The organism is Novosphingobium sp. ERN07, assembly GCF_012641335.1.
Taxonomy (GTDB): domain Bacteria; phylum Pseudomonadota; class Alphaproteobacteria; order Sphingomonadales; family Sphingomonadaceae; genus Novosphingobium.
Genome location: NZ_JABAID010000008.1, coordinates 1 through 113,388, shown reverse-complemented (window position 1 = coordinate 113,388; position 113,388 = coordinate 1). Strand labels below are relative to the sequence as shown.

105 protein-coding genes and 1 tRNA gene are annotated in these 113,388 nt (G+C 62.1%); 30 read left to right on the top strand and 76 right to left on the bottom strand.

From position 1 onward, the window contains the following. Positions 1-32: 32 nt before the first annotated feature. The 3 genes from HGI47_RS12630 to HGI47_RS12620 all read right to left on the bottom strand — a co-directional run bounded on the left by HGI47_RS12630 (position 33) and on the right by HGI47_RS12620 (position 4,900). Positions 33-2,912, bottom strand: coding sequence for an AAA family ATPase (locus tag HGI47_RS12630; protein ID WP_168853130.1), 2,880 nt, complete (start codon positions 2,910-2,912; stop codon positions 33-35). 48 nt (positions 2,913-2,960) lie between these two features. Next, complete coding sequence (locus HGI47_RS12625; RefSeq protein WP_168853129.1) at positions 2,961-4,448, bottom strand: DUF2779 domain-containing protein; 1,488 nt, start codon at positions 4,446-4,448, stop codon at positions 2,961-2,963. Between the two features lie 185 nt (positions 4,449-4,633). Further along, the gene (locus tag HGI47_RS12620) at positions 4,634-4,900 is read right to left on the bottom strand and encodes a DUF4258 domain-containing protein (RefSeq protein WP_168853128.1); all 267 of its coding nucleotides are present in this window, start codon (positions 4,898-4,900) and stop codon (positions 4,634-4,636) included. A gap of 74 nt (positions 4,901-4,974) precedes the next feature. On the opposite strand from HGI47_RS12620, the gene HGI47_RS12615 reads away from it, so the two are divergent. Genes HGI47_RS12615 through HGI47_RS12585 form a run of 7 tightly spaced genes read left to right on the top strand, consistent with a single transcriptional unit; the run spans position 4,975 to position 17,533 of the window. Further along, entirely contained in the window at positions 4,975-5,967 is a 993-nt protein-coding gene (locus HGI47_RS12615; RefSeq protein WP_168853127.1) for a YafY family protein, read from the top strand. Beyond that, entirely contained in the window at positions 5,964-6,323 is a 360-nt protein-coding gene (locus tag HGI47_RS22420; RefSeq protein ID WP_206066183.1) for a hypothetical protein, read from the top strand. The genes HGI47_RS12615 and HGI47_RS22420 overlap by 4 nt, the downstream gene beginning before the upstream one ends. After that, positions 6,320-9,832: a helicase-related protein gene (locus HGI47_RS12605; protein WP_168853126.1), complete on the top strand. Its 3,513-nt coding sequence runs from the start codon at positions 6,320-6,322 to the stop codon at positions 9,830-9,832. The genes HGI47_RS22420 and HGI47_RS12605 overlap by 4 nt, the downstream gene beginning before the upstream one ends. Next, on the top strand, positions 9,829-11,160 hold the full coding sequence (locus HGI47_RS12600) for an AAA family ATPase (protein ID WP_168853125.1): 1,332 nt from the start codon (positions 9,829-9,831) through the stop codon (positions 11,158-11,160). The genes HGI47_RS12605 and HGI47_RS12600 overlap by 4 nt, the downstream gene beginning before the upstream one ends. A 1-nt stretch (position 11,161) precedes the next feature. Further along, positions 11,162-11,803: a retron system putative HNH endonuclease gene (locus HGI47_RS12595; protein ID WP_168853124.1), complete on the top strand. Its 642-nt coding sequence runs from the start codon at positions 11,162-11,164 to the stop codon at positions 11,801-11,803. 2 nt (positions 11,804-11,805) lie between these two features. Beyond that, a complete protein-coding gene (locus HGI47_RS12590; protein WP_168853123.1) occupies positions 11,806-14,700 on the top strand; it encodes a DUF1156 domain-containing protein in 2,895 nt (964 codons plus the stop codon). A gap of 10 nt (positions 14,701-14,710) precedes the next feature. Further along, entirely contained in the window at positions 14,711-17,533 is a 2,823-nt protein-coding gene (locus HGI47_RS12585) for an ATP-binding protein (RefSeq protein WP_168853122.1), read from the top strand. 107 nt (positions 17,534-17,640) lie between these two features. Here the strand turns inward: HGI47_RS12585 and HGI47_RS12580 are convergent, their stop codons facing one another. Further along, entirely contained in the window at positions 17,641-17,826 is a 186-nt protein-coding gene (locus tag HGI47_RS12580) for a hypothetical protein (RefSeq protein ID WP_168853121.1), read from the bottom strand. Positions 17,827-17,944: 118 nt separating this feature from the next. Here HGI47_RS12580 and HGI47_RS12575 point away from each other — a divergent pair, with 118 nt between their 5' ends. Next, on the top strand, positions 17,945-18,580 hold the full coding sequence (locus HGI47_RS12575; RefSeq protein ID WP_070156243.1) for a S24 family peptidase: 636 nt from the start codon (positions 17,945-17,947) through the stop codon (positions 18,578-18,580). Between the two features lie 10 nt (positions 18,581-18,590). On the opposite strand, the gene HGI47_RS23095 is transcribed toward HGI47_RS12575, so the two are convergent. The 5 genes from HGI47_RS23095 to HGI47_RS12550 all read right to left on the bottom strand — a co-directional run bounded on the left by HGI47_RS23095 (position 18,591) and on the right by HGI47_RS12550 (position 25,853). Beyond that, a complete protein-coding gene (locus HGI47_RS23095) occupies positions 18,591-19,499 on the bottom strand; it encodes an HNH endonuclease (RefSeq protein ID WP_168853120.1) in 909 nt (302 codons plus the stop codon). Positions 19,500-19,578: 79 nt separating this feature from the next. Continuing rightward, positions 19,579-22,473, bottom strand: coding sequence for a MobF family relaxase (gene mobF / locus HGI47_RS12565; RefSeq protein ID WP_168853119.1), 2,895 nt, complete (start codon positions 22,471-22,473; stop codon positions 19,579-19,581). 44 nt (positions 22,474-22,517) lie between these two features. Then, on the bottom strand, positions 22,518-24,848 hold the full coding sequence (locus HGI47_RS12560) for a type IV secretion system DNA-binding domain-containing protein (protein ID WP_168853118.1): 2,331 nt from the start codon (positions 24,846-24,848) through the stop codon (positions 22,518-22,520). After that, positions 24,838-25,167, bottom strand: coding sequence for a hypothetical protein (locus tag HGI47_RS12555; RefSeq protein ID WP_168853117.1), 330 nt, complete (start codon positions 25,165-25,167; stop codon positions 24,838-24,840). The genes HGI47_RS12560 and HGI47_RS12555 overlap by 11 nt, the downstream gene beginning before the upstream one ends. 464 nt (positions 25,168-25,631) lie before the next feature. Then, complete coding sequence (locus HGI47_RS12550; protein WP_168853116.1) at positions 25,632-25,853, bottom strand: hypothetical protein; 222 nt, start codon at positions 25,851-25,853, stop codon at positions 25,632-25,634. 347 nt (positions 25,854-26,200) lie between these two features. Between HGI47_RS12550 and HGI47_RS12545 the strand changes: the two genes are divergently transcribed. Next, positions 26,201-26,428, top strand: a complete 228-nt coding sequence (locus HGI47_RS12545; RefSeq protein WP_168853115.1) for a DUF6437 family protein — start codon at positions 26,201-26,203, stop codon at positions 26,426-26,428. 115 nt (positions 26,429-26,543) lie between these two features. On the opposite strand, the gene HGI47_RS12540 is transcribed toward HGI47_RS12545, so the two are convergent. The 9 genes from HGI47_RS12540 to HGI47_RS12500 form a co-directional block, all read right to left on the bottom strand. Then, positions 26,544-26,933, bottom strand: coding sequence for a single-stranded DNA-binding protein (locus tag HGI47_RS12540; RefSeq protein ID WP_007688363.1), 390 nt, complete (start codon positions 26,931-26,933; stop codon positions 26,544-26,546). A gap of 360 nt (positions 26,934-27,293) precedes the next feature. Then, a complete protein-coding gene (locus HGI47_RS12535; protein ID WP_168853114.1) occupies positions 27,294-27,722 on the bottom strand; it encodes a hypothetical protein in 429 nt (142 codons plus the stop codon). 10 nt (positions 27,723-27,732) lie between these two features. Further along, positions 27,733-28,194 (bottom strand): DUF6878 family protein, encoded by a 462-nt coding sequence (locus HGI47_RS12530; RefSeq protein WP_168853113.1) that lies wholly within the window; start codon positions 28,192-28,194, stop codon positions 27,733-27,735. 122 nt (positions 28,195-28,316) lie between these two features. Beyond that, entirely contained in the window at positions 28,317-29,270 is a 954-nt protein-coding gene (locus HGI47_RS12525; protein ID WP_168853112.1) for a DUF2493 domain-containing protein, read from the bottom strand. A gap of 301 nt (positions 29,271-29,571) precedes the next feature. Beyond that, a complete protein-coding gene (locus tag HGI47_RS12520; protein WP_168853111.1) occupies positions 29,572-29,994 on the bottom strand; it encodes a hypothetical protein in 423 nt (140 codons plus the stop codon). An 11-nt stretch (positions 29,995-30,005) separates the two neighbouring features. Further along, a complete protein-coding gene (locus tag HGI47_RS12515; protein ID WP_168853110.1) occupies positions 30,006-30,947 on the bottom strand; it encodes an ArdC family protein in 942 nt (313 codons plus the stop codon). Positions 30,948-31,114: 167 nt separating this feature from the next. Further along, a complete protein-coding gene (locus tag HGI47_RS12510) occupies positions 31,115-33,091 on the bottom strand; it encodes a ParB/RepB/Spo0J family partition protein (protein ID WP_168853109.1) in 1,977 nt (658 codons plus the stop codon). A gap of 145 nt (positions 33,092-33,236) precedes the next feature. Then, complete coding sequence (locus HGI47_RS12505) at positions 33,237-36,731, bottom strand: DEAD/DEAH box helicase (RefSeq protein ID WP_168853108.1); 3,495 nt, start codon at positions 36,729-36,731, stop codon at positions 33,237-33,239. Continuing rightward, the gene (locus HGI47_RS12500; protein ID WP_370521708.1) at positions 36,715-37,491 is read right to left on the bottom strand and encodes a Hachiman antiphage defense system protein HamA; all 777 of its coding nucleotides are present in this window, start codon (positions 37,489-37,491) and stop codon (positions 36,715-36,717) included. Before HGI47_RS12500 ends, HGI47_RS12505 begins: the two co-directional genes overlap by 17 nt. 133 nt (positions 37,492-37,624) lie before the next feature. Between HGI47_RS12500 and HGI47_RS12495 the strand changes: the two genes are divergently transcribed. Then, positions 37,625-38,227, top strand: coding sequence for a hypothetical protein (locus HGI47_RS12495; RefSeq protein WP_240950164.1), 603 nt, complete (start codon positions 37,625-37,627; stop codon positions 38,225-38,227). A gap of 65 nt (positions 38,228-38,292) precedes the next feature. On the opposite strand, the gene HGI47_RS12490 is transcribed toward HGI47_RS12495, so the two are convergent. The 4 genes from HGI47_RS12490 to HGI47_RS12475 all read right to left on the bottom strand — a co-directional run bounded on the left by HGI47_RS12490 (position 38,293) and on the right by HGI47_RS12475 (position 44,669). Further along, positions 38,293-39,027, bottom strand: a complete 735-nt coding sequence (locus HGI47_RS12490; protein WP_168853107.1) for an RES family NAD+ phosphorylase — start codon at positions 39,025-39,027, stop codon at positions 38,293-38,295. Then, entirely contained in the window at positions 39,024-39,437 is a 414-nt protein-coding gene (locus HGI47_RS12485; RefSeq protein ID WP_168853106.1) for an MbcA/ParS/Xre antitoxin family protein, read from the bottom strand. The genes HGI47_RS12490 and HGI47_RS12485 overlap by 4 nt, the downstream gene beginning before the upstream one ends. 53 nt (positions 39,438-39,490) lie before the next feature. Beyond that, on the bottom strand, positions 39,491-43,732 hold the full coding sequence (locus HGI47_RS12480; protein WP_168853105.1) for a bifunctional class I SAM-dependent methyltransferase/DEAD/DEAH box helicase: 4,242 nt from the start codon (positions 43,730-43,732) through the stop codon (positions 39,491-39,493). A gap of 73 nt (positions 43,733-43,805) precedes the next feature. Next, positions 43,806-44,669 (bottom strand): toprim domain-containing protein, encoded by an 864-nt coding sequence (locus tag HGI47_RS12475; protein WP_370521707.1) that lies wholly within the window; start codon positions 44,667-44,669, stop codon positions 43,806-43,808. A 216-nt stretch (positions 44,670-44,885) separates the two neighbouring features. Between HGI47_RS12475 and HGI47_RS12470 the strand changes: the two genes are divergently transcribed. The 3 genes from HGI47_RS12470 to HGI47_RS12460 all read left to right on the top strand — a co-directional run bounded on the left by HGI47_RS12470 (position 44,886) and on the right by HGI47_RS12460 (position 47,451). Beyond that, complete coding sequence (locus tag HGI47_RS12470) at positions 44,886-45,443, top strand: lytic transglycosylase domain-containing protein (protein ID WP_370521706.1); 558 nt, start codon at positions 44,886-44,888, stop codon at positions 45,441-45,443. 60 nt (positions 45,444-45,503) lie between these two features. Further along, positions 45,504-46,085, top strand: a complete 582-nt coding sequence (locus tag HGI47_RS22415) for a thermonuclease family protein (RefSeq protein ID WP_206066168.1) — start codon at positions 45,504-45,506, stop codon at positions 46,083-46,085. 364 nt (positions 46,086-46,449) lie between these two features. Next, positions 46,450-47,451 (top strand): hypothetical protein, encoded by a 1,002-nt coding sequence (locus tag HGI47_RS12460; protein ID WP_168853102.1) that lies wholly within the window; start codon positions 46,450-46,452, stop codon positions 47,449-47,451. Here HGI47_RS12460 and HGI47_RS12455 read toward each other — a convergent pair. The 7 genes from HGI47_RS12455 to HGI47_RS12425 all read right to left on the bottom strand — a co-directional run bounded on the left by HGI47_RS12455 (position 47,432) and on the right by HGI47_RS12425 (position 54,919). Beyond that, on the bottom strand, positions 47,432-48,691 hold the full coding sequence (locus HGI47_RS12455; RefSeq protein ID WP_168853101.1) for a three-Cys-motif partner protein TcmP: 1,260 nt from the start codon (positions 48,689-48,691) through the stop codon (positions 47,432-47,434). The two genes, HGI47_RS12460 and HGI47_RS12455, sit on opposite strands and share 20 nt — an antisense overlap. After that, entirely contained in the window at positions 48,684-49,637 is a 954-nt protein-coding gene (tcmP, locus tag HGI47_RS12450) for a three-Cys-motif partner protein TcmP (protein ID WP_168853100.1), read from the bottom strand. The genes HGI47_RS12455 and tcmP overlap by 8 nt, the downstream gene beginning before the upstream one ends. Further along, positions 49,598-50,335, bottom strand: a complete 738-nt coding sequence (locus HGI47_RS12445; protein ID WP_168853099.1) for a DUF5131 family protein — start codon at positions 50,333-50,335, stop codon at positions 49,598-49,600. The genes tcmP and HGI47_RS12445 overlap by 40 nt, the downstream gene beginning before the upstream one ends. 128 nt (positions 50,336-50,463) lie before the next feature. Then, positions 50,464-52,956 (bottom strand): AAA family ATPase, encoded by a 2,493-nt coding sequence (locus HGI47_RS12440; RefSeq protein WP_168853098.1) that lies wholly within the window; start codon positions 52,954-52,956, stop codon positions 50,464-50,466. Next, a complete protein-coding gene (locus HGI47_RS12435; protein WP_168853097.1) occupies positions 52,953-53,159 on the bottom strand; it encodes a hypothetical protein in 207 nt (68 codons plus the stop codon). The genes HGI47_RS12440 and HGI47_RS12435 overlap by 4 nt, the downstream gene beginning before the upstream one ends. Positions 53,160-53,439: 280 nt before the next feature. Continuing rightward, positions 53,440-54,666: an integrase arm-type DNA-binding domain-containing protein gene (locus HGI47_RS12430; RefSeq protein WP_168853096.1), complete on the bottom strand. Its 1,227-nt coding sequence runs from the start codon at positions 54,664-54,666 to the stop codon at positions 53,440-53,442. A gap of 166 nt (positions 54,667-54,832) precedes the next feature. Beyond that, positions 54,833-54,919 (bottom strand) — tRNA-Leu (locus HGI47_RS12425). A gap of 217 nt (positions 54,920-55,136) precedes the next feature. Between HGI47_RS12425 and HGI47_RS12420 the strand changes: the two genes are divergently transcribed. Continuing rightward, positions 55,137-56,114 (top strand): complex I NDUFA9 subunit family protein, encoded by a 978-nt coding sequence (locus HGI47_RS12420; protein ID WP_168853095.1) that lies wholly within the window; start codon positions 55,137-55,139, stop codon positions 56,112-56,114. A gap of 302 nt (positions 56,115-56,416) precedes the next feature. On the opposite strand, the gene HGI47_RS12415 is transcribed toward HGI47_RS12420, so the two are convergent. From HGI47_RS12415 to HGI47_RS12370, 10 genes are all read right to left on the bottom strand, one after another. Next, the gene (locus tag HGI47_RS12415) at positions 56,417-57,088 is read right to left on the bottom strand and encodes a glutathione S-transferase family protein (protein ID WP_168853094.1); all 672 of its coding nucleotides are present in this window, start codon (positions 57,086-57,088) and stop codon (positions 56,417-56,419) included. A 56-nt stretch (positions 57,089-57,144) separates the two neighbouring features. Beyond that, positions 57,145-59,205, bottom strand: coding sequence for a TonB-dependent receptor (locus HGI47_RS12410; RefSeq protein ID WP_240950163.1), 2,061 nt, complete (start codon positions 59,203-59,205; stop codon positions 57,145-57,147). A 126-nt stretch (positions 59,206-59,331) separates the two neighbouring features. Next, positions 59,332-59,598 carry a hypothetical protein gene (locus tag HGI47_RS12405; protein ID WP_168853092.1) on the bottom strand — a complete coding sequence of 89 codons (267 nt, stop codon included), beginning with the start codon at positions 59,596-59,598 and terminating at the stop codon, positions 59,332-59,334. A 22-nt stretch (positions 59,599-59,620) separates the two neighbouring features. Next, positions 59,621-60,064 (bottom strand): chemotaxis protein CheW, encoded by a 444-nt coding sequence (locus tag HGI47_RS12400; protein ID WP_168853091.1) that lies wholly within the window; start codon positions 60,062-60,064, stop codon positions 59,621-59,623. Between the two features lie 23 nt (positions 60,065-60,087). Beyond that, on the bottom strand, positions 60,088-60,459 hold the full coding sequence (locus HGI47_RS12395; RefSeq protein WP_084278551.1) for a response regulator: 372 nt from the start codon (positions 60,457-60,459) through the stop codon (positions 60,088-60,090). Positions 60,460-60,480: 21 nt separating this feature from the next. Beyond that, positions 60,481-61,038 (bottom strand): chemotaxis protein CheD, encoded by a 558-nt coding sequence (locus HGI47_RS12390; RefSeq protein WP_168853090.1) that lies wholly within the window; start codon positions 61,036-61,038, stop codon positions 60,481-60,483. A 1-nt stretch (position 61,039) separates the two neighbouring features. Continuing rightward, complete coding sequence (locus tag HGI47_RS12385; RefSeq protein WP_168853089.1) at positions 61,040-62,077, bottom strand: chemotaxis response regulator protein-glutamate methylesterase; 1,038 nt, start codon at positions 62,075-62,077, stop codon at positions 61,040-61,042. Beyond that, positions 62,074-62,943 carry a protein-glutamate O-methyltransferase CheR gene (locus tag HGI47_RS12380; protein ID WP_168853088.1) on the bottom strand — a complete coding sequence of 290 codons (870 nt, stop codon included), beginning with the start codon at positions 62,941-62,943 and terminating at the stop codon, positions 62,074-62,076. The genes HGI47_RS12385 and HGI47_RS12380 overlap by 4 nt, the downstream gene beginning before the upstream one ends. Beyond that, a complete protein-coding gene (locus HGI47_RS12375) occupies positions 62,940-65,168 on the bottom strand; it encodes a chemotaxis protein CheA (RefSeq protein ID WP_168853087.1) in 2,229 nt (742 codons plus the stop codon). Before HGI47_RS12375 ends, HGI47_RS12380 begins: the two co-directional genes overlap by 4 nt. Next, positions 65,165-65,437 (bottom strand): STAS domain-containing protein, encoded by a 273-nt coding sequence (locus tag HGI47_RS12370; protein WP_240950162.1) that lies wholly within the window; start codon positions 65,435-65,437, stop codon positions 65,165-65,167. The genes HGI47_RS12375 and HGI47_RS12370 overlap by 4 nt, the downstream gene beginning before the upstream one ends. Before the next feature lie 208 nt (positions 65,438-65,645). Between HGI47_RS12370 and HGI47_RS12365 the strand changes: the two genes are divergently transcribed. Continuing rightward, complete coding sequence (locus HGI47_RS12365) at positions 65,646-66,686, top strand: chemotaxis protein CheB (RefSeq protein WP_168853086.1); 1,041 nt, start codon at positions 65,646-65,648, stop codon at positions 66,684-66,686. Positions 66,687-66,928: 242 nt separating this feature from the next. Here the strand turns inward: HGI47_RS12365 and fliS are convergent, their stop codons facing one another. Genes fliS through HGI47_RS12275 form a run of 18 tightly spaced genes read right to left on the bottom strand, consistent with a single transcriptional unit; the run spans position 66,929 to position 82,178 of the window. Then, a complete protein-coding gene (gene fliS / locus HGI47_RS12360; RefSeq protein ID WP_168853085.1) occupies positions 66,929-67,312 on the bottom strand; it encodes a flagellar export chaperone FliS in 384 nt (127 codons plus the stop codon). Beyond that, positions 67,312-68,757 (bottom strand): flagellar filament capping protein FliD, encoded by a 1,446-nt coding sequence (fliD, locus tag HGI47_RS12355; protein ID WP_168853084.1) that lies wholly within the window; start codon positions 68,755-68,757, stop codon positions 67,312-67,314. The genes fliS and fliD overlap by 1 nt, the downstream gene beginning before the upstream one ends. Positions 68,758-68,762: 5 nt before the next feature. Then, a complete protein-coding gene (locus HGI47_RS12350; RefSeq protein ID WP_168853083.1) occupies positions 68,763-69,926 on the bottom strand; it encodes a flagellar biosynthesis protein FlhB in 1,164 nt (387 codons plus the stop codon). Between the two features lie 12 nt (positions 69,927-69,938). Then, on the bottom strand, positions 69,939-70,721 hold the full coding sequence (fliR, locus tag HGI47_RS12345; RefSeq protein WP_168853082.1) for a flagellar biosynthetic protein FliR: 783 nt from the start codon (positions 70,719-70,721) through the stop codon (positions 69,939-69,941). A gap of 4 nt (positions 70,722-70,725) precedes the next feature. Further along, complete coding sequence (locus HGI47_RS12340) at positions 70,726-71,001, bottom strand: flagellar biosynthetic protein FliQ (RefSeq protein ID WP_168853081.1); 276 nt, start codon at positions 70,999-71,001, stop codon at positions 70,726-70,728. After that, positions 71,001-71,732 (bottom strand): flagellar type III secretion system pore protein FliP, encoded by a 732-nt coding sequence (gene fliP, locus HGI47_RS12335; protein ID WP_240950170.1) that lies wholly within the window; start codon positions 71,730-71,732, stop codon positions 71,001-71,003. The genes HGI47_RS12340 and fliP overlap by 1 nt, the downstream gene beginning before the upstream one ends. A gap of 53 nt (positions 71,733-71,785) precedes the next feature. After that, on the bottom strand, positions 71,786-72,082 hold the full coding sequence (locus HGI47_RS12330; protein ID WP_168853080.1) for a flagellar biosynthetic protein FliO: 297 nt from the start codon (positions 72,080-72,082) through the stop codon (positions 71,786-71,788). Continuing rightward, the gene (gene fliN, locus HGI47_RS12325; protein ID WP_168853079.1) at positions 72,082-72,396 is read right to left on the bottom strand and encodes a flagellar motor switch protein FliN; all 315 of its coding nucleotides are present in this window, start codon (positions 72,394-72,396) and stop codon (positions 72,082-72,084) included. Before fliN ends, HGI47_RS12330 begins: the two co-directional genes overlap by 1 nt. 22 nt (positions 72,397-72,418) lie before the next feature. Then, positions 72,419-73,306 carry a FliM/FliN family flagellar motor switch protein gene (locus HGI47_RS12320; RefSeq protein WP_168853078.1) on the bottom strand — a complete coding sequence of 296 codons (888 nt, stop codon included), beginning with the start codon at positions 73,304-73,306 and terminating at the stop codon, positions 72,419-72,421. A 30-nt stretch (positions 73,307-73,336) separates the two neighbouring features. Beyond that, positions 73,337-73,942, bottom strand: coding sequence for a flagellar basal body-associated protein FliL (gene fliL / locus HGI47_RS12315; protein ID WP_168853077.1), 606 nt, complete (start codon positions 73,940-73,942; stop codon positions 73,337-73,339). Between the two features lie 30 nt (positions 73,943-73,972). Beyond that, a complete protein-coding gene (locus HGI47_RS12310) occupies positions 73,973-75,376 on the bottom strand; it encodes a hypothetical protein (protein WP_168853076.1) in 1,404 nt (467 codons plus the stop codon). Positions 75,377-75,409: 33 nt separating this feature from the next. Beyond that, entirely contained in the window at positions 75,410-75,841 is a 432-nt protein-coding gene (locus HGI47_RS12305) for a hypothetical protein (RefSeq protein ID WP_168853075.1), read from the bottom strand. After that, positions 75,838-77,160 (bottom strand): FliI/YscN family ATPase, encoded by a 1,323-nt coding sequence (locus tag HGI47_RS12300; RefSeq protein WP_168853074.1) that lies wholly within the window; start codon positions 77,158-77,160, stop codon positions 75,838-75,840. The genes HGI47_RS12305 and HGI47_RS12300 overlap by 4 nt, the downstream gene beginning before the upstream one ends. Beyond that, positions 77,154-77,792: a FliH/SctL family protein gene (locus HGI47_RS12295; protein WP_168853073.1), complete on the bottom strand. Its 639-nt coding sequence runs from the start codon at positions 77,790-77,792 to the stop codon at positions 77,154-77,156. Before HGI47_RS12295 ends, HGI47_RS12300 begins: the two co-directional genes overlap by 7 nt. After that, positions 77,785-78,816: a flagellar motor switch protein FliG gene (fliG, locus tag HGI47_RS12290; protein ID WP_370521705.1), complete on the bottom strand. Its 1,032-nt coding sequence runs from the start codon at positions 78,814-78,816 to the stop codon at positions 77,785-77,787. Before fliG ends, HGI47_RS12295 begins: the two co-directional genes overlap by 8 nt. Further along, positions 78,813-80,555 (bottom strand): flagellar basal-body MS-ring/collar protein FliF, encoded by a 1,743-nt coding sequence (gene fliF / locus HGI47_RS12285; RefSeq protein ID WP_168853072.1) that lies wholly within the window; start codon positions 80,553-80,555, stop codon positions 78,813-78,815. Before fliF ends, fliG begins: the two co-directional genes overlap by 4 nt. 4 nt (positions 80,556-80,559) lie before the next feature. Continuing rightward, a complete protein-coding gene (gene fliE, locus HGI47_RS12280) occupies positions 80,560-80,928 on the bottom strand; it encodes a flagellar hook-basal body complex protein FliE (RefSeq protein WP_168853071.1) in 369 nt (122 codons plus the stop codon). Then, on the bottom strand, positions 80,925-82,178 hold the full coding sequence (locus HGI47_RS12275) for a sigma-54-dependent Fis family transcriptional regulator (RefSeq protein ID WP_168853070.1): 1,254 nt from the start codon (positions 82,176-82,178) through the stop codon (positions 80,925-80,927). The genes fliE and HGI47_RS12275 overlap by 4 nt, the downstream gene beginning before the upstream one ends. Positions 82,179-82,417: 239 nt before the next feature. Here HGI47_RS12275 and HGI47_RS12270 point away from each other — a divergent pair, with 239 nt between their 5' ends. Then, positions 82,418-83,245 (top strand): flagellin, encoded by an 828-nt coding sequence (locus HGI47_RS12270; RefSeq protein WP_168853069.1) that lies wholly within the window; start codon positions 82,418-82,420, stop codon positions 83,243-83,245. Between the two features lie 88 nt (positions 83,246-83,333). Here HGI47_RS12270 and HGI47_RS12265 read toward each other — a convergent pair whose 3' ends face one another. The 14 genes from HGI47_RS12265 to flgB all read right to left on the bottom strand — a co-directional run bounded on the left by HGI47_RS12265 (position 83,334) and on the right by flgB (position 94,593). Further along, positions 83,334-84,749, bottom strand: a complete 1,416-nt coding sequence (locus HGI47_RS12265; RefSeq protein ID WP_168853068.1) for a diguanylate cyclase domain-containing protein — start codon at positions 84,747-84,749, stop codon at positions 83,334-83,336. Between the two features lie 107 nt (positions 84,750-84,856). Next, complete coding sequence (locus HGI47_RS12260; protein WP_168853067.1) at positions 84,857-85,696, bottom strand: flagellar motor protein MotB; 840 nt, start codon at positions 85,694-85,696, stop codon at positions 84,857-84,859. 13 nt (positions 85,697-85,709) lie between these two features. Next, positions 85,710-86,573 (bottom strand): flagellar motor stator protein MotA, encoded by an 864-nt coding sequence (gene motA, locus HGI47_RS12255; protein WP_168853066.1) that lies wholly within the window; start codon positions 86,571-86,573, stop codon positions 85,710-85,712. A 32-nt stretch (positions 86,574-86,605) separates the two neighbouring features. Continuing rightward, positions 86,606-87,526 carry a flagellar biosynthesis protein FlgL gene (locus tag HGI47_RS12250; protein WP_168853065.1) on the bottom strand — a complete coding sequence of 307 codons (921 nt, stop codon included), beginning with the start codon at positions 87,524-87,526 and terminating at the stop codon, positions 86,606-86,608. Between the two features lie 6 nt (positions 87,527-87,532). After that, positions 87,533-88,870: a flagellar hook-associated protein FlgK gene (gene flgK, locus HGI47_RS12245; RefSeq protein ID WP_168853064.1), complete on the bottom strand. Its 1,338-nt coding sequence runs from the start codon at positions 88,868-88,870 to the stop codon at positions 87,533-87,535. 3 nt (positions 88,871-88,873) lie between these two features. Continuing rightward, on the bottom strand, positions 88,874-89,188 hold the full coding sequence (locus HGI47_RS12240) for a flagellar biosynthesis protein FlgJ (RefSeq protein WP_168853063.1): 315 nt from the start codon (positions 89,186-89,188) through the stop codon (positions 88,874-88,876). Continuing rightward, the gene (locus HGI47_RS12235; protein WP_168853062.1) at positions 89,185-90,285 is read right to left on the bottom strand and encodes a flagellar basal body P-ring protein FlgI; all 1,101 of its coding nucleotides are present in this window, start codon (positions 90,283-90,285) and stop codon (positions 89,185-89,187) included. Before HGI47_RS12235 ends, HGI47_RS12240 begins: the two co-directional genes overlap by 4 nt. A gap of 12 nt (positions 90,286-90,297) precedes the next feature. Continuing rightward, complete coding sequence (locus HGI47_RS12230) at positions 90,298-91,059, bottom strand: flagellar basal body L-ring protein FlgH (protein WP_168853061.1); 762 nt, start codon at positions 91,057-91,059, stop codon at positions 90,298-90,300. After that, positions 91,059-91,847: a flagellar basal-body rod protein FlgG gene (gene flgG / locus HGI47_RS12225; protein ID WP_168853060.1), complete on the bottom strand. Its 789-nt coding sequence runs from the start codon at positions 91,845-91,847 to the stop codon at positions 91,059-91,061. Before flgG ends, HGI47_RS12230 begins: the two co-directional genes overlap by 1 nt. An 18-nt stretch (positions 91,848-91,865) precedes the next feature. Further along, the gene (locus tag HGI47_RS12220; protein WP_168853059.1) at positions 91,866-92,612 is read right to left on the bottom strand and encodes a flagellar basal body rod protein FlgF; all 747 of its coding nucleotides are present in this window, start codon (positions 92,610-92,612) and stop codon (positions 91,866-91,868) included. A gap of 26 nt (positions 92,613-92,638) precedes the next feature. Beyond that, entirely contained in the window at positions 92,639-93,466 is an 828-nt protein-coding gene (locus tag HGI47_RS12215; RefSeq protein ID WP_168853058.1) for a flagellar hook-basal body complex protein, read from the bottom strand. A gap of 21 nt (positions 93,467-93,487) precedes the next feature. Then, positions 93,488-93,832 (bottom strand): flagellar hook assembly protein FlgD, encoded by a 345-nt coding sequence (locus HGI47_RS12210; protein ID WP_206066167.1) that lies wholly within the window; start codon positions 93,830-93,832, stop codon positions 93,488-93,490. Further along, positions 93,832-94,242: a flagellar basal body rod protein FlgC gene (gene flgC / locus HGI47_RS12205; protein WP_168853057.1), complete on the bottom strand. Its 411-nt coding sequence runs from the start codon at positions 94,240-94,242 to the stop codon at positions 93,832-93,834. Before flgC ends, HGI47_RS12210 begins: the two co-directional genes overlap by 1 nt. Before the next feature lie 3 nt (positions 94,243-94,245). Next, positions 94,246-94,593 (bottom strand): flagellar basal body rod protein FlgB, encoded by a 348-nt coding sequence (flgB, locus tag HGI47_RS12200; RefSeq protein WP_168853056.1) that lies wholly within the window; start codon positions 94,591-94,593, stop codon positions 94,246-94,248. A gap of 196 nt (positions 94,594-94,789) precedes the next feature. On the opposite strand from flgB, the gene HGI47_RS12195 reads away from it, so the two are divergent. The 10 genes from HGI47_RS12195 (at position 94,790) to HGI47_RS12150 (ending at position 102,731) form a co-directional block, all read left to right on the top strand. After that, complete coding sequence (locus HGI47_RS12195) at positions 94,790-95,488, top strand: MotA/TolQ/ExbB proton channel family protein (protein WP_168853055.1); 699 nt, start codon at positions 94,790-94,792, stop codon at positions 95,486-95,488. Next, positions 95,485-95,910 carry a hypothetical protein gene (locus HGI47_RS12190; protein WP_168853054.1) on the top strand — a complete coding sequence of 142 codons (426 nt, stop codon included), beginning with the start codon at positions 95,485-95,487 and terminating at the stop codon, positions 95,908-95,910. The genes HGI47_RS12195 and HGI47_RS12190 overlap by 4 nt, the downstream gene beginning before the upstream one ends. A 98-nt stretch (positions 95,911-96,008) precedes the next feature. Further along, complete coding sequence (locus HGI47_RS12185) at positions 96,009-96,476, top strand: flagella basal body P-ring formation protein FlgA (protein WP_370521704.1); 468 nt, start codon at positions 96,009-96,011, stop codon at positions 96,474-96,476. A gap of 123 nt (positions 96,477-96,599) precedes the next feature. Continuing rightward, complete coding sequence (gene flgM / locus HGI47_RS12180) at positions 96,600-96,911, top strand: flagellar biosynthesis anti-sigma factor FlgM (RefSeq protein ID WP_168853052.1); 312 nt, start codon at positions 96,600-96,602, stop codon at positions 96,909-96,911. After that, positions 96,911-97,258: a flagellar protein FlgN gene (locus HGI47_RS12175; RefSeq protein WP_240950161.1), complete on the top strand. Its 348-nt coding sequence runs from the start codon at positions 96,911-96,913 to the stop codon at positions 97,256-97,258. Before flgM ends, HGI47_RS12175 begins: the two co-directional genes overlap by 1 nt. A 71-nt stretch (positions 97,259-97,329) precedes the next feature. Further along, entirely contained in the window at positions 97,330-98,226 is an 897-nt protein-coding gene (locus tag HGI47_RS12170) for a lytic transglycosylase domain-containing protein (protein WP_370521703.1), read from the top strand. A 3-nt stretch (positions 98,227-98,229) separates the two neighbouring features. Continuing rightward, complete coding sequence (locus tag HGI47_RS12165; RefSeq protein ID WP_168853051.1) at positions 98,230-100,335, top strand: flagellar biosynthesis protein FlhA; 2,106 nt, start codon at positions 98,230-98,232, stop codon at positions 100,333-100,335. Then, entirely contained in the window at positions 100,332-101,066 is a 735-nt protein-coding gene (locus HGI47_RS12160) for a sigma-70 family RNA polymerase sigma factor (RefSeq protein WP_168853050.1), read from the top strand. The genes HGI47_RS12165 and HGI47_RS12160 overlap by 4 nt, the downstream gene beginning before the upstream one ends. A 64-nt stretch (positions 101,067-101,130) precedes the next feature. Then, on the top strand, positions 101,131-101,913 hold the full coding sequence (locus HGI47_RS12155) for an SDR family oxidoreductase (RefSeq protein ID WP_168853049.1): 783 nt from the start codon (positions 101,131-101,133) through the stop codon (positions 101,911-101,913). Positions 101,914-101,936: 23 nt separating this feature from the next. After that, complete coding sequence (locus tag HGI47_RS12150; RefSeq protein ID WP_168853048.1) at positions 101,937-102,731, top strand: SDR family oxidoreductase; 795 nt, start codon at positions 101,937-101,939, stop codon at positions 102,729-102,731. A gap of 19 nt (positions 102,732-102,750) precedes the next feature. Here HGI47_RS12150 and HGI47_RS12145 read toward each other — a convergent pair whose 3' ends face one another. The 3 genes from HGI47_RS12145 to HGI47_RS12135 form a co-directional block, all read right to left on the bottom strand. Next, positions 102,751-103,446 (bottom strand): L,D-transpeptidase family protein, encoded by a 696-nt coding sequence (locus HGI47_RS12145; RefSeq protein ID WP_168853047.1) that lies wholly within the window; start codon positions 103,444-103,446, stop codon positions 102,751-102,753. 291 nt (positions 103,447-103,737) lie between these two features. After that, entirely contained in the window at positions 103,738-104,958 is a 1,221-nt protein-coding gene (locus HGI47_RS12140; RefSeq protein ID WP_168853046.1) for a DUF418 domain-containing protein, read from the bottom strand. A gap of 4 nt (positions 104,959-104,962) precedes the next feature. Beyond that, positions 104,963-106,057, bottom strand: coding sequence for an SPOR domain-containing protein (locus tag HGI47_RS12135; RefSeq protein ID WP_168853045.1), 1,095 nt, complete (start codon positions 106,055-106,057; stop codon positions 104,963-104,965). Positions 106,058-106,346: 289 nt separating this feature from the next. Here HGI47_RS12135 and HGI47_RS12130 point away from each other — a divergent pair, with 289 nt between their 5' ends. From HGI47_RS12130 to HGI47_RS12120, 3 genes are read left to right on the top strand one after another with little or no spacing between them, the layout of a single operon-like run. Next, a complete protein-coding gene (locus tag HGI47_RS12130; RefSeq protein WP_168853044.1) occupies positions 106,347-107,072 on the top strand; it encodes a ParA family protein in 726 nt (241 codons plus the stop codon). A 16-nt stretch (positions 107,073-107,088) separates the two neighbouring features. After that, positions 107,089-107,577: a hypothetical protein gene (locus HGI47_RS12125; protein ID WP_168853043.1), complete on the top strand. Its 489-nt coding sequence runs from the start codon at positions 107,089-107,091 to the stop codon at positions 107,575-107,577. A 21-nt stretch (positions 107,578-107,598) separates the two neighbouring features. Then, a complete protein-coding gene (locus tag HGI47_RS12120) occupies positions 107,599-108,933 on the top strand; it encodes an SPOR domain-containing protein (protein ID WP_168853042.1) in 1,335 nt (444 codons plus the stop codon). 65 nt (positions 108,934-108,998) lie between these two features. Here HGI47_RS12120 and HGI47_RS12115 read toward each other — a convergent pair whose 3' ends face one another. Together HGI47_RS12115 and HGI47_RS12110 are read right to left on the bottom strand one after the other, a co-directional pair. Beyond that, positions 108,999-110,228: a dihydroorotase family protein gene (locus HGI47_RS12115; protein ID WP_168853041.1), complete on the bottom strand. Its 1,230-nt coding sequence runs from the start codon at positions 110,226-110,228 to the stop codon at positions 108,999-109,001. Next, positions 110,225-111,250 (bottom strand): aspartate carbamoyltransferase catalytic subunit, encoded by a 1,026-nt coding sequence (locus HGI47_RS12110; protein WP_168853040.1) that lies wholly within the window; start codon positions 111,248-111,250, stop codon positions 110,225-110,227. The genes HGI47_RS12115 and HGI47_RS12110 overlap by 4 nt, the downstream gene beginning before the upstream one ends. An 87-nt stretch (positions 111,251-111,337) precedes the next feature. Between HGI47_RS12110 and sppA the strand changes: the two genes are divergently transcribed. Next, on the top strand, positions 111,338-113,215 hold the full coding sequence (sppA, locus tag HGI47_RS12105; RefSeq protein ID WP_168853039.1) for a signal peptide peptidase SppA: 1,878 nt from the start codon (positions 111,338-111,340) through the stop codon (positions 113,213-113,215). Positions 113,216-113,388: the final 173 nt, after the last annotated feature.

Sequence of the window (113,388 nt, the reverse complement as noted above, 5' to 3'; positions counted from 1 at the left end):
GAGCGATTGCCATTCGAGGAGTGATCGCCGGATCACGCAAGGCCCTTGTAGGCATCATCTGCAAACGGCTGCCGGACCTGCCAGCGCCAACGAGCTGGAGCATCGCCATCGGAGTCGAGGCCGTTGGGGGCCCTCAACTCCCGCCGTTCCAAGAAACGCTCACCGGTCGTGTCGCCAAGCACGGCAGCGACTTTGGACCAGTCCTCATAGAAATACTCGGCGAGGAGCGGGATAACCTTGTGCCGCATGCACTCATCGACGTCTGACCGGGTCGCACATCCCATGAAATAGGCGTGCCCGATCTGGTGTTCCCGGTCGAAGAGGTACTCGATGCGCTCGTTAAGAGAGGCAAGGAGATTTCTGAGCGCAATGCCATCGACATTTTCAGGCAGGGCCTCAGTGTCAGGCATGAGCTCGCGGAATGTGAAGCGCCGGCGCAGAGCGGTGTCCAGCAAGGCGATGGAGCGATCCGCCGTATTCATCGTGCCGATAATGTGGAGGTTCGACGGAACTCCGAAAATCTCACCCGAGTAGGGCAATTTCACGCGAAGCTCGTTCTCTTCCCCGATCCGCTTGTCCGGTTCCAGCAAGGTGATGAGTTCGCCGAAAACCTTGGAAATATTCGCGCGGTTGATCTCATCGATGATGAGCACGTAGGGCTCGGGTACACCCGTGGTGGCCACCGCATCTCCACCCGAGGTGACGATCTGTTCCAGCGCGTCCCAGTCGATATAGCGATTGTTCAGCTGGTAGACGGAAACCTGGCTGAAGGTCTTCCCGTAAATGCGTTCGCGCGGGAGGCTCTCATCGGAGTGCCACAGCCATTTGACCGATCGGCGATGGTTATATTCGCCGTTGGGGCCGGGAACAAAACGATACCCCCCGGTGACCTCGCCAATCGCCCGGAATTTCCTGTTGCCGTCCGACACAACGACCAACGAGCCGACTTCCATGTTGATTCTGAAGGCGTACATCTGGGACATGTTGGGATCGTTGCCGGTCGCTTCAGGGTGATCCTCACGCCATCGTTCCTTGATCGCTTCCCATTTGTCGAAGCGGGAATCGGACCAATCGACGTCGCCGCCATATCCCAGGACTATGTACCCATCGCGGATTGCGTCCTGGAAGATCGCGTCATCTTCCGCCGCCCAGCTTCGTCCGAGCGACATCTTGAAGATCTTCTGGCTTCGATCGAGCAGTGGTTTCTCGGCGTTGACCGCATGGCCACGGTTTTCAGAGGCAAGATTGGCAATCTGCTTGAAGATGCCGTCGTGGGGCTTCAGGCTGAACCCGCCACTGGCCGGACCATCGTCGCTCTCCTCGCCCGTGACGGGCCTCAGTCCTTCGACGAACTCTTCGTAGGAGAAGGACTGGTGAAACGTGACAAAGCCGATGCGCCCCTTGCGATGCAGGGACTGATAGACATCCATCAGTTCCTTGCGGCCAAGCTGCGCCGATCCTGGACCGTTGCAGATTTCCACGGCCTCGGCGGCTGTCGCATAGGTCTTTCCCGTTCCCGGAGGCCCGTAAAGGATCAGGTTGGTTGCAGTCGGCATGGATGGCCTCATTTCTGAAATTTCTTGCGTTGCATCGGCAGCTTGGTCTTCCTGGCTCACGACCCAGAGGAAGCTCTGGACGTCCCACAGGTCTCGGGGCTGCCATCCCCAACCGACCATTTCCTCGTAGAGCTTGTGCGCGAAGCGGAGCACTTCGGCATATTCTTCGGCTGACAGCGGGCTCCAGCCGAACAGCGGCTTGTGAACCAAAGCCTTGTAGGCCCTCGAGAGCGGGTCGGTGTTGATGCCCAGGGCATCGCGCGGTCTGACCAGCGCCAGGAACATCGACGGGATATTGCGGCTCTCCGAGTAGGGCTTGCTCTTCTCCTGGCCCTCCAGAAGGACGGGCCAGATCGCGTCGACCATTTGTTTGGCCGCCTCCGGCGCATCATCGCTTGAGCGGGCCAATTGGGCCGCTGCCAGTTCGAGAACATTCGGATGCTGCTGGCGAATGGCGGCGAGACGGTTGTTGGTCCGCCAACCGGGAAGATCGATACCCGTCAGGATGTCGAACAAGGCGCCGCCCAGCGCCTCGGGTGCCAGCGGCGGCTCGGACTGCATGAGCGCCGCAACCTTGGCGACAGCCTCTCGCTTGTAGTTGATGACATCCCTGAAGACTTGCGAGGTCGCGCCAGCAAATCCTTCCGGTTCAAAATCGGGATAGGTCCGCAGGAAACGAGCCTTGAGGTCCGCAAGCGCGGCGGCGTCGAGGATCAGGTCATTCCCGTGAATTGAACCCTTCGCGGGAATGCCCAGAGCTTGGGCAATTTCTGGGTCGATTTCATAGGAAGTCAGTTTCTGTTTGCCGTATCCCAGATAAGGCCGCCGGCCGTTGTTGGACCGCAGCACCCGGACCAGACGCTGCTCTTTGAACAGCGCCCGGGCCACCGCCAGGATATCGTCAGTTTCAATGGCATCTTCAGTTTTGTTCGAGGCGCCCATGATCCGGAACGCTTTGACCCCCGACTGCCGGTTGGTTTGGCGAATGGGCCAGTGAACCGTTCTGGAATCATCAAAGAGTGCGATGCGCTTTTCGGCATCGACACTGTCGAATGCGTCACCCGCAGTCCCTGAGCGGAACTGAGCGTAATCGTTAAGCGTCGAGCGATAGTGCGAGAGGTTCGCATAAAGATTGCCATCGATCGGAAAGCGAGCCGGGTTTTCCCGACCGGCACGTTCGTCGGCCTTAGAATAGGCAAGCGCGCCCTTGATGCCTTCGAGACCATCGGCGTCGAAGGCTTCGTCAAGGTCGCCATAATGCGCTTCTACGCGCTTCGCGTCTTGCACGCGCGTGTTTTGCGTGGAGGGGGAACCTCCCTTCTTCGCGATCCACTCTCGAAATTCGGCTTCTTGCATCTGTGCTTTCTCAAAAATCTTTAAATGGATCGGTGAAATGGGCGCTGTCTATTTCGCGCCAATGAGATGCCAAAGCACCTCGATCATGGCGTATGTGTCTTTGGCACAGTAAGTCCTAAGCGATTGCGCTAGCTCAGCTACTCGGGCCTCGGAGGTCGCTGGTGCAATTGCTTCGAGATAGGCGAGCTGCGCCGCGGAGCCATCCGCGACATCCAGCATGGCATAGTCGCCGCTATTGCTGATGGTCGGCAGGACAGCCTTGATAGACCAACTGCCGCCCTGATCGCGGTGGTACCAGTGCTCGCGGGTAACCGGCAGAAGATCAACAATGCGCGCTGCGATCGCCTTGAGATCGTCGGCGAGATCCGAAAACCGCTCCGCCAGCCGGAGGATGCATGTCCGCTCGAAGGCTGCATTGTACGCGATGACGGTCCCATCCTGGGGGATCTGGGCCACCAGTACCTCGGCGCAGGCGCGACGAGGATCTTTGCCATCCAGGCTCAAGAACTCACGATGAGTGATCTGCCCTTCGCAATCTTCGATGTGGGCTGAAAATTGAAAGGGGACTTGTTCCCAGGGTTTCGTTCCGAGCCAGCGAGGCAAGGCGAAGGCGATCGTCTCGAAATCGAGATAGGTTCGAGGAAATGTCCAATTGTCGACGATCCGCCGCGCTCCGTCGACGTCGTGGTAGGCGACGCCGGACAAGACAGCCTCGTGAATTCTCGCGTGAACGGCATTGGTGAAGCTGCCAGCCGGCACGTCCTTGAGCTCGGCAATGCCATGTTCGGCCCACTTGGCCGCTAGCTGCTTGCCTGTCCGGGGCAGCGAGGAGATCGGATATCGCGCCGTTTCCAGATCGCGCGAGCAATAGGCCACAAATTCGCACGGGAACGGATCATGGCAATGACCGCCGGGATCGCGAGCGGGCTCTTCCCCATCAAGGACAGACCTGATTTCAGCGACCAGCTTCGAGCGCTTGAGGGAAAGTGGCTTAGCTTCCTCCAGAGATGGCGTATCCACGAATGCGCCGTGGTAGTTGCCTTCCTCGGTCAAGAAAAACTGATTGTTGAGGTGCCGGATGGCGGCTGAACTCACCTGAACCGCGGCCTCACGCAGCACCCAGAGCTGGGTCGCCAGATCGGCGACATGATAATCCTTGCGGCTCGTCGAACTCTTCACTTCGGCGACGTACCAGCCCCCGAAACCGTCGGGTTCCATGATATCCACCCGAACGAGCACACCGTCGTGGGCAAAGGTCGCCTCGAACAGCGGGGCTTGGGCCGATGCGGATGTGAGCTCCCGGGTGCGCTGAAGTGCGGCTGCAAGGTCTGGGTGGGCCTCGATCATGATGCCCCCCGAACACAGTGCGCAGGCCGCGTCCCCGACTTCATGGCCAGCAGCGAACCGCGCCTCTGCACCGGCATCGAGCTCTGCAAGTTCAGGCCGATGCGTCTGCAGCCACAATCGCTTCGGGCACTGCTCGAAGGAGGTGATCTTCGATTTGGAAAGGCCGAACTGCCGGCTGCCAGAACTCATTGAACTACGTCATGCCCCCTCATTCCCACCATGCATCTAGCCCACTAACGCTTCGGGATGACAAAATCTGTCACCTCCAGTCAGGGTTCCCTGCGTGCCGATAGACATGGGACGCGCTTCTGATCTGTTTCCGGCTTGCTGACAGAACACGCAATGCCATCCAAGCTCAGACAAAGATTTAACTGTCAGAATTTCAACCGATGATGGCGATGTCCGGCAGTAATGATGGCTCCGTCGTTTCCTACCACGAGGTAAGCATCGAGCGCCTTTTCCAGCTTGAGGAACGCCGATTTGCCCATCTCCTTGAGCATCCGAGACCGGCTTTGCCGGGTGAGATAGCAAACCTCGGCGCCGCGATGACGACGATACTCTCCGTAGGCCATCAGGGCATCGACGGCCTGATGAGAAATCGCGCGCTGCTGCATGCGAGCTTCGGCATGGTGCGTAAACATCTGATCGTCCTTTCCCGTGATGCTGATTTGTGTCTAAAGCACGGGGGTGACAGAAACTGTCATGGGGGGCTTATATGTCGTTTGCCAAGGCGGTGGATCTCTTGCGTCTCGCAATGATGGCCACGTCCCGACAGGGGGTTTGTCTCGGTGATGTGGAAGCAGAATTCGGCGGTGTCCGACGGACGGCACAGCGCATGATCGCGGCTCTGGAAGAGGCGTTTCCAGCCACCGAGCATTATGTGGGTGACGACGGACGGCACTATTGGCGCCTGCCGTCTCGGGCGGTCGCGCCCCTGCTGACCCCGTCGGCGGAGGAGCTCGTCAGCCTCAAGTCGGCGATCACCGAACTCGAGCGGGTCGACATGAACGGCGAGGCCATTCAGCTGCGCAGCCTTGAGCGCAAGGTCCGCGCGCTCATTCCCAGCGACCGCACACTCCGTCTGGCGACCGACGAAGAAGCCCTGCTCGAAGCCATGGGCTTTGCCGCAAGACCTGGCCCGCGCCCGTCGATGAATGAAGCCGTCGACCTCGCCATTTCGGAGGCGATCAAGGGGCCGTTCGAGCTGAGAATTCAGTACCAAGGCAGAGGCGATACGAAGCCAAGTTGGCGAACGATCGAGCCGCTTGGCCTGCTCCTAGGCTCTCGGCGCTATCTCGTCGGCATCGATACGGCCAAGCGTGACGGGCGCTATCGTCACTACCGGGTGGAAGACATCATGGAAGCGCAGGTGCAGGCCAGGGTCTTCGCTTATCCGGACGATTTCGAGCTTCGAGAATATGCCACACGTGCCTTTGGATCATATCACCACGAGGCCGAGTACGGGGAGGTGATCTGGAAATTCTCGCCCGAGGCGGCCGATCGAGCGGCGCGGTTCCAGTTCCACCCGAGCCAGGAGATCGAGCGCCTGGATGATGGGTCGATGCTGGTGCGCTTCAAGGCTTCAGGTCACCTCGAGATGAGCTGGCACCTCTATGCTTGGGGCGACAGCGTAGAGGTTATCAAGCCAGCCGCCTTGGCCGCCATGGTGCATCCGTACCGCAGAAATGACTTTGCTGCGTTGCCATGAAGCCGGGCAAGCCTGAGCGGCCGGTCGTGAAACCAAGCTTTGGCGGCGTGCTGGGCACACAAGCGGCTCTTGGCGAGAGGTCACATCAGCGAGAAAACCGGTCATCCAAAGTGGGTTGCTCTGGTGTCAGCGCCGAGTTTGCACTACCCAAATGTGCATCCATTGGATACACAGAGATCATCATGAAGGATGCCGGCTTTCGCATCAGAGTGCAGAAGGAGCTGCGTGAGCAGTTCGTGGCTGCCTGCAAGGCGCAGGACAAGCCGGCGGCGCAGGTGCTTCGTGAGTTTATGCGCGACTATGTGGAAGGCCATCCAACGCGACCACAGTTGGATGAGCAGAAGGGCAAGAAATGAAGATCGAGGAGCTGGCACAGGGCCAAAGCCTATCGGGCGTGGAGCCCAGCGACGTCGTGACGGTTGTCGCGATTGTGCCGCTCGGAGAGGGCTCGGTGCAGCTCATTTATCGTACCCCAGATGGCTCCATGAAGGAGAGGATGCTTGGCCGCGTCGATGAAGAGCTGATTCAACTCGCGACAACAGAGCGCCCATTCTCCTTCGACGGCGATGGTGATGCATTCAAGTTGACTTGCGAGGCTAAAAGGATCGATCTCGCATTCCTGTTTGATCCCATGATGGCGGTCCACAGTTCAAACGTGGACCCTCTGCCCCATCAGATCACCGCTGTTTACGAGTCATTGCTGCCTCGTCAGCCGTTGCGGTTTGTCCTTGCAGACGACCCTGGCGCCGGAAAGACGATCATGGCGGGGCTCTACATCCGCGAGCTAATCATGCGAGCCGACGCGCATCGCATTCTGATTGTCGCGCCCGGCAGTCTCGTTGAACAGTGGCGTGACGAGCTCTACGAAAAATTTGGCCTCGAGTTCCACGTCTACTCCAGCTTGATGGAGCAGACGTCCCCGAGCGGTAATCCATTTGACGACTACGCTCGCCTTATCGTTCGGCTCGACCAACTCTCGCGGAACGAGGAGCTGCAGGAGAAGCTCTGCGCACCTGGGTGGGATCTGGCCGTCTTCGACGAAGCCCATAAGCTCTCAGCGCACTATTTTGGCTCCAAGCTGGAGAAGACCGGACGATTTCGCTTTGCTGAAAAGCTAGGCGCTCATGTGCGCCATCTGCTCTTGATGACGGCGACGCCTCACAACGGCAAGGAGGAAGACTTTCAGCTCTTTCTGTCCTTGCTCGATTCAGACCGTTTCTACGGCAAGTTTCGCGACGGTGTGCATAAGGTCGATGCATCCGACCTCATGCGCCGGATGGTCAAGGAAGAGCTCGTCAAGTTTGACGGGACCCCGCTCTTTCCTGAGCGCAAGGCTTATACCGTCAATTACGAACTCTCTCCGATTGAAGCAGCTCTCTACGAAGCCGTCACGGAATACGTGCAGACCGAAATGGGTAAGGCGGATCAGCTCGAAGGGGCGCGCAAGGGCTCTGTCGGCTTTGCACTTACAGCGCTTCAAAGGCGTCTTGCGTCTAGCCCCGAAGCGATCTTCCAGTCGCTGAAGCGCCGTCGTGAGCGGCTAGAAAATAGGCTTCGCGACGAGAAGCTCGGGATCAAGGGCCGCCAGGCCAAAGCCGAGACCTATCCAGGAATCCCCGAGGATGATGATGACCTCAGCGCCGAGGAGCAGGAAGACCTTGAAGAAAGCCTGATCGATGACGCGACAGCCGCAAAGACGGTCGTCGAGTTGGAAGCTGAGATTGTCATCCTAAAGGGGCTCGAAGACCAAGCAAAGGTCGTCGTCGCGTCCGGCCAAGACCGCAAATGGGATGAGCTTTCGAAGATCCTTCAGGACCATCCTGAAATGCGCGATGCTTCGGGACGACAGCGCAAGATCATCATCTTCTCAGAGCACCGCGACACCCTGAACTATCTTCAGGCGCGCATAGCCGGTGTGCTGGGCAATCCCGATGCTATCGTCTCGATCCATGGCGGCACTCATCGCGATGAACGGCGGCGCCTCCAAGCACTCTTCCGCTCCGATCCCGACGTCCGCGTGTTGGTGGCTACCGACGCTGCGGGGGAAGGCGTGAACCTTCAGAACTCCAATCTGATGGTGAACTATGATCTGCCATGGAACCCGAACCGGTTGGAGCAGCGGTTCGGCCGCATCCATCGCATCGGGCAGACCGAAGTCTGTCACTTGTGGAACCTGGTCGCCAAAGAAACGCGCGAAGGCGCCGTCTACCATCGTCTGCTGGAAAAACTCAGGGTGGAGAGCGATGCTCTCAAAGGCCGCGTTTTCGACATTCTCGGTGAAGTCTTCGAGGAAACTAGCCTCAAGGACCTACTGCTTCAGGCGATCCGCTACGGCGATCAACCTGACGTCCGCGCACGGCTGTCGCAGCAGATCGATCAGGCCCTCGACCACGATCATCTGAAAACCCTACTCGACCGCAATGCTCTGGACCAAACCACGATCAGCCCTGAGCGCCTCTTCGCGGTCAAGGAGGAGATGGAGAAGGCCGAAGCACGGCGCTTGCAGCCCTTCTTTGTAAGGGCGTTCTTCTTGAAAGCGCTCGATACGCTCGGCGGGACTGCGCATCCACGAGAAGCGGGGCGCTATGAGGTCACGCATGTTCCTGCCGCTATACGGGAACGGGACCGCCGGATCACCGGTCGGAACCGCCGCGAGCACGAACCCGTTCTGCGTCGTTATAGCCGTGTGTGCTTTGATCGAAACGCCATCCAGCCACTCGATAAGCCGGGTCTGGAGCGCGCGTTGCTGATGCACCCCGGTCATCCGCTGATGTTGACCCTGTCCGATATGATTTTGGAGCAACACGCCAATCTCTTGCGCCAGGGCGCGGTCCTGGTGGATCCGTCAGATGAAGGCCTTGATCCGGCTCTCCTCTTTTTGCTGACGCACGAAATCAAATCCGGGGACGGCAGCGTACTCTCAAAGCGCCTGCAATTTGTCCGAGTTGCTCCCGATGGCACTGCGCAATTCGCAGGCTGGGCTCCACACCTTGATCTTGAGCCGCCAGACGAAGCTGAACGTTCATTGCTTAGCGACGTGATCGATGCACCGTGGCTGTCTTCTGGGCAAGAAGCTCGGGCGCTTTCGCTGGCAGCTACGACGCTGGTGCCCGAGCACTACAACGAGGTGGCGCAGCGCCGGATCGACCACGTCGAGAAAACCATCAATGCGGTCCATGAGCGCCTCAGCAAAGAGATTGCCTTCTGGCAGGATCGCTGGGTCAAGCTCAAGGAAGACGGCGACGCGGGCAAGGACGTTCGCCTCAATCTCCAAAATGTAGAACGCACATTGGGCGACCTCCAGAGCCGATTGGAAAGCCGCAAAAAGGAACTTCAATCTATGCGGCACGTCGTCAACGGGACACCCGTTGTGCTCGGCGCAGCCTTGATTGTTCCAAGCGGGCTAATGAACAAGCTGCGCGGCGATGAGCCCGTTGACCCGACGGCGGCGACATTCGCTGCCGACGCCGCTGCCCGATCGCGTATCGAGCAACTCGCCATGCAAGCAGTTACCAAAGCCGAGGAAGCGCGTGGTTGCCGCGTGGTCGACGTGTCCGCCGCCAAGTGCGGCTGGGACTTGAGTTCCTATCCGCCCGCCGTTGAGGGTAGGCAACTCGACCCGCGGCACATTGAGGTCAAGGGGCGCGTGAAGGGTGCAAGCACGGTTACGGTGTCGCGCAACGAGATGCTCTATGCCTTCAATCAGGGCGACAAGTTTGTGCTCGCGATCGCTCTCGTCGATAGCGACGACAGCATCGACGGTCCTCACTACGTTCGAAATCCATTTGACCGCGAACCGGGCTGGGGCGTGGCGTCCATCAACTTCAACCTGAGCGATCTCCTTGCCCGAGCGGAGGCACAATGACAGCGCTCCGTCTCGACACACTTTCACTCAGAAATTTTCGTTGCTTTGAGCAATGCGCGATGGGCTTTCACCCCAATCTCACGGTCCTGGTCGCCGAGAATGGCAGCGGTAAAACCGCAGTGCTCGACGCGGCCGGCTCTGCGCTTTCGGTCTTCGTGAACGCACTATACCCGCCGGAGAAGATCCGGAGGATCGAGCGAAGCGACGTACGCTTGATCCCTGGGGAAGCACGCAAAATGTCGCCTTGCTTGCCAACTGAGTATGCAGTGAATGCCACGGCTCAGGATAAGGCCGTGTCTTGGAAGAGCACAGTCGGAACATACGGCCAAAAGGTCCGACCGAGTACCCGGCATTTCGGACCGATCAAAGCGGCTGCCCAGACCTTCCTGACCGACTCTGCAATTCTTCCGCTCGTGGCGTTTTATGGGACGGGCCGCCTCTGGAGCGAGCAGCGACAGACTGAGTTTCGTCGTTCGTCGGTAGCCAACGTTGAGGAGCGGGTCGCTGGATATGCCGACTGCCTCACTTCGTCTTCGTCGTTCAAGGGCATCTCGGCCTGGTTCGAGCACCGTTTCAGGCAGATCGCGTCGCCGACGTATCGGGAAAGTCTTCAGACCAATCTTGCAATGATCGAAGGGGTGAAGGCTGCCACGGATACAGTGCTTCAGCCGACCGGATGGTCTGATCTTCGATGGGATGACGAGTTTCACACGTTGACGGCCAGGCACGAGACACGCGGTGAATTGCCACTGTCTCTGCTGAGCGATGGCGTTCGCACCATGCTTGCACTCGTCGCGGATGTCGCTCGGCGCTGCGCGAGCCTAAACCCTCAATTGAAAGAGCGCGCTACGACGGAGACTCCCGGCGTTCTCATCATTGATGAAGTAGATATGCACCTGCATCCCCGGTGGCAGCAACAAGTGCTTGGTTTGCTACAACGAGCGTTTCCGGCCCTTCAGATCATCGTAAGCACACACAGCCCGCACGTGCTATCGACGGTCGACAAGTCATCCATCCGCGTCCTGAATGTCCAAAACGGCGACGTCGCGATTGAAACGCCTCTCCTGCAGACCCGAGGTGTTGAGAGTGCGAATGTCCTGGCAGCCGTTATGGATGTAGACCCGGTTCCGCAGCTCGAAGAGTCATCCGCGCTCAGCGCCTATCGCAAGCTCATCGAGGCAGGAAAAGCCGAAGGCTCAGAAGCGATCGCTCTGCGGACGCGTTTGAATGCGCACTACGGCGAACGCCATCCGGTCATGCTGGAGTGTGATCGCCTCCGCCGTTTCCAACGGTTCCGGCTCGCCAAGAGCCGGCCGGAGGATAGCTGAAATGAGGAAGCTTGACCGCAGCGCGTGCGCCGCGCCGCCTTGCTTGGGTGTTTATCACCACGGCCAACACTCATGGGGCGACGTTACGCCCGAAGACAAGGCCAAAATCCGAACGAATTTGGAAACCATGCAGGACCGGCGCTGTGCCTACTGCGAAGGCGATATCGATTCGCTTGGTCAGCACATCGAGCACTTTCGCCGCAGGCACGATTATCCGGAGCTAACATTTTCCTGGGCTAATCTCTTTTGGTCTTGTGATCAGACGGACTCATGCGGCCACTTTAAGGATCAAGGCGCGGGCCCATACAACGTCGACGACCTAGTCAACCCGTGCTGCGACGATCCCGATGCTTACTTCGTCTTTCAAGCGGACGGAACGATCAGCATCCGCGATGGAATTTCGACAGCATACAGGCATCGAGCCAGTGAAACGCTGCGCGTTTTCTCGCTGGATGCGGACTGGGGGCGGCTCCGTGCAATGCGCAAGGTCGCGGTGTTTGGATACGTTACCGATGCCGATACCGCGTTCAACGAAGGTTGGCCTCTAGACGATATTCGAGAGTACTTCGCTGAAGAGCTCGATTATTCACGCAATTTGCCATTTAGCACGGCCATCAGGCATGTACTGACGGAAAGACAATAAGAATGACTAGCGCCATCAAAACCCCAAAAAAGCTGATCGAAGTTGCGCTGCCGTTAGATGCAATCAACGAAGCGGCTGCGCGCGAGAAGTCGATCCGGCATGGGCACCCGAGCACGTTGCACCTTTGGTGGGCACGGCGACCGCTTGCAGCCGCCCGAGCTGTCATCTTCGCTCAAATGGTTAACGATCCATCTTGGAAATGGGAGCTTGAGCATCCTGGCGAGATTCCGCCAAATCACATCAAAGCGAGCTGGGCAGCTAGCCGGAAGCGACTTTTCAATATTATTGAAGAACTCGTAAAATGGGAAAACACCACAAATAAGGAAGTTTTGGACAGGGCTCGATCCGAAATTAGAAAGTCATGGAAAGAAACATGCGAGATCAATCGCGATCATCCGCAGGCTTCATTTATATTTAGCGAAAAAAATCTTCCTGACTTTCACGACCCGTTTGCGGGCGGTGGCGCCTTGCCGCTGGAAGCTCAGCGTCTCGGCTTTGTTGCGCACGCTACAGATTTAAATCCTGTTGCTGTTCTTATCAATAAAGCGATGATCGAGATTCCGCCAAAGTTCGAGGGATGTCCGCCGATCAATCCTGAGGGGCGGAAAAACACCACAGCTTGGGCTGCACAGTGGGAAGGCGCGCAGGGCCTGTCTGATGACGTAAAATACTACGGGACTTGGATGCGTAATGAGGCTCATAGGCGCGTCGGGCATCTATTTAATGATGTAGTGATTACATCCGAGATGGCTCAAGATCGCTCAGATCTGAAGCCGCTGGTTGGAAAAAGTCTGACGGCGATAGCTTGGTTCTGGACACGAACAGTCAGAAGTCCAAATCCGGCCTTTCGGGAGGTTCATGTCCCATTAGCGTCAACCTTCGTCTTATCCAGTGCTTCTGGAAGAGAAGCATACGTTAAGCCAACCCTAGATGGCATGGATTACAGTTTTACCGTTCAAGTGGGAAAAATTCCTCCAGAAGCCATAAATGGAACGAAAATAGGACGAAGCAGCTTCGAATGCATTATGTCAAAGTCGCCGATTAGTCCGGAATACATAAAGTCTGAAGCCTCTGCTGGCCGACTAGGTAGCCGCTTGATGGCAATCGTCGTGGAGGGTGATCGCAGGCGAATGTACATTTCTGCCTCCAAGGGGGATGAGTTGATTGCATCTGGGGCTCAGGCTTCATGGAGGCCTGATCTGCCATTTGCGCATAATTCAAGGCACTTGACGCCTTGGGCTTACGGCCTTGATAACTTTGGTGCCCTGTTCACTAACAGGCAGGCTGCCATTTTGTCCACGTTAACCGCATTGACCCAAGAAGTTATAGATAAAGTAAAGAATGATTGCAAATTTTATGAAAAGAATATAAATAAATATCCTTGGGCCACGACAGATTTCATCCAAAATTATGCAAATGCTATTTCAATATATCTTGCATTTTCGGTTTCTAAGGTTGCCAATATAAACTCTTCTCTCGCGTCTTGGATGAGCGACCGCGGGGCTTTTCGCGAAACATTCGCGCGACAAGCGCTTCCGATGGTATGGGATTTTGCAGAAGCAAATCCTTTTGCTGATGCGGGTGGAAGTATTGCAACTGCTATTGATAAGGGAGCTAAGGCAATAGCGTTTCTGCCAGCTGCCCCGCAATCGTCGGCGAGGCAGGAAGATGCGTCATCACAGAGCACGTCTGCTGGCAAGGTCGTGTCCACTGATCCACCGTATTATGACAACGTACCATACGCGGATCTTTCCGATTTCTTCTATGTTTGGCTACGGAAAAGCCTCAAAGATGTATGTCCAGATCTTTTCAAGACGATAGCTGTTCCAAAATCCGATGAGTTAGTTGCAGATCCTTTTCGTCATGGTGGCAAACTTCAGGCCAACAATTTCTTTCTGGATGGAATGACAAAAGCTATGCGTTGCTTATCAACGCAAGCTCACCCTGCCTTTCCGGTCACCATATATTATGCGGTCAAGCAGGCAGATACGGACAAGGTTTCTGGTACCGCAAGCACAGGTTGGGAGACTTTCTTGGAGGCTGTCGTTAAGTCCGGATTCTATATCACGGGCACATGGCCAGTGCGCACCGAGGGGAGTGGAAGAATTCGAGCTAAAGGTGCCAACGCGTTGGCATCGAGCATTGTGCTCGTCTGCCGCCGACGCAAAGAGGATGCGGAAGTAATCTCACGTCGGACCTTCCAACGAGAGCTCAATCAAGTTCTTCCTGAGGCTCTTGATGAGATGACTCGCGGATCCGGTGATGAGCGATCGCCAGTGGCCCCTGTGGATCTTTCTCAATCAATAATCGGTCCTGGAATGGCGGTTTTTTCTAAGTATGCAGCTGTTCTTGAGGCAGATGGCTCACCGATGACCGTTCAGACAGCATTGCAGTTGATCAATCGCTTTCTCGCGGAGGATGATTTTGATCCTGATACCCAATTCTGTCTTCATTGGTTCGAGCAGTTTGGTTGGAAGGACGGCAGGTTCGGGGAAGCCGACACACTAGCTCGAGCGAAGGGAACCAGCGTTGACGGCGCCAAGCAGGCAGGCGTGCTTTTTGCATCTGGGGGCGTCGTACGCCTGCTGAAATGGATGGACTACCCGTCGGACTGGGATGTTGAGAAGGATGACCGACTGCCAATTTGGGAGGCACTTCACCACCTGATCCGCGTCTTCAAGACGGAAGGCGAGATCGGCGCCGGTCAGGTGCTTTCTGCCATTTCTGGAAAAGCGGAAGCGACCAGGCAACTTGCCTATCGACTTTACACATTGTGTGAGCGAGCGGGCTGGGCAGAGGATGCCCGTGCCTACAATGAAATCGTTACAAGCTGGAGCGCGATCGAATCCGCCGCAGCGGCGGCGCCCAAGGCGCGGCAAACTGATCTGTTTGAGTGAGGGATTATCGATGAAACCGTGGAGAGAGGTCGCTGTTCCTCACCAAGACGTTCTGGAAGGCACCTTCCAGCAATCAGAATTCGCTGCCGACATCACGGCCGTGAATACCGGCAAGGCAAGCCGCGAGTACCAAGATGCCGTCGCGTTCTACGAGCGCACCTTTATTACAGAAGGCATGGCGATGCTGCTCACGCAGGTCGCGCAGCGGCTTGCTGGCAAGGGCGGCGAGCCGGTAGTCCAGCTTCAGACGGCATTCGGCGGCGGCAAGACCCACACCATGCTCGCGGTCTACCACCTTGCCACCCGCAAATGCGCTCTTGCCGAGCTTTCCGGGATACCGGCGCTTGTCGACCGCGCCGGACTGATGGACGTGCCACAGGCGCGCGTTGCCGTGATTGACGGCACCGATCGCGGGCCGAGCCAGCCGCGCATGTATGGCGGTCAGGCCGTGAAGACGCTTTGGGGCGAGCTTGCATGGCAACTTGGCGGCGCTGAAGGCTTTGCGCACGTTGTGGAGGCCGATGCAACCGGGACTTCGCCAGGCAAGGAAGCGCTGCGTGCGCTGCTGGAGCAGTTTTCGCCCTGCGTCGTGCTGATCGACGAGCTTGTCGCCTATGTCCGCCAGTTCCCTGAATCCCAGGCGATCAGCGGCGGCAGCTACGACAGCAACCTGTCCTTCGTGCAGGCGCTGACCGAGGCCGTCAAACTCGTGCCCCGTGCCATCGTGCTCGCATCACTGCCGGAATCGGAAGTAGAGGCCGGCAGCCAGCGCGGCGTTGCGGCACTGCGCGCCTTGGAGAAGACCTTTGGCCGCGTTCAGGCCCTGTGGAAGCCGGTTGCCACAGAGGAGGCGTTCGAGATCGTGCGCCGCCGCTTGTTCGAGCCGGTGCGCGATGAAAAGGCCCGCGAGGAAATCTGCCGGGCGTTCGCCGACGCCTACATTGCCGAGGGCGCGAAGCTTCCCGCCGAAACGCAGGAGCGTCACTATTTTGACCGCCTGCAACAAGCTTATCCGATCCATCCTGAGGTCTTCGACCGGCTTTACGAAGACTGGACGACGATCGACGGATTCCAGCGGACACGCGGCGTCCTCAAGCTCATGGCGAAAGTGATCTTCCGGCTATGGAAGGACGACAACAGGGATTTGCTCATCATGCCAGGCAGTCTGCCCTTGCATGACGGCGGCACCCGCAACGAGCTAACCTATTATCTACCCGCGGGCTGGGATCCCGTCATCGAGCGCGATATCGACGGTGATCGTGCCGAAACCACCGCCCTTGAAAACAAGGAGCCACGTTTCGGACAAGTGGGTGCGGCCCGGCGTATTGCACGCACCATATTCCTGGGCAGTGCGCCTTCATCCGTCGTTTCTAATGTCGCCGCTCGGGGCGTTGACCGTGCTCGTATCATTCTTGGCTGCCTGCAGCCGGGTCAGGCCTCGTCGGTATTCGCAGATGCGCTGAGCCGCCTTGCCGATCGGCTGCATTATTTGAATGCTTCAGGTGACAAGAGCCACGATACGACGCGATTCTGGTTCGACACCCGTGCCAATCTCCGCCGTGAGATGGAAGATCGCAAACGCCGATTTGACGACCATACTGAGGTGCGCGGTATGATTGCCGAGGCCCTCAAGAAAACCGTCGGAAATGCTGCATTCTTTGACGGCGTTCATATCTTCACGCCGCACAGTGATGTGCCAGACGACACGGCTCTGCGGCTCGTCGTGCTGGCACCCGAGTCCTGGTACGCGAGAGATGAGCCTCGCCTCTCTTTCGACGCAGTTCTCGACATAATTGCCAAGAACGGAGCGAAACCGCGTTACCGCGCGAACCGGCTCATCTTTTTGGTTGCAGACCACGGGGCACTTGCTCGCCTCAATGATGCTGCTCGCACGGCGCTGGCCTGGGGGTCCATCGTTGACGATGTGAAGGAAAGCAGGCTCAACATCGACCTACTGCAGAAGAACCAGGCCGAAAAGGAACTAAAGAGCGCGGAAGAGGTGCTGCCGCGCGCTGCGCGCGAATGCTACCGTTGGCTGCTGTGTCCGATGCAGGACGCGCCGACCGATCCAAAGCCTGGAATCGAGGTGTTCACCGTTAACACGGCAGGAGGTTCTGTCGGCAGTGAGATCGAACGGGTTTGCACTGACAACGAGTTGGTCATCTCGACTTGGTCTCCAATCCACCTCCGCGGAAAGCTGAGAGAACTCTACTGGAACGGCGGGGCCAGGTCGGCGAATGCTGCCGCGTTTTTCGAAGACACACTTCGCTATATGTACATGCCTCGCTTGCGCAATCGAGACGTGCTCACTCAGGCGATACGATCAGGCTCAGCAAGCCGCGACTTTTTTGCGACCGCTTACGGAGAGCGCGAAGGCAAGTACGAAGGATTTTCGTTTGGTGGCGGAGAGGCCGTTTTTGACGATACGTTGTTGCTGATCGACCCTGACGCGGCGAAATCATACGAGGAGGCCAACCGTCCGGCAGAGCCGGCCTCACCTGCAGAGCCGGCAACCACTTCCGTTACCAGTGCTCCCCCAGCGGGCGCTCCGCCATCTTCCGAACCAGGAACACAGCCAGCGACACCTCAGCCTACTTCGGTAAAGCCAAAGGTTTTCTATGGGACCGCAGAGATTCCACCAGCGACCGCCAAGATGCACTTGGTCAATCTCGCGGATGAGATCATCGCATTGTTGGCGTCCGATCCAAATGCAAACGTCCGACTGACCGTCGAAATCTCTGCGGAGTTTCCGGATGGTGCGAGCGACAGCATAAAACGAGCCGTCTCAGAGAACGCGAACAGCCTTCGCCTGAAATCCGCAGAGTGGGAGTAGTATCCTCGGGACACGGAAAAGGACCAGCTCCGCCACACGTGTCAGCTCAAACTGACGGTGTGGCGGACACATAGTCGATGGGCAGATCTGGGCGATCTGGTGATTCGTCAAAGCCAGGTGGGTTCATGGTTCTGCAGGTAGTGCTCGACCTTCTCCAGCGTCCGCCGCCGAGGTCGCCTTCCCATTCGCAGGTCCAGCACGAAGCGCGGATCGCCTACTGCCCGTCGCCCGAAGCGGGTGGCAGACATATGGGTATCCTTGAGATGACGCTCGATGCGCTCCAGCAGCTTCATGGCTTACCTCGAATCAGATTTGGCTTGTGTTCTAGTTATGTTCTTATTAGGAAGACTCCATCGAGTCTAGGATGAATTCCTACATGCCACCTGGACCGCCCCTCGAAAGGCGCTGCCGATGGAGAACGTCAGAGAAGAGCTGGATCGCCTGATCCGGCAGAGAAACGTCGGTTATTCCGCGGTTTCGCGGCTGCTCAATCGCAACCCCGCTTATATTCAGCAGTTCATCAAGCGTGGTTCGCCGCGCAAGCTGGACGACGAGGACCGGCGTATCCTTGCCCAGTTTTTCGGGGTCGACGAGCAGGTGCTCGGTGGGCCAGCGCTTCCGGTGCGCGATGGCCTGGTCGAAGTGCCAATTCTGAACGTCGATGCCTCGGCCGGCTTTGGTGCGATCGCGGAAAGCGAGACGGCCCACACCCGGTTTGGCTTTGACGAACGATGGCTGGGGAAGCTGACCCGGGCGAAAGGCCCCAGCCTGTCAATCATCCACGTCCATGGGGAGTCGATGGAGCCCACGCTGCGTGACGGCGACGAGGTCCTGGTCGACTCCTCGGATCAGGGATCGCGCCTGCGTGATGGCATCTATGTGCTGCGCGTCGACGATGCACTGGTGGTGAAACGTGTGACGATCCAGCCAGGCGGACGGCAGATCACGATCTCGAGCGACAATGCCGCCTACCCGACCTGGACCGACGTTGAGCGCGCGTCGATCCATGTGGTCGGTCGGGTCATCTGGTTCGGCCGTTCTGTCTGATCGGCCGCGATCAGATCCCTGCAAATCGCTCTCGGTGGCGGGCCACGAAGTCTGCCCTTGGATGCAGTGATCGATCACGCGGCAACCGGATTTGCTGACCGGCCGGCGGAAACAGCTGCAGAAGCTCGGACGGCACCTTGTTGTGTGACACGAGCAGGCAGAGGTTGTCGTCGAAGGTGATGAGGTGGCGGTCGAACAGCCAATGAGCTGTTGCTGACAAGGCTACCCCGTTCTGGATAATGTCAGGACCGCCATCGGCGACCGACCAGATGTGCGCTGCCTGGGCTTCTGCCTTGCCGCCGCCATTGACGATCCTGAGCCCGGTGACCGCACAGGTGTTCTCGTACGCATCGAGGACATGGTTGCGGAAGTTCGCGTCACGAATCTTGCGGTTGACGAGCATTTGCTCGACCCGCCGCTCCGCGAAGTGATCCTGCAAAAGCAGATCGGTCTCCGGATCGATGCGCGGGGCATCGAGCTCCAGCCGGATCCGGTTTTCGGGATCGAGGGTTTCGGCAAGCCCAGCATTGACGATCGCCACGAAATCTTCGTTCTCGAGCATGCGGACCGACTTGCCGCGCAGGCTTCGCCCGGCATCGCCCGGCTTTGCCATCTCGCGCAGAAACCGCTCGGCAAACCGGCCGCCGCCGTCGCGGTAGGGGACAGGCTGATCGAACTCGAGATAGTCACGGACCCGTGCGTAGAAGTGGCTGGGATCGCTCGGATCGGCATCGATGCGTTCGACGAAGGCCGCGGCGATATAGGCCATTCGCCCGCCAGAGACCCGCGTTTCGCGGTAAACAATCCAGTCGCTCGCGAGCTCTCGCGCAACCGACAGATAATTGCTCGGAAAGTGATACCGCTCGGTGATCGCGTCGTCGTACCGCGAATTGCCGCTGATCTCGAAAACGCCCTTCACAGTCCTGCCCGTAGCCCAAGTCGATAGACACCAGGTTGCCTGGAGAACGCCCCGCCGTCCAGGCTCGAAAGCGAAGAAGTCAGATGCCGATCTCGAAGGGCTTGGTGCGCTCCTTGGTCAGTTCGGGCGGCTTCTTCGAATGATCGTCCTTGGTCGAGGCGCCAGCAGCCAGACCCTTCGCGGCTGCCTGCCGGAGCCGCTCGGTTGCCTCCAACGCCGAAGTCTTTTCGCCGGTGTTGTGGGCCACAGCCTTCCCAAGCTTTTCCGCACTGTCGACCACGAGGGTCAGGTGATCGCGCAGGCGTGTCACGGTCACAAGGAAGGTCTGCTGGTTGGCAAGGTTGCGTTCACGGCTATCCATCACCGCAATCCCGCGATCCGAAGTGAGACCCTGGGCCATATGGGCATTGAGCGCGTAGGCGAGGTCAAGCCGCCTCAGCATCGGGTCCCCTCGCTCGAGTTCATGGCGCAGGCCGGATGACGTCACCAGCGTGACCCGCGCGCCCTCGACCGCTTCAATCCGCGCCTGGTCGGCATTGAACAGGCCACGCCGATGATCATTCTCGGTCCAGCGAATCCGATCGCCGTCATGGATCGAAAGGCGCTTCTCCTCGAACAGCGCGAGCCGATCGTCCTTTTCGCCAGGGCGGATGCGGCTCGGGCGAAGAGTTCGCATTCTGCCCTTGGCATCGCGGAGCCGGACCTCGCGAGATTTGTCGTCGATGCTCTCGACCTTGTATTCGCCGCGCGGGAGACGCTGCTGCTTGTCCGGGCTGCGAACGTCGAGAACCATGCCAGGACGGTAGGCCGAAAGGTATCGGAGTTCCTCTCTGGTCGCATTGACCCGCGAGAGCACGGTCAGGTCCAGCGGGGTCTTGCCGAGCTCGCCATTGGCCTTGAGCCCGCGTTGCACAGCGTCATTGACCGCGCTGCGCAAGAGCCGGCCAGAGGCATAGATCGCGGTCCTATCGCGGTCCTGTGGTGCCAGCGCTAACCATTGCTCGGCAGCAACCAATGCGCTGTCGCCCCTTGTCTCAATCGTCGAGCCTTTGAGATGACCGAGGGCGGTGTGTACGTCGCCCGATTGAGCAGCGGTCTGGGCGAGACGCAGCTGCGGGTCCCGGCCGCGCAGGTTGGTGGTCATGTCTGCGCGCGCGATGCCCGCCTTCTGGACGAGATCGAAGGGTTTGCCCGCGTCGACCGCGCCGAGCTGGCGCGTATCGCCCACAAGGACAAGCCGCCGGACACCGGCAAGGTTGCCCAGCGTCACCAGGCGCTCCTTGTCGTGGTTCGAGACCATCGAAGCTTCGTCTAGGACCAAGACCCGGTCGGCCAGCTCTTCCTTCGCCTTAGCCTGAAGACCGGCATGGCCGGGGTCTTCCAGGAGCGGCGCCCAGTTCTTGAGCAGCCGAGCCAAGGTCATCGACGTGATGCCGGTATCGCGCTCCAGCATCTGCACCAGGGTGTTCTGGACGGCGAGCCCGATGATCTCCTTGCCCTCCTCACCGAGGATCTGTGCCACGGGCTTCAGGACACTGCTCTTACCGGCACCTGCTACACCCTGGATGGCGATCGTCCGGTGGGTCGATGACAGGATCAGGCGCGCAGCCCCCTCCTGGCCAGTATTGAGGTCGATACCGTGATTGATGGCAGCGACGGCCTTGACCCGTGCACCTGCTTCATTGCTGTCGAGAAGGGGCGCAACAGCGTCCCTCCCGGCTTCGACGGCAGCGAGAATGCGATGCTCACTAGCAACGGCATCGCGCGAGGTTAGCCAGCCCTTATGTTCTCCCGACCCTGGAACGAGATCGCCCGAACGCACCAGCGCATTTACCCGCGTTTCGACGGCCGCGATTGTTGTGGGTAGCCCAAAGTCCAGCGCTGCTTTGTACAGCGCCTCACGCGGAAAGGCTGCTTCGCGCTGCGAGAGGTGGCGCACGGCAGAGGCCGTTGCCTGGGCGGCGGCAACGGTTTCGCGGTCCTGCTTGAGCACGTGAGCCGGGATTAGCGGATCGGCAGGATTGCCCTTGATTCGCTCGGCAAAGTCCCGAAGCCACGCCTTGCCGCGCTCGATCAGGCTGGTGCCGGATGCGGGCGTGCGAGATGCTGGATTTGCGAGGGTCTGCGCCTGTTCAACCATCGCCGGCAGGTCGAGGCCTGCGGCCTGGGCATGGCCTTGCCAGCCCGACAAAAGTGCGCCCCTGTCGGCGACGGCCTGCTTGGCGCTGCGGGTGTCGAGGGCAGCAATCTTGCCAGCTTCAAGCCCGGGGCCCCGCCGCGCGTCGAGCACTTCCTGGCGCCGCGTGGAAAAGGCCATTACCTGCTCGCGTGTAAAGCCGGCAGCCTCGAAATTGCCATGCTTACCAACGGGCCCTACCGCATAGCCGAGCTTCTCGACCGAGAGACGGAAGCGCGCCATCGTCATGCTGTTGAGGAGCGTGTTGAGCGACCAGAGCCGGTCGTTCTTCAATGTTCGCCATTTGCCATCGGCACCTTTCGTGGCGTTCGCGACTACGGCATGGAAGTGGAGATTGGGCTCCTGGTTCCGGTTCGTATCGTGCTGAAACAGCGCCACCGTGAGGTTGCCGGTCTGAACCGTGCGCACCTTCCCGTTTTCGACGAGGCGCGTTTCGGCCCATCGCAGCGTCTCGATTACCGCTTCGCGATAGGCTTCGATAATCCGCTTGTCGCCGCCAACGAGCGCGAGAACCGACCAACTCTTGGGTAGCGAGAAAGTGAGGTCGGTCCCGGCACGGTGCTGGTTTTCGTGGCCGACCCTGGTTCCGTCGGGGAGTTCACCTTTGAGGAGCTTGTCGAAGACCGCGGCATCAACTTCTCGGGAAAGGCCCAGCGCCGCGGCGCCTGATCCCACCCATTGACCAGATCGGTCGGCGTCCGCGCTCGCGTAGTAGTTGTCGGCAGCAAAGTAGCTGGCCGCGCCTGAGGCTGACCTGACATTGGCAACCGAAAGCATGGATCCAGATCCTTCAAGCAAGGTGCCCCCTTGCTTTGCGGCCCTCAAAGATCGGGTTCGTAGAAGTCCTGTTCGCCGCTCTCGATGCCGCCTTCGAGCAAGTCCCGCTCGGCCCGTTCGCGAGGATGTTGTCGCTCGTTCGGCCGCTCGATCGGCTGCGGCTTGAGATCGCCCGAACCGGGCTTGTCTCCTGGTATGGGTGCCTTCTCATCAGGGGATGACTGCGCCCCGTCGGTAGCTTCACTCCTGCCAGAGAGAAGCGGTCCTGGAGGCAGTGTCGCAGCTGTTCCGCCCGCCGCGGTGGCTTCGGTGGCTGCCTCACCCTTGCTCTCATCAAGCGCTCCCCGCACCTCATGGGAAAGCGTGGCTCGGGGCTGTTCGTCGCCCTTCTGGCTTGCCTCGTCGGGCGTGGGCCTCACGCCCTTCAGGTCGAGCTTCAACTGCCGGGGAGCGACCGGCTTGCCGGCACCATCGTCATTCGCGGCCGGCGCACCTTCGGCGGGTTTGGATCGCGATGCAGGCGAAGACGTGCCCGCTGCGGCTCCCTCATCCCTGGCAGTCGGCTGGCGGCCAGGTTCGGATGCTCGCGCAATGAACCCTTCTGCCAACCGGGGTAAACGGCGCGGCACCAGGGTCACCGGAGCGGCCGGGAATCCGTCCGGGAACTTGAGGTAGCCGGAGAGCCGCGGCAGGTTCATGAACTGGTCCGGAAGGAGCAGTGGTTCGATCTGACGCCGAGGGGTCAGGCTGACGGCGTCGCGAGCATTATTGTAACCGTAGCTGTACCCTTCCTCCATGTCGCGCACCTGGCGATGACCGATGAAATCGGAGCACCAGGTGGCTGTCTCCCGGTCTGCGGTTGCAAGAATGAGTTTGCTTCGAGCCAGCGAGGACAGGGTCATCGCCATGTTCTCGCCGTAGACCTCCTTGAGCTTGGCAAAGGCATGGACGCCGGTGACGATCGCGCCGCCGAAATTGCGGGCGGTCTGGAGCCCTTTCTCCAGTGCCGGCAGCCGGTGCAAGGCTCCCAGTTCGTCGACCAGGAACCAGATCCTGAGATCCGGGGTGCGTTCCATGGTCATCAGCGTGTTCATCGCAGTGTCGAGCCACAAGGTGAGCAGCTGCGAACAGATCGACATGTCGACATAGCGCGCCGAGAGGAACAGGATCGATCCCGGAGCGGATATGCCTCGAGTCCAGTCCCGCACCGAGAAGCGCGGACTATTGTTGGGCAGCAACTTGAGTGCCTTGGCATTTGCGTTGAACACGGCCCGGATCGACTCCGCCATGCGCGCCGCTTCGGGAGCGGTCAGCGGGTCGGCCATAGTGCCGCGCATGAGCTTGTGGACCTGCGCCAGGTCCGCCGTCATCAGACGGGTGGCGAGCGCGTGGTTGGTGGCCTGCCCGGTGCGCTGGAGATGCAGGCACATCTCGACGAAGAGCATGCGGGCGGCGAGCACCCAGAACTGCTCCGAGCCGCCACCGTCGTGTGGAACGAGTGCTTCGGCCGCTGCGTGGAATTCGCCTTCGCTGGTGCAGTCATGGAACACGCTCCAGGTAGGACAGCGGGCATCGAGCGGGTTCAGGATGATGTCGCGCTCGGGGTCGTAAAAGGCCTCAATGAACGCTCCGGTGAGATCGAAAACCACCGCGCGTTGCCCACGCGCCCGGGCCTCGGCGAGGAGCTGGCTCAGGGCCACGGTCTTGCCGGTGCCAGTTGTGCCAATAAGCATCGTATGGCTCTGCTCGAGGCGCCAAGGCCAGGACACGCCAGCGAGATGAGCCGGGCTGTAAAAGCCTGCCTCTTCGGTTGCTGCAGCGCCTGCCAGACGCCATTTCCAGCCCAGCGCGGCTTGCAGTTCGCGGGCACGTTCGGCGTGATTGTGCCGGTCAATCTCCACTTCGAGTTCGTCCAGCGTGACGAGCATCGCCCCGCGCTCGTGCTTGCGCTCTTTGGACTTGCCGCCGAACCGTTCGGCGAACCACCAAAAGGCAGTGAAGGCAGGGACGAGGATGAGCGCAGACAGGCCCATGCCGCGCCGGAGAGCGGCACCGAGCGCAGATATGGCCTCACGCATTGGAGGAAAGTCGCGAACGACGTTGAATGGCAGGCGGACGGTGCCGCCACCGGCCAGTTTCAGCTCCACCAGCTTGCCGGGATCGAACTCCATGAAGGCGTAGCCCGAAGCATAGAGATGCATCCATGCCAGGTAGATTTGGTGGTCGGTAAGCGCCGTGGTCACCTCCCAATAGGAGAGCCAGGCGGCGACAATGAAAGTCACCAAGAGCGGCCCTTTGAGTCCGGCCGCAAACATGAAGCCGAAGTGGCCGAGGAGCTGGCTGCCGCGCGTGAAGTTGAGGAGATTACGCTTCATCGCTGCCTCCCTCGGGTGCGGAGGCGCTGAGCCCGAGCCGGGCGAGCCTGCGATTGTAGGCCTCGTGTGTTCGCTGCCGCAACGAGCCATCAGTATGGCTGGCCAGGAGCGCTTCGAGGGCTACCGTGATGAACAGGTTTTGCCGTACCGGGTCGAGGGCGCCAGGCCGCTTTCGCGCTTCGTTTTCACGCTGCCAGGCATCGACCAGCTGATCGCGAATGACGATGCTGACGGAGACCTGCTGGTCCCGGGCTTTGCCCTTGATCCAGTCAGCAAGTGGGCGGGGTACGTAGGTCTGAAGACTGAGATACCGATCCATGTTCTGGGGTCCAATTGACCCTTGCGAACCTGGTTCGATCTTGCGGAAGACAGCGAAGAGAATAAATCAGGAACATTGACGCGTCAATTGCGATAAACTGAGGCTACTTCAGAGAGTTAGGCGGTTTCAATTTGCGCATAAATCGCGAATCTAAGGCATGCTTCATCCTCAAATTGGTTTGACACCAGCCCGAAACCTCAGCGTATCACACTGATATGCCTATACTAAATCCGGCAGTGTCACTGCGTACGGTGTGCTCAGTCTACCAAGCTGCGAGAGGGTGATCCGGTCACTTCGCCGAACATTCTGGAGGGGTTGAATAGCCTCGATAGCGCGGAGCCAAAGCGCGTGCGGGCGCCGATGCCCGCACTCCGCTCGTCGCAACTGATCCCGAGCGGAAACGAACCAACGGCGAGCAAAATAAAAGGGCAGGAACCGCTCCCGGCTCCCATCCTTTTCCGGCGTCAGAATTCATCCAGCATCGACCCGTGGATCGTATGGACGACACGCGCCGCCAGGTGTGCCGGCAGAGCGCAATAGTCGCCTTCATCGAGCGCGACATATCCGAGCTCTTCGTCTGCCACGATGTGCTGATCGAAGTAGCTGTGCAGTGCCCGGCGTTCGGCGAGTTCCAGGGCCTCGAAGTAGCTGCGAGATGAAGCTGTGCAAGGTGTGAAATAAGCCATGATGATCCTCCTGAGGTTGTCGAGAACGACGGGAGTAAGTGCGATGTTCGTGTGCATGCCGGGTCAGGGACCGCGCTCCTGCGCGGCCGCGTCAGCGGCGGTGGGGGAAACGATTTTGTCGGGGGAGGGATTCATCCCTTCTCCGGCAAAATGGTGGGGCCCCGCCGTCCTTGAGACGGCATGTGGACGGACATCATGCTGGGCATTCCGTGAGCCAGCCCCTCTACCCTCACGACCTGCACTGAACGGCTGTGGGCGGGTGCCCTTTTCTTGTTTTCCTACACCCCGCACGCGGTGGCAGAAGGGTTCTTGAGGGACCACAAACCAAGGGGGTGGAAAGGACTGACATGCCCCGCAAGAACAATCCGGTCGATGCCTTGAAGAAGCTCAGGGAACAGCGTGACGAACTCGCCGCCAGGGAAGCGAAGCTCCGTGAAGAAGCCGCTCTCGTCCTCGGCCAAATCCTGATCGAGTGCGGTGCAGAGACGATCGAACCTGCCCAGCTACGACAGATCGTCCGCGCATCGATGGCGCTCGGGATCGAGGAAACGCTGAAGCGGATTGCTCCCGCGTAAAGCCCACCCTGTGGCGGCAAGGGGTTCGATGCCCCGCGCCGCCGCATCGCCGGCGTACAAAAGAAAAGGCCCCGATGGCGTCTGCCACCGGGGCCTTGTTGCAGGATGAGGCCATTCAGTCCTCATCGATATCGGGAGCCCCCTCGTTGCTGCCGGAGCGGCCCTTGGTGAGGAAGTCGACCTTGTCGGCGATGATCTCGCAGCCGTAGCGCTTGGTGCCGCTCTGATCTTCCCACTGGGTGTAGTGGATGCGCCCTTCGACCGTCACGAGTTGGCCCTTGGTGCAATACTTGGCCACATTCTGGCCGAGGCCGTTGAAGCAGGTGATCCGGTGGAATTCGCTGTCCTTGGCGGTGTAGCCGTTTTCATCCTTGTAGGTCTTGCCATCCTTGCGGGCTGGACGGTCGGTCACGACCGAGATCGAGGTGATGCTGGTTCCACCCTGGGTGGTGCGGGTTTCGGGGTCGCGAGCGATGCGGCCAACGAGGATAACGAGATTGGTCATGGGCTTTCTCCTGATCGAGCAATCCGGGTCCATCCCGGCTGCAAACCCGAGCAGAAGCGCCCCATGGCGAAGCGCACCGAAGGGGAACCCGGAACTGGTTCGGGTGGAGCGGGCAGCCGGGCACGCAGCATCGCGCCGAAAAGTGGGAACCGGTTTTCGGCACCAGCGATGCGCAAAATCGTGCCCGGCAACTCGGCCGGACCTGATCCGGGTTGCGCGTCTCGACGGGGGGTGATTCAGGGACAGGTTTGTATCGAAGCCGGGTGGAGCTGGATGCCGTGGACAGGGTTGCCCTGCCTCGTGTTGCTCCGGTTTTGGTCGGATCATGCCCCCGCCAGCCCTCCACCCGAGAACCCCATCTCAGATCACGGTACGGACCGCTCCTCCAGCAGGTGGCGCACTCCTGGACGCAACTGCTTCGCCGGGGGCAGGCATATCAATCGTCAGCCCTTCAACGCGGTCCAGAGGGTTGCCTCGCAGCATCCAAGCCTGCGGCGTGATCAAGCGCGCCCAGTCAGCAAAGGAGGGGATCGCGCCCAAGTCTTCGCGCACGTGCTGCTCGCCGACCAGACGCACCGGAACGAGCCGGCCATCGGCGTTGACGAGGGTTTCGCCGAAGATCACCTCCAGCATGAATATCCCCTCGGCATGGTGTCGCAGCGCGCGGTGACGAGGGTCTGCCAGGATTGCCTTGGACTGGTCGAACCACTGGTGCAGCGGGAGATAGTCATCGACCGTGCCGCCCCATTTCCGGACCGACGAGAGGGCGTGGTAATAGCAATGGGCCATGCCAAGTCTCCTAGAGTTCGGTCGAGTGATCATCGGTCGCGGTGAAGCGCAGGCTGCAGTCGAGCACGAAGGTCGCTTCAGCAACATCGATCACCAGTTCGCCGCAGGCACCGTCGTTGATCTCCCAGCCAGGATGGTGACGTTCGAGCGCCAGGTAGGTCAGCTGTTCGAGTGCCCGCCCGAGTGATTGCGGCTCTCTGGAACCGGTACGATCAACGCTGTCTGCTTCGCCTTCCAAGAGGGTCACATCCGGGCACGGGATCCCCGCGCCGGCTGCATCGAGGCATGCACATTCTTCAACGGCACCGCTGTCGCCGCAGCCATCAAAGCGGATCTCGACACGGGCGATGCCGGCATCCTGCAAGCGCGGAAGAATGGCGACCTTGAGCTGCTGAACCTCTTCCGCAACCTGCATCTGCCGCTCGGCCTGGCGAACGGCAAAGTCGGCCATCACGGCCTCGATATCGATCATGGAATACCTCCTGTAGAAAGGAGCCATCGACCATTCGCTGGCTCCAAACCACAGGCGCGCGCCTTTCCTCTGACGGACGACGCCAGCGCCGACCCGGCGCTGGCGCGAGGACTGGCATGACCTCAGTCAGTGGCTGCCGAAGTACTCTTCGGATTGGTGCCAAGGGGCCCGCGCCGATCGACCACGGTGATCCGACGGGCCTTGGCTTCGATAACCAGACGTTCGAGCACGCCATTGCCTGGAAAGGCGATGACGTAGCGCGGATCGAGGGAGAGCATCCGCTCGTTGCGCTTGAAGCCGGCACGAGCGCCCAGCCGCATGTCGAGCGAGAACGTGACCTGCGGAATGCCGCGACGTTCCGCCCAGCTCGATGCCAGGCGATCGACGCCCTTGGTGTCGCCGCCATGGATGAGCACCATGTCCGGCACGCGGTCGCGGACCTTGTCGAGCGTGGCCCAGACATTGTTGCCGAAGGTCAGCGCATCGTCTTCGGTAGCATGACGGGTGCGCCCGCCAGCGAACACGACCGGGGTTCCTTCGGGCACGGCCGCACGGCGCTTTGCCTCGGCGCGGGCGCGCAGGAAATCCCGGCCTTCGACGAGCGCGGACGTCAGCATTGCACTGTGGTTGAAGCGCGAGCTGGAGACGGGCTTCCAGGAGGAACCGAACTCGTTGAGGTAGAGGCCTGCTGCGACCTCGCGCATCTCTTCGAGCGCCAGCATCGCGCTTTCAGCGCATTGCGCCCGCTCGACCTGGGTCTCCAGGTCATGGGTGTGGACCTCGGATCCGTCAGCCGTCGCAATCAGCGCGCGGACCTCATCGGTCGCGCGGTCGAGGGCCGTTGATTTGCGTTCCGCCGAGCGGTGAAAGATGTTGACGAAGGCCCAGCCGAGATCCTCGGCGTCGGCTTCAAGAGCGGTCCCCGACACCATGGCGAAGAGATCGGACCAGACCGCTTCGAGGGTTTGGACAACAGCCTCCCGGACCGGGAAATCGGTTGTCGATACGGGAGCAGGACCGATGGAAAAGCCGGCAAGATCGAGCCCGGCGAGTTGATCGGCAAATGACGTGTGCATGGGGAAGTCCTCCTGACTGGCATGAGGCCGACGCACCCGTTCATGGCTGCGCCAGCGAGAGCCCGTCAGGGCCAGCATTCAGGCAGGATTGCGCACCCGTCAGGGGAAACCCGGCTTGGCGGGCTGGCGCGGGCAGGCCTTGAGCCCGAAGGGCCAAGGACAACACGGGCCCGCTTAGCCCGGGTTGCGCAAGACTGGCGGCTGGCCCAGGGCCTCTCTCGCATGGCGACAGACCATGAGCGGCCGGCAAAGTGCAGTCAGGGATGGCAACCCAGCGCCGCGACCAACCAATCCACAGGCCTCAAGCTGCGCGCTTGGTGTAGACCCCGTCGCCGTTCGACATGTGTCCGAGGCAATCATAGTCGCCGAACATGGCATCGAAGCGGGATGCAATCTGGGATAGCCAGCGCTGTGCCCGCGGTGAGCGAGCCGTGCGCCAATCGGCGTCCCAATAGGCACCGTCATCGCGTTCGACGATCCAGACAGCCACAAGTGAGCCGTAGACCGATACGCCGAAATCCGCATAGGCATTGCGCATGAGGATCCGGTCTTCCCGGCCGCGCCATCCGTCATGTGGGATGAGCGACGGGAAGGCTTTGGCGGCCCGCTCGCGCAGGTCCTCGCGCAACCATTCATACTCGAATTCCCAGTCGTCCTCCGCTTCGACCTCAAGCACTGTGAAGGCGACGATTGCGCCGCTGGGATAGCTGACTGATCGGCCCATGGCATGCTCCCTCAGGCCGCAAGCGCAGAGTCGTCTGACGCGTCGTCAAACTGTTCGGGCATGACCCTTCCGCCAAGCTTCAGCAGCAGGGTCGACGCCTCCTCAGCCTTGGCGGCAGCGGTCAGAATGGCGCGATCGTCATCCTTCAGAAGCTTGAGCCAATGCTCGATGTAGCTCGCGTGGCTGTCGAGATGTGTGATGGGCAGGCCCAGCTCAGCGCCGAGCATGGCGCTGGAGAGTTCCGCGACCAGTTCCTCGGCGGCATAGGCCGCCGTTCCGAAACGGTTCTTGAGGTCACGTCCCAAGCGGCTGGCATGGCCGGTCCAGTGCGACAGCTCGTGGGCGAGCGTGGCATAGTAGTGGTCGAAGCCTGAAAACAGGCTCGTCGGCGGCATCGTGACACGATCCGCAGTCGGTTCGTAATAAGCCTCGCAGCCTTGGTGGCGCAGATTGACGGGGATGGCGGCGAAGAAGGCGTCGAGTTCGGCCTCGCGCCCTTCAGGCTGAACCAGCTCCAGCGTTGCAGCCGGATGGAAGCGCTCGGGCAGACCTTCGACCTGATCGGCATTGAAGACCGGATAGGCCTTGAGCACCCGGCGGGCCTGGTCGGTCTTTTCGCCGGTGTCGGGAGCTTCCACCTCCTTGGTGTAGCTCTTGTAGAAGATCGCTATGGTTGACTTCTCACCCTTGCGGACTTGGGCGCCGAGCGATTTGGCCTGATTGTAGGTCATCCAGAACGGCGAGGCGTAGCCGCACATGTCAGCGACCATCCAGAGCCAGAACACGTTCATGCCGCGGTACGGGATCCCGCAGGCCCGCAAGGGCCGGGAGACCGGGACACCGCGCCACGGCTTGATCCATGGCTTCGTTCCTGCTTCCAGACGGGCGATGATTTCCTGGGTGATGCGGGTGGCGGGCGACAGGCCGCCGCTCTGCTCCTTGCGATAGGCCATGATGGTTCTCCTGATTGCGGCATCTTGACAATCGGCGACGGGTTCGCCGGTCAGTGCCACAGGGTCCCGAGCCCCCTCTGCTCTGCTCCCAAAAAGGAAGCGGCCCTCCGGCGTGAGCCGAAGGACCGCTTCTCGAGGTGCGAGTGGCCGAGCCTGTCAGGAGGAGGTCAGGCGGCCAGTTCGCGGGGAATTTCGCCTTCGACACCAGGCGCAGCGTCGCTTGCGTCGATCTCGGCTTCGCCAGCCTCCGGGGCAGCGGAGGCAAACCGCATGACCTCAGGCACCCAGGCCAGGGCCCTTTCCCGGACCTCGACCTCGGTGATGTAGGTGCCGGCGAAGACTCTCTCGGCGCTCATCGCGAGGTCACCCTTCTTGACCGAGGCAAAGCGCGATGAGAGCTCGAGGCCGCCGACATCGGTCAGCGCGTCGAGGATCACCTGCTTCGACACCCGGTCGAAGTAGTTGGCCGCTGTCGGCCGCCACCACTGCGCCATATCGATGCCGATCAGACTGCCGAGATGATCGTGGAACGGCAACTGGCGCTCACCGGTCATGTTGAGGCTCGCCTCGAGCGACCGGGCGACGACGTAGCCGAGCCAGGCCGCGCGGCTGTCATCGGGCAGCGCCCGGAAGAGGTCGAAGCGGGAAGTCGCATCGGTGCCCGCGCGCCAGCTTTCGTCGAGACTGGAGCGGAACTCGGCCAGCCCGCTGCTCGCCGGAGCATCCTTGGCTTCGAAGCCGATGATCGGGCCTGCCGGAACAGGCGCGCGCAGCGTGCTCGCAGCCCGTGCCCGCCAGTCGTGGGTATCGGCGAGCGTGAAGACCATGAGGTCGAGCGCCAGCCCGGGGTCGGACGCAACGTGCAGTGCCAGAACATCGCGGCGCTGCATGGCGAGCTCGTCAACCAGACGCTTCGACAAGGTGGTCCGGCGCCTGTCCGAACCTTCCTCGCCGGCAACGACCTCGATCCCGCTGTCGCCATCGGCGGGATCCGCTTGACGCTCGCCGTAGAACACCGGCTGGAGAACCGGCGTACCATCGCGGGAGAGCACTAGAACCATGCCTGCGTCGGCCTTGAGCTCCGGCGCGATGACGGGCGGTCGGGCGCGGATATCCTGACATTCGCGTTCGATGGCCTCGATGGCCGCCTCGGCCGCTGCCACGGCCTCTTCGGCACTGTCCTCATCCTCGAGGATTGCCGCATGTTCGTCATAGGAGGCATCGAGCTCGTCGAGCCGCGTCAATTCGGCTTCGGTCAGCGGCGCCGGTTCGGCGGGAAGCCTGACCAGCCCTTCGACCAGATCGTGGCTGGCATAGGGATCGAGCGTCGGCTTGACCCAGGCAAGACCCTGCTCGGCGGCGAGGGCTTTGGCCTGCTCTTCCATCTTTGCCGTCGCGAGGCTCTCGAGCAGCGCAACATCGACCCAGGACTCGCTGTCGTCGTTGTCGAACAGCTCCCGCTCGATCCGGCCGCCGGCGGCGATATAGGCGTCTCGACCAACGAACCGGGCGCGCGGATCGCTGCCCCGGACAGTCCCGGACAGAACCATGCGCCGGATGCTGTCTGCATTGGGGGCATAGTAGGCCGAGGACACCTGCTCGTACACACGGGCCTGGATCTCCTGGTCCGAGGTCGCACCGAAGGCCTTGGCGATGTCGAGAGTGATTTCGCCCGAGGCCAGCGCTTCGAACACGACGGGCGCAAGCGTTGCAAGACGCAGCCGACCCTCAACGAAGCGGACCGTCAGACCGAAGCGGCGCGCGACATCTTCGACCGTCGAACCGCCTGCCACGAGCGTTGCAAAGGCCTGGGCTTCGTCGGCCGGGTTCATGGCTAGGCGGTGGAAGTTCTCGGCGAGACTGGTCTCGACCGCGGCCTCAGCGCTGTCTTCGAGCACAAGGCAGGTGACTTCGTGATCGCGGGAGATGATCTTTTCGTCTGCCAGCGCGAGCATGGCGCGGCGGCGGCGCTCGCCGGCTTCGACCTCGAATTTGCCCTTGGCGGCAGGCCGGACGACGAGGTTCTGCAGCAGGCCACAGGCTGCGATGCTAGCCTTGAGCTCGGTATCTACTGCCGGATCGCTGTGACGGCGGACATTTCGGGGCGACTGAACGAGCTTGTTCAGTGGGATCGATTTGATCATGGGACACACTCCTGACTGTGAGCCCGGTGCATCGACCATCGACGCCCAATCGGCTCAATCAGGGCAAAGCCCACTTCCCTCTAATGCGTTCGCAGCAGATCTCCTGATAAGCAGGGGGAATTCTGTCCGGGGGCAGGCCTATCAATCACCCGCGCAATAGATCACCCGGACCGAGATATCGGACATCGACGGTATCGCCGAGCCAACCGACACTTGCCAATGCCAGACCCAGCCGACCCGAATTGAGCGGTTCGTCGAGACGCCCGAGACGCGAAAAGTCTGCCGCATAGACGAGCGTCTCGTCCCCTGCGTCGACAAAGCGCAGCGCAGTTCCCACCGGCGGGCCAACACCATCCCACTCGACGTCGATCTCATGGCTTGTCGACGCCCAGGTCCGCCGACGTTCGGGCGCCATGTTTTCGATAAACTGGAGCCAGAGCCCATGTGATGCCGTGGTCGGCCAATCGGGGTTGTTGCGCCCACTGGCGACGGCGTCTTCGCGCAGCCAAGCGCGCAATTCCGAAGTGGTAGTGAAATCCGCCTGTGTCTGCGAAACCGCACTGATCGCGGCGAGGCGCGAGCTGAATCCGGCCTGCATCAGCATTGCCGCCGAGATGTTGAGCGTGCCGGTCTCGACCGCGCCCACCGCCACTCCGAGCTCGACATCCTCCATCAAGAACCCGCCTTCGAGCAAATCGCCGTGCGCTAGCCCGCGGACCCGAACCGCCTCCATCGCCCATGGCAATTTATAGACCAGCGCCTGCTCAACGAATTTCAGCACCTCGTCTTCCCTGCCGGCAGCCAGAGGCGCGAGTGCACGACCTTCGAGCCACGCCTTCAGGATCGCCGGCCAGTCGTCTGGCAGGTCATCGGGGACAAAGGGAGCAATCGCGAAGACCTTTTTGGCGAACGCCGTCACTGCGGCGATCGCTTCCTCCGCGTCATCGACGAGAATGGTGCTGTTGGCCCGGACCAGAAGTTCGTTCAGCTCAGCGGCATCACCGTCAAGAGCTTCGCCGGTCGCAAGACCAACGCCGGCAAGAAAATAGCCGCGACGCTGCGCGGCTGTCGTCCGACCCCAGATGAATTTCGCGCGCGCGACCAGCCCGGTCTTGAGCAACTGTTGGACAGCCGGCTTTCGGTGCTGAAGGCGCCGCGTCCATAGCGACGAGGTTAGCACGTCATCGAGCATCGCCTCGATCTGATCGTCTGGAACTTCCTGGTCGCCGAGCATGCTGAGCAGCGCTGTGTCGAGCGTCGTGAGATATCCAGACCATCGCCCGCGTTCCTGATCGTTCACATCGCTGCTTTCGGTCGGCAGTATCGGGAAGTCCCATGCGGTCACGCCGGCAAGATATTCCAAGACCGTCGCCATCGACTTGGCCTTGGTCTTGCGGACAATCCGGCCCATCAATGAGAGCAGCAGCCGCAGCAGGCCACTCTCCATCTCCTTGCCTTTGGCGCTATCGACCATCTCCTTCCATTCAGCACGCCGACTGGTGAGCCGGTCGAACATTGGCATGAGCACCAGGCCCTCGACATCAACGTAGGCCCGACCGGCACGCCCGACGACGTTGCGGAATTCTGCAATATCGATCGGCTCGCTTCCGCGTTTGAGGCCGTGGAATACCAACGTAGTGGCCGATAGGTTCAGTCCCTGCGCAAGCGTTGGCGATGACACCGTCACCCGAAGGATGCCATCGCGGAGCAAGCGCTCGACTTCCTTGCGGTAGGGCGTGGGCAGTGCGCCATGATGGATCGCGACGCCGAGGCGCAGGCACGCCAGCACCGGACTGTCGACGCCAAGCCACTCTGTCCCGATCGCGATCGCATTGTCTAGTACGGCCGGGTCGTGATCGAGTACCGGCACGATCGATCCGCGCTTGGCGAGGTCGACGATGGCTTTGGCGAAAGGCTCAACCGACCGGCGTTGCGGACAGAAGATCAGCACGGAGTGCTTGTCTGCGACCATCGTCCAAGCCGTTGCGATGCACAGTTCGCGCTGATCGCACGGGAAAAAGCGCGTCTTGCGTCCCTTGGGCAGGCTGGCTGTCAGGAAGCGCGGCACGAACGGTTTCTCCGCACCGACCGAGATTTCGAGCTTCGCGTGATCGCCACGCCATTCGACCTCGCCGTAACGCAGACGTGTTGGCCGCCAGTCCATCTTGATGAGTCCGTCGTCTTGATCGCCGGTCAGCCACGCCGTGAAATCTTGCAGCTGATCGCCATCCGGAAGGATGGCTGATAGACAGACGATGCGTCGGGTCTTGGCGTCGCTGCGCCGCAACAGGCGCTGGATTTGAACTTCATAGCGGACTTCACGCTCGGTCAGTCCGATCATATGGCCTTCGTCGAGGACGACGAGGCCTACGGTATCTAGCAGGTCAGGGTCGTTGCGTAGCGCGAAATCGAGCTTCTCGGGCGTGGCGACGATGATGTCGCTTTCCCGCAGGAAATCCTCATCGACTTCGCTGACGCCGATCGCGCCATAGAGGCTTGAGACCGTTTTCCCGAGCGGCTGGAAGGTACGCTGAAGCGTCACTTCCGTCTGCGCAGAGAGCGCGCGCAGCGGGGTCACGAACACGACGCGGCGCCCCGCAGCGAGACAGGCCAGGATGCAAAGCTCCGCGACGCGCGTCTTGCCGGCGCTCGTCGGCAACGAGATGACCATATTGTCGTCGAGATCCAGCGCCCGGGTCGCAGCTTCGATCTGCGAAGGCCACATGTCGATCTCGGAGCGACCCCGGCGCAAGAGCGATGCAATGAACAATTCGCGGTAGGCGACCCAATCCACTGCTGCACCATCGTCGGAAGCCTTGGGGAGGCGGACGTGGAAGCTCGATGACCATAGATCGTCGAGCAGGTGGATCGTGAGCCGGTGGCACCACCAACTCGGCACCATGTTGAGTTCGGCCGCCGAGGACAGGCCAGTCTTCAGGCGTTCGATCGCGGAGCCGATTAGCGCTTCGTCGCCCCGCTCGAACGCAAGCAGTGCGATGGCGAGCGCTGCCGTGAAATTGTCGGAAAGCGCCCGATCGACAACCTGCAGGAGCGGTTCGTCTGCCGACTCGTCCTCATTGTCGTCCAAAGCTGGTGCGTCGCCTGCGAATTCTCCCGCGAGGTGCGCGATCATCGCATCCTCCGACGCGGTGTCACGCTCCTCGCGGAGCAGCGTTTCGAGCGTCATCAGGTCGCGCAGCATGAGGAGTGCGACCGCGCGTTCCGGCACGCTGAGATTGGCCTCGTTCAAGCCCTCGTTCAGCAATGAGAACGCCCGTGCCGCATAGCGGGCGAGATGGTAGCAGGCACCGGCCATCAGCCGGTGAAAATCCCGGTCGTTCGTGACGCGGCCACGCGCTGTCGCCGCCTCGATCGCCGATGCGGCATGTTCGAAGGCACTTCGCGCCGCGCTGAATTCAGCCTGCTGATCCAGCAGCCGCAGCCCTTGGTTCATCAGCGAATAGGCGTAACTCAGGAGATCGTAAGTCAGCATCGTTGAGAATTGTGGTGCCTCAGACGGCACCACCCCGTCGCGCCACACCATCGCCCGCGCCTGTCCTTTCGCGAGTAGATCGTCACGGAACCCGGCGGCCGTCGCCTCGGCGATCAGCTGTGCGATGGCTTCAGGGTTTGTTGCCATCGGCGATCACCTTGTCAAAGACCTCTTTGATGAACGCCTGATGGGTCGATACTCGAAGACCGACCGCGATCTGCGGGATCTTGCCGTTATAGGCGTTGAGGTTGGCGGAGAGTAGATTGCTCGGATTGTTGCCGGTGAACATGAACATCAGGTGCGACAGCTGATTGATCTCGATCCGCGCCTTGAGCTGAAACTGGTCGATTACCTCGGCGACGGCCGTCTCACCTGTCTCGAACAATCGGTCCGCAACGAACGCGAGCGCGTGCGGCGTCGGTCGTCCATTGCTGGACGCAAGCGCCGTCCGGGCTTCATCGACCGTCTTTTTGCCGAGCGCGGCGCGGCTTTTGACTTCGCCCTTCAGGAATTTGACCGTGACCCCAGGATCGAGCTTGATCCCCAGTATATCGTCACCCCGCATCGCCATCTCGCGGTGATCCGACCACCGCAACTTGAAGACGCCGATCGAATAGCCTGTGAACTCCGACACATAGCTGGTGGCAAGGATCTCGCCGAGATCGCCCGATCGTGATTTGGCACCCTGCGGCAACTTGGTCTGGACGTAGTGGGCCACCGCTGGCTTCCCGAGCCGCTGCAGGATGTCGGCAATGCGGTCCGGTGCGGCATAGTGACCGGGAACGACCGCGGCCACCGATGCGACGCCTGTGCTCGCAAGAGTCGCCGCGTTAGCCTCGAGATAGACGAGCCTGTGCTTGTTTACTTCGGTTACGGTCTCGCCGCACCAGGTTTTGATGTCCGCCACTAAGCATGCCCCCTTCTGGCAGCCCTATCACAACAAGATAAGTGACGGAATCTTTTCAACTTGCTGCCAGTCTGCTTAGAGATGCCCTTTAGCTGGTTCTGCTAGAAGCGGGCAATCACAGTGGCTGATTTGAATGACTGTCTCTGGTCGACTTTGCCATTCCAGCGGCAAGGCCGGCAGCGTCGGTGGACGCGGTGGACAGCGGGCATTATCGTGTGCCGCCATGTTCCGCCTCCATTACACCAAAAAGCTGCTTGATCGAATCGAACCGGAAATCGTTGCGCCTGGGCGAAGCGACACCGCACTGGGCAGCTGGTATGCCACGGCCATATTCTGGAAGCCGCAAGTGGCGTTATTGGTTTCTGAGCGCACGCTGCTCCCCGTGCTCATGCCGCTCGCTCCAGTTGCGACTCTTGCTCGAAGATTTCCTGGCCAGCTAGCGCTCGTCTTGAAAGAGCACGGGGTGCCGCCCGAATTCATTGCCCAGGAAGTCTGGCGGATGGACAAGGTCCAGTATGCCAAGACAGCGAACCGGAGCGTCGTCGGAATTATCAATGAGTTCGTTCGCCAAGCTGAGTTCTGGCTCGCCGCCTATGCTTATCAAAAGGGCGACGATGATGACCTCCTTGCGATTTCCGCCAAGCTAGCAGAGACGCCATGTAGTCCGCTGTACAAGGGCCCAGTTTCGCCAGACAAAGCCCTTCATGAACTCGTGAAGGCTGGCGCGCAGGTATGAGCCTGCTGGCCGTCAATTGCGCTGGGAGATCCTACAGCACTCGGCTGGAAACCCAGCCGATGCGGTCAGACAGGATCGATGGGCAAATCGACGATCCGGAAAACAGCCCCTGAGCCGGCATCGCGGACAAGGTCAACCCGCTCGCCATCCCAGTGGTAATCGAGATGCCGCCCTTGTAAGGGATTTGACGCGCAGTCCGGGTAGAAGAGAGCGACGCATTCCCCACCGGGATGCCGGATGCTCGGGTAGGCAATCCCGTTTGATCCCCCGCCCCTGAGGTGCCGGGCGAGTGCTTGGGATGCCGCGTAGCTGTCGGGGTCAAGCGCCGGAACCGGCTCCGCCGCCCGAGTTCGGAGATCATGCAAGTCTGCATCGACTGCCATGACGATTTCCCGGAACTGCGAGGTCCATCCAGCCCCTTCATTTGTCCGCGCCATGAAGCGGGCATGGTGGTGGATCGTCTCGAACAACGCGGTTTCAAACCGGTCCCCAACGTAGAGCACACCATAGCTGCCATCCGTAAAGCGGCTCGGCCGGTCAGTGCTGACGTGGGTGAATGGCGCCATGAGGTAGGAGGCTCCGTTACCGCCGACGCGCCGGTCGACTGGAACGAGGTCGAGATTGCCGATCGTCGCCATGATGCGGGGATTGCTCTTCTGCTCCGCCGAAATCAGCAGCGGCCAGTCGGCGGGATCAGCGATGTCTTCGAACAGATCGATCGGCGGAAAGGCGCTGCGGATGATCCTGACAGCGCCCTTCCACGCAACTCGAGAAACGAGGATTTCTGCTGCTTCGCTCACCAGCCGCCGCGCTCGGCGTCCAGGTAGCGACGTACACGCATGATGTCGGTAAGCTCACCTCCCAGCATCACGTCGAGCGCACTGGCTCCGCCAAACACTTCATTCGCGGCCTTGATCCAAGTGTACCCGCGGGTCGCCTCCGAAAAGATGATCCGGAGCGCTTTGTGGATGCCCATCAGGTTGGAGAGGCGCGCACGCCCATCGCGCGAAACGCGCCCAGGCCCTTCCGCCTTCCATCGCCGATAGGATCGAACCGGCATGTCGAGCAGGGTTGCCGCCTGTTCGTCGGTCAGTTCCCATTTGCCGAACAGGTTGAGGACTGCCCGGAACATGGCAGCTGCCTCGTCCTGGGTGATCGGATCGGGCCGGAAGGCGGTAACGGCGGTATCAACGGGTTGCAAAGCCAGCATGGCGCTTCTCCATATGGCATGATATACGGCTTTTAATGCCATTTGGCAAGGGGCTATGCCGATGATGCCAGTCTAGCAATCACGCCCGCCGCGCCTTCGATCGGCACGAAAAGCCGGGTCTGGTAGCGGATGATCTCGGTAAAGCAGCCTTGAGCCTTGTACCAGTCGAGGCGTGCCGCACTCCATCCCGTAAGCTCAATTCGCTGTGAGCCATTGACCAGGCTGCGTTTGACCACGAGCTTCTCGCGGGCCGCGAACTCCGTGGCCCTGCCCGTCGCCAGGACGGTCTGAACAACTTCATCAGCAGAGAGCGTTTGTTCCCGTTCCAGACCAAGCGCCCGGCACAGTTCGGGCACGCAGTGGACGGGAACCTCGCGGCCGAGGAGCGAACGGCCATCCGCCGCCGAGATACGGCTGACTCTTACGAAATCTGAAGGGAGCTTGTCCCAGACCGGCAGCAGGAGACCTGTCGCGACATAGAGGCGCTCGCGCTTGTGGCTGGTCCTCGCCTCTTCCACCTCGGCGACCCAGGCCTTGCGGAAAGCGTCGACGGAGATCCCCTCCCAGCTGCTCTCAGCGAGCTGATCCTCGGTGATGTGACTGCGCTTGAGGGGGCGCAGCAATTCGAAGCGGGTCACGCGCGTACCGTCATCGGCAAGAATACTGCGGGCAGGCACGAGCAAGGCAACCCTGCCTGAGCGAGCATTTCGAACCGGCCGTTGCCGCTGCCCGGTGAGGCCGTGGAGCTCCTCGAGCCGCGTCAGCGTGAGCGGCTTCAGGGCCCTGGCGATTTCCAGTTCGAGGAGATGGGTCGTCGCGCCCGATGCCGGATCGGTGCGCAGCAGCGTGTCGGACAGGACCGTGAAGTCCTCGACTGCAATCGTCTCGAGGCCGAGATCGAGCGTGCCGGCCTGCCGGGCCGCATCGATGCGCGCTTCGACCAGCCCCATGAACTCGTCGAAGATCGCGTTCTGCAGGGCAATGGGAAGCGCAAGAATGCGGTTGAGCCACCGCTGGATCGACGGCAGGTCATCGACCATCGACCCGTCGGGCCCTTCGATCCGGAGACCTGTCAGCTCCTGGAAGCGCCCGAGACTGACCGCTTCGAGCTTGCCGGTGAACAGCAAGCCGAACCAGCTATGGAGTGCTTCCTTGGCGTAGATGCTTTCGAGATTGTCGGCCGGATCGAACAGGTTTTGTCCGCCGGTCTGGCGCTGCCCGCGGGTCAGAGCGCCGAGGCTGTCGAGGCGCCGCGCGATCGTCGAGATAAAGCGGCGCTCGCCGCGCACATCGGTGGTTACTGGCCTGAACAGCGGTGCCGATGCCTGATTGGTGCGATTGGTCCGCCCGAGCCCCTGGATTGCGGCGTCAGCCCGCCAGCCCGGCTCGAGCAGGAAGTGGACGCGGCGGGCCTGGTTCTTCGCGGCCAGATCAGCATGGTAGCTGCGCCCCGTTCCCCCGGCATCGGAGAACACCAGTATGCGCTTCGCGCCGTCCATGAAGGCCTGGGTCTCGGCGACATTGGCGCGCGGCGAGCGGGATTGGAGTTTCTGGCGACCATCGCGGCCGACGATCAGCCGACGTGTGCGACCAGTGACTTCCGCCACCTGGTCAACGCCGAAGCGTTCGATGATGGCATCGAGCGCGGTGGCAATCGGCGGCAAGGCGCAGAGCTGCTCGATCATCCGGTCGCGCGCGGCCAGCGCGGAGCGGCAAAGCACAGGTGCGCCGTGCTCGTCACTCATCGGCTCGGAGCGAGGGTTGCCGTTTTCGTCGGTGAACACCGCCATCAGGCGGACAGGAAAGCTCTTGGCGAGATAGTCGATCACGTATTCCCGCGGGGAGAGGTCGATCTCGAGAGCTTCGCGTTCCTCGTCAGACAGGTCGGCAAGTCGCCGGTCGAGCATGGCCTCGGCCGTCGAGACGAGTTGCACGACAACGGCATGCCCATCGGCGATCGCCGTATCGATCGCAGGCAGCAAGCTCGGGAGCTTCATCGACAGAAGCAGCTGCGCGAAGAAGCGTTGCTTGGTTCCCTCAAAGATCGATAGAGCTGCGGACTTGGCACCCGAGTTGAGCGTGCCCCCGGTCTCGCTGTCGACGATCCGCGTGGCTTCCAGCGCGTCGCGCAGGTTGGCGTGGATGATCGCCCAAGCCTCGGCATAGGCATCGTAGACCGCGATCTGATCCTTGGTCAGGCAATGCTCGAGGATCTCGTACTCGACACCGACGAACGAAAGGGCCCGGGCGGTGTAGAGGCCGAGCGACTTGAGGTCCCGCGCAACCAGTTCCATCGCGGCGATGCCGCCGTCGCGAATGTCGGCAACGAAAGCCTCGCGATTAGCGAAGGCGGTCTCCGGCCCCCACAGCCCCAGGCGGGTCGCATAGGCCAAATTGTTGACGTCGGACGCACCTGTTGCCGAAGCATAGAGCACCCGTGCGCGGGGCAGTAGGTTCTGCAGGCGCACGCCAGCGATACCCTGCTCCGATCCCTTGACCTTGCCTCGCGATCCTTCGCCGCCAGCAGCATTGGCCATGGCGTGCGCCTCGTCGAACACGATCACGCCATCGAAGTCATCACCCGCCCAGGCGAGGATCTGGTTGAGGCGGGTCGCATCGTTTCGACCCGAACGCAGGGTCGGATAGGTCACGAAGAGAATTCCGTCGCGCATGGCGATGGGGGTGCCGAGTTTCCAGGACGCAAGCGGCTGAATGTCGATCGGCAGGCCGCCAAGCGCAGCCCAGTCGCGCCGGGCATCTTCCAGCAGCGCCTCGTTCTTCGATATCCAGATGTGGCGGCGTTCCCCGCGCACCCACCGATCGAGAATGACGCTCGCGACCTGACGCCCCTTCCCGGCACCTGTTCCATCTCCGAGAAAATAGCCCTGCCGGTAGACCTGACCTTCCGCCGAGGCTTTGAGCGAACAGCCTTTATTCTCGGGTTCGAACCGGCCGGGAAGATCGCGGGCGTGAGCGCTGGCGGCGTAGATCAGGGTCTCTGCCTGGGCAGCCGACAGAGTTCCCTTGGCGATAAGCCCGTCAGGCAACTGGGGCATCGCGTCGGGCTTGGGTGCCGAAATCGACCCCATGGCGACGGACTCGACGAGCGGCGTCGGATGCCCTGATGCGCCATCAATGACGATCCTGCTCGGACGATAGGGAAGATAATGGCCGACCTGAGGAGCAAGCGGCGCAGGGGTTTCGAGCGACACGTAGGTGAGCGGCTTAATGGCGGAGGCTGCAGGCGTGATCCTTTCTGGCGTCGGCAACGGCCTGCGCGGCGCGGTTACGAAGCGAAACGGCGCACGAGCCGGAAGGCTCGATTGCTCGGTAACAGCCGCCAAGCTGGCGCGAACCGGCAAAGCATCGACAAGATCGACCAGCTGGCGAAAGTCGTTTGTGCGGATAGCGACAGGCTCATTGGAGCATTCCACCTTGTCGAAGACCAACAGCCGTGTGGTGATGCCGGTGCCCTGCCTGACGAACGCGCGTTCGACGGCGGCATTGAGCCGCAGCGAGATCAGTCCCTTCAGCCCCGCCAGAAACTTCGCACAGTCGAACCATTCTGGCATGATCGCGACAAGCCGCCCCCCGGACACCAGACGGTTCCAGGCCGACCGCAGATGGCGCGAGCCAGTGCGACTATCGTGCCCTCGCTCAATGCCGTGGGAATAGGGAGGGTTCATCAAGACGACGCTGGGGCTGATGGCCGGATCGAGCAATTCGTCGATCAGCTCGGCATCATGTCCAGTCACACGGGAAGCGGGGAACACATCAGTCAGGCAGTCGCGACGCAGCGGCGAGATTTCGTTCAAGACAAGGTGGGTGCCGGCTTTGGCAGTCCAGACCGCGAGCATCCCCGTTCCGGCCGAGGGTTCTAGCACGAGCTCATCGGCGCCTAGCGCGCAAGCCCGGGCAGCAAGCCAAGCAAGGCGCGGCGGCGTTGCAAATTGCTGCCATTCGATCTGCTCGTCGCTGCGATTGGTCTGGGTCGGAACTTGGGCATCGAGACCGCAGAAGAACTGTTCCGCCTCGTCGATCGGGCTCGAGAGCTGGATTTGATCGAGCGTCTGCAGGTATTGAACCTGTGCCAGTTCAAGAGCTGCGTAGGCGTCACGCACCGACCAACGCCCGAGAGCATCGCTGCCCCCGAAGTGCTCGCTCATAATCCGCGTAACGTCGCTGCGTGACAGCGCGCGGCCTGCGGCGAGCTCTGAAGCCAAGATCTGGGCCGCCGTGGCAACAGCGGGCGGTGATGGTTCATCGAATGCAAAAGCAAGGGAAGAATTGGACATGGGAGCCTCCTGACAAGGTCCTGCTGCGGGCAGGCCTCAATCAGCCAAAGGCCTTCTCCCCTCTCTCTTCACGTCACGGCTTGGACCGTAGCCACGCTTGCAAAGCGTCGTTCCAGTCTTTCCCGTGACCGCGCGGGCGACGCGTGACGATCGTTCGGTTTTCACAAGCGTAGGCGCTGCGCGCACGTTCCTCGGCAAGATCGCCGCCTGCATCATGGTCGACGAACAGGTGCAATTCACGCACGCTTTCCGGGATCGACACGAGGCCAAAACGCTCATTGCCAAGTGAGGCCCAGCAAGGGACCTGGGTCAAGGCCTTGGCAGCAAGCGCGCTCTCGATACCTTCGGCAAGCCCGAGCCGCCCGTCGACAGGTTCGAAGAGGCGAACTGCGCCTGATGCCAAGCTCCCGAGTGCACGCTTGGGGTTGGCGAAAGGGGGAACCGCGGGCCTCAGCGGGTTAAGAAACGTGCGGTGAATTCCGACCAGCCCATGATCCATCGTCACTGCCGCGATCAGAGCAGGCAAGTACTGAGTGTTCCCCTTCGGTCCGAGCGGGGTGCGAGGGTGAAATCTGAGGGCGCGTGAGACCGCATGAATTCCGCGGGCCTGAAGATAAGCCTTGGCGGGAGTATCGTCGATTGGCTTTGCTTCGCGCCAGATGCGCTCTGCGAACGCATGGTAGGTGGGCTTGCCGACGCTGACGCCAGCATCGGCTTCGATCTTCCCTGAAAACATGCTTCGCGGCGAGACACCGCGTGCGGCGAGCGCAGTAAGGACCTGATCCTGGCTGCAGCCCGCGAAACAATGAAAGAGGATGGCGCGGCGTCCCAGAGTTACGCCGAGGGAGGGCGTACGATCATCGTGGGCGGGACATCGCGCCATGCCCTTGGAGCCGGACCAATACCCTCCCAGTTCCTCGCAAAGCTGCTTTGCCACTGACGCAAGGGACGAGCCGGTAGGACTGGATAACGCGTGGGACATGCGGGGCTCCTCAAGCTCAAAATACCGCCCCCTCGCGAGCGAGCTCTCCTCCCAATCGCCCGCGTAAAAGCACTTTCCTACACCTCATTGTTCACCATACGTTCCGTTCCGATTCGAGGCAATGCGACGAGATGGACGATGATCAGATTTGGAATGATAGGGATGCTCCTGATGAGCGTTTCCGCGGTGCAGGTTTCAGCCCAAGCAGACTCGCCATCCTTCGCGATATTCGAACATCGACCTACCCCTGTACAACCTGAGGCTGTCGAGCCGGCCCTTCCGGCACACGATGAGACGAATTTGAGACTGAGCAAGGCGGCGTTCGCGCCCTCCTTCCGCGAGGTGATTTATTTGGCGAGTGTGCGGGAGGCAGAGCTTCGATATGGCCTACCCACAGGCTTGTTGCAGGCGTTGATCTGGACTGAATCGCGGTTCAATCCGATGGCGATCAGCCCCGCTGGCGCGGCGGGACTGGCGCAGTTGATGCCAGGCACGGCTCGGTACCTCGGCATCACGAACCGGCATGATCCTGTTGCAAGTATTAATGGCGGGGCGCGCTACCTACGCGAGATGCTGGACAAGTTTGGGCAGATCCATCTCGCCCTCGCTGCCTACAATGCTGGACCTGGAGCGGTTTCGCGTGCTGGCGGCATTCCCAGAAATAGTGAGACGCCCGGCTATGTCCGCAGCGTGCTCGAACGATGGCAAGCAATTGGCTCGCGCATATGAAAGGTATTCGTCTAGGGATATACGAAGAGTGGATTGCTGGAGTGGGGAAGGCCGAATTTGATGGCTCGAAAAGAAGATCGAGGCACGAAGGATGACAATATCGTTCGCTTCGATTTCCGGGACAAACTGAAGAAGCAGCACGACAAGCGTCGGCGCAAGGAGTGGATGTTGGGTCTAGGCGCGTTCTCGATCGTATTCGCTGGAGGGATGTTGGCATTGAATTGGCCCGTGTCCGGTCTGACCCCGACCGCCCCGTCAGAACTCGCGCCTAAGCTTTCGCTGATGGCCGGAAGCACCTCAGCGCGCTTCGAGCTCTGCGGAATTACACGCCGCACCTGCGTCGTAGACGGAGATACCTTCTGGCTCGAGGGCGAGAAGATCAGGATCGCAGATATCGATACGCCCGAGATCAGCGAACCCAAGTGTGATTCTGAGTACCAGCTTGGTATGAAGGCGACTTACCGGCTTCGCGACCTGTTGAACGAAGGCACTTTCGAGGTCCGGCCGATCGGAAACCGCGACGAAGACCGATTTGGGCGTAAGCTTCGGGTCGTTGTTCGGGGCGGCCAATCACTTGGCGATCAGCTTGTGCGTGAGGGGCTGGCTCGCACATGGACCGGGCGTCGGGAACCGTGGTGCTGACAGTGACCGTGCCACTGACCGGTCAACATTTGTTGCGGGATTGATCGGCAGGATCCGACCAGACCGGTCACCATCGACAGCCTTCATGAATGATCGCTTTTGATAGAAGCGCCCAATCGGATGCGCTAATGCAACCAATTCGGTTTGCGCCTCTTCTCAGACATTCCAACTTCGAGGCAGAGCGCCCAAAAGCGGTCGATTCGTCCATGATCGTGATAATGACCGCTACGCGCCCCAACTAAGACCTTTCCTTGCGCCGATCGGCGCTCCCAAAATGCCGACATTCCTTTGCTGATCAGTCGCGGCGGAGATCCATCATGGTTTGCGTGCTGGTCCCCACGCTCGCTTGTCTTAAAGTAGCGCGATGCTGGATCTCGGCCCCCATCACGATCATTGGCAGCTCCTCACGCCCCAGAACCTGGCGGCGCGACGGCTGTGGGGCTGGGGCTACTCGATCCAGAAGCAGGTGAGCGCCGGAGAGCCGCGACCGCGGGAAACCGGCAAGCTGTTGATCGCTTCGGACTTCGGCGGCGAGCATTCCGGTTCCAGCCACCTCGTCTATTGCTATCTCGTGATCCGGGGCGGGTTCGCCGGCTGGTCCGAGGCAATACGGGCCGCGCGCGCCAAATTCCTGCACGATGGCCGGACAATGTCCTACAAGAAGCTCGGCGACCCGTTGCGTCAGCAGGCTTTGGTATCCTTCCTGACCGCCGCCGCCAACCTTGACGGCCACCTGGTGGCGGTCGCGGTAGACAAGAAGAAGAAATGGCTTTCTACGGCGCCAGACGTGGCCGATAAGTTTCGTCACTCGCTCGGCTTGACGGCCAACTGGAATCCGCGCGCCTTCGAATCCATGGTTCGCAAAGTTCATCTGGCCGGCATCCTGATCTCGCTTTGGGCGCGTCCTTATACCAATGTCACCTGGATCACCGACGAGGATGCGTTCGTAGCCAACGAGGTCCGACATGACGACGCCTTGGTAGCCGCGGCGCGTTTTTCGTCGTTCTATTCGCCGTTTCCGATGGGTGTCTATCGATTGAATACGACCGGCCAAGACACGGCGTCCCGGGATTATGAGGATCTGTGCGCTATCCCCGATCTTGCCGCCGGCATGCTCTCGGAAATCTCAACCAAGTTGAGCAAGGTGACGGTTTGGGAGGATCGAATGCGGCGCGTGCTCGACGGCGTCCTGCCCACCAAGACCGAGATCATCGCCGACTGGTTCTGGGACGTAAATATGCCGCTCCGAAAGTCGCTGATATCGATCGATGTCGAGGGTGAGCGTTATGGGGTCCGCAAGATCTGGATGTCCGATGCTCCGGTAGACCCCGCCACCGGCTACGGGTCTACCAGCCGAGACGGCTGAACATCGAGCGCTCGCGTGGGAGGATCAGACGATCGCCCCAGGCGATGGTGCGTGCGCGCGGCTTGTCGGCGCCGTCCTCGCCGCGGATAACAATCTCGCCCTCATCGCGCAGAAAGACAAGCTGACGGCTGAGGATCTCGGAGGTGACCGGCGTGTCGTTGCAATTCTCGGTGAATAGAGCCTCGACGCCGAGCCCGCTGCCGAGGCGGTTCGCTTCGTGGATCATTCTGGGGAGCTGCTCCAGGACCGCGCGTTCGGATCTTTTCATGGCATCGTCATCGAACATGAAGGTCAACAGGCCTTGGCGCAGGTCGCAGGACGGATCGAAGCCAAGCGCGTGGAAGCCGGCGCCGCCATGATGCTGGAACCGATTGTTGAGCCGCCAGTGTAGCTTGCCCATCTCGTCCCGCGCTTGGCGGTGGTTGGACAGATGTAGCAGCCAGTAGGCGCGATGCGCCTCCACCGAATGGATGAAAAAGGGGGTGTAGAAGCGCGAGCCGGTGCGGGCCTGGACATGGCGGTAAAGCCCATTCTGGATCAGATAGCGCCAGCCGTCGCCGGTCCTAAGTTCGGTCAGCGCGCGCACATCCTCGCGCTCGAGCTCGATATTGAGCAATGCCTTCGTGTCGGTGGTCTTGAGCGAGAGAAAGTCGATCAGCGCGTCGACCGCGAAGGTGAGCAGGATTTCGGGATTTTTCAGCGTGGCGAGGATGGAGCGGATCGTCGCCAGTCTCACGTCGCTCCAACCATATTGGTCGAGGAAGAAGAGCGACCGGTGGGCGGATCCCTTCTTCTTGATATGATCGAGGATGTTCGGGCAGGCCTCCTCAAATGGCGCGCATTGCACGAAGATGTCGCGCCCGATCCGCTCGCCATAGCCGCGCTTCACGAGCTGGTCGCGCAGGAAAGCGACATGCTGCGCGTTCTCATCGATGAAGAAGAAATCGGCCCGTACCGCGAAGCCCTTCGTGCGCGCCGCGTTAAGCGCGGCGTCTGCCTGCTCGACCGCGCCGAGCAGTCTGAGCGGCGAGCCACAAACCTCGTCACGCCCCTGCAGATAGAGACCGCCGCCACAAAAGCCGTCAACGATGGTGAGATTGAGCATTGTCTGACTGGGTGTGCGGGTCAGCCGCTCGATATAGATCCCGACATATTGTTCGAAGATGTCGTGCTTGGCGACGCTATGCGCGCCGAGAATGGGCGGCGGCTCGCCGATCTTCCATTCATAATGCCTAGCCACCCCGCTTGGTCTCCCCAGTGCGCCGGCCGATCCGCTCACCCATCGTCAGGATATAGTCTGCGCCTTCCAAGCCTTTCTTGTTTGGGCCCGCCCAAATGAGATAGTATAGAGGTGCGCCGCGCGTGTTTCGGATGAGCCGGGGTGTCGAAACATGGCCAAAAGCAGCCCGCAATTTGGACCGATACAGCGCCAATAAACGCTCCGAATAGTCGGCCCGTTTTTCGATGCTACTTCCGCCGAACAGGCCGCCGCCGTGTTCATAGACAGCGTCGAACCATGTGTGGTCGCCGAAATAGGCATCGAGCGCGTTGGCCCAAGCCTCCGGCACGTCGCCCGAATTGGGTAGCATCCGCTGGATCGCCATGCTCAGGGCGAAATTGACGACCACCTCGAACAGGCCGGTCTCCGCCAGTTTCTGGACGCTCGCCCAATCGAGATTGGCGCCGAACGGATCGAGAAAGGCGACGCCGCGATGGGTCTTGCGCGATATGGGCTGGTTGGTGACCCAGTGGACCCCTTCGGCAGCCGTCGCCTTGAGCACGTTGATCGTGCGCTGGTCGCCATATTCGGCCTTCAGCGCTTGCAGTTCGGCCACCCGGTCCGGATCGGAATCGACCAGGATGTAGCGATCGAAAGGATAAGTGACGCCAAGTGCGACCCGGGGCGAGCCGTCGATCAGCTCGCGCGCCTCGGTGTCAATTGGCGGAGCGTCGCTGAACAGTTCCGCGCCAGTCGATGGCGGCCGATCGCCAGTGCGCAGCACCGCGCGGCCTCCGCCCGCATAAGCGTCGAGATAAAGCGTCCGCCAAGGTTGGTTCTTCAGGACCTTGGTGTAGAAATCGAGATAGCGGGCGAGCGCGTCAAGCTTTTCGCGCGCCCATGGCCCGACTTCGGGAAGATCGGTGGTCAGCCGCTGGCTGCCTGAAGAGTCGGAAACTCGCTCCATTGCCGGCCGTCCAATTCCCTGCCGCCCGATTTGGGTCGGGTGCCGCCCCATTGCTTGAAGAAAAACGCCACGCCCTGCGCGATACATTGGTCGCGCACTTCGCGCACCCAGTCGAGATGCACTGGTCTCGCCCCGGGTCCTGATTCACCCCCGACAATAACCCAGTCAATCCCCTGCAGATTCACTGGGCCGATCGCCCCGATCAATGGCTCGATCGAGAGGAAGCGTATGCCCGCCGGGGTGGCGCGAAGTTGTTCGATGCGACCTTTGGCCTGGGCATCCTCGACGGAGACGCCGCACCAGATGTGCGCTGGCGGTTCATCGTCCTGATAGCGGCGGCGCAAATAATCGCGCATCAGCGAGCTGCGCTTGCTGAGCACCTGGAAGACGTGCCAATCCGCCTCCTCCATCGTGGCAAAGACTTGGTCGATGAAGGCGTCCGGAACGTTCTTGTGGAACAGGTCGCTCATCGAATTAACGAAGATCATTCGCGGCCTTCGCCAGCGCAAGGGCTGGTGCAGCCGCTCCGGCCGCAGCGTCAGATCGAAGCCGTTCGAGAAAGGATGCCCCGCGACGCCGCGGAATCGCTCAGCAAAGCGCTCGGCGTAGCAATTGTCGCAACCGCGCGATATCTTAGTGCAGCCCGTAACCGGGTTCCACGTCGCGTCGGTCCACTCGATTGCACTGCCATCAGCCATCAATCACTCGCTCATTGGAACGAACGGTGAATCGCACATACGGCAACCCAGTGCAACGAAAGTTGCTTGGAGGGACGTAAGCGCGAGAAACGGGGCCGGAAGAGCATCTGACTAGGCTCGGGTTAGCTCTATTTTTTGTCTAGGCGTCGGTAGTAAATTCGTTGACCGGCATTGGCGGGATCGATCTGCCGGAAATTTTCTGCATATTGATCGATATCCTGCAACACCCCCAACAGCATATGTGCGGTGAAGGGTTGGCCGACCGAGGTCTCGTAGTGTGCGATGCAATTGGCGATGATTGACGTAGCGTGGGTTTGCTTGACCGCTGTCTTCTGCGCGGCGTTCAGGACACACTCGCCTGCCTTCTCGTAAAGGTCGACCGCCCGCGTGATGGCGTCGAAGTAAGTGGAAAGGGTGCGATTGTCGGGCCGCGTCGCATAGTCCGGCGGTACTGGGATCTGCAGCCGCGCGATGATGTAGCCGAGCTTATATTCGAGATACTGGCGGACGAGCGGCCCGGCGAGGTCGACACTGCCCTGGTTGAGCAGCGCGGTGGCACGCTGCCTCAGTCGGTCGGCGCCTTGGGTACTGCTCTGCACGGCACCCGTTGGTGGCATGCCCTGGAGCTTCTGGTGGTGCCAATCCTTGGTGTTGCCGAGCCGATCAAAGAACTTCTCCAGCGCGCTGTCGTGGCTTAGCAGGATAAACTGGACGCCGTCGGGATTCGCGCCGTAGCGAAGCTCCTTTACCAGCACTTCCATCAGATTGAATTGGTGACCGCCATCGAAGCTTGACGTGATGTCGTCGAGCACCATGAAGCGTGGAGAGCGGGTATGCTTAACCGCCGCCGACAGGAAGATGGAGGCGGCAACAGCATTCCGATAGCTTTCCGACAGCACCGCGCGTGCGTTCACATTCTCTTCGCCATGGAAGTTCGACAGGGTAAGATCGATATTCTCGCTCTTCGCGGCGCGGGCGAGATGCGGCTTCAAATCCGGCGCACCGCGCATGATAAGCGGGAACAGTCCCTTGTAGGCCGTCTCGATCTCCTTGAGTCGCTCGGTCGACAGCTTGGTCTCCGCGCCAGCAAAGATTTTGTCGGCCTTGCCGATGAACGTCAGCCAGCGATCGATTTTTGCCATGGAGGTTTCGGCCGAAGTGAGCTTCGAAGTGGCGCTATCGAAGGCAGCAAACTCGTCGCGAAATTTCTTGGCGTTCTCGATCGCGCGCGCCGCCGCCGCGATCGATGGGGGCAGACTATTCTCCAACTCGAGGATTTCGCTCTCGAGAGCCGTGACCTTTTCGTCGCAGGCCTTGGTCAACGTCTCGAGTCCGGCCTTGACTTGCCTGATCTCCGCAGTCTTGACCGAACCCGCCTTCGCCGCCTTGAGCAGCCCGGCCGCAATATGCTCCTCGGCCGGCACCCCGAGCGCGGCCGCGCTCTCAAGCTTGCTCAGCAGTGCGACGGCCGGACAGTCCACACACAGTTTGGCGAGTTCGGCATCCAGCTCCTTAACGGCGTCATAGGCAGCGATCTTTTCGTCGAGCCGCACTTTCAGGGGCAGCTCCTGCGGCAGATCGCAGATCGGGCAGCTGTCGTCAGCGGGCCATGCCGGCGTTCCGATCACCGTGGCGGCGCTCTTGAGCAGCGAGAGCAATTCGGCATGGCCGACCTTCGTGAGCGCTTCGTCACGCTCCTTGGCGATCGCCTCGAGTGCATCGAGCTGGCCGACATGCTCTTCAGAGAAGGTCAGTGCGCGCACTACTTCCCGGTCCTGCTGCAGCTTCTGCAACTTGAGCCGGTTCGCGCTGTCGGAGCCTTCTTCTAAGGCGGCGACTGCCGCCTTGTGGTCAAAATCCTTGACCGTCTTACCGGCCATGACCGCTCCCAGCGCGCCAATGTCGGTCAGCACCTTGGTGACAGTGCTCTCCAGCATGGGGCGATCGTCAATCTGGTCGAGGGTCTGCCCAGTCAGGTCAGTGTAGGCTTCGATAGTCTTGCGCTTCGTCTCCGCGACACTTGCCTTGTGCGCAGCGATGTTCGCGCTAAGCACCTTGATCCCAAGGTCGTTGCGCAGCGTGGCGGTGTTGTTCGCGCCCTCGATCGCCTGGCGGAGGTTCGAATATTGGCTGAGGCCGATAAGGGCCGAGAAGGAACGGCCGCGCAGTAGCGCGGTGTTGTCGATGAAGCCGGCGAACGTCTTGTAATCGACGAGTACGAAATCCTCGCGGAGCGCATTGAGGACCTCTTCCGGCGTTGCGTGGCCGGACGGCGAGGTGACGACACGGTTTCCATTGGCATCGCGTACGACACGGATGGTCACATCTGCGCTACCGTTGTCGGGTGAGAGCTTGAGATCGATCGTCGCCGTTTTGGCAGGATGGAAGTGGTTGATGATGTAGCTGTCGCCTTGCTCGGCTCCCTGCAAGGCGGCAAGGCGAGGTATTTCCCCGTGGATGGCGAACTGGAGCGCCTCGAAGATCGAAGTCTTCCCCACGCCGTTGTTTGCGTAGATCGAGTTCACGCACTCCGGCTTGAACGAAAGGGTTAGCGGATCGCCGTTATTGTTGATGCCGCGAAAACCTTCGATCGCAATTTGTGTAAGGAAGTAACGATTCATTGCACCTGCTCTGCCGTGGGCAGGGCGTCGAGTGCCGCGTTCACCTGCGCGTTAAATCGGGATCGCGCGTCACGGTCTGCACCGTGGGTGATCAAAATATCGATATTGTCGAAGAGAATCTTGGCGCATTCGGCATCAAGCTCCTCGCAAGCCGTCTTAAAGGTGGCGAGATTTTCATCGAAGGATTTTTGAGCGTCGAACACGAATGCCCCCTAAGTCATAGGAGCAATGTTTAGCGCTTCTCGCTGGCCCCGGAAATCCTAAACTAAGAGCCTGTGTGATCCGCATAAATGAACATCTTGAAATAGCTCCGCGGCAAATTTCTTAATTTGGGTCATAGGTCCCGGCCGGGTAAACCTCAGTTGCCTGCAATCATCCAGGCCTGAGCGCTCGTTCTCGACGAAAGCCATCATTCCACTAGCAAGCAACGAGTGGCGGCTCCGTCCCGGTTACAGCTAAACCTAAAGGTGTTCACAATCCTCGTCAGGCTCTTCCCGAAAACGCGCCCCTAATGACCTTCCCACCGTCACGGATGGTATCAAGGTAATCGCTCCACCATTGCGCCATGCGGACGCGCTCATCCCAGTGTTTGCCGCGGTGATAAACGCCGCGAACAGCATTGCTGTCCCCGTGGGCCAAACCGCGTTCGATCGCGTCCGGATTCCAGAGGCCGCTTTCATTCAGCATGGTGGAAGCCGTAGCCCGAAGACCATGGGCGGTGACTTCGTCCTTCGTGAAGCCCATCCGTCGGAAAGCAGCATTCAAGGTGTTTTCGCTCATCGGGCGGACGGAGGCGCGGGCTGACGGAAACACGTACCCTTCAGTGCCGACCATCTCGGCAAGTTCTTTGAGATACCCGACCACCTGTTTGGACAACGGCACGGCATGAGGGCGGCGCGCCTTCATCTTTCCCTCTGGGATGCGCCAGACGCCTTCTTCAAGGTCGATCTCCTTCCAATCGGCATGGCGCAGCTCGCCGGGGCGTACAAAGACATGGGGTGCGATGAGCAGGGCGTACCGGGTGATGAAGTTGCCAGTGTAATCCTGGATTGCGCGCAGCAGTCCACCGAGATCCTTCGGCTCAAGGATCGCTGCATAGTGCTTTGCCTTGGGCGTTATCAGCGCCCCGCGAAGCATGCTCGTTGGGTCGCCTTTGCACCGCGTCGTGGCAACCCCATAGCGGAACACGCGGCTCGCAAAGGACCGGGTCTTTTTGGCGGTCTCGTGCTTCCCCTTCGCCTCGAGGCGCTTGAGGGGAGCCAGCACTTCGAACGGCTCAATCTCGTCGATCGGACGGCTGCCTATGGCGGCCGTCAGTTGGTCGAGGAAGAAGTTGGCCTTAATGATGGTCGCATCCGCGCGACCGTTCTGCACCATCATCTCATCGATGTACTCGCGTGCCACCGCCTCGAATGTCTGGGCGGAAAGGAATTCCGAACGGATCTTCTGCTTGCGCTTCTCCATCGCCGGGTCACCGCCCGCCGCGACTTTGACCCGCGCCTCATAGGCTGCTTGGCGTGCGTCCTTGATATTGATTTCGGGATAGGAGCCGATCGAGAGCTTCTTTTCAACGGTGCCGATTCGATAGCGGAATCGCCAAAGTTTTCCGCCCGATGGGGACACCTCGATGTACAATCCACGGTCGTCGGCGACCTTGTACGGTTTGTCCTTTGGCTTGAGTGCGCGAAGCCGGGTTTCGGTCAGAGGCATGGGCGGGCCTTTTCCCAATGTGGTTTTCGCAAAGGCCCGTAAAAGGCCCGCAAAAATGTGCGGAACCCCCGAGAAAAGGCGGGACGATCCGGCACGATCCAAGGGCCAATTCCCTTGGATTTCTGAGGGTTTAATACACTTGCTGGGTTCTTCTGAGAAGAACAAATGGTGCCCAGAAGAGGACTCGAACCTCCACGCCCTTGCGAGCGCCAGCACCTGAAGCTGGTGCGTCTACCAATTCCGCCATCTGGGCACGGTAGCGAGGGGCAAATCACCGTCTCGCCGGGTAGGAGGGCGCCACTAGGCCACGCGCGGCGGGGTGTCAACGGGGCAAATCGGCTCTTTGCAAACTCTTTTTGCCCTGCGCCCGCATCAGGGGTGTTTCGGCATTGAAAGCGCAGGCCCGGCTGTGCCAAAGGCGGCTTATTGGCAGCCCGCTTCTTGCGGGTGCGACAGGCAGGAATTTGCATATGGCAATCGGCGGAGCAGGCGGCAGGGTGCGCGATCTGGATGGAATGCTGGTGGCGCTGGTCGGCGGCAGCGGGTTCTTCGGCAAGCATCTGGCGCAGGAACTGCTGGCGCGCGGTGCACGGGTGCGGGTGTGCAGCCGCCATCCTGAGCGTGCTTTTCGGCTCAAGCCGCTGGGCGGGCTGGGACAGACGCAGTTCGTGGCAGTAGATGTGACAAAGCCGCAGACCGTGGTGAAAGCCCTGACCGGCGTGGACGCGGTGGTGAACCTTGTCGGAGCGTTTGCGGGCGATCTTGATTCGTTGCAGGGCAAGGGCGTGGCCCGCGTGGCCGAAGCGGCAAAGGCTGTGGGCGCGCAAGCGCTTGTTCACGTCTCGGCGCTGGGGGCCGATGCGGCCTCCGAGGTGGCATATGCGCGGACCAAGGCCGAGGGTGAGGTGGCAGTGCTGGCCGCGTTCCCATCTGCAACGGTGGTGCGGCCTTCGATCCTGTTTGGCGAGGATGACAACTTCCTCAACATGTTCGGCGGGCTGGTGAGCAAGCTGCCGGTGCTGCCGGTGTTCGGACCCGATGCAAAGCTGCAGCCGGTGTTCGTAGACGATGCGGCCGAGGCGGTGGCCAATGTGCTGGCTGACGCACAAGCGCATGGCGGCAAGACGTATGAGTTGGCGGGACCGGAAGTGGTGACGATGGGCGACCTCAACCGCCGCATCGCCAAGGCCGCAGGCCGATCGCCGGTGCTGGTCGAACTGCCGGATGCCGTTTCAGGCGCGTTCGCCGCACTCACCGGATGGTTGCCCGGCGCGCCGATGAGCACCGATCAGTGGAAGCTTCTGAAAGCGGGCAACGTGGCGAGCGGCGTTCTGCCGGGTATCGATTCGCTGGGGGTACGCCCGCGTCCGCTGGGCCTGTTCCTTGACCGGTGGATGACGCGCTATCGCAAGTTCGGGCGGTTCGGCGTGAAAGCAAAGTCGGCCTGAACCTGAACAGGTTTACACAGTTTACACAGTTCAGAAGAAAAACGGCGGGAGGGTTCTTCCGCCGTTTTTTGCGCGTGCGGGAGGCATCCTTAGACAGGCTCAGGATGGGCGGAATTGTAGCGCAGGGCAGGGTGGCGTGGGTGCTGGGCATGGTATGAGGCTATGCCGAGGGAAGGCTTGTAGGACAGCGGTTTTTGGCGCTGCCACCAACCCGTGGCGGTTAGAACATGCCCTCCCCCAGCCCCTCCCGCAGGCGGGAGGGGCGATGAGAGACGCCTCTGCTCCGCCGGGCGGCATTTATGTCAGGCGTTCACGTCGGCGTAGTGGGCGGGGGGCTGGATCACGTCCATGCGTTCGGCCAGCAGGGGGCGGAAGCTGGGGCGGCTTTTGAAGACGGAATACCAGCTACGTGCCTGTTCGTGCCCCGACCAATCGATCCCGCCGAGGTAGTCCGCGACCGAGATCTGTGCGGCTGCAGCAAGGTCAGCAAGGCTCATGGTGGAGCCTGCCAGCCACGGGCGGTTATCGATCAGGTAGTCGATGTAATAGAGGTGCTCGTCCGCCAGCCGCATCGCTTCGCGCAGGCGCTTGCTGTCGGGGGGGCTGCGATAGATGAGGCGCTTTTTCATGCGCTCTTCCAGCAAGGGATATGTGACGTCGGCATAGAAGTTTTCGTCAAACAGCGCGACGAGGCGGCGGATTTCGGCGCGGTTGGGCGCTGTGCCGTTGATCATCGGCGTCTTGTCGACGGTTTCTTCGAAATATTCGCAGATCGCCCGGCTGTCTGCCAGAATGGTGCCGCGCTCGGTATTGTGGATCGCGGGCGTGCGATAAGCGGGGCTGAGCCGCCCAAACTCCTCGCGCCGCTCCCACGGATTTTCGCGCACGAGATCGTAGGCCACGCCCTTTTCGCTGAGCAGAAGCCGCACTTTGCGGCTGAAGGGACACAGGGGGAATTGATAGAGTTGCCACATGCGGCGAGCATTGCGCGGGCAGAGGCGGGCGGTCAAGGACAGGAGGACGATGCTTTTCAGATGTTACCTTTGATGGACAGCTGGAAGATCGGGCCGATCAGGCGATCGCGCGTTTCTATGAACTGGATTGGCGCGTTGGGGCGAGGGCCATCGAATACCTGACGATCCCAGCGCTGGCGACCGTTGAGGAGGTTGTTGGCGCTGGCGCGCACGGTCAGGCCCATCACGTCCTTGTGCTCCACGAAAAGCCCCGCAAAGACCGGGCCTTCGTAATCGCGGCCCAGTTCGAAGCGGCGGTGGTAAAGCGACTGGCGGTTGTATTCGTACCAGGCACCAGCGGCCCAATCGGTGCCCTGAAAGTCTTGGCGGAAGTTAATTTCGAAATAGCGTTCGGTGACGAAGCCATAGGGAATGCGCCGCGCCGGATCGAATGGGTCTTTCAGGCTGGTGAAGGTGAGTTCGATATTGAGGTCGAGCCGCGCGCCCTTCCACCCCAGCGGGTCGAACTGCACGGTGGTGTTGCTGACGATCTGACGTTCTTTGGCACTATCAACATTGCCGATAGATTCGCCGTTCGTGCCAATCGGCACGACGGTCACGTAATCTTGCACGTTGCGCCCGACGAGGCGCAGCTTGGTGGAACCGAGTGCGCCGAAGGTGCGGTTGAGTTCGAGTTCGGCGGACCAGTCCTGTTGAGGCACGAGATCGGCATTGCCGCTGTTGGCATTGCCATCGTCGAGGAAGCGGCGGGCGAGAAAGTCGTAAAACGAAAGCTGACCGACCGAGCGCTTCAGCTTGAACGAAACATCGAGCCGCTTGCCTGCCTTCCATCCCAAGGAGAGCGAACCTTTCGGGCGGAAGAACGCGCGGCTGAGATTGTTCTGCGTGCCGGTGGCACCTGTCTGACGCAGAGTTGAGCGTTCGGCACCGGCAATCAGTTGGAGGGTAAGATCTTTGGACAGCGGCCGACTGAACGAAAGGCTAGCATCGTAGCGATCCTCTTTCACCCCTCCAGTGCCTTCGGGAAATGGAAGGTCCACGAACTGCCCGTTGCTGTCGAGCGTGGCGATCATGGCGATATTGCGCAGGGAATTGAATGCGCCTTCGCCGGCAATCTGCCAGTCGCCACCCAGCATTTTCCATGAATATTCAGCGCGGGCGATGCGTTCTGTGCTGTCGCCGGTCTGGGCGTAGCGATCACCAATAGCGGGCGATCCGTCGGCAAATGTGGTGATGACGGACTGGCTGTAGGGTTCGTACTCCTGCCGATTGAGGCCGATAAGCTTCAACCTTCCCGGTCCGACGGCAAATTCGAAGTCTCCGCCGATTTCCCAGTTCCGCGCTGATGAACGGTCGTCCAGATCGCGCACCAGCACACTGCCGTCTGCATTGGTCCGAACCGAATGTTCGGTGAATCCGCGCGGAATGCGTTCGAATGAGCCGTTGATATTGGCGACCGACGAGCCGGGACCATCGATAGTGAAGCGGCCTGCCAGTTTCGGTTCATCGCGGTTGGCCTTGATCACATCTTTGCGCGTTTGGGTTACGGCTCCGGTGCGATCTGTGATCACGGTCGGTCCACCGGCCGCGCCACGATTGGCATTGTTCGTTAGGCTGATGGTATATTCTACCGGGCCAGTGCGTCCCGTAACGGAAATTTCGCCATTGGTAAGGCGTGGATCGGCATAGTGGGCGCGAACTTCAGGACTCCAGCGGAACTGGCCCGAAAAGCTGCTGCTGCGCGCCACGACATTGGCGACTTGCCCCGTCAGGCCGGGAATATCGAGCTTTGCGCCATCAACCAGTTCGATGCGCTCGACCGTTGAGGCGGGTATGCGCGAAAGCTGAGTGAAAATGTCGTCCGACTTTGATGAAAGGCGCTGGGAATTGACCAGCACGTTTCCGCTGGCCTGTCCCAATCCACGTGCTTCTTCACCTTCGCGAATGGTGAAGCCGGGAACCTGACGAAGCATGTCGAGCGCGTTGCGCGGGGCGAAGCGTTCGAAATCGGCGGGAGTAAATATGGTGCGGTTGCCGGTTGGCTGTGCCACCGGCGGGGTGGTCTCGGAGGCAGGTTCGTCGGCGGCGTTTGCCGATGGACTGAAAACCGCCAGCATGGCTGTACCAGACAGCAAGGTGAATTGTTTCGTTGGAAACCGCATTCCCCGCCGATGGCGAACATGTGCGGTCAATGCGTGTTGTGGTCGATCAACGGCATTCCGTGGCCGACCAAGGTCATGCGCTCACCCAGACAACCGCATCCTGTCTCGTAGCACATCAATCGCTATACGCTCGACTTCATCGGCAGGGCTGTCGGCCACCACCAGTCTGCCCAAGGACCGCTGCTTTTGCGCGATCAGGTCTATCGCCTGAAGTTTGTCCATGTGCCGCATGGCGATATCCATATCCATGCACAGCGCTGCACCGAGGGCTTCGACTTCTTCGGCCAGTTCTTCGAGCACGACGGCGATCTGGCGATGGGTGGCCTGTTTGTGGGTATGTGATGCCATCGGGTGACCTTTCGGGTGCGGATCAGGCTGCTTCGGGCAGGGCTGCGCCGTCTGTCAGGCTGGCGAGGTTGAGCACCATCACCATGCGGTCTTCGATGGCGGCGAGACCTTCGAGGAAGGGGACCACGGTATCGCCGGCGGAGGTTGGTGGCGGGGGTTGCAGCGCCTCGCTTTCCAGCGTGACGATATCGCTGACTGAATCGACGATCCAGCCGGAGATCTGCGCGCCTTGCTGAGTCACGATGATGGCGTGGCGCGGGGTCGCTTCGGTGGCCCGCCAGCCAAGTCGGGCGGCGAGATCGACCACCGGCAGCACAGTGCCGCGCAAGTTGACGACGCCTGCAACATAGGACGGCACGCGCGGCAGGCGAGTGGTGGGCGACCACGCGCGGATTTCGCGGATGGCCATGATGTCGAGGCCGAAGACCTGGCCTTCGACTTCGAAGGTGATCAGTTCGCGCAGCATGGGGTGTGCTCCTCTCGTTGGTCTTAGTGGGCGACGCGGCGAACCGCAGCGACGAGTTTTTCGGGGTCGAACGGCTTGACGATCCAACCGGTGGCGCCGGCGGCGCGGGCGCGGGCTTTCTTTTCGTCCGAACTTTCGGTGGTCAGCACGAGGATCGGGCGGTCACGGTGGCGGCTGCCTTCGCGCAGACGTTCGATCAGGCCAAAGCCATCGAGGCGCGGCATGTTGATATCGGTGATGACGACATCGACCTCGTTCATGGCCAGCCAATCGAGCGCGGCCATGCCATCTTCGGCCTGCGACACATCGAAGCCGTGGCCCGACAGGGCGTGGTTGAGTAGCGCCCGCATGGAGGGGCTGTCGTCTACGGTAAGGATCCGGGTGGTGTTGCTCATGGGAGGACTCGCTTTTTCCGTTCAGAACAGTTCGACATCGCCGGTGGACACAGCCGGGCGCGGGGTAGGTTGGACAGGGGGCGCGAACCGGTCTTCCACCGTGCGGAGGCGGACCTGGCCCGATGCCGGGCGGAAATCGACGCGGCGGGCATTGGTGCCGCCCAGATCCTCGCGCATCAGGGCTATCCCTTCGCGGCGGAGGAATTCGCGCGCGAATTCGGCATTCATCGTGCCGATGCGCATCATGTTGCGGTTGACGTTGGCTCCGCCATAGAGGTGGGCCTTGAGGTTGCTCTTGCGCGCGCCTTTGGCGAGCATCTGGTTGACCAGAAGCTCCATCAGATAGACGCCGTAATGTTCGTCCACCTGTGTACCTGGAAGATTGGCGGGCGGTTCGGACAGCAGGAAGTGGTTCATGCCGCCGACCTTGGTTTGCGGATCGAACAGGCAGGTTGCCACGCACGATCCAAGCACGGTTGAATATTCGATCGACGGGCTGGCGCTGGCGAGGGCCTGCCCTTGCATCACGGTGACCCGTTCGAGCGGCGGTGCGCCGGGGATGGGTTGTTCGAAACTCATGTCAGGCTGCCTTGCTGAACGCGTGGCGTGCGATGGCGCCGAGCGGGGCTACGATGCGGGCTGCGCCAAGGTTGATGGCGGCGCGCGGCATTCCGAAGACGGTGCAGGTCGCCTCGTCCTGCGCGATGGTACGAGCGCCCGCTTGGGCCATTGCCAGCAGGCCTTGCGCGCCATCAGCGCCCATGCCGGTGAGCAGAATGCCCACGGCGCGCGGGCCGACGATCTCGGCAACCGACTGGAACAGCACATCGACGCTGGGCTGATGGCCGGAAACCAGAGGGCCTGCGCGCAACTTGCAGTGGAACGTGCTGCTGCCGCCGATCGAAAGGTGCCGGTCGTCGCCGGGGGCGAGATAGACGTGACCGTCTTTCAGCGGCATGTCAGGTTCGGCCAGCACGATCTTGGGCGGGCAGGCCTGATCGAGCGTGCGGGCAACGGCAGGCGCAAAGCGTGCGTTGATGTGCTGGACGATCAGCGTGGGTGGGCAGTCCGCCGGGAAGCCCGACAGCACAGTCTGCAGCGCTTCGACCCCGCCGGTCGACGATCCGATAGCGATCAGCGCGGGGCGATCAGCCAAGGTGCCGCGCACTTCCTGCGCCACGCGGGTGATCGTTGCGGGTGGGGCCACGGGAGCACGGCGCGGGGCGAACTGCACCTTTGCGGCTTCGCGGATCATCGCGGCAAGCTTGCCCGCATCGTCAAGCCCGGTGCCGCCGCCCGATTTGGCGTAGCAATCGACCGCGCCAAGGGCGAGCGCGCGAGCGCTCATCTCGTTGCCCTGTTGCGTTGATCCGGAGACGATGATCACCGGGGTGGGGCGCAGTTCCATGATCTTGGCGAGGAAATCCAACCCGTTCATGCCGGGCATCTCGATATCGAGCGTGACGACATCGGGGTCCAGTTCGCGGATCACCTGCCGGCCTTCGGCGGCGTTGGCAGCGGCCGCGACGACCTCGATGTCCGGCTCCTTGCCGAGCCGGTTCATCAGGATTGCGCGCATGGTGGGCGAATCTTCAACAATGACGACGCGAATGGTCATGCGGCCCTCTTGCGATAGATGGTGGGGCCTTGGGTCGTCAGCAGATCGAGCGCCGGGCCGGTAACGCGTTCGGAATGGCCGATATAGAGCCACCCGCCGGGTGCGAGTTTTTCCGCAAAGCGATGCACAAGTCGTTCCTTGGTAGGATTATCGAAATAGATCATAACGTTGCGGCAAAAGATCGTGTCGAACTGTCCCTGCATCGGCCACTCGCCTTGCAGGTTGAGCGCGCGGAAGCGGGCGAGTTGCTGCACTTCGGGGGCTATCGTACTGTCTTCTCCGTGGCTGCGCGTCCAGACGCGGCGCAAGGCTTCTGGCACGGCTTTCAGGTCTTCGGTGCGATAAGTGCCGCTGCGCGCCTTGGCGATGGCATGCGTGGCAATGTCGCTGGCAAGCAGGCGCAGATCGCGTCGGGCGATGGCGCTGCCTTCGGACTGGTCGGCGCCGAGAAAGGTCATCAGCAAGGACCATGTTTCCTCGCCGCTGGAACAGCCTGCCGACCAAAGGCGTATCTTGCCGCCGCTGGTCAGCCGCTGGACGTAGCCGGGGCGCACTTCCTGCGCGAAATGTTCGAAGTGGTGGGATTCACGGTAGAAGAACGTGTGGTTCGTGGTCAGCGCGCAGATCGCCTTCTGACGTTCTGCAGCATCTTCGCGAATGCGGATGACATAGGCACCGAAGGTCGCGCAGTTCGAATCGCGCACAAGCGGGGCAAGGCGCGAATAGACCAGCATGGCCTTGCCCGTGGGCAGGACGATGCCGGCTTCCTTGTACGTGATCTCCGAGATCGCGCGGAAGTCTGCTTCGTCGTACACGCCGGGGCTGACGCCGGGCATCGACGCATCGAGGGCATCCATCAGGCTCATGCGGCTTCAGCCAGCGAAGCGGTGGTGCTCGATGATGCGAGCGAACGCGAAACCAGGCTGTCGACATCGACGATAAGCGCCACGCGGCCATCGCCAAGGATGGTCGCTCCGGCCACACCTTCGACCGAGCGGTAGTGGGTATCAAGGCTCTTGATCACGACCTGGCGCTGGTCGCAGATCGCATCGACCATCAGCGCGGCGCGGCCTGCGCCTTCGGTTTCGACCACGATCAGCACGCCATCGCGCGGGTCGGTTGCTGCACCGGCTGCACCGACCGACTGGCTGAGCGGGATCACCGGAATGAACCGCCCGCGCACGTTGATCATGCAGCGATTGGCGCCAAGGCCCTGCACTTCGTTGGGTTCCGGGCGCAGGCTTTCCACTACGTTGGCCAGCGGCACGACCAGCGTTTCATCACCCACGTTGACGACCATGCCATCGGAAATGGCCAGCGTCAGCGGCAGGGTAAGCGTGAAAGTGGTGCCTTTGCCGGGTTCGGAATCGATGGTGATGCGGCCACCCAAATCCTTCACGTTCTGGCGCACCACGTCCATGCCCACGCCGCGGCCCGAAATATTCGAAACCTGCTGGGCGGTAGAGAAGCCGGGGGCGAAGATCAGCAGGTCGATCTCTTCCTTGCTCATCACCGTTTCTGGCGAGACGAGTCCCTTTTCGACGGCCTTGGCAAATACGCGCTCGCGGTCGATGCCCTTACCGTCGTCACCAATGCGGATGAGGATGCGGCCAGACCGGTGCTCAGCCGAAAGCGTCAGCGTGCCCTCAGCCGGTTTGCCAGCGGCGATGCGTTCATCGGCCTGTTCGATACCGTGGTCCACCGCGTTGCGGATCAGGTGCGTAAGCGGTTCGCCCAGACGCTCGATCACCGTCTTGTCAAGTTCGGTGGTCTCGCCCGATACTTCAAGCTTCACGTGTTTGCCCGTGGTAGAGGCCAGCTCGCGCAGGATGCGCGGCACGCGGCTGAAGACCGAACCAATCGGTTGCGCGCGGATCGCCATCGCGGATTCCTGAATGTCGCGGGTCAGACCCTCGATCATCGCCATTTCCTCGGCCACGGCGAGGCCTTGGCCTGCAAGACGCTGCGCCATCATGGCCTGCGCGATCACGAGTTCGCCCACAGCGTCGATCAATTTGTCGAGCTTGCCCAGTTCGATACGTATCGATTGGCCTGGCGCCGGCGGTGCCGGTGGAGCCGAACCATTGGCCGCCATGCGCGCCTGTGCGCTTTCCGTTTCGACGGGCGCGGAAGTGGCGGGAGTGGCCTGCACCAGTGCCGCTGCATTGGCCTCAACGGGCGCCGCAACAGCAGCGGCGACGACAGACGGCGCGGGCTGAGCCGGTTCGGGGTGACGCACCGGCGGCATTTCCGCCGCTTCGCCAAATGCCAGCGAACAATCATCGCCCACGAAATCGAAGATATCGCGGACGGAATCTTCGGTCACGCTGGCAGGGAAGCTGAACGCCCAGCCAAGATAGCCGGTGCCGACATCGAAGGAATCGAGCGGCGGGATCGAAGATATGTCGCAAACCGCGCAAGTGCCGCCAAGATCGCCCATCTCGCGCAGCATCAGCAGCGGTTCGCTGCCGTTGCGCATGGCGGCGGCATGGGGGCGAACGCGCACTTCCCAGCGCTTTTCTGGTGCAGCGCCCGCGGCATCATTATCAGATGGCGCAATCTCGCCGGAGATATCGTCAAGCAAGGCGTCTAGGTCGAAATCAAAGTCGAAATCGTCGCCCGCGCTTTCGGCTTTCGGGGCCGCAACCGGTTCTGGTTCGGCCACAGGCGCTGGGGCTGGCGCGACTGCTGCGGGGGCGGGCGCGGAACCTACATTCGCTGCCATCGCTGCGGTCAGCTCTGCCTGCAAGGCGCTGTCTTCGGGCGGTTCACCGCCGTTGCGCGCTGCGGTTACATGGTCGCTCAACGTATCGAGCGCACCCAGCATGAGGTCGATCAAGGGTTCGGTTATCGCCACTGTGCCATCACGGACATCCGACAGCAGCGTTTCGAAAGTATGCGTAAAGCCCTGAAGCGGAATATAGCCGAAAGCTCCGGCGCCGCCCTTGATCGAGTGGACCGCGCGGAACACCGCGTTGACGGTATCGCCGTCCTGTGTGCCATCGCGACAGGCGGCAAGGCCCTGTTCGGCGGCTTCGAGCGATTCTTCGCATTCAGCGAAGAATATCGCCTGGATTTCTTCGGCGTTCATGCGTGGCTCCCGGAAAACAGTTCGTCGGCAAGGCCGGTAAGCTGGGCAACGTCGCGCAGCGCCTGCGATGCTTCTATGACCGCGCCATCGCCGGTCTGGCGGGCGCTGATGAGCAACTGGAGCATTGCCTGCCCGATGTGCTGGCATTCGCGCCCATCGATCATCAGGGGGCCGGAGCCCAGAGCCGCCACCATTTCGGGCAGCAGGGCTTCGGCGGCGGCGCGATCGCAGCGCGCGGGCAGGGTGATCGATGGCATGACCGACGACATGGAGATGCTCTTCCTCCGGTTCGACTTGACCGATCCGACGAGAATCGGACGCGGTGAACAGGGTCATGGGAATAGAGGTGCGAGGGCAAAGGCCGCCTTTCGGCCCCCTTAGGTTGAGATACGTAAGGGGCCGCACAGGAAATCGTCGGCTCTGCGCGCGTAAGGAATAGGGACGGCTTTATCTCGCCCGATCAAGAGGTTCCTTGAAATGCACGATGCTCGCGTACTTGTAGTCGATGATTCCGCCGCCATGCGGGCGCTTTTTGCCGACATCCTCGACCAGGCAAAGAACGTGACGGTTGTGGGTGCGGCATCCAGCGCCAGCGACGCACGCGAGCAGATTAAGGAATTGCGTCCCAATGTTGTCACGCTCGACGTGGAAATGCCGGGCATGAGCGGGATCGAGTTTCTGGAAGAGATCATGGGATCGAACCCCATGCCCGTGGTCATGTTGTCCAGCCTTACGCAGGCGGGCACGGAAACCTCGCTGAAAGCGTATGAACTGGGCGCAGTGGAATGCTTTCCCAAACCGCTGAAAGCCACGCCGGAACAGTTTGCCAAAACGGTGGGCCAGCTCGGCAAGATCGTGCTTGCCGCTGCCAACAGCAACGTCAAGGATCGGCGCGCCCCGCGTGACACCACCAAGGTTGCCAAAGCGACCGAAACGAACTTCGAATGGAACGGCCATATCCTCGCGCTCACCGCCTCTATGGGCGGGATTGATGCCCTGACGCAGATATTGAGCGATTTTCCTGAAAAGTGTCCGCCCACGGTCATCACGCTCAATGCCGAACCCGCTGTGGTCGAAACCTTTATCAAACGCATGGACGCTGAACTGAAATGTTCGGTGAAAGCTGCCAAGGATGCCACGCCGCTTGTCGCGGGCACCATTCACATTGCTTATGATCCTGACCTTCATGCCGTGATCGAGCCCGGCAGTCCGGCCAAGTTGCGCCTGATTGATCGCGATCCGGTGGATGGCGTACGCCCGGCGGCCAACCTCCTGTTCGGATCGATTGCGCGCGGTTCCATCCCTGCGGCCGGTGCCGTACTTACGGGCATGGGCAAGGATGGGGCCAAGGGCCTGCGCCTGATGCGCGATGCCGGGTGCAAAACCTTCGTTCAGGATCGCAAGACGGCGATGGTTGCTGAAGCGCCCAGCGCCGCGATGGATATGGAAGCGGCCGATCAGGAACTGGGTCTGGACGATCTTGGCGGGGCGCTGATCGCCTGCTGCCACATGGGCTGAGGTATTCTTTTCCCAAGCTTCCCGCACGTTCATTGTCCCCTGTCGTGCGGGCGGACCGAAGCCCGGAGCCACATGCCGGCTCCGGGCTTTTTCGTTATGTATCAATTTCTACGAAACCGGCCGTCGTAAACGCACTCCCGCCCCGCCCTTGAGGTAGGGGAGCGGGATTATTCGCAGCGGGGAGGGTTTCCACACCTGCCGTCGTCGCGCTCTAGCCCGTCACCACCGTTACGGGTGGATGCTCACGCAGCAATGCTGCGCAGCATCGCCTCGCGGATTTCGGTGAAATCCTGCCGGATGACTTTGAGCTTTCCGGCGTCGAAGCGGGTCACGCAATCGAGAATGGCATTGCGCGCCGACTGGTAGAGCTGCACCAGCGCGGCCGCTGTCGGGTTTGCCATATCGACGCCCATCTGCAGGACGGTGAGCGCGGAAACGGCGCGCGTAAGCGCCGCGCTCTTGGCCGAATTGTCGCTGCGTTCCTGCGCATGCAGTGCGCGGCCGATCGATCCGATGACCTGTTCGAGGCACAGGTCGACCAATTGGCGTGAATCCGCTCCGCGTACCCGCGCATCGAAATCGACGCGGCGATAGGCTTCCGATGGATCGTTGCGATGGTGCAGCATCAGTTGTTACTCGAATTCCAGGCGTCGATCTGCGCCTGAAGGAAGGAGAGGGTGGATTGCGATCCGCTTACGCGGGTATCCATCGCGGCAAAGCGGCTGACCAGTTGCTGGCGGAGCGTTTCCTGCTTTTCTGCAAGCGTTGCGGACCGCTCGGAAAGCGTCTGCTGCAGCGCGGTGTTGCGCGTGATCGAACTGCCCAGCGAAATGCCCGTGGTGGACGAGGCATTGCGGGCGATCTTGTCGATGGCGGCATAGACGCCATAGATCCCGGTCGTCCACATCGCGCCCGCTTCCTGCGGGAAATCGTCCAGGGTTTGCGAAAGGCGGTCGGTGTCGAGCGCGAATGTGCCGTCGCGCTGCGTTTTCAGGCCGAGATCGGAGAGCCGCGACGGGGTGCCGTCCGCAGCATTCAGCATGATCTTCTGCCCCGCAAGCGTGGTCAACGCGGTGCGCAGAGCACGCGCGCCGGGATCGTTGTTCAGCTCGCCCGAATCCTTGGCCATTGCGGTGTTCAACTGCCCGACGACCTCGTTCAGCGCTTCCACCAGATCGCTCATCGCGGTGCTGATGCCGCTGGACGGATCGCTGAACGTGATCGTGGCGGGATTGCCGACGTTGGTGGCTGTCAATTTCAGGTTGAGACCGGGGACCACATCCTTGACCGTGTTGCTTGTGGCGGAATAGGCAACGCCATCAAGGCTATAGGCGGCGTCGGTGGCCGTGGCTTTCAACTGCGTGGTATTGGCGGCAGGCGTCCATGCCAGGTCGGCCAGAGCCTCGCCGCCCACATCGGGCGTTGTTTCGATGATGAAGCCCTTGTTCGCCCCTTCCTTGCCCTTGAGCACGAGTTGCGCGCCACTGCTGCCATTGGCAACATAGGCGGTGACGCCCGCGCCCGAAGCGTTGATCGCCGTAGCGACATCGGCCAGCGTTGCGCCGCTGGCGATGGTGATATCCACTGCATCCTGCGCAGCATCGGCGGTGAACGTGCTGCCGGATACCGTGCCAAAGCGCAAAGTCATCGTGCCTGAACCGACGGTCGCCGTGGACGAGGCATAGGCCGGCATGACCAGCTTTTGTGCATTGGCAAGGCTGGTCACTTCAAGGCTGTAGCTGCCCGATCCAGTCAACGTCCCTTTGCTCACGGTCGCCACGCTGCTGTTGGTGATCGAAGGCGTTACCGCCAGATCGCCGGTGCGGATCAGCGTGCCGATAGAGGACGACAGCGTGCTCATCAGCGATTTGAGGTTCGAAGCGCTGGATATCTGCAGCGCCAGTTTATCGGTCTTCGCCGTAATCTGATCGATGCGCGTGGCGAACTGCGCGGCGGAAAGCTGTTCGGCCAGTTGTGCGGTGTTGATGCCGCTGCCTGCCCCCAGCGCCGAGATGATCTGCGCTGTTGCCGATGACGATGCGGTCGACGAAGTGGACGAGGTTGTAGCCATAGTCTCTAGGACGGTTGCGCGGCGGCGCGGTTAAGCTGCACGACCGCTTCCGGCCTGCCATCGGCGTCGAATTGCATGTGAACGGGCAGATCGATGGTCGGCAGAGCCGGATTGTCGCCGCGCTTCAAGGACATGACGAAGGCCAGCACCGATGCGATGGCGGCATAGAGGTCTTCGCGGATCATCTGGTTTTCGCGCGTGGTGAAATAGACCGAGCGAGCGAGCGGCGGGATCTCGATGGTCGGAACGCCCAGCTCTGCGGCCAACTGGCGCATCGCCAGCGCCTTTTCACCGCGCCCTTTGGCGAGGACTACCGGGGCGGGGGCAAGGTCGGGGTCATAGGTCAGCGCCACGGAAAAGTGCGTGGGGTTGGTGATGACGAACTGCGCCTTGGCCATCGCGCCCTGAATCGCGCCCATTGCGAACTGGCGTTGCTTGTTGCGGACAGCGGCCTTCTGTTCGGGCGATCCTTCGGAATCCTTGTGCTCGTCCTTGATCTCCTGCAGCGTCATGCGCAGTCGGAAGAAGCGGCGCACCCACTGGATCGGAAAGTCGATCAGCGCGATGATCATCAGCCCTGCCGCCAGCGCAAAGGCCAGCGACGTGATCGCATCCCACGCCTGCACAAGCTGCCCGTGAATGTCGCCGTGGCCAAGCCCGATCAGCTCCGCGATCCGGCCCTTGGCCCAAGCGTAAGCAATCGTGCCCAGCAGCGCCAGCTTGGCCAGCCCCTTGACCAGTTCGATCCAGCCCTGCGGCCCGAACATGCGCTTCAGCCCGGACATCGGGTTCAGGCGCGAAGCCTTGGGCGCAAGGTTGTCCGCGTTCCAGCGCCCGTCGGAAAGCCCGATCTGCGAAAACACTGAAGCCGCCAGCACTAGTCCGCCCAGCACGAAGACCGGCGGCAGTACGGCCACCAGCGCGCCTGTCAGCAGCTTGGTTGGCGTGAAATCCTCAATCGCGGCGCGATCCAGCGTGAACGAGGCGCGCAGCGTATCCTGCAAGGCATCGAACAGCCACGGCCCGGCAAACTTCAGCCACGCCGCGCCCACCAACACGCCCACAGCCGTTGCCAGATCGCGCGAGCGCAAGACGTCGCCGTTCTTGGCGGCGTCCCTTTTTCGCTTCTCTGTCGGGGCAAAGGACTTTTCGCCCTCCTGCTCGGCCATCTCAGCCCCTCCTTATTGCGCGATCAGTGCGGCGGTATGACCGACGGCGGTTGCGGCAATGTCGACCATCACATCGGGCAGCATCGGCGCGGTCGCGATCATCGCAGCAAGGCCCGCCAACACGCCTGCGGGCAGGCCCAGCGAAAACAGGTTGAGGCTGGGGGCAGAGCGGCTGATGATGCCCGTCGTTACCTGCACCAGCAGCAGGATCAGTGTCACCGGCAGCGCGATCAGCAGCGCGGTGATGAACATCTGCCCGGCAAATTGCGTGATCAGGTCCATCCGCCCCGGCGCCAACCATGTGGTACCCGGCGGGAATGTGGCGTAACTGTCGACCAGCAGCGCAATCCAGTTGAGATGCGCCCCGGTGCCCAGGAAAATCACCGTCAGCACCACCGCAAAATACTGCCCCATCGCGGGCGAATGCGCGCCGCTTACGGGATCGGCCGTGGTGGCAATGGACATGCCCATGCCGCCGCCGATGATCTCCGCGGCTAAGGTCGGCGCGGCGAACGAAAGTTGCAGCGCAAAGCCTATGGCAAGGCCGATCACCACTTCATTGCCAACCGAAAGCAGCCCGCCCACCGAAAGCAGGGCAGGCGGCGCGACCACTGGCGTCCACCCGCAGATCAGCAGGGCAATCGCCCCGGTGGCGATCACGCGCACCTGCGGCGGCACTGTTGCTGCACCAAACAGGGGTGCAGCAAACATCGCAGCGCCAATCCGCGTCATCACGAACATCCAGCGCCAGAAATCGGCCTCAAGCGCGCCAAAACCGAAGTTCAGTTGCAGCACGCGCTCAACTCTGCCCGGTGGCGGCGATCAGATCGAAGATCTCCTTGGTGAAGTCTCCGATCAGGCCCAGCATGGCCGATCCGAACAGCACCAGCACCAGCGCGATCACCGCCAGCTTCGGCACGAAAGTCAGGGTCTGTTCGTTCACCGAGGTCGCCGCCTGAATCACGCCGACGACAAGGCCGACAGCGAGCGAGGCGAGCAGCACCGGAGCGGCAACCAGCGCGGTGATCCACAGCATCCGGTCGGCCAGCGAAAGGAGGGCGGAGGTATCCTGCATCAGCCAAAACTCGCCGCAAGGCTGCCCATCAGCAGCGCCCATCCATCGACCAACACGAACAGCAGCAGCTTGAACGGCAGCGATACGATGGTGGGGGACATCATCATCATCCCAAGGCTCATCAGCACGGACGAGACGACAAGATCGATCACCAGAAACGGCAGGAACAGCATGAAGCCGATCTGGAACGCGGTCTTCAGTTCGCTGGTAACGAAGGCGGGCAGCAGGATCGAATAGGGCACGTCCGCCGTGCTGGCAAAGCGCGGGGCCTTGGCCATATCGGCAAACATGCGCAAGTCCGTTTCGCGCGTCTGGCGGATCATGAAACCATGAAATTCGCGCCCGCCCGCCACGAAGGCCTGCTCCGCACCGATCTGGCCGCTGGCATAGGGCTGGATGGCATTGGCGTTCACCTTGTCCAGCGTCGGCCCCATGATGAATAGCGAGAGGAACAGTGAAAGCCCGATAAGCACCTGATTGGGCGGCGATTGCTGCAATCCCATCGCCTGCCGCAGGATCGACAGGACGATCAGCACGCGGGTGAAGCTGGTCATCATCAGGACCAGCGTGGGCAGGATCGTCAGCAGCCCCATGATGAGCAGGAGCTGCAACGAAAGCGACAGCGAACCGCCGCTCTGCGCACCCGCTATCTGGCCGAACGCGCGGTCCAGCGCACCCGAAAGCGCTGCCGGTTGCTGCGCTGGGGCAGGGCCTGTCGCCACCGCTGCCATCGCGTGATGCGGCAGCAGGACGAGCGTGGTCGTCAACATGGCAAGAACCCGCTTCACTGCGCATCCTCCGCTTCCACCTTGGCCACATCAACCTTGGGCCGCGCAGGCGCTTCGGCCAGCCGCACAAGTCCGTTCTTCCCCGCAGACACCAGAATTTCGCGCCCGTGGAATTCCAGCACCGCCAGCCGCAGCGTGGGGCTAAGCATTTGCGTTTCCACGATCCGCACCGATTTCGGCGCGTTGCCGCCCATGAAGCGGCCTTCCATCCGCTTCGCAAACTTCAGGCTGGCCCAGGCAAGACCGCCGATCAGCGGCAGCAGCACCAGCAGCTTCAGGATGTACCAGAACATCAGTCCTCATCCCCCTTTGCCGCAGCCTTGGGCGCCTTCTTTTCGGGTGAGGCAGCTTCTTCGCCGTCCGATCCTGCCAGTTCCACGATGCGCAGGCCAAAGCGGTCGCCCTGCGCCACCACTTCGCCGCGCGCGATCAGCTTGCCGTTGACCATCACGTCGAGCAGTTCGTCAGTCATCCGATCAAGCATGACGACCGATTCCTCGGACAGACCCAGCACGTCCTTTAGTTTCATCGACGTGCGGCCAAGTTCTACGGTCAGGCGGACATCGACATCCTTGAGGAAATCAAAACCGCGGGGCTGGAAGGTCATGTGTTCTGGCCTCTCGTCAAAATCAGGAAAGCTGGTTGATCTGGATGGCGACGCGATCTTCGAGCGCGCCGATGGTGCCGGTGGCGTAAGTCTTGTCGCCGACCCGCAGCGGCACGTTGCGGGCAATCGGCACCGAAAGGACTTGTCCCACGCGCAGCGCCGAAATGGTGGCCAGCGGCAGTTTCATGTCCACCAGCACGGCGCTGAGGTCGATCGGCAGATCGGCAAAGGGCGCGTCGGTGGGCTTGGCCGGGCCGCGTGAGGCCTTGGCGGGGCGTTTGCTTTCGCCATGCGCGAACATCTGGGCCAGCGTGTCCATCGGGAAAGCGACGGAAACAACCCAGGGCATCCGGCCCTGTTCCAGCACATTCAGCGTCAGCGCCGCCACCGGCGTGCTGCCCGGCATGGCCTGCAATTGCGAAAGGCTGGCATCGCGGCGCACCGCGCGAATGGCACCGCCGCTGCCACCAAGCGCCACCGCAAGGCAGGTCGCAATCAGTTGTTCGATCCGCCCGATCATCAGTTCGGCTGAGAGCGGGAATTCCTTGGGCAGCGATCCGGGCGTATCGCCGGGGCCGCCAAAGGCGCGGTCCACCAGCCGCAAAACGCTTTCACCCTCGATGCTGACCATGAACGGGGCGCTGCCGATCTGCATCAGGCTGTTGGCGGCAAGACGCGGAATTTCCGAACAGAAATCGTCAAAATCGGTCTTCATCGGCTTGGCAGGGTTGATCTGAGGTTCTGCACCGCCCAGCAGCGGAGAAAGCGCACCGCGCACCGCCTTGGCCAGACGTTCGCTCATCCGCGCCAGCGCGGGCACAAGCTCCGTCGCATCCGGGCCGGGGCGCAGCAGCGCCGTATCGTGCTGCGCGATGGCACGTTCGGCAATGAAGGCGCGTTCTGGTTTCATGGGTGCAGGTGGCCTTGAGATCGCGGGTTTTTACTGGACGATGAAGGACTTGAAGTAGACGTTCTCCACGCCGCCAAAGCCTTCGTTCTCGGTCAGGACTTTGTTGATCGTGGCAGTCAGGCGCTTTTGCAGGCGGCCCTTGCCGTCCGGGCTGATCACGTCTTCTTCTGGGGTGTCGGCGATGGCGATGAGCAGCGCCGACCGGATCGCCAGTTCGTGCTTCTTCATCCACAGCACCACGCGATAATCGCGGCGCGTGCTGGCAGACAGGTTCACCTGCAGCAGCGCATCGGAGTTGCGCAGGTTCGACGTGAAGTCTTCGGGGAAGTTGTAATAGACGGTGCGGAACTCGCTGCCGCCGTCGCCATCCGTTTCGCCAGCGCCGCCGCCCTCGCCTTCGCCTTCCTTGGCAACGGGGGCATAGGGGTCTTCCTCGCCTTTACGGATCAGCTTGGGGTTGTTGTCCACCTTGATTACTTCATGCGGACCGCCGCCGCCGATCACGCCAGCAGTAACGAGGCCAAACACGCCGCCGCCACCAACGCCCAACAGGGCAATCGCACCGACGACTTTCATCATCATGCCGCCGCCCTTTTTCTTCTTGGGCTTGTCTTCCTTGTCGCCTTTGTCGCTCATGGTCGCTCTTTCAGAATGGGAATGTCAGGATCAAGCGTAAATGCCGCTGGCGCCGGTCTTGTCGGCGTCGATGTCGCGGTGGGTCGAGGTCGGCGTGCCGGAAGCTGGCCGTGCGTCGCCGCGCGCGGTGTGCTGTTGGCCCTGCTGGTTCTGGTTGTGACGCTGCGCATTGGCATCGCTCGCTTGCGCACGGGCGTCACCCTGGAATTGCTGGCTTTGCGATTGGCTTTGGCCGCGCGTGTCCGACGATGTGGCGGCTGCATCGGCGCTGGCGCTTATTGCGCGGGCAAAGCCGGGATCGGCACTGCTCATTGCAACGGCCAAGCCGGTGTCGGTGCTGTCAAAGCGCATGGAGACGCGCCCGAAATCGGTGTTGGTCACCGCCACGTTCACCGTGCGTGGCGAAGCCTCTTCGCGGGCGCGGGCCAGCGTATCGACCAGCGTGGCAAAATCGATGCGGTCGGCCTTGGCTTCGCTGCGGGCAGCGCCGCTGACGGGTTGAACGTCGGTCTGAACCGGCGCTTCAGCCACGATTGAGGTTGGCGTTGCGCTGTCGGGCAGCTGTGGTGCCGCAGCGTCGGGAGCGGCCTGCTTGCGAGGCGTAGTTACGTGCGCGGCGATGGCGGCGGGAACATCGCTTGCCATCGGCGCGGCGTTCTGCGTGGAAGGTGCAGAGCGGGAGGCTTGTGCCGCGACCGGGGCGGCTATGGCTATGGTTTCTGGCGCGACGGCGGCGGCCGCCTCCACCTCCACCTCGGCAGATGGGCCGGCAACCGAAACCGCGACCGGCGTGGCGATTGTGCGAGCAGTGGGAACCAGTTCGATCTGCGCGGTGCTGGCGATGGCCACGGCGACTGCGGCAGGTGTCGTGGCGGGCGCGCTGCTGGCCACAGGCACTGGCGTTGCGGCAGGTTGCGCTTGGGTGATGGCAGCACTGGTCGTGTCAGCCGGCCGGGCAGCGGTGGCAAGCCGTTCGGGCGCGGCAAAGATTGCGGCGAAGAGCGCGATGTCGGGCTGCGGTGCAACTTCGGCGCTGCCGTCGGGCGATGCGGCGCTCTCGTCGGCCAGTTCAGCCAGCGGATCGGCTTCAGCACCATCTGCGGTTTGGGCATTGGTTGTGGCGCGGCTGGTGTCGATTTTCGGCAGGGCTGCCTGCGGTACGTTGGCCAACTGCACGTTTGCCAGCGGCAGGGCGGCAACGGCAATTGCCGCATCCGGCAAAGTCTTGCCGCTTTCCGGCAAGATCGGGTTTGCCGTTTCCGGTGTTGCCGTTTGCGCTGCGGCCTGAAGGGTCAGCAGCGCATCAAAGCTGGCGGGCGGGGTTGCGGTGCCGGGTTCTCCTGCATTTCCGGCGTTTTCCAGCGGAGCCACAGCGGTGGGCAGGGCCACCGGCGTCAGCGCTGTTTGCAGGGAAAGGGCAGAGATGTCGGCCATTGCAAGGGTCTCCGGCGTGTGCGTTAACCCTGTTTATTCAAGACCCGTGCCAGATGGCTTCTTGCCGGTCGTAGGTATTGCCCCTGATGCGATCTTGCGGGCGATCAGGCGCTCCTGCGCTTCGGCCCGCTCTTCCACGGCGGCGCGGCGGCGTTCGGCTGCGGCGGCTTCCTGGGCCTTGGCATCGGCAATACGCTTGGCCGCTTCGGCATCGGCGCGGGTGCCGGTGGTGATGCGGTCCAGCCCGGCAATGAAGTGCCGCAATTGCTGCAGCCCATGTGCGTCGCGCGCGTCGGTGCGGGCGGAATAGTCGGCAGAGAGGCGGCTGGTGCGTTCGACCAGACCTTGCAGTTGCGCCAGCGTGCCTTCGGCCTTGCCTGCCTCGGCCAGTGCGGTCTGGCGCGCGATGTCGCGAATGCGCTCCAGCCGCTTCAGCCGGGCCAGTCGCGCGCGTTCGGCCTTCACGGCCCGATCAACTGCGTCAGCGCGGTTACGGACTGCGCCATCGGCACAATCTCACGCTGCGGCTGGCTGATGAAGCCGGTCAGCGCGTCGTGCATGGTGATTGCACGGTCAAGCTGCGGGTCGGCCCCGGCGCGATAGGCACCCATCAGCACCAGATCGCGGTTGGCCTCGTAACTTGCTACCAGCGCGCGGAAAGTGCGCGCAGCTTTCTGGTGATCGGGCGCGGTGATGTCGTTCATCACGCGGCTCAGCGATGCGGCAATGTCTATCGCGGGATATTGTCCGCGCTGCGCCAGATCGCGTGATAGCACGATGTGGCCATCCAGGATTGAACGTGCGGTATCGACCACCGGATCGTCCTGGTTGTCGCCATCGGCCAGCACGGTGTAAAGCCCCGTCACCGAACCGCCGCTTTCGGCTGAATTGCCTGCCCGCTCCACCAGCTTGGTGATCGTGGCGAGCGCCGATGGCGGATAGCCGCGCGCCGCGCCGGGTTCGCCCAGCAACAGCGCAATCTCGCGGCCCGCGTGGGCCACGCGCGTCAGGCTGTCCATGATCAGCAGCACGCGCTTGCCTTGCGCGCGGAAATACTCGGCAAGGGCAGTGGCCATCATTGCGCCCCGGATGCGCAAGTTGGGCGCATGGTCGGCAGGTACGGCAACGATGACCGACCGTTCGCGCTTCGATCCCTGCATGTGCCGTTCAACAAAATCAGACACTTCGCGCGCGCGTTCGCCAATCAGGCCAACGATCACGATCTCGGCTTCGGCCCCGTGCGCGATCATGTCGAGAAGCACGGATTTGCCCACGCCCGATCCGGCCATGATGCCGATGCGCTGGCCGATGCCGAAGGTGGTCAGTGCGTTGAGCGCGCGCACGCCGGTGTCGAAACTTTCGCGTACCGGGGACCGGTCCAGCGCGGCAGCGCGCACGCCGCCAGCGGGCCATTCGCGGCGACTGTTGATGGGGCCGCGCCCGTCGATTGGCTTGCCTTCGCCATCCACCGCGCGGCCAAGGAACGCCTCGCCCACCGGGACCATGCCGGGACGGCCTTCGGGGCGGACCTTTGCGCCGGGGCGCAGCAGCACGGGATCGCCCAGCAGCATCATCAAAGTGCGCCCGTTGCGGAAACCGATGGTCTCGGCGGTCAGTGATCCGGCACCATGCGCGATACGGCACTGCGTGCCGATGGGCACGGAAAGCCCTGAAACTTCAAGCATTCCGCCATCGCAGGCGGCCAGTAGGCCATAGCGCGGCGGGGTGAAGTCCGGCCCGCATAGCGCCATACCATCCAGCAGCGGTTCGATCAGTTTCAACATTGCCGCAGCGCTTCCTCGATGGACTTGCGCCACTGCTCCGGACCATCCTCAACCCCGCCGCTCGCGCCTTCGACGCGCACCGAGCCGCGTTCGAGCGAAGCGTCGGGTTCGAAGTGCCAGTCTTCCGGCAATCGCGCCGCGATAAGCGCCAGATCTTCGGGGTGCAGGCGGATCACGCGCGCATCCTCGGCGCGGGCGAGCATTGCGGCGGCAACTTCGACGCGGCGGGTGAGGCCGTGAGGGTCGAGCGCGGCGGGCGCGATGGCGGATTCGCACAGGGCGATCACGGTTTCACGCAGGCGGTCTTTCAGGTCGGACTGCATGGCCGCGTCCAGGCGCGATAGAGCGAGTTCGATCTTGCTTCGCGCGGCTTCCTGTTCGGCGATGATTTGGGCTGCGGCTTCCTGCGCGTCGCCCATGCCGCGCGCGTATCCTTCGGCCCACTTTTCTGCCAGCGGATCAGATACTTCTGCTGCTTCTTCGGTGTCGTCTGGTGCGTTTAGGTGCGCGCTAGGTGCATCTAGGTGCACTTCGGAAATCATCAGATCCGGGAAGAAGCGGCGGTCGTGCGCAAAGCCTGAGGATACCCGTCCGAGGTCTGCCAGGGAAACCGCGCGCAGGGGTTCAGACATAGTCATCATCGCCTGCCCCGAAGACAATGACGCCCTCGGCAGAGAGACGGCGGGCGGCGGCGATCATGGCCTTCTGCGCTTCGATAACTTCGGCCATCTTCATGCGACCACGCGCGGCGATTTCATCGCGGATACCATCGGCGGCGCGGGCCGACATCGAGCGGAAGAACGGTTCGCGCAATTCTTCGGCAATGCCCTTCAGCGCGGCGATCAGCGCATCGCTGTCCACCTCGCGCAGCAGCGCGCCCATCGACTTGTCATCGAGGACATAGAGGTGTTCGAACTTGAACATCTCGTTCTCGATAGCCTTGGCGAGCTGGCGGTCCGCCTTGGCGATTTCGGGCATGACGCGCTTTTCGACCGTGCGGGCCGATGCGTTAATGATGTCTGCCGCCTCGCGCGGGCCGCCCATCGAAAGCGCGGCCGATCCGTGGCATTCGGCAATGCGCCGGTCGAGCATTTCTTCAAGCATGGCAATGGCTTCGGGCGCGACCGGGCCGAGCGAGGCGATGCGGTGGACGACCTGGCCCTGAATTTCTTCGGGCAGGGCGTGCAGCACGGCTGCGGCCACTTCGGGGTCGAGTTGGACCAGCAGCACGGCAATTGCCTGCGGATGTTCATCGCGGATCAGCGGGACGATTACCTGCGGCGTCAGCCAGCGGGCAAGCTCGATGGTCGGCGTGCGCGAGGGATCATCCGGCAGGATGCGCTGCATCAGGCTGTCGGCCTTCACTTCGCCCACAGCGCGGGTCATCAGCGAGCGCACTTGCCCGACGCGATCATGTGCGATCAGGCCGAGCCGTTCGGTCTTTTCGACAAAGCCCGCGATGGCCTGCGCGATGGCGACGGGGCCGATTTCGCCCAGCGCGCACATCTTTTCGCCCAGAAGGCGCAGTTCGGCAGGTTCAAGTTGCGACAGGATATGCGCGGCCTGATCGTCTTCCAGCAGCATCACCATCACGGCGGCGCGTTCGGGATCGGAAATCTGCGCTTCTTCGCTGAGGATGTCTGTCATCTCGCTCATGCGGCACCTTCTTCTTCAGGCTCTTTGAGCATCTGTTTCAATGCAACCAGCGCGTTGTCGGGCTTTTCGACAACGAGGCGCTGAGCAAGGCTGACCTGACGGGCGAGCGCTTCGGCATCGACCACGCCGGTTTCGGGGTTCTGGGCTGGCTGGATCGCGGCGGCGACTTCCTGCGCGGTGACCAGCGGGGTTTCGTTCTCGGCGTCTTCGCCTTCGGCATTGTCTTCGCCTTCTTCGGACTCTTCGTCCTCGGCGGCTTCGCCCTTCTTGCCCTTCTTCTTTTTCTTGCCCTCGGCGTTGTCTTCAGCTTCGGCCTTGGCTGGTTCGCGCTTGAACGCCTTGATCAGTGGGCGCACGCCGAGCAACAGCACCAGCAGGACCGAGAGCAGCGCCACGCCATTGCGCAGGATAGTGGCGAACCACGGCGTTTCCCAGAAGGGCGCAGGTTCAACTGCGGCAGGTTTGAACGCGCGGACGGCCACGGCAACCTGATCGCCGCGCGCCGTATCGGCCCCAACTGCGGCGCTGATCAATTGCTTGATCTGTTCGATCTCGGCAGGCTTGGCCTTGGCCATGATGTCGGCGCTGAGAGCCACGGCGACCGAGAGGCGCTTGATCTTGCCCGGTGTCTGGTTGGACACGGCAACTTCGCGGCCCAGTTCATAGGTCTTGGTCGAACTGCTTTCGCCATTCTGCTGCGCAGGAGCGGCCGCTGCGGGCGGTGTGCCTGCGGGAGCGCCGGGCTGTGCGACGGTGGCGGGCGGCGGAGTATTGGCGGTAACGCCGGGCACGCCCTGCGCGGGCGCGGCATTGGCCGAGTTCGATGCGCTTTGGGTTTCCTGCCGCACCACGCCCTGCTTGTCATAGCTTTCGCGCGCGGAGGTGACCTGATCCATATCGAGATCGACCTGAATCTCGGACGAGAAATTGCCATCGCCCAGCATCGGCGTCAGCAATTGTGCCACCTGCTGCCGCAGCTTTTCTTCCATGCGCTGCTGCAGTTCGAGCCGGTCACCATCGACGCCACCCGCTTCGGACAGCAGGCGGCCATGCTGATCGACCACGCGCACGGCATCGATTGACAGGCCCGGCACCGATCCGGCGACGAGATTGACGATGGCGCGCACCTGGCTTTCAGAAAGCTGCCGTCCGCTTTTCAGTTTCACCATGACCGAGGCGGACGGCGCAATGTTATCGCGGACGAAGACCGACTTTTCCGGCTCGGCCAGATGAACGCGGACAGACTCCACGCCATCGATTTCCATCATCGTCAGTTCGAGTTCACGCTCGCGCGCGGCTTTCAACCGCTGACCCTCAAGGCCGCGGCTGGCACCCATCGGCAGCTTGTCGAGCATCTGGGTGCCGGTTTCGGGCGTGGCGATGGCACCATCCGATGCGGCAGCCATGCGGGCTTTATAAAGGTCGTCCTCGCCCACGGTGACCGCGCCGGTGGTGCTGTCGATCTGATAGGGGATGGCCGCCTTTTCGAGGCTGGCGATCACTTCGGCGCGTTCGCCATCGGAAAGCTGGCTGTAGAGCATCCGCTGCGGCGCGGGCGACATGGCCATCCACACCACGGCGGAAAGGCCCGCCGCCGACACGCCTGCGAACCACGGCAGCATCTTGCGAACCGGCGGCTGCGAAAGGAATGCCTTGGCCCGCGCGCCGGGACCACCGGCGGCGGGATCGGTCAGCACGCCGAAGGTGGAAGGTGCTGGAGGATCGGCAGTCTCGGCCATTTACTCAAACTCCCATCCGCATGATGTCCTGATAGGCATTCAGCAGCTTGTTACGGACCTGCAGCGTGGCTTCGAAGGCGACACCCGCTTCCTGCCGGGCCAACATGACCTTGGCGACGTCGACCACTTCGCCCTTTTCATAGGCTTCGCTGATGGCGCTCGATTTGTTCTGCGTGGCGTTGACGGTATCGAGCGCGCCTTTCAGCGTATCGGTGAAGTTGCCGGCAGGGCCGCTGGTGCCAGCGGTGGCTTGTGTTGCGTCGGGCGCCTTGACCTGCTGGAGCAGCTGCGACCGCTCCATGATCTGCTGGCGAAGGGCCATGATGTCCTGAATGCCGGAGGCGCGGCCTCCTATGCCGCTGATCCCGCTCATCGCCGACCACCCACGGCGATACCGGCTTCACGGAAGCTGGCGAGGCGATAGCGCAAGGTGCGTTCGGAAATGCCGAGCTGGCGTGCGGCGGCAACGCGGCTGCCGTTGCAGGCTTCCAGCGTGGAGATAATCGCGCGCGCTTCGGACATCTGGACGATGTTCGACAGCTTTGCATCGGAAGTTTCTGGCGCTGCCACCGGCGCGCTGACAAGGCGGGTGGTGCGATCGAACGCGATATGTTCAGGCCCGATCATCGGGGCGCTGCCTGCAAGGACCAGCGCGCGTCGGATGACGTTTTCCAGTTCGCGCACATTGCCGGGCCAGGCATGGGCCGCGAGCATGGCAAGCGCCGCATCCGAAATCCACGGCGCATTCGTGGCGTGGCGCAGGGCCATTGCAAAAGCGAGCGGGGCAATATCGTCGGTCCGTTCGCACAAGGGGCGCAGGGCGAGGGGGAAGACGTTCAGGCGATAGTAAAGGTCGGCGCGGAAGCGGCCTTCCTCAACCTCAAGTGGCAGATCGCGGTTGGCGCAGGCGATGATGCGGACGTCCACCTTGATTGGCTGGGTTGCGCCCAATGGCACCACTTCGCCTTCCTGCAGCGCGCGCAGGAGCTTGGCCTGAAGGGTAAGCGGCATTTCCGCGATTTCATCTAGCAGCAGCGTGCCGCCGTCAGCCGCACGGAAGAAGCCTTCGCTGGCGGCATTGGCACCGGTGAATGAACCCTTCTGGTGGCCAAAGAGCAGGGCTTCGAGCATGGCTTCGGGCATTGCGGCGCAATTGATGGCGATGAACGGCTTGTCCTTGCGGGCCGAGCGATCGTGAATGAAGCGGCTGAGCACTTCCTTGCCAGTGCCGGTGGGGCCGTTGATCAGGACGGGGATGTCGGTTGCGGCGATACGTTCGGCAAGGGCGAGGACAGACAGGCTTTCAGGATCGGCGGCAATCGGCGCGCCGGGCTTTGCCGCGCAGGCGAGCAGGGCGGCAAGGGCGGACGTGCCTGCGCCATCGGTGTAGCGCACGGTCGCAACGCGGCTGCCGCTCTGCCGTTCGATCTGGGGAACCTGTGCGCGCTCCAGCAGGACGACCTGCTTGCGCGGGGGTGTGGCGGCGTTCTCGAAAGCGTCGGCCAGAAGGCATTCGCCTTCGCTGCTGTAGCTGGAAAGCACCGACGCCGCGCGCTGAACCAGCGCCGGGTGTGCTTTCGAAGCCGCTTCGGTGAACTGCAGAACCCCGCAATCGCGAATCATTTTGAAACCCCTGTTAACCATCCTGTCTGGCCACATCTTTCGCGCGTAACCGACAAACAGGTTGAAACTTTAAGGGGTAGGGAAACCCCTAGTGCCAATACCTATACCCGGCAGTCTTTTGCCGGGCGGCGGGTTAAAACCGGCTGCACTTTGCCGGTCTTTGTTCCGACAGCCGTGTCGATCCTCTGGCCCGGCAGTCCATTCGGGAACGACACACTACCCAACCGGAGACTGGAACTATGGCCGTTATCAACACCAACATCAGCGCCATCAAGGCAACCAATTCGTCCAACAGCGCCAACAAGATGCTCGGCACTGCAATGGAACGCCTCTCGACCGGCAAGCGCATCAACGGCGCGAAGGACGACGCGGCTGGCCTTGCGATTGCCACGAGCATGACCGCCCAGATCAAGGGCATGAGCCAGGCCGTTCGCAACTCGAACGACGGTATCAGCCTTGCGCAGACGGCAGAAGGTGCGCTGAACGAAGTGACCAACATGCTGCAGCGCGTTCGTGAGCTGGCAGTGCAGTCTGCTTCGGGCACCTATCAGGACGCTACCGACCGTGCCTACATGCAGACGGAAGTTGACGAGCTGACCGCACAGGTCGACCAGATCGTCACCAACACCAAGTTCAACGGCGTGAACCTGTTCGATGGCACCGTTGCCACCGTGACCGTGCAGACCGGCGCGAACGGCACCGACACCGTCGATCTGACGATGGCCGACCTGACCACGCTGGCCGCATCGGGCGGTGCTGCGGGTTCGTACGACGTTTCGACCGCCACGGCCGCAAACGGCGAATTGGCCAACATCGACGGTGAGCTCGACGATCTTTCGGACGCACGTTCGACGCTGGGGGCGGGCATCAACCGTCTGGAATCGGTTGTGAACAACCTGAACGACAACATCACCAACCTGTCTGACGCACGTTCGCGTATTCAGGATACCGACTATTCGACGGAAACGACCGCGATGGCGAAGGCGCAGATCCTTTCGCAGGCATCGACCGCGATGATCGCACAGGCCAACCAGAGCCAGCAGAACGTGCTGTCGCTGCTGCGTTAAGCCACAGTACAGGGCCGCACCCGTCTCCACCGGGTGCGGACCAAATTGCCCGGCGGCCCTTTCCCAGGCCGCCGGGTCTTTTGCGCGTTTAGGCCGCAGTGTCCAGACTGCGGGGTGGTGTGTCGATCCAGAATGTGCCGCGCGCCTGTGCCTTTGCCCGGTACAGCGCGCGGTCTGCGCGTTGCAGCAGATCGTGGCGGCTGTCGGCGGTGTCGATGAGTTCGGAGCAGCCGATGGTGGCTGATACGGTGAAGTTGCCAGCGGGCGACCGGCGGGGGAAGCGCAGTTCCTTGACCAGTGTCGTCGCAATCTCAGGCAAACGTTCGATCAGATCAGGATCGGTCAGGACCAGCGCAAATTCATCGCCGCCAAGGCGCGCGGCGAGCGAGCCTTTGAGCCAGGGCGAGCGCAGGACCATCGCCACGGCCCGCAGCACGTCGTCGCCGGCGGCATGGCCCAGCGTATCGTTGACCTGCTTGAAGTGATCGAGATCGATCAGCATGAGCGCGAGCCGTTCACGCGAGATCTTGGCCAGGTCGACGCGGGCATCGATGTAGGACACGAACTTGTGCCGGCTGGCGATCAGCGTGACTTCATCGGTATTGGCGCGCTTATCCAGTTCGGTAATCGAGCGGTGGCGTTCGGTGACGTCTTGCAGCACGCCGATTAGAGCAGTGATGTGGCCATCCTCCAGTTCCGGCTCACCCACCGCGCGCACGCGCTTGAGCGAACTGGACGAGGGGACAAGATCGAGTTCGAGATCGAAGGGTTCCCCGGTGCGTATCGCGGAATCGAGCGCGGCTTCAAGCCGGGTGCGATCTTCCGGCACGTAGTAAGCCAGCGCATCGTCAAGATTTTGTGTGCCGCCGAAAGGGATGCCGTAGATGTCGTAGATGCCTTCGGACCAGACCACCTTTTCGGTGGCGAGATCGAGCCGCCAGCAGCCGATTGAAGTCAGGCGTTCGGCTTGGCGGAACTGCCGTTCGGCGCGTTCCTTGTCGGCGAGCATGGCCTTGAGCAGCACCGCGTCTTCGGACAGGGCAAGGCTGGACAGGCGCGATTGCAGCATGGCTTCGACGCCCCGCGCGAAGGAGACGAGGCGCGTGCTATCGGCATCGGAGAAGGTGCGAGGCTTGGAGTCTATGATGCAGAACGCGCCGATGCCTTGCACGGGAGCATCGGGGCTCTGCGACACGCGGATCGGTGCCCCGGCGTAGAAGCGAATGTGGGGTTCGCCGGTTACCAGCGGGTTGAGAAGGAAGCGCGTGTCGAGATGCGTGTCGGGCACCACCAGCAGACGGTCCTGCGCCACGGCGATGCGGCAGAAGGACTGCTCTATCGGAGTCTGGCCCACATCGACGCCGCGCCGGGCGAGGAAGCGCTGGCAATCATTGTCGAGTACGCTGACGAGTGCCATAGGGCAATCGAACAGTGCGCTGCCCGCCTCGACCAGATCGTGCAGGCCCTGATCATCAGAGCTAAGCAGCTTTTCGAGAAGGGGCACGGGCTTTACTCCGATCGTATGACTTTACGATCAGTAGGCGTGCAAGCCGTTAACGATTTCTAAAGGCTGCGGTGAAGCGTTTCAAAACGTAGGGAAATGCCGAGGCGTCAGCCCGCCAGCAGGATCGACATGCGGCGGTTGCGCGGGTCGGCGGGGTTGTTCTGCACCAAGGGTTCGCGGTCGGCCACGCCTTCGATGCGGCGGAAGCGCGGTTCGGAAATGCCCTGACGCATCAGGGCCTGACGGGTGGATTCCGCGCGTCCGGCCGAAAGCGACCAGTTGTTGGCCACGCCATTCTTCCACGGCAGCGAGTCCGTGTGGCCGCGCACGGTGATCTGGCTGGGATCGGTGGCGATGGCTTGCCCGATGGCGCGCAGAAGTTCGGCGGCATCGGGGGTCAGCACCGTGGTGCCGAGCAGGAACATCGAGAAATCAGCATCATCGACTAGATCGAGACGGACGCCTTCGGGGGTTTCGGTGATGCGCACCTGCCGTGCGAGCTTGCGCAGCTTTTCGGACTGGGCGAGCTTCTGGGCGATCTTCTCTTTCATCACCTGGCTGCGCTTGACCTTGCTGCCGCCTTCCTTGGGGCCGCCTGTGGCATCGCGCGGAACGGTGAGCGTCTTGTTGCCGGTCTGGCCTGCGCGGTGCGGGTAATCGTCCGCGTCGGTGAGCGAGGAGCCGCCGAGCACGCCATAGCCGCCAGCGCTGCCTTGCCGGACTTTGACCAGCGTGGGGGTGAAGTAATCGGCAATGCCCTTCCGCTGCTTTTCCGTGGTAGCGCCGAGTAGCCACATCAGCAGGAAGAACGCCATCATTGCGGTCACGAAGTCGGCATAGGCGACCTTCCACGCGCCGCCGTGGTGGCCACCGGCGACGATGGTGATCTTCTTGACGATGATCGGTTTGGGCGGCTCGTTCTTGCCCTTTGCCGGTGCCTTGGCCATCGGTCAGGTGTCCTTACCTGCCGCGAAGGGCGTCGAGGAGTTCCGAAAGGCCGGGGCGATAGGCATGGCCGAGGCCCGAGCGGGCGCTTTCAACGACCAGTGGCTGCGGCCAACCGTGAAGGCTGGCGATGATGACCTGCTTGACCGCCTGATAGATCATCTCGTCCTGTTCCAGCACCTGCTTGAGGCGCCCGGCAATCGGCCCGACCATGCCGTAGGCCAGCAGAATGCCAAGGAACGTGCCGACCAGCGCCGAACCGATCATCGCGCCAAGGATCGAGGGCGGCTTGTCGATCGAGCCCATCGTCTTGACCACGCCGAGCACGGCCGCAACGATGCCGAGGGCAGGCAGCGCGTCGGCAAGGCCCTGGATGGCGTGCTGGGCTTCGTGTTCCTCATGGAAGTGCGTTTTCATTGCGTGGTCCATCACGTCTTCGACGGCGTGGACTTCAAGAGTGCCCGATGACACAACAATTAGTGTCAACGTGTCGCAGATCAAAGACGTAAGCGCCTTGTTGGCGACAAGGCGCGGATATTCCGCGAAGATCGGCGAATTCTTCGGATCGGTGACGTGGCTTTCCAGCGCGACCGGGCCATCGCTGCGCAGGATCTTCATCAGCTTCGTACACAGCACGATGGCGTCAACGTGATCCTGCTTGTTGTGCTTTGGCCCTTTGAAGGCCTTGCCGAAACCGCCGCCGATACCTTTCAATTCGTGCATCGAATTGCCGGTCACGATGGCGCCCACAGCCGCGCCGCCGATGATCAGCATTTCGTGCGGCAGGGCGTGCAGCACAGGGCCGAGGTCGCCGCCGGTGATGGCAAAACCGCCGAAAACCATTGCGAGCAGGATGACGATGCCGATACCTACGAACATGAAGTACTATCCCGGTCTGGAAATACTGCGGATCAGCGCAGCACGCTGAACAGCGAAAGGTTGGCGAGCTTGGAAAAGCTGGCCTGGCTGGCTTCGAGCACCAGCATGGTGTTCTGGAGCGTTGCTATGGATTCGGTAAGGTCCGCGCCGCCGACTTCGGTCTGCTCGGTAAGGCGCAGTTCCGACAGAGACGTGCGCCGCTCGGTGTTGAGATCGATCCAGTTCAGCCGTGAGCCGACCACCGTTTGCGCGGTGGTAATCGCGTTCAGGCTATCGTCGAGCGTGGCGAGCGCAGCGTTGGCTGCTGCCGCTCCGCCTGTGCCCGATTGCAGCGTGTCGGCCAGATCCTTGGCCATTGCCAGCAGATCGACGCTGGCCCCACCTGACTGAAACTGGAGAAATTCCGGCCCGGTCAGGCTGCGCGACACGACCTGATTGCCGCCGAGCGAGATGGAGCCAGCCTGGGCGGTGCCGCCGTAAGTCGCGTTGCCAGAGGCATCGAGCGTGTAGGCATCGCCTGCGCTTTCGCCACCGAATAGCGCATTGCCCGCGCTATCGCGACTGTTGGCAAGCGAAACGAGATTATCACGCACTTGCGCCATTTCCTCGCCGATGCCCTGGCGCTGGCTGTCGTTGTACGTGGTGGACGCGGCCTGTGTTGCCAGCTCCTTCAGCCGCGTGACGAGGCTGGCGAACTGGGTCAAAGCATCGTCGGCCAGAGTGAGGTCGCTCGTGGCACGGTTGGTCGCGGCTGTATCGATATTGTCGAAGGCTTCTGCACGCGCCAGCTGGCGCAGGCGCGATGCGGCGACGGGATCGTCGGACGAGCGCTGCAGGCGCTGACCGCTGGACATCTCGGCCTGCGTCTCTTCGGCCTTGCTGCGCAGGGCGGAAAGGTTGGACAAGGACCGTTCGAAGAAGGCCGATGTCGATGTGCCGAAGATCGTGCTCATGGCAGGTTATCCAATTCCCAAAAGGGTGTCGAAGATATCGGAAGCTACCTGCATGACCTTTCCAGACGCCTGAAAGGCCTGTTGGTATCTTACCAGATTGACCGCTTCCTGATCGAGATCGACGCCCGACTGGGCGGAGAGCGAAATCTTCGCGGTATCGGCGATGGTCTGAAGCGCGCCGAGTGTGACGTTGCGCCCGGCAAGCGTGCCGGACACGTCGAACAGGATTGCATCCATCGTGCCTGCGGGGTCCACTCCGGCCAGCGCCGTGCGGATGGCGGTGAGGTTCGACGCATCGCGGCTGCCCGCGACGGCGCCTGCCGAGGCGGTTGCAATCTTGCGCCCGTCTTCCACCACCAGCGTCATCGTGGCGGCGGTGCTGCCAGAAAACAGCGCGACGCCGGGGTTGCCATCAAGATCGGAGCCGCCGGTCTGCGCGGCGTTGAAATCGGTAACGATGTTGTCGACCAGATCATCGAGATCAGTCTTCAACTGGGCGTTCTTGGTCAGTGCGAGCTGCTGCCCAGCGAGCGAGCCGCCTGCCAGCGTGAGCGGGGTGCCGCCAACATCGAACGAGATCGTGCCATCCCCCGCCGTGGCAATGCCTACGGTTGCAGCACTGTTGCCGGTCACCAGATCACTGCCGGACGCGCCGCCGATCTTGACCGCAACCTGACCGTCCGTGCCGAAGGTTGTGGCGATATTCGCATAGCCGCTGAGTTCTTCGAGCAAGGCATCGCGCTGATCGAGCAGGGCGGTCTGATCGCTGCTGGCATCCGATGCGCGGGCAAGGCGCGTGTTGGTGCGCGCCAGTTCCTGTGCGATGCGGTTGACTTGCGTTACGCCGTCAGTCGCCTGAAAGCGCAGGCCTTCGCCCGCTGCATCCATTTCCTGTCCAGCGATCTGAAACGTGCCAACCATCGTTCGCGCCTTTTCGATCACCGAGGCGCGCAAGCTGGTATCGACCGGATCCTGCGTGAGTTGCTGGAGCGAGGATTCGAAATCGACGATCGCTTCGTAGACGCCCGACTTCTCGATGGCGGATTCGATGTTTTCCAGCCCCGAAACTTCGGCGCTGGCTCTTGCGACGTCAGACCCGGTGCGGCGCACTTCGGCTTGGCGGAAGGCATCGGCATTGCGCACGACGCCATCCAGCCGCACGCCCGACAGCGACAGGTCGCCGATGCGCATGGCGCCACCCGTCGATGCCACTTCGCGGAAGTTGGCCGAACGGCGAACGTAGCCGGTGGACGAGGCATTGGCGATGTTCTGCGCGGTGAGATCGAGCCCGATCTTGGCCGCCTGAACACCGCTGCGTGCAATCGAGAGAAGGTCTGAAGCCATTGATTAGTTGGCCTTCTGCGCAGTGGCCGCATCTGCGGGAAGCAGTGCGGCGAGGTGGCGTTCGATCTGCGCAGCAAGGCCCAGTGCGCCCGATTGCGAGGCGATTTCGGCAAACCGTTCATCACGCATCTGAACGAATGTCTCGTCCATCTTGCCGAACACGTCATCGCCGCCAAAATCGACCGAGCGGGCTGCGGCGAGCATCTGGCGCAGGAAGATCGCCTCGAACTGCTTGGCCGCTCCGGTCAGCTTTTCGCGGTCGGTCTGCGCCGCAGGTGTCAGCGAGAGCGATGTGGGCGTGGTCGAAATCGCGGTCATATTACCACCATCTCTGCCTTGAGAGCACCTGCCTGCTTCAGCGCTTCGAGGATCGCCACGAGGTCTGACGGGCTGGTGCCGAGCGTGTTGAGCGCATCGACCAGCGAGGAAAGCGATGCGCCGGGCCGGAACAGGGCGACCTTTGCTTCCTTTTCCTGCACATCGATCTGGCTGGCTGGGGTGACAGCGGTCTGGCCCCGGCTGAGAGCGTTGGGCTGTGAGACTTGCGACTTCTCATTGATCTTCACGACAAGGCGGCCGTGGCTGATCGCGGCGGGCGAGAGGCGCACCGCGCTGTTGATGACCACGGTGCCGGTGCGGCTGTTGACGATCACGCGCGCAGGCGTTTCGGCAGGGGTAATGTCGAGCATTTCTATCGTGGCCATCGTGGTGGCGCGAGCATCGGCTCCGGCAGGCAAGCGCAGAGCGAGCGTTACGCCATCCTCGATCGTCGCGGACTGCGGGAAGCGGGCGTTGATCGCATCGCGCACGCGCTGGGCGGTGAGGAAGTCTGCGTCGAACAGGTTCCAGCGCAGCACTTCGCCGCTGTCGAACCCGGTGGCGACCGCACGTTCAACGCTGGCGCCTTCGGCGATGCGGCCTACGGTGGGGACATTGACGGTTAGCTGTGAACCATCGCGCGCGGCGATGCCAAGGCCGCCGACGGCAAGATTGCCCTGCGCCATCGCGTAAATCTGCCCGTCCGCGCCATAAAGCGGGGCAAGGATGAGCGCGCCGCCACGCAAGGACTTGGCCTTGCCGATGGTCGATACGGTAACGTCGATGCGCTGGCCGGGCTTGGCGAAGGCGGGGAGTTCGGCGGTGACGAGCACAGCGGCGGCGTTCTTCAGCCCCGGCGAGATGCCTGCGGGCAATTGCACGCCAAGGCGGCCTGCGGTGCCTTTCATGGCCTGGGTCAGATATTCGAGATTGTCGTCCCCCGTACCGGCTAGGCCGACCACGATGCCGTAGCCGGTCAACTGGTTGGCGCGCACGCCCTGGAATTCGCCAAGATCGCGCACGCGCTCTGCCAGTGCCGGAACCGGCAGAAGTGCCAATATGGCGATCAGTGCTGAAATCATGAACCGGATACGCATTGTCAGCACTCTTTAGAAGGGCGAAATCGCATTGAAGAACTTGCTCAACCAGCCTTCGCGGCTAGCGCGCCCGACCGAGCCGTTGCCCGCATATTCGACGCGCGCATCCGCGACCTGGGTGGAAAGGATGCGGTTTTCCTGATCGATATCGCCAAGGCGCACGATCCCGGAAAACTGCACCCATTCCTGTCCCTGGCTCAGCAGCAGGCGCTTTTCCCCCCGGACAAGCGCCGTGCCGTTGGCCCGCACTTCTGCGATGGTGACACCCACTTCGCCGCCCAGCGAACTGGTTTGCGAAGCGTTGCCCTGTCCATTGAACGACGAACCGCCCGAAGCATTAAGGGCATTGGGGTTGAGGAACGACAGCGGGCCGGCGGTAGGCGGGGTGATCGAGAACTGGCCGGACTTTTGCGTTTTGGCCCCGGCGGTCTTGGCGGTGGTCATGTTTTCGACCAGGATCACGCGCAAGGTATCGCCCACGGCATGGGCGCGGCGACCTTCCACGAAGCCGATGTAGCCAGTAGCGACGTTGAAGATCGAGCCTGCGGTGGGCGGTGAAGGCTGGACAGCGATGGGCGGCGCGGTGACCGGTTCGAAACCCTTTTTGGGCTTGGCGGCAGAGGCCGGATCCACGAACCATGCCAGGGCGGCGGCGATCATCGCGCCGACCACAAGCCCGCGAAAGGGCGAGGCGCGGCGGCGCGGAATGTCCTGCCGGTGAAGCACGAAGTGGCGGTCGAACGGGGTTTGCATCGGCGTTTCCATCTGGATCATCACAGCGTCTGGTTGGCGTTCTTGAGCATTTCGTCGACGGCAGAGACCATCTTGGAATTGATCTCGTAGGCGCGCTGCGTCTCGATCATGTCGACCAGTTCCTCGACCACGTTGACGTTGGAGCCTTCGAGATAGCCCTGACGAATGTTGCCACGGCCAAGCTCGCCCGCGATACCGACCTGTGCGGCGCCCGATGCGGCGGTTTCCTGCAGGAAGTTGTCACCCATCGACCGCAGGCCCCCGGGATTGGCGAAGCTGGCAATGGTGATCTGGCCGAGCGCTGCCGGTTCGGCCTGACCATCGACCGTGGCCGAAACGGTGCCATCCTGCGCGATGGTGATCGCGCTGGCACCTTCGGGAATGGTGATCGCGGGGTTGAGCGGATAGCCCTGCGCCGTGACCAGCGTGCCATCGGCCGAGCGCGAGAAGTTTCCGGCGCGGGTATAGCCGAGCTGGCCGCCCGGCATGGTCACTTGAAAATAGCCATCGCCATCAAGCGCAAGGTCGAGCGCATTGCTGGTGACCTGAAGCGTGCCTTGCGTGTCGATGCGGGTGGTGGCCTGAACGCCGACGCCCGTGCCGAGGTTCAGCCCGGTGGCAAAGGCGGTTTCGTTGGACGATTGCTGGCCCGCCACGCGGGCGTCCTGATAGGCGAGCGTGGCGAAATTGGCGCGATCACGCTTGAAGCCGGTGGTGCCGACGTTGGCGAGGTTGTTGGCGATCACGCGCATCCGCGTGTCCTGCGCTTCAAGACCGGTGCGGGCGACGTGGAGAGCGGAACTGGGCATCGGGAGTACCTTTCAGATTCAGGAAATGCGCATCAGGCTGGCGCTGGATTCGTCGATCTCTCGCGCCTGGCTGACGACTTTGGTGCGCATGTCGAACAGGCGCTGTGCCTCGACCATCTCGACGAGGATGCGGGTGGGATCGACGTTGGACTGTTCGAGGCTGCCGACCATGAGTGTGGCTTCCTCATCCTGCGGCAAGACGCCGCCTGCCTGCCCGACGACGCGGAACAGGCCATCAATACCCTTCTCGATCTTGCTGCCAACGGTGGACGCGATCTTGATCCGGCCCACCTGCTGCGGTGGCTGCTCCGGCGCTTCAGGGTTGGAGACGCTGACGCCACCGTCGGGCGAGATCGTGACTTTCGAACCGAGCGGGACGGTGATCGGGCCGTTCTCCCCAATGACCGGACGGCCATCGCCGTTTTCCAGCACGCCGCCTGCGCTGACTGCCAGATCGCCGCGCCGGGTGTAGACCTCGGTGCCGTCTTCGGCCTGCACGCTGAGCATGGTGTCGCCGGTCAGCGCCACGTCGAGCGGCTTGCCGGTGCTGATCAGTGTGCCCTGCGCCATAGAAGCACCGCGCACTTCGCCCTCGGTCATCGCGCGCGCTTCCAGGCTGGGGCCTTTCAGCGTCATCGGCGTGGCGTTGAGCATTTCGGCGCGGAAGCCGATGGTCTGCGCATTCGCCATGTTGCTGGCGATGACGCGCTGGCGCACGGTCGATCCGGTCATGCCGGAATAGGCGGTGTAGATCAGGCGGTCCATCGGTCAGGTTCCCGGCTCAACGCTCATCAGGTCCGCAACTGGATGACGGTCTGCGAGATCTGCGTGGCAGTATCGATGGCTTTGGCATTGGCCTGAAAATTGCGCTGCGCGGTGATCAGGCCGACCAGTTCTTCGGCGATATCAACGTTCGAGCGTTCGAGTGCGCCGGACAGGAGCGAGCCATACTGCACGGTGCTGGGTTGGCCATAGCTGGCCGCGCCGGACAGCCCGTTTGCTACCCAGTTCGATGAACCGACCTGCTTGAGGCCCTGCGGCGCGATGAAGCTCGCGAGCGCGACCTTGCCAACCACGATGTTCGAGCCATCGGCATAGGACGCGGTGATCGCGCCATCGTCGGCAACGGTGATGCCTGCGAAATCGATAGGGTTGCCCGATGCATCGGTGCCATTGGTGGCGGGGATCAAGGCGTCTGTGGGCGTGGTCGAGGTGATTGTGCCTGTGGCATCGGTCGGGAAGACCTGAAGGCGGTTGTTCGAGCCATCGGTGATGTAGCCTGCCTCGTTGACCGAAAGGCTGCCGTTGCGGGTGTAGAGCGTTTCCTGATTGACGGTGTTCACCAAGGTGAAGAACCCGTCGCCGTTGATTGCCAGATCAAGCGCGGAGCCGGTCTGTTCGATCGGACCCAAGGCAAAGCTTTGCGTGACGCTTTCCACCGCCGCGCCGATGCCGACGATGAGCTTCGGATTGGTGAAGGCGCTGCCGACGACGATATCGGCAAATTCGGTGCGGCTCTTCTTGAAGCCGTTGGTTTCGGCATTGGCGATGTTGTGGCTGATCACGCCAAGGTCAGTTTGGGCGTTCTTGAGGCCGTTCAGGGAAGTGTAGAAGGACATTTGCGTCTCCTGCTGGGATGATCAGGCGGTGGTTGTGGTCGAAGCTGACTGCTGCGCCAGAAGCTGCGCGACAGTGCTGTTGAGCGTGTCGAGCTTGGTCGCGATGGTCGAAAGCGTTTCGGTCTGTTCGGCCGTGCCGCTAACCGATTCCTTGATGTCGTTGAGGTTCGACAGCGACGAGAACTGCGCGAGCTGGGCGAGCATCTGGGTGTTGTCGACCGGATCGGTGGGATCCTGATTCTGAAGCTGGGTGGTGAGCAGCTTGACGAAATCTTCGGCACCCATGCCGCCCCAACCTTGGCCGGCTTTGGACGATGTGGTGGCGCCGTTGACGCCGGTTGTGGAGATAACTGAAGAGATCGACATTACTTCATCCTCATCGTTTCGAGCATCAGTTGCTTGGCGGTCTGCATCGCCTCGACCACGTTCTGGTACTGGCGGCTGCTTTCGAGCATCTCGACCATCTCTGCGTTTTCATCGACCGGTGCTGTCCAGACATCGCCGTTCTCGTCGGCCAGCGGGTGGCCGGGATCGTGCTGGCGGATCGGCGTTGCATCAGAACGGATCACGCCGTTTACGCGCACGGTGGAAAGGCCGTTGGCCTGATCGAGCTGTTCGGCAAAGACGGCGCGCAAGGGACGATAGGCTTCGGCTTCGGTGGCGGTGACGGTGCCTGCGTTCGCGAGGTTTGATGCTGCAGCGTTCATCCGCACCAACTGAGCCGACATGGCGCGGCCGGTGACCTGGAAAAGCGTGAGGGGAGACGTGTTGGGCATGGCTTATTCTCCCCGGATCGCGCGGGTGATGGTTTCGACCCGGCCCTTGAGGAAGCTGAGAGTAGCGGAATAGCCGACAGCGTTTTCGGCAAAGGCGGTCTGTTCGGTGGCCATTTCCACGGTGTTGCCATCAAGGCTGGGCATGACCGGCACGCGATAGCGCGTTGCGCTGTCCATCGCCTGATCCATGCTCGCCCCCGTAGTGCGGGCCTTGAGCGCTGTGGCGAAGTCAATGTCCTTGGCCTTGTAGCCGGGCGTTGCGGCATTCGCGATATTGGACGTCAACAGCCCCATGCGCTGCGAACGCAGTTCCAGCGCGGTGCCGTGAATGCCGAACAGGGTCTCGCTCATACGTGGTGCCTTCACTGGCTGACGGATTGCTGCCGTTGTTTTAGCAAGGCGCGTGCCAAGTGGCGGAATCCGGGCGTTTTGCGGGTAGTGCAGCGCGCAAGCGGCAAGTCCTTGCCGGAAGGCGGCAAATTGCAGGCGGTGGGGTGAATTTTTGCTGCACACTGCCGTTCTGTGGTGCCAAGGAGTTTCGCAGCGCATGGATTTTGCCCCCCTGATCGACGGAACTTCCGCCACAATCGTGTTGGGCGGGACGGCACTGGCGACGGTGCTGCGGTCTGGGCCGAAGGAGCTTGCGCAGACGGCGCGGGCGCTGGCCGCGCTGTTTCGCCCGCGCTTTTCAGCAGAGCAGGCCAAAGCCGATCTGGCAGGGCAGGTCAGCGCCATTCGCCGCGATGGCGTTCTGCGCGTCAATCCACGCCCCATCGGCGACCGCGAGTTCGACGAGGCGACCGATGCGCTGATCCGCTCGCGTTCGCTCGATCCTCTGGTTGACCGGCACCATACGTACCGCCGTGCGCGACTGGCGCAGGCCAACGTGGCCGTGCGCACATTTGCTCAAGCAGCAGAGTTGGGTCCGGTGTTCGGCATGGTCGGCACGCTGGTCTCGCTAAGCGGGCTGCCCGCCGATGGGCTGGACCCTGCGGCGCTGAACGGCGCTATTTCAATGGCGGTGGTGACGACACTCTACGGACTGTTGCTGGCCAACATCGTGCTGGCACCAATCGCGCGGGTCATCGAGCGGCAGGCCCAGGCCGAAGAGCAGGCCCGGCAGGACGTGATCGACTGGCTGACCCGTCAGCTTGAACCGGCGCTACCCTATTCTGCGCCGTCACTACGCGAAGTAGGCGGACCGGCGCCGCGCGCCAATCCGCAGCGTGAAAGGCAGCACGCATGATCATCCGCGCAGGCACAGGGTGGCAGTATGCGCTGGCCGATCTATCGCTGATCCTGTTTCTGGTTACCGCATCCGCACTGTCAGTATCGAGCAAGGCAGGCAAAGCCGCGTTGCCGCCTCCACCGCCGCCCCTGCCTGTTGCCGCCGCGCTTGAAAGCGAACCGGTGGCCGTGTGGAGTGCGGGCGATGGCGCCCCTCCGCTGGCTGAATGGCTGCGGCAGGTTGGCAGCGATCCCCGGCTCGAAGTGCGTGTGGTTGTGCGTTACAGAGACAATGAGCGTGAAGCTGCGGTGGCGCAGGCGATTCAGCTCGCAGCTGCAGGAGGGGCCCGTGCGGCGCAGGCGCGAGTGCTGATAGAGCCGGGCATCCGGGCAGGGGCAAGCGTTTCGCTATACTATGCGACCGAAAGTACCCAACGGTAGGTAGCGCCATTGGCACGATGATTGCTGTTTCATCTGGAACTCAATCATGCGGATGAAGACCGATGCGCCATTTTGCCCGAACTCTTGTGCTTGTTTCCGTGCTGGTCGCACCTGCGATGGCGCAGCCGCCCGGCTATCACGATCTGGCATCGGTAGACGCTGCTGTGGCCGAGTTTACTGGCGTTCGCGCCGGTCAGCCGGGCGGGGCCATCATGCCGGTCGACCGGCGTCTGCGGCTTGCGCCGTGCTATTCGCCGCTTGTGGCTTCTTGGCACGGCAACCGTCAGGACAACGTGATGGTGCGCTGCCCCGATTCAGGTGGGTGGCGGCTGTTCGTTGCCACTTCCGGCAATGGCTTGCAGGACTCTGCCGCTCCGCCGGCCGTGACGCGCGGCGAAGCCGTGACGATTTCGGTCGCGGGAGACGGCTTTGCCGTTACGCAAACTGGCGAGGCGATGGAGGCCGGGCCGCTTGGCGGCTGGATCCGCGTGCGCACCAGCGCCAAGGGCGTACCCATCCGCGCGCGGATCGAGCGGCCCGGTCTGGTGGTCGTCCCGATCGACTGATTTGACTGATTGCAGGAAGTTGCCGGTCAAAAATGCACAAACCGGCAAAAATTTTCCGCTTTGCCACTTAAAACCCTCTGACAGGTTCCGTTCTGCTTCCCGTGAAACGCTAGGAGCGGAACCATGTCACCAATTGAAATCGGTGCATCGCGCCCGGTTGGGCCGGTGCAGGTCAATACCGCACGCAATGCCAAGACGGCAACCGGTGCGCCTGTCACCACAGTCGATGGACCCGCTGCTGCTGCGGTCGAAAGCAGTGCTGCTGCCCAAGTCCAACGGTCTGCCGCGCTTGACGCAGGCCAGTCGGCTCCGGTCGATTTTGAACGGGTCAAGGTAATCCAGCACGCAATCGAAGCGGGCAATTACCCCGTGATCCCGACCAAGATCGCCGATGCCATGATCGCTGCCCAGATGCTGCTGAGGACGCCCCAGTAATGACGACACATCCTGCTGCCCGCACCACCGATGTTCGCGATACGCTGCGGCAGATGCTTGCCGTGCTGCAACAGGAACGGCACGCGCTTGCCGGGCTGGATCTCGACATGATCATGGGCTGCGCATCGAACAAGGCGGACCTTTGCGGCACGCTGGCCGATGTCGAACCGGCACTGGTGGACGAGGAATGCCGGGGACTGCTGGATGCCGCGCGCCGCCTGAACGAGGCCAATCGCAAGGTGCGCAACCTTATAGCCGCCAACGTGTCTTCGCGTCTGGATGCTCTGACCGGCGGCGCGCAGGTCTACAAGGCAACCGCTCAGGTTCATCGCCTCAGAACGGCCTGATCCCGATTTGGCACGAGGTTTGCTGAAGCCCTTCCATGATGCCGCACCGATGCGGCCGGAAGGACAGCCAAGTGAGTTCAGCCGAAGGTTTTGGATTGCCAGTCGCCCCGGCCGCAACCAGCGGTGCCGGGGCGAACGTGCGTTCGGCAATCGCCGGTGCCGCACAGGCCACCGGCACCGACTTTGCCTATCTGATGGCGCAGGCCAAGCTGGAATCGAGCCTCGATCCTTCGGCAAAGGCGCGCACGTCCAGCGCCAGCGGCCTGTACCAGTTCACCAGCGACACCTGGCTGCGCACGCTTGACAAGCACGGCGCAGAACATGGGCTGGGCTGGGCTGCTGACATGATCGAGGGCGGCAGGGTGGGCGACCCGGCAGTGCGTGCACAACTGCTGGCGCTGCGCTTCGATCCGCAGATCGCATCGGTCATGGCGGGCGAGCTTGCCGGCGAAAACAGCGAATACCTGACTGGCGTGTTGGGCCGCGCGCCCGACCATGCCGAACTCTACCTGGCGCATTTCTTTGGTGCTGAAGGGGTGGGGAAGTTCCTTTCGGCGCTGGCCAACGATCCTTCGCAGAGCGCTGCGGGCATCCTGCCAGCGGCGGCGGCAGCGAACCGTTCGACGTTCTATGATGCCGATGGCGCACGTTCGGTGAGCGAGGTCATGTCGGTCATCCGTGCACGCATGGCGCGCGCCAGCGATGACGCAGGCGGCGAAGAGGCGTTGCAGTGGGCGGCGAGCATGGGCGTGACGACAGCCTCTGCCGCCGCGCAGCAGCAGCAGTTCAGCGGCGGACCGATTGCGCGCGAGTTTCAGGGGGCTGCGGCAATGAGCGGCAATCCTGCGCCGTCCGGCGGCAATTCGATGGCAGATACGCTTCGCCAGACGTTTGCGCTCAACGATGGCGGTTCTGCGCCTGCGCATGTCAAACAGGCCTATGGCCGCCTTTCGGCACTGGGGCTGTAAGCGATGCTGAAGCGCTTTGGCTCTCCCGTCGCAATGGCCTTGCCCGGCGGCATTCTCACGCTGATCGTGCTGATGGTGGTGCCGATCCCCGCGGTCCTGCTTGACGTGTTTTTCGTCCTCAACATCGCTCTGTCGGTGGCGATCCTGATGGCGGCGATGAATGCGGAAAAGCCGCTCGATTTCTCGTCCTTCCCCTCGGTCCTGCTGTTTGCCACGCTCCTGCGCCTTGCGCTCAACGTCGCGTCCACGCGCATCGTGCTGGTCAACGGGCACGAAGGCGGCGCGGCGGCGGGGCACGTGATCGAGGCGTTCGGCGCGTTTCTGATCGGCGGCAATTTTGCGGTCGGCCTGTTCGTGTTCCTGATCCTGATGATCATCAACATGGTCGTGGTCACCAAGGGCGCGGGCCGCGTTTCGGAAGTCTCCGCCCGCTTCACCCTCGATGCCTTGCCGGGCAAGCAGATGGCGATCGACGCCGATCTGGCCGCGGGCCTGCTGACGGCTGATGAAGCCAAGGCCCGCCGCCGCGAAGTGGCGACCGAGGCGGACTTCTATGGTTCGATGGATGGTTCGTCGAAATTCGTGAAGGGCGATGCGGTTGCCGCCCTGCTGATTCTTGGCGTCAACATCATAGCAGGCTTCTGCCTTGGCATGATCAGCCACGGGCTGACGGCATCGCAGGCAGCGGAGTTTTATATCACGCTGGCGATTGGCGATGCGCTGGTGGCGCAAGTGCCTTCGCTGCTGCTTTCCATCGCGGCGGCCACCATCGTGACCCGCGTGTCCGATAGCCGTGACCTGACGGGCCAGATCGGCGGACAGTTCTCAAACCCGGCGATCTGGCTGCCCGTGGCGATCATCATGGCAGCCATCGGCGTGATCCCGGCCATGCCGCAGACGATCTTTCTGCCCGCAGCAGGCCTTGCCGGATGGCTGTGGTGGACGCTGAAGAAGCGCGCGGACCGCCCTGTGCCGGTGGTGGTGGAAGAAGCGCCGCCGGTCGATCCGGGTCGCATAACACTGGACGAGGTGAGCGACCATACGCTGGTCACCATCGAGATGGGCTATGGTCTTGTCCATCTGGTCGACGAAAGGCGCGGGTCGCCGCTGGTCGCGCGCATCACCGGGGTGCGCAAGCAATTGTCGCAATCCTTCGGTTTCATCGTGCCGCAGTTTCGCGTCCGGGATTCGCTGGAGATGGCGCCCAATGCCTACCGGGTGCTGTTGGGGGGCGTGCCGATTGGCGTGGGCGAGATGCGGCCTGAGAAAATTCTGGCGATCGACGCCGGTGAGGCCAATCCCGACCACGGCCTGCGCGGCGAGCATACCCGCGATCCCAGCTTCGGGTGCCCTGCCATCTGGATTCAGCCCGCACAGCGCGATCTGGCAATTGCCGAAGGGTTCCTGACAGTCGATGCCAGCACGGTTATCGCCACGCATCTCAATCAGGTTCTGGGGGATCGGCCTTCGGCTCTGCTGGGGCCGGATGAGGTCAAGGCCATCCTTGAGGGTGTGAAGGAGCGTTCGGCAGGGTTGATCGAAACGATCCATCCGCAGCCGATGTCTCTCGGCGCGCTGACTCGCCTGTTCCACGCATTGCTCGACGATGGCATCTCAATCGCCCACCCGCTGCCAATCCTGTCCGCGCTTAGTCAGGCGTTGCAGCAGACCACGGATCATGAGCGTCTGATCGATCTGCTCCGCGCCGATCTGGGCGCCATGATCGTGGGCCGCGCCTGCGGTCCCAATGATCGTCTGCCCGTGGTCACGCTGGAGGCGGGGCTGGAGCAGATGATCGTTTCCGGTATGCACGATCCCGCCACCGGACAGCCGGTGATCGAGCCTGATCTGGCGCGCGGCATTGGCGAGCGGGTTTCTGATCTGATCGCTGGGCGTGGTCCCGGCGCACCGCCCATCGCGCTGATCGTGCAGCCGCGCGCGCGCCGCCCGCTTGCCAACCTGCTGCGCCTGCGCGCGCCCAACTGTCTTGTCCTGTCCATTGCTGAACTGCCGCCGTCGCAGCCCATTGAGGTGATCTCGGTCATCGGCGGCGAGGCGCCTCCATCAACGCACGAAGAGCAACCGACCCTTGAGGGAATTGCCGCATGAAACACGACCACCGCGGTTTTGCCGCCGCACAGGCCTACAAGAAGGATGAGACTGTCGATCGCATCCGGCGTTTCCTGCCGATGGTGAAACGGCTTGCCTGGCACGTTCACGGATCGGGCCGCGCCGGGATAGAGATCGAGGATCTGATACAGGCGGGGCTGGTTGCTCTGACCGAATGTTCGCAGCGGCACGACGGGCCGACAGAGGACGGCTTTGCCGCCTATGCCAAGCTGCGCGTGCGCGGCGCGATGGTCGATCTTGTGCGCCGCTCGACGCCGCTTTCGCGTTCCGCCACCGAGCGGCGGCGTCTGCTGCGCGAGAAGACAACTGCGCTGACCAATGATCTTGGAAGGCCGCCGAGCGACGCAGAGCTTGCCGCCGCAGTTGGTTTGACAGAGCGTGAACTTGCCGATCAGAAAGCTGCGGACGAACCGTTGCGCTTCGAGACGATTGACGACGCCTATTCCGACAGCAACGCCGCCTTTGCCGATGACCGGCCCGACAGCTTCGAAATGCTGGCCGACGCCGAAATGCGCGGCGCGGTGGTGGCGGCCATCACCGATCTGCCCGAACGGTTGCAGATGATCATTCAGCTCTACTTCGTCGAGGAACTGAATCTTGCCGAAATTGCTGAGGTCTTGGGGGTGAGCATCCCCCGCGTTCACCAGTTGAAAGCGCAGGCGCTCGACAAGCTGCGGGCTGGATTGGGTGAGGGCTACGATATTCTCTGACGCACTTGCCAAGTGCCCAAAGCAAGTTTAACCGATCAATTAAACGTGCTTTGGGAGAGGCCATGTGAAAATCGACGCGACGACCAGTGCCGTGGTGACCGGCGGGGCATCGGGCCTTGGCAAGGCGACGGCAGAAGCATTGGCGGCGGCGGGTGTGAAAGTCGCCATATTCGACCTTAACGAAGAAGCGGGCGAGGCAGTGGCGCAGGCTATCGGCGGGCTGTTTTGCAAGGTCGATATCATGTCCGAGGAATCGGTCGTCGCAGGCTTTACCAAGGCGCGCGCCGCGCATGGGCAGGAGCGGGTGTGCGTTCACTGCGCGATGACCCATCGCAAGGGCAAGACCATCAGCCGCAATCGCGACACTGGCGAATTTACGCGCCTTTCCACCGAGGATTATGAATTTGCCGCGCAGGGTATTCTGATTGCCAGCTATCGCGTCGCCTCGCTTTCTGCCCTTGGCATGGCAGGCCTTGATCCGCTTGAGGATGGTGAGCGCGGGACGATCATCCTCACCGCTTCGGTCGCCGCGCAGGACGCGCAAGTGGGGCAGGTGGCCTATGGATCGCTCAAGGCAGGCGTGAACGGGCTTGTCTTGCCGATGGCGCGCGATCTGATGGATCTTGGCATTCGCGTGAATGCGATCATGCCGGGCATTTTTGGCACGCCGCTGCTGGGCCGTCTGCCGGAAAAGGTGCTTGATGGGCTTAGCGCTTCCGTCCCATTCCCCAAACGTCTCGGCAAGCCCGAAGAATACGCCAGCCTTGCGATGGAACTGGTGCGCAATTCCTATTTTAACGGGCAGGCGATCCGTCTCGACGGCGCGATCCGCATGGCCCCTCGTTAGAAGCTGGTGCTGAGGAGATGTCGATGAGCCAATCCCCTTTCCGCGACGATGTTCTGGCAGGCAAGACAGCCTTCATCGCTGGCGGTACCAGCGGTATCAATCTTGGCATCGCCAAACGCTTTGCCGAACTTGGCGCGCGCGTGGCCGTGCTGGGCCGCAACCCGGAAAAGGCCGCGAATGCCGCTGCCGAGATTGGCAGCGATGCGATCTGGCGAGCGGCAGACGTGCGGGACTATGCCGCGCTGTGCGAGGCGATGAAGTCTGTTCGGGACGAGATCGGCGCGCTCGACATCGTGGTGTCAGGCGCTGCGGGGAACTTCCTCGCGCCGGTGTTGGGCATGTCGGCCAATGCGTTCAAAACGGTGGTCGATATCGACCTCTTGGGCACGTTCAACGTGTTTCGCGGTTGCCATGAACTGCTGAACCCCGGCGCGTCATTGATCGCGATCACGGCAGGGCAGGCTGAGCAGGCGATGGCGATGCAGGCCCATGCCTGTGCGGCCAAGGCTGGGATCAACCAGCTTGTCCGCACGCTGGCCATCGAATGGGGACCGGACGTGCGCGTCAATGGCATTTCGCCGGGGCCAATCGCGGATACCGAAGGCATGGCGCGTCTTGCACCGGATGAGGCAACGCGGGCGGCGCACTATGCGCGCATTCCGATGAAGCGCTGGGGCACGGCTTATGAGATTGCAGAAGCGGCGGTGTTCCTGTCCACGCCTGCGGCCAGCTATGTAACCGGCGCAATTCTTGATGTGGACGGCGGCAGTTCGGTGGGCGATGCTTCGCGCACCAGCACTGACAGAGGGTTGGCGTAACGCTCCACCAAGGCAGTGCTTAGCCTGCGTGTTCACCCGTCAGGATCGGATCACCGATGGTCATCTTGCGGCCATCGGTGATGATCACCTTGTCGCCCAGCTTGGCCTGCGCGAACAGCTTGGCGGCAAAATCTTCAGGCACGCCGACGCAGCCGTTGGTGGCATAGCCCTTTTCGACCTTGCTGCCGTGGATCGAAACGCCATCGTTGGTCAGGCGCATCATGTAGGGCATCGGCGCGTCATAGATGTTCGATACGTGATCGGCGTCCTTCTGGGTGATCGGGAAAACGCCAGTGGGTGTCGGTTTGTCGCCATAGCCCTTGAGGATCGCGGCCGCGCCGATTTCGTGCCCGTTACGAAAGACAGAGATCACACGTGCGGTCAGATCAACCGTCACCACCAGCGGGCCGGTAGCGGGCGCGCGGGTTTCGTCCCAATAGAACTTGCCGAACTTGATCGGCTCGTTGATCGGCAGGATCGATTTGACCACGAAGGGGCCATCGACGGGCTTCGGCGTGGCCACGGCGGGGGTGGCGACCGCAGGATTGGCGGCGGCGGTGATCATCGGGGCGGCTTCGGCGGTGGTGTTGCCAAACAATGCGCCGGCAATGTCCTGCCCCGCATGGAACGCCAGAAGCGAGGCGGCACCAGTCGCAACAATCCCTAGCGGCATCCGCACCCAGCGTTTGCTCCAGAAGTTTGATTGCTTCTTCATGCGCCTTGCTCCTTTCGCCTTAAGGAATAGGCATTAACGCGAAGCCTTGCGAGTCCCGAATGTCCTACGTCCCGAGCCGGGACGCGGGCCATTCAGCGAGTTACCAAACAGGGTTAACGGGCGTGGGGGCGAGGCAGGGCTAGTGGATTGATTTTGACATTTGCATCCCCTGGCGGTTGGGATGGGTCCGCAAATGTCAAAATCGTAAAATCCACTAGAATCAGAAGATTGCTAGTGGTCCGAAAAGATTCTGACATTCAAACACTGCCTTGCCTCATACGGTCCCGAATGTCAGAATCGGACCACTAGCTTGCGCCACAGAGCTTCCAGCGGTCCTTGGCCAAAGCGCGCGAGCCACCAGCGCGGCCATGCCAGCATCGCGATCCATCCCAGCACCACGAACGTGGGTAGCCACTGGCGCGGCAGGTCTGCGCCCAGTCCAAGGCCCCAACCGCTGAAGATCGCGGTCATCAGCACGGTGGTGCCGATATAGTTGCTGAAGGCGCAGCGCCCCGCCGCGATCAGCCTTTGTCCCAAGGCCGTGATTTGCGCGCGCGGGAAAAGCAGCACCAGCCCGGCGGCATAGCCGACCGCCATCAACAGGTGCGGCAGCGCCATGCCATGTTCTATTGCTGCAAACATCGCGCGAGGCGGCCAATCATGCGTCCACAACCAGTCTGTCGCGAAAAGCGTCGGCACGCCGCCAAGCACCACCCCTGCCGTTGCGACCAGCGCCAGTCGCCGTCTTGGCCAGTCGGAAAACAGGCCGAGCCGCAACAGTGCCATGCCCGTCAGCATCAGGGGCAGTGTCTCGGTGAAAGTCGAAAGCGTGGTGGTGATCGGTTGCAGCGCCGATTGCGCCAGCTTCAACCGGATCGCACCGATGAATCCGGCGTCCAGAACCGCCATGTCTTTTGCCACGGATGCGGCGATGCGGTCCATCATCGCGGCCTGCTCGGCCACGTCAGCGGCAGGCGCGGTGCCTGCCAGAATGGCCTGTTCGGTCAACACACCGGGCAGGTCCAGCAACGCCTCGATGCCTTGCGACAGGGCATAGAACGGCAGCGCGATGCCCAGCAACTGCCACGGCGAAAGGCGCAGGAAAATCAGCGCTCCAAGCCCGCACAGCGCATAGGAAAACAGGATATCGCCCCACCACAGCAGCGCGAAGTGCAGGTATCCGAACAGCATCAGCCACAGAAGGCGGCGCATTTGCGCGATGTCGGGATTGGTGCCCTGCCGCTCAGCCGCTTGGGCGAACAGCACCATGCTGGCCCCGAACAGCAGCGTGAACAGCGCGCGCATCTTGCCTTCGAACAGCACGAAAGCAAAAGCGAACCACCCCGCGCTGCCCGGTTCAGGATAGGGTATGGCCGGTGAGAACGTGGCCAGCGAAGGCCCCCAGAACCCGGTTATGTTGATCGCCAGAATGCCCAGCACGGCCACGCCGCGTACGAAATCGAGCGCTTCTATGCGGGGTGAGGGGCGGTTCGGGAGAGGTTCTTCGGACAAGCCCTCAGGGCTTTATCACCATGCAGGTGAACCCGCCAGACTTGAGCGCGGCACAGGCCCTATCAGCCTCTGCTTGCCCGGCATACCCGCCTGCGAGTAGGCGGGTTACGCTGCCAGATGGCAAATCGATACGGGCACGTCCTGCCACTTCCGGTCGGCCTTTGACCTTGTTCCACAAACCGTCTGCGTTGGCCTTCACCCCGAACGCGCCCAACTGAACGCGCCAGTTGCCCTTTGCTGCGGGTGTGGGCGCAGCAGTTGCAGTTGCAGTTACCTGTGGTTTGGGCGCTATAGGTTTTGTTGCCGTCACCGGTGGCTTGGGCGCTGGCACTGACACGCGCTTGCCCTGCGGCAGCGGCACCGGATTGGCATATTCCGCCCCCGCAGTGATCACCGAAGGCGGCATGTCCGCCCTTTCCAGCGCGCTGCCCGAAGCGCTCGCCCGGATCGGCGCTGTCGGCGCAGCTTTTACGCCAAGGTCAGCGGCGGCAAACTGCTGGCTGCGCTTGGCTTGCGCTTTAAGTTCAAGGTCGGATGCCAGTGAAACGCCCATCTGCCGCTGTTCCAACGGGATCATCCCATCCATCGTGGCAAGGCCGCGCTTGGCCTGATCCAGCCCCGTCGCTGCCGACCGGCTCATTAAAGCGTAGGCGCGCACCCAGTCCTTGCCCACGCCATCGCCGTTGAAGTGTGCAATGCCAAGGATATACATCGCGCGCGGTTCCCCGCGTTCGGCAGAGGCTTGCAGGAAGGGCAGGGCATCAGCCTTGCGGTTGTCCTGAAACAGCAGCAGGCCCAGCGTGTCCGCGGCCTTGATATGGCCGCTCTGCGCCGCCTTGCGATACCATGCTTCGGCGCGCTTCAGGTCTTGCGGCACACCTTTGCCCAGCTTGTAGGCCTGGCCCATGTTGAACTGCGCGTCGGCATCGCCTTTGGCCGCAGGGCCAAGCCATTCCTTCACCGCAGCCTCATGCTCTCCGCGTGACCATGCGTCCACGCCGGCCTTCACGTCTGCCCATGCCGCCGTGCTGGTGAGCGTTGCCGCAAATGCGATGCCCAGCGCAACAGAAGTGTTGGCACGATGCTTCAAAATGCTCATCGCCAGAATGTCCGTCCTGATGAAACCAGTATTGCGATTGGTGCAACCCGCAAAAGCGACCTTCGGAAACGAAGAGCGATTAACCGTATCGATGCCGCCGGATTGCTTTCCGGCAGTTATAGTCAACGAGACGTTAGCGAAGTCTTAGCGCGAATGCGCGGGGTCGTCTTCAACTATTGCGACCGCATCCGATTCGATGCTTCGACGAGGCAAGCGCCATGTTAACCAAAATTTCAGCCCAATCTGCGAATCCCTATACGACAGATTTTGATTTTCAGGGGGTTTGGCTTTGCGCGTACTGGCATTGGCATCGCAAAAGGGCGGTTCGGGCAAGACTACCTTGTCCGGGCATCTTGCCGTCCAGGCCCAGCGAGCGGGCGCAGGCCCGGTCGTCCTGATCGACATCGATCCCCAAGGTTCGCTGTCGGACTGGTGGAACGAACGCGAAGCCGAATTTCCGGCCTTTGCCCAGACCAGCGTGGCGCGCCTTGCCAGCGATCTTGCGATTCTGCGCCAGCAGGGCTTCAAGCTGGCGGTGATCGATACGCCGCCCGCCATCACGATGGCGATTCAGTCGGTGATATCGGTCGCTGAACTGATCGTCGTGCCGACCCGGCCCAGCCCGCACGATCTGCGCGCCGTGGGCGCAACGGTCGATTTGTGTGATCGCGCCGGAAAACCGCTGATCTTCGTCGTCAACGCGGCAACGCCCAAGGCGCGAATCACGGCAGAGGCCGCGGTCGCGCTTTCGCAGCATGGCACCGTTGCACCGGTCACATTGCACCACCGCACCGATTTTGCCGCATCGATGATCGATGGCCGCACGGTCATGGAAGTCGATCCCAACGGTAAGTCTTCGGCCGAAGTGACTGCGTTGTGGACCTACATTTCCGAACGGCTCGAAAAGAACTTCCGCCGCACCGTTTTTGCCGTGCCGCAGCAGGCAGCGGTCATGCCGATGGCTGGTGCGCAGCGCCCGATGGGTGGCTTTGGTCGCCGCGTCGTCGGCTCGTGATGAGGAGGCGCTTGTGATGGCTGCCATCAAACCGCTCGCTTCGCTGTCGTCCGGCCTGCTCGCTCGCAAGGGCGCGGCCAAGCCCGCGATGCGCCCGCAACTTCTGGTCGATACGGGACAGGCCATTCCGGCATTGTCGCGCGAAGAAGCCGATCTTGAAGATCTGGGCTGGAACGATCTGGGCGAAACCCAGGCTGCACCGGCAGAAAAGCCGGTGATCGTGCAGCAACAGGAAGCGCTTGCTGCGGCTGTTGCGCCTTTCGAAACTGAAGCGGCCCCGCGCCGCAGGATGAAGGCCGGCAAGGAAGTGCGCTCTGCCCTGGCCGAAGGGCGCAAGGCTGCTTTTACGCTGCGGCTCGACAACTACCGCCACCTGCGCCTGCGCCTCGCTTCGACGCTGTCCGATCGCAGCGCTCAAGCTGTGGTGACCGAAGCGCTCGACCGCTACCTCGCCGATCTGCCCGAAGTTGAAGCGCTCGCGCGCCGCGCCGTCGGCCAGCGCTGAGCAATCGAAGGAATATCGAGAATGTTGACCCGCATCTCCACCTTCGCGCCTGACCGCACCACGCGGTTGATCCTGTCTACCGCGCTGGCGGCGGGCCTGCTGACCGGCTGCGGCGCTGCTGGCGTTCAGCCGGGCAAACTGGCGTCAACCGCACAGTCGGCTTTGACCAAGGGCGATGCCGATGGTGCAATCCTGAATGCCGAGAAAGCCGTGCTGGCTGACCCGCGCAATTCGGCTTACCGCGTGCTTCTGGGCAATGCCTATCTCAAAGCTGGCCGCTTTGAATCCGCGCGTCAGGCTTATGATGATGCGATGGAACTGGGCGAGGACAGCAGCCGCACCGCGCTCAGCCTCGCGCTGGCCGATCTGGCGCTGGGTCGCAATGCCGAAGCGATCGACACGCTGAATTCCTATCGCGATACCGTTGCTGCTTCGGATTATGGTCTTGCGCTGGCGCTGTCCGGCCAGCCTGCTCAGGGCATTGCGGTGTTGGGCGAAGCGCTGCGCGGCGGTGAAAACACGCCGAAGGTGCGCCAGAACCTCGCCCTTGCCTATGCCCTGGCCGGGCGCTGGCGCGAAGCACGTGCGATGGCCGCAGAAGACGTGCCGGTGGACCAGTTGGGTGACCGCATGGAACAGTGGGCCCTGTTGAGCTTTTCCGAGCGCAGCCGTGATCGTGTGGCCAGCCTGCTTTCCGTGCCGTTGCGAGCAGATCAGGGCCAGCCTGACAGGCTTGCGCTGGCAAACTTCCCGGCGACCGAACAGCTTGCCGCAGAAGCCGCAACTCGTGCAGAGCCTGTTCCGGTGGCTGCTGTGGCCGCAGCCCCGGCACTGGCGGAAGCCGCGGTTCAGGAACTTCCTGCCATAGAGGCTGAACAGCACGCTGCGCCGTCACTGGCTGATTCCTCTTCGCAAACCAAGGCGCAGCAGCTTGCGCTGATCGATTTGCCGCAGTCCCGTCCGGCAGCCACGGTCATCGCGCCGCGCGCCACGCCCAACGCTCCTGCGGTAAAGCGCGCTGCGCCAAAACCGGTCGCGGCTGTCGTTGCCAAATCGGGCACGCATATGGTGCAACTCGGCTCTTTCGCCACGGCGGAAGGTGCACGTCGCGCATGGCGCCATTACACGTCGCGCAATCCCGGGCTGCAGGGGTTTACCAATGTGACCACGCAGGTCACGGTGAACGGCAAGCAGTTCTGGCGCGTGCAGGCCGCCGGATTTGGCGGCTATGCCTCGGCAAGGTCGATGTGCGGAGCGGTAAAATCGCGGGGCGGCAATTGCCTTGTCCTGCGCGGCAACGCACCCGGCCAGCCCGGCCCGCAGCGTGCAATCGAATCGCGCATGGCCAAGCGCTGACCTGACTATAGTTTGAGGGCGCAGCGAGGTGCGGAACCAATTGGTTCTGCACCTCGCTTGCGTTTTCAGCCGACTTGTTTGCCGCCCTTGAACAGTGCCGTGACGCGGCCTTCCACCGGACGGCGATCAAACGGGGTGTTGCCCGCCGCTGCTGCCATCTTGTCCGAATTGACGATCCACGGACGCACCGAATCGACCACGGCGATGTCCGCTTTGGCCCCCGTTTCCAGCCTTCCGGCTTCAACGCCCAGCAGTTTCGCCGGATTGGTCGCCAGCAGTTCAAACGCGCGGCCCATGCCGATCACGCCATCGCGCACCAGCGTCAGCGTCAGCGGCAGCAGCGTTTCCGCGCCCGCCATGCCGGGTTCGGCATCGGCAAAGGGCAGGCGCTTGTCTTCCGGTCCGCGCGGATCATGGCCAGACGAAATCACGTCGATCGTGCCATCGCCAATCGCGGCGATCACGGCCTTGCGATCTGCGTCTTGCCGCAGCGGCGGCGACAGACGGCAAAATGTGCGGAAGCCCACCAGTTCGAGGTCAGACAGCATGAAGTGCGCAGGCGTAACCCCCGCCGTCACCCGCAGCCCACGTGCCTTTGCCGCGCGCACCAGATCGAGCGCGCGGGCCGTCGTCACCTGCCGGAAATGCACATGTGCGCCGGAAAGTTCGGCCAGCGCAATATCGCGCGCTACCGCCAGCGCTTCGGCCTCGGCAGGCGCGCTGGGCAGGCCGAGCCTTGTTGCGACATCGCCCGCCGTCGCCACCGCGCTGCCCGTGATTCCGGCATCTTCGGCATGGGTGACGACCACCAGCCCCAACATCGCGCAATAGCGCAGCAGCCGCAGCATCACGCCCGAATCTGCGATCCAGCCGCGCCCGGTGGCAACAGCCTTCGCGCCCGCATCGCGCATCAGCGCCAGTTCAGCCAGTTCCGAACCTTCCAGCCCGCGCGTCGCCGCCGCAAGCGGATGAACCCACATATCCGGCTTGCCCGATTGCGCGGCAAAGCGCACCCGCGCCGGATGGTCCAGCACCGGTCCCTGATCGGGCATCAGCGCGGCGCGCGTGATCCCGCCGAAATGGAACGCGGGCTTGTCCACGGCGAAAACGCCCAGATCGACCAGCCCCGGTGCCACCAGCTTGCCGCCAGCGTCGAAAACCTCGTCGCCATCCTGCGGCGTCACATCGCCCAGCGCGACGATTCGCCCGCCCTCGCAGCGCAGCGCACCGCTGACAGGTTCGCCCGAACCCAGCACCAGCTTGCCGCCGGTGATCGTGAGAGGCTGTGCGATCATGCCGCCACTCCTTCCGCTTCCCAGCCTGCCACGCCGCGCGCTCGGCGCGTCAGCACTTCAAGGCAGGCCATGCGGATCGCAACGCCCATTTCCACCTGCCGCGTGATCAGGCTGCACGTGGGATGGTCGGCCACGGTCGAATCGATCTCGATCCCCCGGTTCATCGGCCCCGGATGCATCACGAAAGCGTCCGGTTCGGCCTTGGCCAGCCGTTCCGGCGTAAGCCCGTAAAGGTGCCGGTATTCGCGCGGGGAGGGGATGAACTGCCCGCTCATGCGCTCCTGCTGCAATCGCAGCATCATCACGATGTTGGCACCCTTCAGCGCCGCGTCAAAATCGAAGAACGGCGTCACTCCCATCGCCTCGACCTCGGCCGGCATCAGCGCAGGCGGCGCACAGACGCGCACATCGGCACCCAGCGCGGTCAGGCTGAGGATATTCGAGCGCGCCACGCGGCTGTGCAGAATATCCCCGCAGATCGTCACTTTCAGCCCGTTGAGGTCAGACCCCACCGGTAGCCCCAGCGCGTGCCGCATCGTCAGCGCATCCAGCAGCGCCTGCGTCGGATGCTCATGCTGCCCGTCACCGGCATTCAGCACCGGACAATCCACCTTCTCCGCGATCAGCCGCACCGCGCCCGAACTCGCATGGCGGATCACGATGGCATCGGCGCGCATCGCGTTCAGCGTCATCGCCGTATCGATCAGCGTTTCGCCCTTCTTCACGCTGCTGGTGGCGGCGTGCATGTTCACCACATCCGCACCCAGTCGCTTGCCTGCAATCTCGAAGCTCAGCAGCGTGCGCGTGGAGTTTTCGAAGAAGGCGTTGATGATCGTCAGCCCGTTCAGCAGGTCGACTTTCTTCTTCGGCTGCCGGTTCAGTTCCACCCACTGCTCCGCCTCGTCGAGCAGGTAGAGGATCTCATGGCGCGCAAGCTGGCCGATGCCGGTCAGGTCACGGTGCGGAAAGGCAAGGCCGCCCGCTGGATAGCGGCCTGCTTGGGGTGAGGTTGGGCTTTGCATTGAAACCAGTTCCCTAGAGGCGCGTTGGGAAAGGCTCAAGCCGTTTCCCGCTGGCTTTGCCCGCCCGTCCACAATAGTCTGCACATCATGAGCTTTGCCAAATCGGTCTGGAAGATCCTCGTCGCCATCAAGGACGGTCTTGTCCTGTTGTTCCTGCTGCTGTTCTTCGCGGGGCTGTATGCACTTCTCAGCTTCCGCCCCGCGCCCGGCATGGTGCGCGAAGGCGCGCTTTACCTGCCGCTGACGGGCGTGGTGGTTGAGGAAGCGAGCGACATTTCGCCCACCTCATTCCTCACAGGCCAGACGCCAGCGCCGGAATATACCGCCCGCGATCTTTCCCGCGCCATCACCGAAGCCGCCACCGACACGCGGATCAAGGCCGTCGTGCTCGATCTCGAAGCTTTCGGCGGCGGATCGATGGTCCACCTCAGCCAGATCGGCGCGGCGATGGACAAGGTGCGCGCCGCCAAGAAGCCCGTGCTGGTCCGCTCGCTGATCTACACCGACGATGCGATGCAGCTTGCCGTCCACGCCAGCGAGGCCTGGGTCGATCCGATGGGCGGGGTGGTCGTCACCGGTCCCGGCGGTTCGCTGCTGTTCTACAAGGGCCTGATCGACAAGCTGAAAGCCACCGTCCACGTCTTCAAGGTCGGCACCTACAAAAGCGCGGTTGAACCCTACATGCGCGCCGATATGTCGCCCGAAGCGCGCGAAGCCATGCAGGGCGTCTATGGCGCGATCTGGCAGAACTGGCAGGACGAGGTGAAGAAGGCCCGCCCCAAGGCGAACCTTGCACCGCTCCTCACCGATCCCGAAAAGTGGGTGGCCGATAGCGGCGGCGATGCCGCGCAGGCCGCGCTGAAATCGGGTCTGGTTGACCGCGTGGGTGATCGCGTGGACTTCGGCAAGCGCGTGGCCGAACTGGTCGGCGCGGATGAAGAGGCGGGCCTCGGCGGCTTCAAGGCCAACGAATTGCCCGTTTATCTGGCCGACAAAACGCCGGCGAAAGCGGGCAAGGCCATCGCCGTCGTCACTGTCGCAGGCGAAATCGTCGATGGCGATGCCGGCCCCGGCAGCGCCGGAGGGGACCGCATTGCCGATCTGATCGATGGCGTCACCGCCAGCGAGGACTACGCAGGCCTCGTCCTGCGCGTCGATTCCCCCGGCGGCTCGGTCCTCGCCTCCGAACGCATCCGCGCGGCGGTGGAGCGGGTGAAGGCCAAGGGCCTGCCGGTCGCCGTCTCGATGGGCAGTCTTGCGGCCAGCGGCGGCTATTGGGTGTCCACGCCCGCCCAGCGCATCTTTGCGGAACCCAGCACGATCACCGGCTCCATCGGCGTTTTCGCCGTCCTGCCCAGCTTCGAAAACACGCTGCCCCAGTTCGGCGTCACCACCGATTCGATCCGCACCACGCCGTTCTCCGGCCAGCCAGACCTGCTCGGCGGCCTCAGCCCGCAAGTCTCCGCCGTGCTCCAAGGGCAAGTCGAACGCATCTATGGCCGCTTCGTCGGGCTAGTCGCCAAATCCCGCAGCAAATCCGCCGCCGATATCGACAAGATCGCCCAAGGCCGCGTGTGGGACGGCGGCACCGCCCGCCAGCTTGGCCTCGTCGATGAATTTGGCGGTCTGGACCAGGCCGTCGCATGGGTCGCCAAACAGGCCAAGGCCAAGGAATGGCACGCCGCGTATGTGGCCGACGCCCCCAGCCCCTTCGCACAGCTCCTCCGCCAGATGGAAAGCGGCGAGGCCCCCGCTGCGCGATCGCATGATCTGGCAGGCGCGCTGGCGGCGCGTCAGCAGGGTTTGTTGGCGAGGCTGGAGGCGGACCTGGCGCGGTTGACCACTGACGGCGGGATCAAGGCGTATTGCCTTGAGTGTGCGGGCGAGCAGCGGGGTGCGGCTACAGCGCGCGGTGGGCAGGATGGGGGAGTGCTTCGGTTGCTTACGCTGCTAGTTCGGAGGTAACTTCGACAGGACTTCACCTTACGTAAATTGCTGCGGCAATCGCTTGTGGAAAGTCATTGCCATCCCTTAGAACATTCTAGGCGGCGTGGACAAATTTGAGCCAGTATCTGGCTGTGGCGATATGGACCATGCCGAGGAAGCTATTGGCAAGCTGATCGTAGCGGGTAGCGATC

Bases quoted from the DNA above. Each gene is read 5' to 3' on its own strand.
- HGI47_RS12630 (WP_168853130.1), bottom strand. From the start codon at position 2,912: ATGCAAGAAGCCGAATTTCGAGAGTGGATCGCGAAGAAGGGAGGTTCC.
- HGI47_RS12625 (WP_168853129.1), bottom strand. From the start codon at position 4,448: ATGAGTTCTGGCAGCCGGCAGTTCGGCCTTTCCAAATCGAAGATCACC.
- HGI47_RS12620 (WP_168853128.1), bottom strand. From the start codon at position 4,900: ATGTTTACGCACCATGCCGAAGCTCGCATGCAGCAGCGCGCGATTTCT.
- HGI47_RS12615 (WP_168853127.1), top strand. From the start codon at position 4,975: ATGTCGTTTGCCAAGGCGGTGGATCTCTTGCGTCTCGCAATGATGGCC.
- HGI47_RS22420 (WP_206066183.1), top strand. From the start codon at position 5,964: ATGAAGCCGGGCAAGCCTGAGCGGCCGGTCGTGAAACCAAGCTTTGGC.
- HGI47_RS12605 (WP_168853126.1), top strand. From the start codon at position 6,320: ATGAAGATCGAGGAGCTGGCACAGGGCCAAAGCCTATCGGGCGTGGAG.
- HGI47_RS12600 (WP_168853125.1), top strand. From the start codon at position 9,829: ATGACAGCGCTCCGTCTCGACACACTTTCACTCAGAAATTTTCGTTGC.
- HGI47_RS12595 (WP_168853124.1), top strand. From the start codon at position 11,162: ATGAGGAAGCTTGACCGCAGCGCGTGCGCCGCGCCGCCTTGCTTGGGT.
- HGI47_RS12590 (WP_168853123.1), top strand. From the start codon at position 11,806: ATGACTAGCGCCATCAAAACCCCAAAAAAGCTGATCGAAGTTGCGCTG.
- HGI47_RS12585 (WP_168853122.1), top strand. From the start codon at position 14,711: ATGAAACCGTGGAGAGAGGTCGCTGTTCCTCACCAAGACGTTCTGGAA.
- HGI47_RS12580 (WP_168853121.1), bottom strand. From the start codon at position 17,826: ATGAAGCTGCTGGAGCGCATCGAGCGTCATCTCAAGGATACCCATATG.
- HGI47_RS12575 (WP_070156243.1), top strand. From the start codon at position 17,945: ATGGAGAACGTCAGAGAAGAGCTGGATCGCCTGATCCGGCAGAGAAAC.
- mobF (WP_168853119.1), bottom strand. From the start codon at position 22,473: ATGCTTTCGGTTGCCAATGTCAGGTCAGCCTCAGGCGCGGCCAGCTAC.
- HGI47_RS12560 (WP_168853118.1), bottom strand. From the start codon at position 24,848: ATGAAGCGTAATCTCCTCAACTTCACGCGCGGCAGCCAGCTCCTCGGC.
- HGI47_RS12555 (WP_168853117.1), bottom strand. From the start codon at position 25,167: ATGGATCGGTATCTCAGTCTTCAGACCTACGTACCCCGCCCACTTGCT.
- HGI47_RS12550 (WP_168853116.1), bottom strand. From the start codon at position 25,853: ATGGCTTATTTCACACCTTGCACAGCTTCATCTCGCAGCTACTTCGAG.
- HGI47_RS12545 (WP_168853115.1), top strand. From the start codon at position 26,201: ATGCCCCGCAAGAACAATCCGGTCGATGCCTTGAAGAAGCTCAGGGAA.
- HGI47_RS12540 (WP_007688363.1), bottom strand. From the start codon at position 26,933: ATGACCAATCTCGTTATCCTCGTTGGCCGCATCGCTCGCGACCCCGAA.
- HGI47_RS12535 (WP_168853114.1), bottom strand. From the start codon at position 27,722: ATGGCCCATTGCTATTACCACGCCCTCTCGTCGGTCCGGAAATGGGGC.
- HGI47_RS12530 (WP_168853113.1), bottom strand. From the start codon at position 28,194: ATGATCGATATCGAGGCCGTGATGGCCGACTTTGCCGTTCGCCAGGCC.
- HGI47_RS12525 (WP_168853112.1), bottom strand. From the start codon at position 29,270: ATGCACACGTCATTTGCCGATCAACTCGCCGGGCTCGATCTTGCCGGC.
- HGI47_RS12520 (WP_168853111.1), bottom strand. From the start codon at position 29,994: ATGGGCCGATCAGTCAGCTATCCCAGCGGCGCAATCGTCGCCTTCACA.
- HGI47_RS12515 (WP_168853110.1), bottom strand. From the start codon at position 30,947: ATGGCCTATCGCAAGGAGCAGAGCGGCGGCCTGTCGCCCGCCACCCGC.
- HGI47_RS12510 (WP_168853109.1), bottom strand. From the start codon at position 33,091: ATGATCAAATCGATCCCACTGAACAAGCTCGTTCAGTCGCCCCGAAAT.
- HGI47_RS12505 (WP_168853108.1), bottom strand. From the start codon at position 36,731: ATGGCAACAAACCCTGAAGCCATCGCACAGCTGATCGCCGAGGCGACG.
- HGI47_RS12495 (WP_240950164.1), top strand. From the start codon at position 37,625: ATGACTGTCTCTGGTCGACTTTGCCATTCCAGCGGCAAGGCCGGCAGC.
- HGI47_RS12485 (WP_168853106.1), bottom strand. From the start codon at position 39,437: ATGCTGGCTTTGCAACCCGTTGATACCGCCGTTACCGCCTTCCGGCCC.
- HGI47_RS12480 (WP_168853105.1), bottom strand. From the start codon at position 43,732: ATGTCCAATTCTTCCCTTGCTTTTGCATTCGATGAACCATCACCGCCC.
- HGI47_RS12470 (WP_370521706.1), top strand. From the start codon at position 44,886: ATGAGCGTTTCCGCGGTGCAGGTTTCAGCCCAAGCAGACTCGCCATCC.
- HGI47_RS22415 (WP_206066168.1), top strand. From the start codon at position 45,504: ATGGCTCGAAAAGAAGATCGAGGCACGAAGGATGACAATATCGTTCGC.
- HGI47_RS12460 (WP_168853102.1), top strand. From the start codon at position 46,450: ATGCTGGATCTCGGCCCCCATCACGATCATTGGCAGCTCCTCACGCCC.
- tcmP (WP_168853100.1), bottom strand. From the start codon at position 49,637: ATGGAGCGAGTTTCCGACTCTTCAGGCAGCCAGCGGCTGACCACCGAT.
- HGI47_RS12445 (WP_168853099.1), bottom strand. From the start codon at position 50,335: ATGGCTGATGGCAGTGCAATCGAGTGGACCGACGCGACGTGGAACCCG.
- HGI47_RS12440 (WP_168853098.1), bottom strand. From the start codon at position 52,956: ATGAATCGTTACTTCCTTACACAAATTGCGATCGAAGGTTTTCGCGGC.
- HGI47_RS12430 (WP_168853096.1), bottom strand. From the start codon at position 54,666: ATGCCTCTGACCGAAACCCGGCTTCGCGCACTCAAGCCAAAGGACAAA.
- HGI47_RS12420 (WP_168853095.1), top strand. From the start codon at position 55,137: ATGGCAATCGGCGGAGCAGGCGGCAGGGTGCGCGATCTGGATGGAATG.
- HGI47_RS12415 (WP_168853094.1), bottom strand. From the start codon at position 57,088: ATGTGGCAACTCTATCAATTCCCCCTGTGTCCCTTCAGCCGCAAAGTG.
- HGI47_RS12410 (WP_240950163.1), bottom strand. From the start codon at position 59,205: ATGCTGGCGGTTTTCAGTCCATCGGCAAACGCCGCCGACGAACCTGCC.
- HGI47_RS12405 (WP_168853092.1), bottom strand. From the start codon at position 59,598: ATGGCATCACATACCCACAAACAGGCCACCCATCGCCAGATCGCCGTC.
- HGI47_RS12400 (WP_168853091.1), bottom strand. From the start codon at position 60,064: ATGCTGCGCGAACTGATCACCTTCGAAGTCGAAGGCCAGGTCTTCGGC.
- HGI47_RS12395 (WP_084278551.1), bottom strand. From the start codon at position 60,459: ATGAGCAACACCACCCGGATCCTTACCGTAGACGACAGCCCCTCCATG.
- HGI47_RS12390 (WP_168853090.1), bottom strand. From the start codon at position 61,038: ATGAGTTTCGAACAACCCATCCCCGGCGCACCGCCGCTCGAACGGGTC.
- HGI47_RS12385 (WP_168853089.1), bottom strand. From the start codon at position 62,077: ATGACCATTCGCGTCGTCATTGTTGAAGATTCGCCCACCATGCGCGCA.
- HGI47_RS12380 (WP_168853088.1), bottom strand. From the start codon at position 62,943: ATGAGCCTGATGGATGCCCTCGATGCGTCGATGCCCGGCGTCAGCCCC.
- HGI47_RS12375 (WP_168853087.1), bottom strand. From the start codon at position 65,168: ATGAACGCCGAAGAAATCCAGGCGATATTCTTCGCTGAATGCGAAGAA.
- HGI47_RS12370 (WP_240950162.1), bottom strand. From the start codon at position 65,437: ATGTCGTCGGTCATGCCATCGATCACCCTGCCCGCGCGCTGCGATCGC.
- HGI47_RS12365 (WP_168853086.1), top strand. From the start codon at position 65,646: ATGCACGATGCTCGCGTACTTGTAGTCGATGATTCCGCCGCCATGCGG.
- fliS (WP_168853085.1), bottom strand. From the start codon at position 67,312: ATGCTGCACCATCGCAACGATCCATCGGAAGCCTATCGCCGCGTCGAT.
- fliD (WP_168853084.1), bottom strand. From the start codon at position 68,757: ATGGCTACAACCTCGTCCACTTCGTCGACCGCATCGTCATCGGCAACA.
- HGI47_RS12350 (WP_168853083.1), bottom strand. From the start codon at position 69,926: ATGGCCGAGCAGGAGGGCGAAAAGTCCTTTGCCCCGACAGAGAAGCGA.
- HGI47_RS12340 (WP_168853081.1), bottom strand. From the start codon at position 71,001: ATGCAGGATACCTCCGCCCTCCTTTCGCTGGCCGACCGGATGCTGTGG.
- fliP (WP_240950170.1), bottom strand. From the start codon at position 71,732: ATGGCAGCGGTGGCGACAGGCCCTGCCCCAGCGCAGCAACCGGCAGCG.
- HGI47_RS12330 (WP_168853080.1), bottom strand. From the start codon at position 72,082: ATGTTCTGGTACATCCTGAAGCTGCTGGTGCTGCTGCCGCTGATCGGC.
- fliN (WP_168853079.1), bottom strand. From the start codon at position 72,396: ATGACCTTCCAGCCCCGCGGTTTTGATTTCCTCAAGGATGTCGATGTC.
- HGI47_RS12320 (WP_168853078.1), bottom strand. From the start codon at position 73,306: ATGAAACCAGAACGCGCCTTCATTGCCGAACGTGCCATCGCGCAGCAC.
- fliL (WP_168853077.1), bottom strand. From the start codon at position 73,942: ATGAGCGACAAAGGCGACAAGGAAGACAAGCCCAAGAAGAAAAAGGGC.
- HGI47_RS12310 (WP_168853076.1), bottom strand. From the start codon at position 75,376: ATGGCCGACATCTCTGCCCTTTCCCTGCAAACAGCGCTGACGCCGGTG.
- HGI47_RS12300 (WP_168853074.1), bottom strand. From the start codon at position 77,160: ATGTTGAAACTGATCGAACCGCTGCTGGATGGTATGGCGCTATGCGGG.
- HGI47_RS12295 (WP_168853073.1), bottom strand. From the start codon at position 77,792: ATGTCTGAACCCCTGCGCGCGGTTTCCCTGGCAGACCTCGGACGGGTA.
- fliG (WP_370521705.1), bottom strand. From the start codon at position 78,816: ATGAGCGAGATGACAGACATCCTCAGCGAAGAAGCGCAGATTTCCGAT.
- fliF (WP_168853072.1), bottom strand. From the start codon at position 80,555: ATGGCCGAGACTGCCGATCCTCCAGCACCTTCCACCTTCGGCGTGCTG.
- fliE (WP_168853071.1), bottom strand. From the start codon at position 80,928: ATGAGCGGGATCAGCGGCATAGGAGGCCGCGCCTCCGGCATTCAGGAC.
- HGI47_RS12275 (WP_168853070.1), bottom strand. From the start codon at position 82,178: ATGATTCGCGATTGCGGGGTTCTGCAGTTCACCGAAGCGGCTTCGAAA.
- HGI47_RS12270 (WP_168853069.1), top strand. From the start codon at position 82,418: ATGGCCGTTATCAACACCAACATCAGCGCCATCAAGGCAACCAATTCG.
- HGI47_RS12260 (WP_168853067.1), bottom strand. From the start codon at position 85,696: ATGGCCAAGGCACCGGCAAAGGGCAAGAACGAGCCGCCCAAACCGATC.
- motA (WP_168853066.1), bottom strand. From the start codon at position 86,573: ATGTTCGTAGGTATCGGCATCGTCATCCTGCTCGCAATGGTTTTCGGC.
- HGI47_RS12250 (WP_168853065.1), bottom strand. From the start codon at position 87,526: ATGAGCACGATCTTCGGCACATCGACATCGGCCTTCTTCGAACGGTCC.
- flgK (WP_168853064.1), bottom strand. From the start codon at position 88,870: ATGGCTTCAGACCTTCTCTCGATTGCACGCAGCGGTGTTCAGGCGGCC.
- HGI47_RS12240 (WP_168853063.1), bottom strand. From the start codon at position 89,188: ATGACCGCGATTTCGACCACGCCCACATCGCTCTCGCTGACACCTGCG.
- HGI47_RS12235 (WP_168853062.1), bottom strand. From the start codon at position 90,285: ATGCGTATCCGGTTCATGATTTCAGCACTGATCGCCATATTGGCACTT.
- HGI47_RS12230 (WP_168853061.1), bottom strand. From the start codon at position 91,059: ATGATCCAGATGGAAACGCCGATGCAAACCCCGTTCGACCGCCACTTC.
- flgG (WP_168853060.1), bottom strand. From the start codon at position 91,847: ATGCCCAGTTCCGCTCTCCACGTCGCCCGCACCGGTCTTGAAGCGCAG.
- HGI47_RS12220 (WP_168853059.1), bottom strand. From the start codon at position 92,612: ATGGACCGCCTGATCTACACCGCCTATTCCGGCATGACCGGATCGACC.
- HGI47_RS12215 (WP_168853058.1), bottom strand. From the start codon at position 93,466: ATGTCCTTCTACACTTCCCTGAACGGCCTCAAGAACGCCCAAACTGAC.
- HGI47_RS12210 (WP_206066167.1), bottom strand. From the start codon at position 93,832: ATGTCGATCTCTTCAGTTATCTCCACAACCGGCGTCAACGGCGCCACC.
- flgC (WP_168853057.1), bottom strand. From the start codon at position 94,242: ATGCCCAACACGTCTCCCCTCACGCTTTTCCAGGTCACCGGCCGCGCC.
- flgB (WP_168853056.1), bottom strand. From the start codon at position 94,593: ATGAGCGAGACCCTGTTCGGCATTCACGGCACCGCGCTGGAACTGCGT.
- HGI47_RS12195 (WP_168853055.1), top strand. From the start codon at position 94,790: ATGGATTTTGCCCCCCTGATCGACGGAACTTCCGCCACAATCGTGTTG.
- HGI47_RS12190 (WP_168853054.1), top strand. From the start codon at position 95,485: ATGATCATCCGCGCAGGCACAGGGTGGCAGTATGCGCTGGCCGATCTA.
- flgM (WP_168853052.1), top strand. From the start codon at position 96,600: ATGTCACCAATTGAAATCGGTGCATCGCGCCCGGTTGGGCCGGTGCAG.
- HGI47_RS12175 (WP_240950161.1), top strand. From the start codon at position 96,911: ATGACGACACATCCTGCTGCCCGCACCACCGATGTTCGCGATACGCTG.
- HGI47_RS12165 (WP_168853051.1), top strand. From the start codon at position 98,230: ATGCTGAAGCGCTTTGGCTCTCCCGTCGCAATGGCCTTGCCCGGCGGC.
- HGI47_RS12160 (WP_168853050.1), top strand. From the start codon at position 100,332: ATGAAACACGACCACCGCGGTTTTGCCGCCGCACAGGCCTACAAGAAG.
- HGI47_RS12150 (WP_168853048.1), top strand. From the start codon at position 101,937: ATGAGCCAATCCCCTTTCCGCGACGATGTTCTGGCAGGCAAGACAGCC.
- HGI47_RS12145 (WP_168853047.1), bottom strand. From the start codon at position 103,446: ATGAAGAAGCAATCAAACTTCTGGAGCAAACGCTGGGTGCGGATGCCG.
- HGI47_RS12135 (WP_168853045.1), bottom strand. From the start codon at position 106,057: ATGAGCATTTTGAAGCATCGTGCCAACACTTCTGTTGCGCTGGGCATC.
- HGI47_RS12125 (WP_168853043.1), top strand. From the start codon at position 107,089: ATGGCTGCCATCAAACCGCTCGCTTCGCTGTCGTCCGGCCTGCTCGCT.
- HGI47_RS12120 (WP_168853042.1), top strand. From the start codon at position 107,599: ATGTTGACCCGCATCTCCACCTTCGCGCCTGACCGCACCACGCGGTTG.
- HGI47_RS12115 (WP_168853041.1), bottom strand. From the start codon at position 110,228: ATGATCGCACAGCCTCTCACGATCACCGGCGGCAAGCTGGTGCTGGGT.
- HGI47_RS12110 (WP_168853040.1), bottom strand. From the start codon at position 111,250: ATGCAAAGCCCAACCTCACCCCAAGCAGGCCGCTATCCAGCGGGCGGC.
- sppA (WP_168853039.1), top strand. From the start codon at position 111,338: ATGAGCTTTGCCAAATCGGTCTGGAAGATCCTCGTCGCCATCAAGGAC.